General features: G+C 44.1%; 105 protein-coding genes, 1 pseudogene and 1 riboswitch (2 of these 107 running past the window's edge). Of the genes and pseudogenes, 41 read left to right on the top strand and 65 right to left on the bottom strand.

Annotated features, from left to right (window positions below; translation table 11 throughout):
- A protein-coding gene (asnB, locus tag L5M40_RS07345; protein ID WP_105252850.1) for an asparagine synthase B crosses the window boundary here: on the top strand, positions 1-1,565 show its 3' portion. It extends 100 nt beyond the left edge of the window; only the last 1,565 of its 1,665 coding nucleotides appear in the window; the start codon falls outside the window, past its left edge; its stop codon occupies positions 1,563-1,565.
- Positions 1,566-1,735: 170 nt separating this feature from the next.
- Here asnB and L5M40_RS07340 read toward each other — a convergent pair whose 3' ends face one another.
- The 3 genes from L5M40_RS07340 to L5M40_RS07330 all read right to left on the bottom strand — a co-directional run bounded on the left by L5M40_RS07340 (position 1,736) and on the right by L5M40_RS07330 (position 7,537).
- Complete coding sequence (locus tag L5M40_RS07340; protein WP_263177334.1) at positions 1,736-2,860, bottom strand: patatin family protein; 1,125 nt, start codon at positions 2,858-2,860, stop codon at positions 1,736-1,738.
- A 242-nt stretch (positions 2,861-3,102) separates the two neighbouring features.
- Positions 3,103-5,349, bottom strand: coding sequence for a TonB-dependent siderophore receptor (locus L5M40_RS07335; protein WP_263256492.1), 2,247 nt, complete (start codon positions 5,347-5,349; stop codon positions 3,103-3,105).
- A 397-nt stretch (positions 5,350-5,746) separates the two neighbouring features.
- Positions 5,747-7,537 carry an acyl-CoA dehydrogenase C-terminal domain-containing protein gene (locus L5M40_RS07330; protein ID WP_263256490.1) on the bottom strand — a complete coding sequence of 597 codons (1,791 nt, stop codon included), beginning with the start codon at positions 7,535-7,537 and terminating at the stop codon, positions 5,747-5,749.
- 246 nt (positions 7,538-7,783) lie between these two features.
- Between L5M40_RS07330 and L5M40_RS07325 the strand changes: the two genes are divergently transcribed.
- Entirely contained in the window at positions 7,784-8,632 is an 849-nt protein-coding gene (locus L5M40_RS07325; protein WP_263256462.1) for a D-hexose-6-phosphate mutarotase, read from the top strand.
- A 205-nt stretch (positions 8,633-8,837) separates the two neighbouring features.
- Here L5M40_RS07325 and L5M40_RS07320 read toward each other — a convergent pair whose 3' ends face one another.
- The 11 genes from L5M40_RS07320 to yceD all read right to left on the bottom strand — a co-directional run bounded on the left by L5M40_RS07320 (position 8,838) and on the right by yceD (position 17,422).
- Positions 8,838-9,713, bottom strand: coding sequence for an NAD(P)-dependent oxidoreductase (locus L5M40_RS07320; protein WP_263196025.1), 876 nt, complete (start codon positions 9,711-9,713; stop codon positions 8,838-8,840).
- A 168-nt stretch (positions 9,714-9,881) separates the two neighbouring features.
- Positions 9,882-10,361, bottom strand: coding sequence for an acyl-CoA thioesterase (locus L5M40_RS07315; RefSeq protein WP_105252855.1), 480 nt, complete (start codon positions 10,359-10,361; stop codon positions 9,882-9,884).
- A gap of 117 nt (positions 10,362-10,478) precedes the next feature.
- On the bottom strand, positions 10,479-10,847 hold the full coding sequence (locus L5M40_RS07310) for a hypothetical protein (protein ID WP_168823881.1): 369 nt from the start codon (positions 10,845-10,847) through the stop codon (positions 10,479-10,481).
- Between the two features lie 232 nt (positions 10,848-11,079).
- Positions 11,080-12,318 (bottom strand): beta-ketoacyl-ACP synthase II, encoded by a 1,239-nt coding sequence (gene fabF, locus L5M40_RS07305; protein ID WP_006087466.1) that lies wholly within the window; start codon positions 12,316-12,318, stop codon positions 11,080-11,082.
- Positions 12,319-12,554: 236 nt separating this feature from the next.
- Positions 12,555-12,788, bottom strand: a complete 234-nt coding sequence (acpP, locus tag L5M40_RS07300) for an acyl carrier protein (protein WP_006081231.1) — start codon at positions 12,786-12,788, stop codon at positions 12,555-12,557.
- A gap of 164 nt (positions 12,789-12,952) precedes the next feature.
- The gene (fabG, locus tag L5M40_RS07295) at positions 12,953-13,699 is read right to left on the bottom strand and encodes a 3-oxoacyl-ACP reductase FabG (RefSeq protein ID WP_006081230.1); all 747 of its coding nucleotides are present in this window, start codon (positions 13,697-13,699) and stop codon (positions 12,953-12,955) included.
- Positions 13,700-13,708: 9 nt separating this feature from the next.
- Positions 13,709-14,635 (bottom strand): ACP S-malonyltransferase, encoded by a 927-nt coding sequence (gene fabD, locus L5M40_RS07290; RefSeq protein WP_263177337.1) that lies wholly within the window; start codon positions 14,633-14,635, stop codon positions 13,709-13,711.
- Between the two features lie 62 nt (positions 14,636-14,697).
- Positions 14,698-15,657, bottom strand: coding sequence for a beta-ketoacyl-ACP synthase III (locus L5M40_RS07285; RefSeq protein ID WP_131523925.1), 960 nt, complete (start codon positions 15,655-15,657; stop codon positions 14,698-14,700).
- A 9-nt stretch (positions 15,658-15,666) separates the two neighbouring features.
- Complete coding sequence (gene plsX / locus L5M40_RS07280) at positions 15,667-16,695, bottom strand: phosphate acyltransferase PlsX (RefSeq protein ID WP_028760370.1); 1,029 nt, start codon at positions 16,693-16,695, stop codon at positions 15,667-15,669.
- A gap of 15 nt (positions 16,696-16,710) precedes the next feature.
- Positions 16,711-16,881 (bottom strand): 50S ribosomal protein L32, encoded by a 171-nt coding sequence (rpmF, locus tag L5M40_RS07275; protein WP_006081226.1) that lies wholly within the window; start codon positions 16,879-16,881, stop codon positions 16,711-16,713.
- A 16-nt stretch (positions 16,882-16,897) separates the two neighbouring features.
- Positions 16,898-17,422 (bottom strand): 23S rRNA accumulation protein YceD, encoded by a 525-nt coding sequence (yceD, locus tag L5M40_RS07270; RefSeq protein WP_028760371.1) that lies wholly within the window; start codon positions 17,420-17,422, stop codon positions 16,898-16,900.
- A 262-nt stretch (positions 17,423-17,684) separates the two neighbouring features.
- On the opposite strand from yceD, the gene L5M40_RS07265 reads away from it, so the two are divergent.
- Positions 17,685-18,269, top strand: a complete 585-nt coding sequence (locus L5M40_RS07265) for a Maf family protein (RefSeq protein ID WP_198572246.1) — start codon at positions 17,685-17,687, stop codon at positions 18,267-18,269.
- 172 nt (positions 18,270-18,441) lie between these two features.
- Here L5M40_RS07265 and L5M40_RS07260 read toward each other — a convergent pair whose 3' ends face one another.
- Together L5M40_RS07260 and rluC are read right to left on the bottom strand one after the other, a co-directional pair.
- Positions 18,442-19,158 carry an HAD family hydrolase gene (locus L5M40_RS07260; RefSeq protein ID WP_168823747.1) on the bottom strand — a complete coding sequence of 239 codons (717 nt, stop codon included), beginning with the start codon at positions 19,156-19,158 and terminating at the stop codon, positions 18,442-18,444.
- Between the two features lie 22 nt (positions 19,159-19,180).
- Positions 19,181-20,140, bottom strand: coding sequence for a 23S rRNA pseudouridine(955/2504/2580) synthase RluC (gene rluC / locus L5M40_RS07255; RefSeq protein ID WP_105252860.1), 960 nt, complete (start codon positions 20,138-20,140; stop codon positions 19,181-19,183).
- Between the two features lie 542 nt (positions 20,141-20,682).
- Here rluC and rne point away from each other — a divergent pair.
- Positions 20,683-24,123 carry a ribonuclease E gene (gene rne, locus L5M40_RS07250; protein ID WP_263177338.1) on the top strand — a complete coding sequence of 1,147 codons (3,441 nt, stop codon included), beginning with the start codon at positions 20,683-20,685 and terminating at the stop codon, positions 24,121-24,123.
- A gap of 996 nt (positions 24,124-25,119) precedes the next feature.
- Here the strand turns inward: rne and L5M40_RS07245 are convergent.
- The 4 genes from L5M40_RS07245 to L5M40_RS07230 form a co-directional block, all read right to left on the bottom strand.
- Positions 25,120-25,329 (bottom strand): cold-shock protein, encoded by a 210-nt coding sequence (locus L5M40_RS07245; RefSeq protein ID WP_011789734.1) that lies wholly within the window; start codon positions 25,327-25,329, stop codon positions 25,120-25,122.
- A gap of 307 nt (positions 25,330-25,636) precedes the next feature.
- Positions 25,637-26,452: a 23S rRNA (guanine(745)-N(1))-methyltransferase gene (gene rlmA, locus L5M40_RS07240; RefSeq protein ID WP_173245473.1), complete on the bottom strand. Its 816-nt coding sequence runs from the start codon at positions 26,450-26,452 to the stop codon at positions 25,637-25,639.
- 40 nt (positions 26,453-26,492) lie between these two features.
- Complete coding sequence (locus L5M40_RS07235) at positions 26,493-27,320, bottom strand: hypothetical protein (RefSeq protein ID WP_263256459.1); 828 nt, start codon at positions 27,318-27,320, stop codon at positions 26,493-26,495.
- A gap of 288 nt (positions 27,321-27,608) precedes the next feature.
- Positions 27,609-28,016, bottom strand: a complete 408-nt coding sequence (locus L5M40_RS07230; protein WP_028760378.1) for a DUF1398 family protein — start codon at positions 28,014-28,016, stop codon at positions 27,609-27,611.
- Between the two features lie 452 nt (positions 28,017-28,468).
- Here L5M40_RS07230 and L5M40_RS07225 point away from each other — a divergent pair, with 452 nt between their 5' ends.
- Positions 28,469-29,392, top strand: coding sequence for a hypothetical protein (locus L5M40_RS07225; RefSeq protein WP_263256457.1), 924 nt, complete (start codon positions 28,469-28,471; stop codon positions 29,390-29,392).
- Between the two features lie 174 nt (positions 29,393-29,566).
- Here L5M40_RS07225 and L5M40_RS07220 read toward each other — a convergent pair whose 3' ends face one another.
- Entirely contained in the window at positions 29,567-31,813 is a 2,247-nt protein-coding gene (locus tag L5M40_RS07220; RefSeq protein ID WP_263177636.1) for a TonB-dependent receptor, read from the bottom strand.
- Between the two features lie 231 nt (positions 31,814-32,044).
- Here L5M40_RS07220 and L5M40_RS07215 point away from each other — a divergent pair, with 231 nt between their 5' ends.
- Positions 32,045-32,506 carry a Fur family transcriptional regulator gene (locus L5M40_RS07215; RefSeq protein WP_113938804.1) on the top strand — a complete coding sequence of 154 codons (462 nt, stop codon included), beginning with the start codon at positions 32,045-32,047 and terminating at the stop codon, positions 32,504-32,506.
- 399 nt (positions 32,507-32,905) lie between these two features.
- On the opposite strand, the gene L5M40_RS22615 is transcribed toward L5M40_RS07215, so the two are convergent.
- Entirely contained in the window at positions 32,906-33,064 is a 159-nt protein-coding gene (locus L5M40_RS22615) for an Arm DNA-binding domain-containing protein (RefSeq protein WP_411569020.1), read from the bottom strand.
- A 953-nt stretch (positions 33,065-34,017) separates the two neighbouring features.
- Positions 34,018-34,758 carry a carbonic anhydrase gene (locus tag L5M40_RS07210; RefSeq protein WP_219252817.1) on the bottom strand — a complete coding sequence of 247 codons (741 nt, stop codon included), beginning with the start codon at positions 34,756-34,758 and terminating at the stop codon, positions 34,018-34,020.
- A gap of 536 nt (positions 34,759-35,294) precedes the next feature.
- Positions 35,295-35,406: riboswitch (yybP-ykoY riboswitch) on the top strand.
- Between the two features lie 92 nt (positions 35,407-35,498).
- Here L5M40_RS07210 and L5M40_RS07205 point away from each other — a divergent pair.
- The 3 genes from L5M40_RS07205 (at position 35,499) to L5M40_RS07195 (ending at position 38,948) form a co-directional block, all read left to right on the top strand.
- Positions 35,499-36,500, top strand: coding sequence for a sodium:calcium antiporter (locus tag L5M40_RS07205; RefSeq protein ID WP_263256456.1), 1,002 nt, complete (start codon positions 35,499-35,501; stop codon positions 36,498-36,500).
- Positions 36,501-36,592: 92 nt separating this feature from the next.
- A complete protein-coding gene (locus L5M40_RS07200; RefSeq protein WP_251073341.1) occupies positions 36,593-36,985 on the top strand; it encodes a GGDEF domain-containing protein in 393 nt (130 codons plus the stop codon).
- 241 nt (positions 36,986-37,226) lie between these two features.
- Entirely contained in the window at positions 37,227-38,948 is a 1,722-nt protein-coding gene (locus L5M40_RS07195) for a potassium/proton antiporter (protein ID WP_263256454.1), read from the top strand.
- Positions 38,949-39,144: 196 nt separating this feature from the next.
- Here L5M40_RS07195 and L5M40_RS07190 read toward each other — a convergent pair whose 3' ends face one another.
- The 3 genes and pseudogenes from L5M40_RS07190 to L5M40_RS07180 form a co-directional block, all read right to left on the bottom strand.
- Positions 39,145-39,504 carry a hypothetical protein gene (locus L5M40_RS07190; protein WP_263175912.1) on the bottom strand — a complete coding sequence of 120 codons (360 nt, stop codon included), beginning with the start codon at positions 39,502-39,504 and terminating at the stop codon, positions 39,145-39,147.
- The gene (locus tag L5M40_RS07185; protein ID WP_105252879.1) at positions 39,494-39,709 is read right to left on the bottom strand and encodes a helix-turn-helix transcriptional regulator; all 216 of its coding nucleotides are present in this window, start codon (positions 39,707-39,709) and stop codon (positions 39,494-39,496) included. Before L5M40_RS07185 ends, L5M40_RS07190 begins: the two co-directional genes overlap by 11 nt.
- A 54-nt stretch (positions 39,710-39,763) precedes the next feature.
- A pseudogene (locus L5M40_RS07180) lies at positions 39,764-39,955 on the bottom strand (integrase); the annotation flags it as partial.
- Between the two features lie 22 nt (positions 39,956-39,977).
- Here L5M40_RS07180 and L5M40_RS07175 point away from each other — a divergent pair.
- Positions 39,978-40,226 (top strand): hypothetical protein, encoded by a 249-nt coding sequence (locus tag L5M40_RS07175; RefSeq protein ID WP_254053154.1) that lies wholly within the window; start codon positions 39,978-39,980, stop codon positions 40,224-40,226.
- Positions 40,227-40,404: 178 nt separating this feature from the next.
- Positions 40,405-40,620: a helix-turn-helix transcriptional regulator gene (locus L5M40_RS07170; protein ID WP_173245503.1), complete on the top strand. Its 216-nt coding sequence runs from the start codon at positions 40,405-40,407 to the stop codon at positions 40,618-40,620.
- Positions 40,621-40,699: 79 nt separating this feature from the next.
- Here the strand turns inward: L5M40_RS07170 and L5M40_RS07165 are convergent, their stop codons facing one another.
- The 3 genes from L5M40_RS07165 to L5M40_RS07155 form a co-directional block, all read right to left on the bottom strand.
- Positions 40,700-40,939, bottom strand: coding sequence for a hypothetical protein (locus tag L5M40_RS07165; protein WP_263144518.1), 240 nt, complete (start codon positions 40,937-40,939; stop codon positions 40,700-40,702).
- Between the two features lie 188 nt (positions 40,940-41,127).
- A complete protein-coding gene (locus tag L5M40_RS07160) occupies positions 41,128-41,742 on the bottom strand; it encodes a hypothetical protein (RefSeq protein WP_263175914.1) in 615 nt (204 codons plus the stop codon).
- Between the two features lie 240 nt (positions 41,743-41,982).
- Positions 41,983-43,197 carry a tyrosine-type recombinase/integrase gene (locus tag L5M40_RS07155; protein ID WP_263175915.1) on the bottom strand — a complete coding sequence of 405 codons (1,215 nt, stop codon included), beginning with the start codon at positions 43,195-43,197 and terminating at the stop codon, positions 41,983-41,985.
- A gap of 176 nt (positions 43,198-43,373) precedes the next feature.
- On the opposite strand from L5M40_RS07155, the gene sbcB reads away from it, so the two are divergent.
- On the top strand, positions 43,374-44,792 hold the full coding sequence (sbcB, locus tag L5M40_RS07150; protein WP_263175916.1) for an exodeoxyribonuclease I: 1,419 nt from the start codon (positions 43,374-43,376) through the stop codon (positions 44,790-44,792).
- 211 nt (positions 44,793-45,003) lie between these two features.
- Positions 45,004-45,894, top strand: a complete 891-nt coding sequence (cdd, locus tag L5M40_RS07145; RefSeq protein ID WP_263175917.1) for a cytidine deaminase — start codon at positions 45,004-45,006, stop codon at positions 45,892-45,894.
- A gap of 125 nt (positions 45,895-46,019) precedes the next feature.
- Here the strand turns inward: cdd and L5M40_RS07140 are convergent, their stop codons facing one another.
- From L5M40_RS07140 to L5M40_RS07130, 3 genes are all read right to left on the bottom strand, one after another.
- Positions 46,020-46,253 (bottom strand): DUF1289 domain-containing protein, encoded by a 234-nt coding sequence (locus L5M40_RS07140; RefSeq protein ID WP_028760391.1) that lies wholly within the window; start codon positions 46,251-46,253, stop codon positions 46,020-46,022.
- Positions 46,228-46,578, bottom strand: a complete 351-nt coding sequence (locus L5M40_RS07135) for a VOC family protein (protein ID WP_263171111.1) — start codon at positions 46,576-46,578, stop codon at positions 46,228-46,230. Before L5M40_RS07135 ends, L5M40_RS07140 begins: the two co-directional genes overlap by 26 nt.
- 102 nt (positions 46,579-46,680) lie before the next feature.
- Entirely contained in the window at positions 46,681-47,385 is a 705-nt protein-coding gene (locus L5M40_RS07130; RefSeq protein ID WP_105253144.1) for a DUF445 domain-containing protein, read from the bottom strand.
- Positions 47,386-47,819: 434 nt separating this feature from the next.
- On the opposite strand from L5M40_RS07130, the gene L5M40_RS07125 reads away from it, so the two are divergent.
- The 3 genes from L5M40_RS07125 (at position 47,820) to L5M40_RS07115 (ending at position 52,505) form a co-directional block, all read left to right on the top strand.
- The gene (locus L5M40_RS07125) at positions 47,820-48,200 is read left to right on the top strand and encodes a VOC family protein (RefSeq protein ID WP_131524339.1); all 381 of its coding nucleotides are present in this window, start codon (positions 47,820-47,822) and stop codon (positions 48,198-48,200) included.
- Positions 48,201-48,455: 255 nt separating this feature from the next.
- Positions 48,456-51,845: a DUF748 domain-containing protein gene (locus L5M40_RS07120; RefSeq protein WP_263175919.1), complete on the top strand. Its 3,390-nt coding sequence runs from the start codon at positions 48,456-48,458 to the stop codon at positions 51,843-51,845.
- 303 nt (positions 51,846-52,148) lie between these two features.
- Complete coding sequence (locus L5M40_RS07115) at positions 52,149-52,505, top strand: glutathione S-transferase N-terminal domain-containing protein (protein ID WP_263256452.1); 357 nt, start codon at positions 52,149-52,151, stop codon at positions 52,503-52,505.
- A gap of 147 nt (positions 52,506-52,652) precedes the next feature.
- On the opposite strand, the gene L5M40_RS07110 is transcribed toward L5M40_RS07115, so the two are convergent.
- The gene (locus L5M40_RS07110) at positions 52,653-53,342 is read right to left on the bottom strand and encodes an energy-coupling factor ABC transporter permease (RefSeq protein WP_263175921.1); all 690 of its coding nucleotides are present in this window, start codon (positions 53,340-53,342) and stop codon (positions 52,653-52,655) included.
- 131 nt (positions 53,343-53,473) lie between these two features.
- On the opposite strand from L5M40_RS07110, the gene L5M40_RS07105 reads away from it, so the two are divergent.
- Complete coding sequence (locus L5M40_RS07105) at positions 53,474-53,935, top strand: hypothetical protein (RefSeq protein ID WP_263175923.1); 462 nt, start codon at positions 53,474-53,476, stop codon at positions 53,933-53,935.
- 137 nt (positions 53,936-54,072) lie between these two features.
- On the opposite strand, the gene L5M40_RS07100 is transcribed toward L5M40_RS07105, so the two are convergent.
- The 4 genes from L5M40_RS07100 to L5M40_RS07085 are packed head-to-tail and all read right to left on the bottom strand — an operon-like array spanning position 54,073 to position 59,418.
- On the bottom strand, positions 54,073-54,252 hold the full coding sequence (locus tag L5M40_RS07100) for a Trm112 family protein (protein ID WP_006081200.1): 180 nt from the start codon (positions 54,250-54,252) through the stop codon (positions 54,073-54,075).
- Entirely contained in the window at positions 54,239-55,258 is a 1,020-nt protein-coding gene (gene lpxK, locus L5M40_RS07095) for a tetraacyldisaccharide 4'-kinase (protein ID WP_263175925.1), read from the bottom strand. Before lpxK ends, L5M40_RS07100 begins: the two co-directional genes overlap by 14 nt.
- On the bottom strand, positions 55,259-57,067 hold the full coding sequence (gene msbA, locus L5M40_RS07090; protein WP_263175926.1) for a lipid A export permease/ATP-binding protein MsbA: 1,809 nt from the start codon (positions 57,065-57,067) through the stop codon (positions 55,259-55,261).
- A gap of 32 nt (positions 57,068-57,099) precedes the next feature.
- The gene (locus tag L5M40_RS07085) at positions 57,100-59,418 is read right to left on the bottom strand and encodes a DNA internalization-related competence protein ComEC/Rec2 (protein ID WP_263175927.1); all 2,319 of its coding nucleotides are present in this window, start codon (positions 59,416-59,418) and stop codon (positions 57,100-57,102) included.
- A 32-nt stretch (positions 59,419-59,450) separates the two neighbouring features.
- Between L5M40_RS07085 and L5M40_RS07080 the strand changes: the two genes are divergently transcribed.
- The 6 genes from L5M40_RS07080 to L5M40_RS07055 all read left to right on the top strand — a co-directional run bounded on the left by L5M40_RS07080 (position 59,451) and on the right by L5M40_RS07055 (position 62,589).
- On the top strand, positions 59,451-59,960 hold the full coding sequence (locus L5M40_RS07080) for a DUF2062 domain-containing protein (RefSeq protein WP_028760402.1): 510 nt from the start codon (positions 59,451-59,453) through the stop codon (positions 59,958-59,960).
- A gap of 257 nt (positions 59,961-60,217) precedes the next feature.
- Positions 60,218-60,622 (top strand): phosphate-starvation-inducible protein PsiE, encoded by a 405-nt coding sequence (locus L5M40_RS07075; protein ID WP_028760403.1) that lies wholly within the window; start codon positions 60,218-60,220, stop codon positions 60,620-60,622.
- Positions 60,623-60,780: 158 nt separating this feature from the next.
- Positions 60,781-61,083 (top strand): PilZ domain-containing protein, encoded by a 303-nt coding sequence (locus tag L5M40_RS07070; RefSeq protein WP_105252894.1) that lies wholly within the window; start codon positions 60,781-60,783, stop codon positions 61,081-61,083.
- 76 nt (positions 61,084-61,159) lie between these two features.
- Positions 61,160-61,828, top strand: coding sequence for an AAA family ATPase (locus tag L5M40_RS07065; protein WP_028760405.1), 669 nt, complete (start codon positions 61,160-61,162; stop codon positions 61,826-61,828).
- Entirely contained in the window at positions 61,815-62,159 is a 345-nt protein-coding gene (locus L5M40_RS07060) for a replication protein RepA (RefSeq protein WP_105252895.1), read from the top strand. Before L5M40_RS07065 ends, L5M40_RS07060 begins: the two co-directional genes overlap by 14 nt.
- A gap of 238 nt (positions 62,160-62,397) precedes the next feature.
- Positions 62,398-62,589 carry a hypothetical protein gene (locus L5M40_RS07055; protein ID WP_263175974.1) on the top strand — a complete coding sequence of 64 codons (192 nt, stop codon included), beginning with the start codon at positions 62,398-62,400 and terminating at the stop codon, positions 62,587-62,589.
- On the opposite strand, the gene L5M40_RS07050 is transcribed toward L5M40_RS07055, so the two are convergent.
- Positions 62,522-62,764 (bottom strand): YecH family metal-binding protein, encoded by a 243-nt coding sequence (locus L5M40_RS07050; RefSeq protein WP_263175928.1) that lies wholly within the window; start codon positions 62,762-62,764, stop codon positions 62,522-62,524. The two genes, L5M40_RS07055 and L5M40_RS07050, sit on opposite strands and share 68 nt — an antisense overlap.
- A 128-nt stretch (positions 62,765-62,892) precedes the next feature.
- On the opposite strand from L5M40_RS07050, the gene L5M40_RS07045 reads away from it, so the two are divergent.
- From L5M40_RS07045 to L5M40_RS07025, 5 genes are all read left to right on the top strand, one after another.
- Positions 62,893-64,590 carry a sensor histidine kinase gene (locus L5M40_RS07045; RefSeq protein ID WP_263256450.1) on the top strand — a complete coding sequence of 566 codons (1,698 nt, stop codon included), beginning with the start codon at positions 62,893-62,895 and terminating at the stop codon, positions 64,588-64,590.
- Positions 64,587-65,297, top strand: coding sequence for a two-component system response regulator BtsR (btsR, locus tag L5M40_RS07040; RefSeq protein ID WP_263175931.1), 711 nt, complete (start codon positions 64,587-64,589; stop codon positions 65,295-65,297). The genes L5M40_RS07045 and btsR overlap by 4 nt, the downstream gene beginning before the upstream one ends.
- A 199-nt stretch (positions 65,298-65,496) precedes the next feature.
- On the top strand, positions 65,497-66,957 hold the full coding sequence (locus L5M40_RS07035; protein WP_263175933.1) for a carbon starvation protein A: 1,461 nt from the start codon (positions 65,497-65,499) through the stop codon (positions 66,955-66,957).
- Positions 66,958-67,183: 226 nt separating this feature from the next.
- The gene (locus L5M40_RS07030) at positions 67,184-67,567 is read left to right on the top strand and encodes a VF530 family DNA-binding protein (protein WP_219252843.1); all 384 of its coding nucleotides are present in this window, start codon (positions 67,184-67,186) and stop codon (positions 67,565-67,567) included.
- Positions 67,568-67,736: 169 nt separating this feature from the next.
- Positions 67,737-68,192, top strand: coding sequence for a FlxA-like family protein (locus tag L5M40_RS07025; RefSeq protein WP_263175935.1), 456 nt, complete (start codon positions 67,737-67,739; stop codon positions 68,190-68,192).
- A 52-nt stretch (positions 68,193-68,244) separates the two neighbouring features.
- On the opposite strand, the gene L5M40_RS07020 is transcribed toward L5M40_RS07025, so the two are convergent.
- The 7 genes from L5M40_RS07020 to L5M40_RS06990 all read right to left on the bottom strand — a co-directional run bounded on the left by L5M40_RS07020 (position 68,245) and on the right by L5M40_RS06990 (position 74,851).
- The gene (locus L5M40_RS07020) at positions 68,245-69,192 is read right to left on the bottom strand and encodes a hypothetical protein (RefSeq protein ID WP_263175936.1); all 948 of its coding nucleotides are present in this window, start codon (positions 69,190-69,192) and stop codon (positions 68,245-68,247) included.
- 57 nt (positions 69,193-69,249) lie between these two features.
- On the bottom strand, positions 69,250-69,864 hold the full coding sequence (gene ribA, locus L5M40_RS07015; RefSeq protein WP_006087423.1) for a GTP cyclohydrolase II: 615 nt from the start codon (positions 69,862-69,864) through the stop codon (positions 69,250-69,252).
- A gap of 273 nt (positions 69,865-70,137) precedes the next feature.
- Positions 70,138-70,494 (bottom strand): YibL family ribosome-associated protein, encoded by a 357-nt coding sequence (locus L5M40_RS07010; RefSeq protein ID WP_028760414.1) that lies wholly within the window; start codon positions 70,492-70,494, stop codon positions 70,138-70,140.
- Between the two features lie 114 nt (positions 70,495-70,608).
- The gene (gene nrdG, locus L5M40_RS07005) at positions 70,609-71,070 is read right to left on the bottom strand and encodes an anaerobic ribonucleoside-triphosphate reductase-activating protein (RefSeq protein WP_105252903.1); all 462 of its coding nucleotides are present in this window, start codon (positions 71,068-71,070) and stop codon (positions 70,609-70,611) included.
- A 104-nt stretch (positions 71,071-71,174) separates the two neighbouring features.
- Positions 71,175-73,292 (bottom strand): anaerobic ribonucleoside-triphosphate reductase, encoded by a 2,118-nt coding sequence (gene nrdD / locus L5M40_RS07000; protein WP_173245562.1) that lies wholly within the window; start codon positions 73,290-73,292, stop codon positions 71,175-71,177.
- A gap of 261 nt (positions 73,293-73,553) precedes the next feature.
- Positions 73,554-74,243, bottom strand: coding sequence for a hypothetical protein (locus L5M40_RS06995; RefSeq protein ID WP_173245565.1), 690 nt, complete (start codon positions 74,241-74,243; stop codon positions 73,554-73,556).
- A gap of 119 nt (positions 74,244-74,362) precedes the next feature.
- Positions 74,363-74,851: a MarR family winged helix-turn-helix transcriptional regulator gene (locus L5M40_RS06990; RefSeq protein WP_212599903.1), complete on the bottom strand. Its 489-nt coding sequence runs from the start codon at positions 74,849-74,851 to the stop codon at positions 74,363-74,365.
- 146 nt (positions 74,852-74,997) lie between these two features.
- Between L5M40_RS06990 and L5M40_RS06985 the strand changes: the two genes are divergently transcribed.
- On the top strand, positions 74,998-76,008 hold the full coding sequence (locus L5M40_RS06985; protein WP_263175938.1) for an NADP-dependent oxidoreductase: 1,011 nt from the start codon (positions 74,998-75,000) through the stop codon (positions 76,006-76,008).
- 134 nt (positions 76,009-76,142) lie between these two features.
- On the opposite strand, the gene rssA is transcribed toward L5M40_RS06985, so the two are convergent.
- Positions 76,143-77,090, bottom strand: a complete 948-nt coding sequence (gene rssA / locus L5M40_RS06980; RefSeq protein ID WP_028760420.1) for a patatin-like phospholipase RssA — start codon at positions 77,088-77,090, stop codon at positions 76,143-76,145.
- 250 nt (positions 77,091-77,340) lie between these two features.
- Between rssA and L5M40_RS06975 the strand changes: the two genes are divergently transcribed.
- From L5M40_RS06975 to L5M40_RS06960, 4 genes are all read left to right on the top strand, one after another.
- A complete protein-coding gene (locus L5M40_RS06975) occupies positions 77,341-78,696 on the top strand; it encodes a DEAD/DEAH box helicase (RefSeq protein WP_173245574.1) in 1,356 nt (451 codons plus the stop codon).
- Between the two features lie 203 nt (positions 78,697-78,899).
- Positions 78,900-79,337 (top strand): DUF3010 family protein, encoded by a 438-nt coding sequence (locus L5M40_RS06970; protein ID WP_028760422.1) that lies wholly within the window; start codon positions 78,900-78,902, stop codon positions 79,335-79,337.
- Positions 79,338-79,385: 48 nt separating this feature from the next.
- The gene (locus L5M40_RS06965) at positions 79,386-79,910 is read left to right on the top strand and encodes a M48 family metallopeptidase (RefSeq protein WP_105252910.1); all 525 of its coding nucleotides are present in this window, start codon (positions 79,386-79,388) and stop codon (positions 79,908-79,910) included.
- 90 nt (positions 79,911-80,000) lie between these two features.
- A complete protein-coding gene (locus L5M40_RS06960; protein WP_173497885.1) occupies positions 80,001-80,456 on the top strand; it encodes a hypothetical protein in 456 nt (151 codons plus the stop codon).
- Between the two features lie 372 nt (positions 80,457-80,828).
- On the opposite strand, the gene L5M40_RS06955 is transcribed toward L5M40_RS06960, so the two are convergent.
- The 4 genes from L5M40_RS06955 to L5M40_RS06940 all read right to left on the bottom strand — a co-directional run bounded on the left by L5M40_RS06955 (position 80,829) and on the right by L5M40_RS06940 (position 87,750).
- Positions 80,829-82,130 carry a peptidoglycan DD-metalloendopeptidase family protein gene (locus L5M40_RS06955; RefSeq protein WP_263175939.1) on the bottom strand — a complete coding sequence of 434 codons (1,302 nt, stop codon included), beginning with the start codon at positions 82,128-82,130 and terminating at the stop codon, positions 80,829-80,831.
- A 264-nt stretch (positions 82,131-82,394) separates the two neighbouring features.
- A complete protein-coding gene (locus L5M40_RS06950) occupies positions 82,395-85,451 on the bottom strand; it encodes an AAA family ATPase (protein ID WP_263175941.1) in 3,057 nt (1,018 codons plus the stop codon).
- On the bottom strand, positions 85,448-86,593 hold the full coding sequence (locus L5M40_RS06945; protein WP_173245580.1) for an exonuclease SbcCD subunit D: 1,146 nt from the start codon (positions 86,591-86,593) through the stop codon (positions 85,448-85,450). Before L5M40_RS06945 ends, L5M40_RS06950 begins: the two co-directional genes overlap by 4 nt.
- A 383-nt stretch (positions 86,594-86,976) precedes the next feature.
- Positions 86,977-87,750 (bottom strand): TSUP family transporter, encoded by a 774-nt coding sequence (locus tag L5M40_RS06940; protein ID WP_028760428.1) that lies wholly within the window; start codon positions 87,748-87,750, stop codon positions 86,977-86,979.
- A 156-nt stretch (positions 87,751-87,906) separates the two neighbouring features.
- Here L5M40_RS06940 and L5M40_RS06935 point away from each other — a divergent pair, with 156 nt between their 5' ends.
- The gene (locus L5M40_RS06935; RefSeq protein ID WP_263256448.1) at positions 87,907-88,794 is read left to right on the top strand and encodes a LysR family transcriptional regulator; all 888 of its coding nucleotides are present in this window, start codon (positions 87,907-87,909) and stop codon (positions 88,792-88,794) included.
- A 152-nt stretch (positions 88,795-88,946) separates the two neighbouring features.
- Here the strand turns inward: L5M40_RS06935 and L5M40_RS06930 are convergent, their stop codons facing one another.
- The 5 genes from L5M40_RS06930 to L5M40_RS06910 all read right to left on the bottom strand — a co-directional run bounded on the left by L5M40_RS06930 (position 88,947) and on the right by L5M40_RS06910 (position 92,575).
- On the bottom strand, positions 88,947-89,348 hold the full coding sequence (locus L5M40_RS06930) for a ribonuclease E inhibitor RraB (RefSeq protein WP_028760430.1): 402 nt from the start codon (positions 89,346-89,348) through the stop codon (positions 88,947-88,949).
- A gap of 22 nt (positions 89,349-89,370) precedes the next feature.
- Positions 89,371-89,601, bottom strand: coding sequence for an RNA-binding S4 domain-containing protein (locus L5M40_RS06925; protein ID WP_028760431.1), 231 nt, complete (start codon positions 89,599-89,601; stop codon positions 89,371-89,373).
- A 74-nt stretch (positions 89,602-89,675) separates the two neighbouring features.
- Positions 89,676-90,212, bottom strand: a complete 537-nt coding sequence (locus L5M40_RS06920; protein ID WP_263175945.1) for a GNAT family N-acetyltransferase — start codon at positions 90,210-90,212, stop codon at positions 89,676-89,678.
- An 83-nt stretch (positions 90,213-90,295) separates the two neighbouring features.
- Positions 90,296-90,574 (bottom strand): peptidylprolyl isomerase, encoded by a 279-nt coding sequence (locus tag L5M40_RS06915; protein ID WP_028760433.1) that lies wholly within the window; start codon positions 90,572-90,574, stop codon positions 90,296-90,298.
- Between the two features lie 171 nt (positions 90,575-90,745).
- Positions 90,746-92,575, bottom strand: coding sequence for a DUF885 domain-containing protein (locus L5M40_RS06910; RefSeq protein ID WP_173496515.1), 1,830 nt, complete (start codon positions 92,573-92,575; stop codon positions 90,746-90,748).
- A 79-nt stretch (positions 92,576-92,654) separates the two neighbouring features.
- Between L5M40_RS06910 and L5M40_RS06905 the strand changes: the two genes are divergently transcribed.
- Complete coding sequence (locus L5M40_RS06905) at positions 92,655-93,164, top strand: diguanylate cyclase domain-containing protein (protein ID WP_028760435.1); 510 nt, start codon at positions 92,655-92,657, stop codon at positions 93,162-93,164.
- Between the two features lie 71 nt (positions 93,165-93,235).
- On the opposite strand, the gene L5M40_RS06900 is transcribed toward L5M40_RS06905, so the two are convergent.
- The 10 genes from L5M40_RS06900 to L5M40_RS06855 form a co-directional block, all read right to left on the bottom strand.
- Complete coding sequence (locus tag L5M40_RS06900) at positions 93,236-94,483, bottom strand: tetratricopeptide repeat protein (protein ID WP_131524317.1); 1,248 nt, start codon at positions 94,481-94,483, stop codon at positions 93,236-93,238.
- Positions 94,483-95,106, bottom strand: coding sequence for an energy transducer TonB (locus L5M40_RS06895; RefSeq protein ID WP_131524316.1), 624 nt, complete (start codon positions 95,104-95,106; stop codon positions 94,483-94,485). The genes L5M40_RS06900 and L5M40_RS06895 overlap by 1 nt, the downstream gene beginning before the upstream one ends.
- A gap of 1 nt (position 95,107) precedes the next feature.
- Positions 95,108-95,512 carry an ExbD/TolR family protein gene (locus L5M40_RS06890; RefSeq protein WP_037428129.1) on the bottom strand — a complete coding sequence of 135 codons (405 nt, stop codon included), beginning with the start codon at positions 95,510-95,512 and terminating at the stop codon, positions 95,108-95,110.
- 13 nt (positions 95,513-95,525) lie between these two features.
- Complete coding sequence (locus tag L5M40_RS06885) at positions 95,526-96,053, bottom strand: MotA/TolQ/ExbB proton channel family protein (protein ID WP_081729046.1); 528 nt, start codon at positions 96,051-96,053, stop codon at positions 95,526-95,528.
- On the bottom strand, positions 96,053-97,408 hold the full coding sequence (locus tag L5M40_RS06880) for a MotA/TolQ/ExbB proton channel family protein (protein WP_168823674.1): 1,356 nt from the start codon (positions 97,406-97,408) through the stop codon (positions 96,053-96,055). Before L5M40_RS06880 ends, L5M40_RS06885 begins: the two co-directional genes overlap by 1 nt.
- Positions 97,408-98,190 carry a DUF3450 domain-containing protein gene (locus tag L5M40_RS06875; RefSeq protein WP_263175947.1) on the bottom strand — a complete coding sequence of 261 codons (783 nt, stop codon included), beginning with the start codon at positions 98,188-98,190 and terminating at the stop codon, positions 97,408-97,410. The genes L5M40_RS06880 and L5M40_RS06875 overlap by 1 nt, the downstream gene beginning before the upstream one ends.
- Positions 98,191-99,336: 1,146 nt before the next feature.
- Positions 99,337-102,315 (bottom strand): TonB-dependent receptor domain-containing protein, encoded by a 2,979-nt coding sequence (locus L5M40_RS06870; RefSeq protein ID WP_173245588.1) that lies wholly within the window; start codon positions 102,313-102,315, stop codon positions 99,337-99,339.
- 820 nt (positions 102,316-103,135) lie between these two features.
- Entirely contained in the window at positions 103,136-105,772 is a 2,637-nt protein-coding gene (locus L5M40_RS06865; protein WP_028760444.1) for a TonB-dependent receptor, read from the bottom strand.
- A 269-nt stretch (positions 105,773-106,041) separates the two neighbouring features.
- Positions 106,042-107,253 (bottom strand): porin, encoded by a 1,212-nt coding sequence (locus L5M40_RS06860; protein ID WP_263175949.1) that lies wholly within the window; start codon positions 107,251-107,253, stop codon positions 106,042-106,044.
- Between the two features lie 222 nt (positions 107,254-107,475).
- A complete protein-coding gene (locus tag L5M40_RS06855) occupies positions 107,476-109,905 on the bottom strand; it encodes a DNA polymerase II (protein WP_263256446.1) in 2,430 nt (809 codons plus the stop codon).
- Between the two features lie 137 nt (positions 109,906-110,042).
- On the opposite strand from L5M40_RS06855, the gene dinG reads away from it, so the two are divergent.
- The 6 genes in view from dinG to L5M40_RS06825 are tightly spaced (at most 33 nt apart) and all read left to right on the top strand, a layout consistent with a single transcriptional unit that may run on beyond the window.
- Positions 110,043-112,115, top strand: a complete 2,073-nt coding sequence (dinG, locus tag L5M40_RS06850; RefSeq protein WP_131524311.1) for an ATP-dependent DNA helicase DinG — start codon at positions 110,043-110,045, stop codon at positions 112,113-112,115.
- 9 nt (positions 112,116-112,124) lie between these two features.
- On the top strand, positions 112,125-112,898 hold the full coding sequence (locus L5M40_RS06845) for a sulfite exporter TauE/SafE family protein (protein ID WP_263256445.1): 774 nt from the start codon (positions 112,125-112,127) through the stop codon (positions 112,896-112,898).
- Complete coding sequence (locus tag L5M40_RS06840; RefSeq protein WP_249195591.1) at positions 112,889-113,557, top strand: primosomal replication protein; 669 nt, start codon at positions 112,889-112,891, stop codon at positions 113,555-113,557. Before L5M40_RS06845 ends, L5M40_RS06840 begins: the two co-directional genes overlap by 10 nt.
- Positions 113,558-113,566: 9 nt before the next feature.
- The gene (locus L5M40_RS06835; protein WP_263175954.1) at positions 113,567-114,256 is read left to right on the top strand and encodes a DUF2057 domain-containing protein; all 690 of its coding nucleotides are present in this window, start codon (positions 113,567-113,569) and stop codon (positions 114,254-114,256) included.
- A 29-nt stretch (positions 114,257-114,285) separates the two neighbouring features.
- The gene (locus L5M40_RS06830) at positions 114,286-115,194 is read left to right on the top strand and encodes a histone deacetylase (protein ID WP_263256442.1); all 909 of its coding nucleotides are present in this window, start codon (positions 114,286-114,288) and stop codon (positions 115,192-115,194) included.
- Positions 115,195-115,227: 33 nt separating this feature from the next.
- On the top strand, positions 115,228-115,343 hold the beginning of the coding sequence (locus L5M40_RS06825; protein ID WP_028760452.1) for a late competence development ComFB family protein. It continues 175 nt past the right edge of the window; 116 of the gene's 291 nt are visible here — the first part of the coding sequence; its start codon is at positions 115,228-115,230; its stop codon lies off the right edge, out of view.

Raw genomic sequence — 115,343 nt, 5'->3', positions numbered from 1 at the left:
ACTGGTCAGGTATTTATGCCAGTGATAAGGCGATTCTTGCCCACGAACGTTTAGCGATTGTTGACATTGAACACGGTGCTCAGCCGCTGCTGACTGAAGATGGCAGTTTGATCCTCGCGGTCAACGGCGAAATCTATAACCACAAAGAATTGAAAGCCCAGTTAGGCGATAAGTACAGCTATCAAACCAACTCTGACTGCGAAGTGATCTTGGCGCTGTATCAAGAATATGGCACTGAATTTCTTGATAAATTAAACGGTATCTTCGCCTTTGTGTTATATGACAAAGCCCAAGACAGATACCTTATCGGCCGCGATCACATGGGTATTATCCCGCTATACACAGGCCGTGACGCTGCGGGTAACTTCTATGTTGCCTCCGAAATGAAAGCCTTGATGCCAGTGTGTAAAACCGTAGAAGAATTCTTACCGGGCCAATATTTGTACTCAAGCGATGCCGCCGCGGTGAAATACTACACTCGCGATTGGCAAAGCTATGATGCGGTTAAAGATAACCCAGCCAGCCAAGAAGAATTGCGTGACGCATTAGAAGCGGCGGTCAAGCGCCAATTAATGTCAGACGTGCCCTATGGTGTGTTGCTGTCGGGCGGCTTAGATTCCTCGATCATTTCCGCCGTGACGCAAACCTTTGCTAAACGCCGCATTGAAGACGATGGCGAAACCAACGCTTGGTGGCCACAGTTACATTCCTTTGCCGTCGGCCTTGAAGGTGCGCCAGATTTAATCGCCGCCAAAAAGGTCGCCGAAGCGATTGGTACGATTCACCATGAGATCCATTTCACCTTCCAAGAAGGCTTAGATGCGATTAAAGAAGTGATCTATCACTTAGAAACCTACGATGTCACCACCATACGTGCTGCCACGCCAATGTATTTAATGGCGCGTAAAATCAAAGCGATGGGCATTAAAATGGTGTTATCGGGTGAAGGTGCTGACGAACTATTTGGCGGCTATTTATACTTCCATAAAGCGCCAAACGCACAGGCATTCCACGAGGAGTTAGTCCGCAAACTCGATAAGCTGCATCTGTTCGATTGTCTGCGAGCCAACAAAGCCATGGCCGCTTGGGGATTAGAAGCTCGCGTGCCCTTCCTCGATAAAGAGTTTATGGATGTGGCGATGCGCATCAACCCTGAAGCGAAAATGTCTAAGGATGGCCGTATTGAGAAACATATTCTGCGTAAAGCCTTTGAGCACAAATTGCCAAAAGAAGTAGCGTGGCGTCAGAAGGAACAATTCAGTGACGGCGTTGGCTACTCTTGGATTGACGGTTTGAAAGAACAAGCTGCAGCGCGTGTGGATGATTTACAATTGGCGAACGCGAAATTCCGTTTCCCATACAACACGCCAGAAACCAAAGAAGCTTATTTCTATCGCTGCTTCTTTGAGGAACATTATCCACTGAGCGGCGCTGCAGAAACGGTTCCAGGCGGTAAATCCGTCGCCTGTTCAACGCCAGAAGCATTGGCTTGGGACGAAAGCTTACGCGGCATTATCGACCCATCAGGCCGAGCAGTACGCTCTGTACACACCTCAAGTTATTAATAGCCTAACGTTGAAGGACTAAGTTCATAAATTAGGTTAATGAGCTAGATTGATGAACTGGTTAATACAGCCAACCACAAGCGCCACCCTAGGGTGGCGCTTGTATTTTGATGCTTTTTACTTTTATTGCTTACTCACGTACAAAATGGTGACTTAGCTAAAATACCAAACTAGGCCGACAGCGCACTGAATGGCTGGATTTGAGCCTGAGTATGAGCGTTAGTATGAATTTGAGTCTTGTCGTTGATTTGCACTTGAGTTTGAAAATGAACATTCATCTGCGTCAACGCCATCGGATCTAAGCTTAAAAACTGCTTTCCGGCACTCAGCCCCGCATGATAATCATGGCGTAAATCCGCATCGGTACTGCCCAGCAATTTACTTTGCAAATTTTCAGCAGCAAAAATCTGCACTATCTCCACATCCTCTGGCGGATTAGCGATGAAATCCAATTCATCCTGATAGGCTTGTTCGTGCTGCACTAAGTAATCTATGGTTTTCGGACAAAAGCCAGAAACACAAATCCAAGATTTTAATTTGTGAACCCAAGCCGATTGCGCCTGAAAATCCTCGCTCACAGTACGGATCACCACAATTTTGCGGGCACCACGACGATAGGCCTCACGCACAGGTAAAGGCGCTGCTAAACCGCCGTCGAGATAAAAATCACTATCAATACCTTCGCTTAATGCTGCGCCGTGATCAGAGGCGCTATGATTAGCCGCGCCGTTATTACAGGCCTTGTCACTATTACAGGCGTTGTCACTCAGCCAAGGCGTGAGTTTCACCCCTTGTTTATACAAAAATGGTAATGCGCTAGAAGCTTTTAGCAATTCGCGCCACTGGCCTTTACTGCTTGGACTTAAAAAATAACCTTTGCGATCACTGGCATTAGTGGTGGTGATCAGTAACTGCCGATGACCGAGTGAGGCTGTCGCCGCGTTAAGATCTAATTTAAACATCCCTTGTCGAGTCTGCTCAAAATACCAATCTAAATCGACTACATTGCCGCCAACTAACCCGCGACCGAGTCGATAGAAACGTTTATGGCGCGATAAACCGCGGATTAAGCGTTTGGCATAACCCTTTTGGCGGGCCAAAAAACTGCTGAGATTCTGTGAGCCTGCTGAGGTACCGATAAACAAATCAAAGGGATCGAATCCGCCATCAAGCCAAGCATCGAGCACGCCTGCGGTGAATATACCGCGCTGACCACCACCTTCTGCAATCAGGGCCACCTGTGGGCTAGCGTTAGATTGAGCGTCTTTGGAGGTTAAGTGGCTGACGGCGTGCATAGGAAAACCTTATCGAATAATTCATATAAGGCGAGTCTAAACAAGCTGAATGAGAAAATATAACGGATAGAAACTATCATCTTAATAGGTAAACACTATTAAGATGATAGTTACACAAGGTTAATCCATGCTAAAGGCACGAATACAGACAGAGAGCTACGGCGGTTATTCGCGCAAGATTAACCCATTCGCTCCAGCTTGCTCATCATCATTAACGAACAAGCTATTTTTACATCAATGCATTAAAACTTATGACTCAGTTCAAGCGTAATATTACGCGGCTCACCGGGGAAATGGCCATTACGCTCGCTAAAACCACTGACGGCATATTCTTTATCGAAGATATTTTTAAGATTTAAGCGAACTTGAGTTTGATCCCACTGGGTCGTCCAGCTCATATCAAAAATGGTATGGGGCTTCACCGTTTGGCCATCGAGGCTAAACTGTTCACCCACGTAATCCATGCCAAAAGCAATCGCCGAATCGAGTACATTGATATCGTAACGGGTCCATATCCCTGCTTGATGGCGCGGCGCATTGGCAAAGTGCTTACTATCAAACGTATTAGTTAAACTGTCGTTCGTTACCCCTTTAACCACTTCAGTCTCGTTATAGGCATAGTTTGCCGTGACGGTCAGGTTATCGGTTAAATCCCCCACCAGCGTCCATTCAAGGCCTTGACTGTGTACTTCACCCAAATTAAGTAAAGCGGGAATACCATCGTCATCACCAGTATCTAAAGGGTTAGCTTGGGCGACATTTTGTTTTTCAATGCGATACACAGCAAGCGTGGTCATAAACTGGCCATCAAGCCATTCATTTTTCATCCCAAGTTCAATTTGATTGCCCGTTTCTGGATCGAGGAAACCGTCACCAATATCTTCCGCTTGATTGGTTAAAGATGCTGGATTGAAGCTCTCTGAGTAATTCAAATAAAAGGACATGGAATCGATTGGGCGATAATTAAGCCCTGCTCTTGGCGTTATCGCGTTATCGCTGAAGGAGAAACCGGTATTTTTATCATAATCATCAAACTGGCTAAAACGCAGACCGGCAATCAATGACCACTGTTCATTAAAGTGCAGATGTTCCTGTACATAAATGCCGTAACGGTTAGCGCGGGTACCATCGGTATTTTTATCCTTCAAGTTGTAACTATTAGGGTCGGTATCACCATAGTTAAGGTCAAAAATATTCAAGTTACCAACACCATCCTTATCAGTCGCCAATTTGTACTGATATTCGGTTTCGACATAGTGATAGTCGCCGCCGAACAGGAATTCATGTTCAAAACCTAAAGCATCGAATGCATAGACAAAATCATTGGTTAAACTGATTTCATCATTAGCCCGTGCTTGAACTCGGTATTCACGCTTAATGGTGCCATCACCCATAATGGGCTTTTTATTGGCATCTAAGGTCGCCCAACCTCTCGATTCATGATATTGCTGCGTCGAATCATTATTCAGATAACGGATCTGAGTCTTGACCGAGAAATTATCGGTAAATTGATGATCAAGAATCGATTGCAGCACCAGTGCATCCATCTTCTGGAAGTCACTCTTCTCATTGGCATTATAGGATGGTGCGACAAGAAAATTGCCCGCATCATCGACGGGAACACCGCGCAGTCGGTTACCGCCTAAATCCTGCTTAATAATATCGAAAGTGGTGGTGAGCTTAGTATCGTCACTGATTTCGTAGAGTAACCCACCCGCCACTTCGGCATTTTGGCTATCGGCATTATTGCGAAAGCTATCTTCCTGCTGATAATAGGCGCCAAAGCGATAGGCGAGATTTTGGGTTAGGCCACCAGTGAAATCCAGCGAGCCCCCCATCATATCCTCGCTGCCCGTGCTTAAGGTCAGCTCTTTACTTTCAACAAAGGTCGGTTTTTTAGTGACATAGTTGATCATGCCGCCGGGTTCACCGCCGCCATAAAGTGCGGATGCAGGACCTTTTAACACTTCAACCCGCTGCACGTTAAAGAGTTGCGGCACAGAAAATCCCGAATAGGGATCGCCCCTTACCCCATCATAAAAAACGTTGGCATCGTCGCGGAAACCGCGAAAGGTCACGCCCGAATAACTAAACTCACTCACGCCCGCGATAGAGCGGTATAAATCGGTAATATTGCGCGCCGCTTGGTCGACGATTAACTGCTCGGTCAGCACTTGCACCGACTGCGGCAATTCCATCACATTAATCGCCGTCTTAGTGCCAACTGTCGTTTCTTTATCGACGTACATTTGCATTGCACGGCCATGGACAGCAATACGCTCAGGTGCTGCGAGTGTTATCTCCCCATCGGCCGCGGATTGAGTCGATGCAGGACTGGGGACTGGTGAGTTCGTAGACAAGGTCTGCTGTGGAGCCTCTTTATCGAGTACGATTTCAGCGGCAAATGCCGACTGATGTTGAGCGAGTGCAAGTGCGATTAATGAGTAGGCGAAACGAGTCTTCACAGAATGTCCCCAGCGCGAGCGCATAAAAATGGCATAAACCAAAGGGTTTACAAATGTATTCAAACGAATTGGCCGTCATTATAAAGAATGATTTACGAATGACAATAATTATCATTTGAATTTACACAATTGTGAAACGCGTTTAATAAATCATCGACATCAACCCACATAGTCCTTGTTATGTTTGGTTATGACTCAAACGAAAGAGAGCGCCAGTAACACAAACCTTCGATGGAAGTTTTAATTTGGAATGAAATAGAGACTCACAGCATCAAGCTGAGTATTTGTGTACAACCTAAGAAAAACAATAAGTTAAAAATTTAAACGATATAAAAATAAAAACCAGCGACAGTGCGCTGGTTTTTGGCTATTGTTGAGCTGTGCTTAAGCAAGGGCTTAACTCAGCCTATAAGGTGAATGCTTAAAAGATAGCTTCATCCAATTGAGTGAGCATTTCGCTCGCCTGCTCGATTTGCTTACGCAGACTGCGACCTTGCACCGCCCAGTAAGCCATGTAGAAATCGGCAGTTTTCAATTTGGCCTGATAAAATGCAGTTTCTTCGGTGCCCTGCTCCAGCGCCGCTAATGCCACCGCGGCACTTCTGGCCCACATCCACGCCAGCGCAGTCACCCCAAATAACTCCAGATAAGCCATAGAGGCTGCGCCGATAATGTCAGGATTGGTCGCTGCCTGCGAAGCTAAATAACCGCTAGCCTTTTGCAAATCACCCGCACAATCCATTAAACCACTCACGTAAGGTTGCATCGCCGCATTCGTGCTATGTGACTTAATAAACTCAGTCACTAACGCCGACCATTGCTGCATCGCCGCACCGCGGTCGCTAAGCAGCTTACGCCCCACTAAATCCAATGCCTGAATACCGTTAGTGCCTTCATAAATCAGTGCAATACGGCTATCACGCACAAATTGCTCCATACCCCACTCATGAATATAACCATGTCCACCAAACACTTGCTGTGCATCGACACAGGCATTAAAACCACGGTTAGTGATAAAACCTTTCACCACTGGCGTGAACAGTGCCGCTAATTGGGAGGCAACTTTGGCTTTGACGGGATCGGTATGACGCTCAGCTTCATCTAGCCACAAAGCTTGTTGTCCAACTAAGGCTCTTGCGCCTTCATTAAAGGCTTTTTGCGAGAGCAACATGCGGCGCACATCGCCATGAACCAAAATCGGATCGGCGGCTTTTTCGGGTGCTTTGGCACCGCTTAAGGCGCGGCTCTGTAATCTATCTTTGGCATAGGCCAGCGCATTTTGATAGGCAATCTCAGAGACGCCCAGCCCTTGCACGCCCACACCTAAACGCGCTTGGTTCATCATAGTAAACATGGCTCGCAGTCCTTGGTGTGGCTCGCCGACAAGCTCACCCAATGCACCTTCAAATACCATTACACAAGTTGAGTTACCGTGAATGCCCATCTTATGTTCAAGGCCACTGGCATATAAAGTGTTCGGTGCGCCTAAACTACCATCGTTATTCACTAATACTTTAGGCACTGCGAACAAAGATATGCCCTTCACGCCTTCAGGCGCATCCGGCAAACGAGCTAATACGAGGTGCACTATGTTGTCGGTGAGTTGATGATCGCCTGAGGAGATAAAAATCTTCTCGCCAGTAATGGCAAAAACGCCTTCGGATACTGGCACGGCTTTGGTGCGTAATAAGGCTAAGTCAGTACCGGCGTGGGACTCAGTCAAGTTCATGGTTCCCGTCCATTCACCGCTGACTAATTTGCTTAAATATTTTTGCTTGAGCGCATCACTGCCGTGGGCATGGATGGCGGCATAGGCGCCATGGGTCAAACCGGGATACATGGCAAAGGCCATATTGGTTGCCGTTTGTATCTCAGTGGCAAAAATCCCCACCACTTCGGGTAAGCCTTGGCCGCCATATTCAGGATCGCAGGTCAGCGTCGGCCAGCCATTATCAACAAACTGCCGATAGGCATTATCAAATCCTTCCGGTGTAATCACCTTACCATCGACCAACTTACAGCCTTGCAGATCGCCGACACTATTGAGCGGTAACATCACTTCACTACTAAAGTCGGCCATACCTTGCAGGATCGCATCGACAAGATCTGGATCGATTTCATCGAACCCCTTGAGTGCATCTTGCTGATAAATATGTAACATTTCATCGAGGATAAATTGATAGTCGCGCAGCGGCGCTTGATAAACTGGCATAATCGCTTCCCTTTTCTTGTTAGACTGCAACTCAACTAAGTGATCTGACCACTTTGGTGCTCTGACCACTTTAGCTAAATCTGCCGAAAAAGAAAGCACCTCAGTATCCTCCACAGACTTTTGTTTACACAAACGAACAGCGAAACCGTAAATTGATCGCAACAAAGCCTTATGTTATCGCGGAAAACTTTGTAAGCTAACTGCCTGTTTTTCTGATACGTCAGCAGAGTTAAGGATATTGTTACTATGGGTTCTGTCACTACTAAAAAGCACGCCAACGGGCTCGATTATGTCGAAGTGAATACGGCGTTATGTCAGGCAAGAATTTTTTTGCAGGGCGCGCAAATAGACTATTTTCAACCCGTAGGCAAACCACCTTTGCTGTGGGTTTCATCGGCTGACGATTATCAACCCGGTAATGGGATCCGTGGTGGTGTACCCGTATGCTGGCCTTGGTTTGGCATGAGTAGTGAAGCGAACTTTCCCCAACACGGTTTCGCCCGTACCCGAATTTGGGCGCTGGAATCGGTAGAAATGCGTAATCAGTTAGTGGATTTACGTTTTAGCTTAAAAATCAGTGAGCAAGATAAAATCTATTGGCCGCATAACACTGAGGTCAGCGTATTATTCACCCTCAGCGACACCCTAAGCATTAGTCTTGTGAATACCAACTTAGGTACTGACCCCGTTACACTTACCCAAGCGCTGCACAGCTATTTTCCGATTGAGGATATCCACCAACTCAAAGCCTGCGGTTTTAGTGGGTCAAAATACATCGAATTTGCACAAGGGCCTTATCCGCAAACCACGGATGAAGTGCTGTTTGATCGCGAGACAGATCGTGTCTATACCGATCTCGGCCCAGTGCAGTTATTGCATACACCGCAAGGGACAATCGAAGTCAGCCGTGAAAACAGCCAATCAGCGGTATTATGGAATCCATGGATTGAAAAGTCACAACGCTTGGGCCGATTTAATCCAGAAGATTATCTGACCATGGTCTGCCTAGAAGCGGCCAATGTATTAGAAGATAAAGTCGTGCTCGCACCAGGTGAAACCCACAGTTTAGTGACCCATATTCGCTGGAAAGACTAACGATTAAATATCCTAGCTCTTAATGTCCTAGTCAAAAAACGATACACACAAAAATGCCCAGTCCTATTTGCCAACGCAATCGGGACTGGGCATTTTTATCATTGCAAAACCTATCACTGCGAAACCAGAGTGTTTATCACTCCGAAGCCAAAGTTTTATCACTACAAAACCTAAGTTGTTATAACGATGAAACTTAAGGTAAAACTTATTTCGCCGATTTCTCTAAGCGCGCCAGCAAGCTAGACGTATCCCAACGGTTACCGCCCATGCCCTGCACTTCTGAATAGAATTGATCCACCAAAGCGGTCAATGGCAAGTGTGAACCATTGCGGCGGGCTTCTTCTAAGGCGATGCCTAAGTCTTTACGCATCCAATCGACGGCAAAACCAAAATCATAGCTTTGGCCCCACATCGTCTTGTAGCGATTTTCCATCTGCCAGCTTTGCGCCGCGCCTTTGCTGATCACTTCAATGACTTTCTCGCCATCGAGTCCCGCTTTACGGGCAAACTGTAATGCTTCCGCCAAACCTTGCACCACACCCGCGATACAAATTTGGTTCACCATCTTAGTTAACTGACCAGCACCGACATCACCCAAACGTTCGGCGCAGCGGGCAAAGGCTTCAATCACGGGTTTAACACGCTCAAATACCGCTTCATCGCCGCCGACCATCACAGTCAAGGCGCCATTTTCGGCGCCCGCTTGTCCGCCAGACACGGGCGCATCGAGGAAATCAATGCCTTTTTCGGCTAAGACTTTGGCAAGCTCACGAGCGACATCGGCCGAAGCCGTAGTATGGTCAACCAGCACAGTGCCCTTTTCCATCCCATGGATAACGCCATCACTGCCTAATACCACTTCACGCAGATCGTTATCATTGCCCACGCAAGTAAACACAATATCTTGACCCTCGGCCGCTTCCTTTGGTGTTGGACAGCAGCGACCACCATAGGTGTCGACCCAAGTTTGCGCCTTGGCAAAAGTACGATTATAAACAGTGACCTCATGGCCTTTGTTCAGTAAATGCCTCGCCATGGGATATCCCATTACGCCTAAACCAATAAATGCGACTTTTGCCATGAGCTGATCCTTAAATAGATAAACAAAGTGAATCGATTCAAAATAGTGGCCGCAGTTTAACATTCATCAATGGTAACGTCAGAGTGAAATCGGAGCGAGTGATAAACGCACTTTTCGCTAGAAACAACAAAGGCGCCTTAAGCGCCTTTGCTGATTTAATTTATGGAGCTATTTCACCACATGGGCTTCCATTTCGGCGCCAATCTTTTTACGCATTTCCATCAAGCGCAGTGCAGAATCCCGTAAATGAATATCATGTTCCGTCTGTGGTATCCACTCAGGCACAGGCGTAGGTAGGCCATCTTCATCAACTGCGACCATGATCACAATACAATGGGTGGTGAGATGACGCTCAGAAACTTTAGGATCGCCCGCTCGCACATCGATACCGATATGCATAGAAGTTTTACCCGTATAAATCACTTTTGCGCTGACTTCAACAATATTGCCGACCAAAATGGGTTGCACAAAACGAATACCGCCCGCATAGGCAGTAATACAATATTTACCGCTCCAGCCCGCTGCACAGGCATAGGCCGCGAGATCGATCCACTTCATCACAGCGCCGCCGTGAACTTTACCACCAAAATTCACATCCGCAGGCTCTGACAAAAATCTCAGGGTACTTTGTCTATCTATACCAGCCATATAACCTCAACTTATTCAGCCACTGTGGCTCAATGTTTCGTGCAATAGGCTGAGTTTACGATAGAAAGCGCCATTAGCGTAAAAATAATTACGATTGACCTAGTCAAAAAATTCGATTTAACCAAAGTGGCTAATAAGCACGCAGCAAAGCAATAAACTCGGCAACGCTAAACGATAAATCCATAGTTGAAGTTCACTACTGACGAAACGCGTACCCTTAGCAAAAGTGTAAACGCCTAAGCCAAACATAAAGAAACCAAGCACTTCGAGGCCCGAAGACATATTGCTATCGCCACCGACGTTAATCGCCGTCACCAATAAGGCAAACCAAACCACCACGTAAGCAGCGATTGCTAAGGTAAAAGTCTTGATCCCGATGTCCATGTTTGGATGCCACACTTTAAACTCACCGCGGATCAATTCGGTCAGATTGGCAGTTAATGCGCCAATGAGGGGAACAAGCGGGATCACCGCGGGATTTAACATGACACACTCCATTAAGATTGAATATGTCTGTCATTATCTGTGGTCACTAGAATTAAACAAGCTTGATGAACAAATGTTAACACTATGGATATCATACAGTTAGAAAGTGACATCTATCACAATAAAGCCATAAGATAACGGAGTTCAACTCACATGAACAATGAATTTTACCCATAAAAAATGCGCCCTCAGGCGCATTTTTTCACTGTTTTTTACACCATAAATGCGTGTTTTACACTTTCTTGAACAGTAATGAACCGTTAGTCCCACCGAAACCGAAGGAGTTACACAGAGCGTAATCCATCTTCACGTCACGGGCTGTATGGGCAACAAAATCTAAGTCACAACCTTCATCTGGATTATCCAAGTTAATGGTTGGCGGTACGGCTTGGTCGCGCAGTGCTAGCAAAGTGAAAATCGCTTCAACCGCACCCGCAGCACCTAACAGGTGACCCGTCATTGATTTAGTCGAGCTAACCAGTACTTTATAAGCGTGGTCGCCAAATACTGACTTAACCGCTGCCGCTTCCGCTTTATCACCAGCTGGCGTCGACGTACCGTGGGCATTGATATAACCAATTTGCTCCAGTGATAACTTAGCGTCATTAATAGCATTGACCATAGCCGCCGCAGCGCCTGCTCCGTCACTTGGAGGCGATGTCATATGGAACGCATCACCGCTCATACCAAAACCGACTAATTCGCCGTAAATGGTCGCACCGCGCGCTTTTGCATGTTCGTACTCTTCCATCACCATCACACCAGCACCATCACCGATCACAAAACCATCACGGTCTTTATCCCATGGACGGCTCGCCGCAGTCGGATCGTCATTGCGTGTCGATAACGCTTTCGCTGCACCAAAACCTGCCACGCCTAAAGGAGAAGTGACATCCTCTGCACCGCCGGCAACCATCACGTCTGCATCACCATAGGCAATGGTACGCGCCGCGAAACCGATATTATGCACGCCCGTAGTACAAGCGGTCGTCACGGCGAAATTTGGCCCTTTCATGCCAAACATGATCGACAAGTGGCCCGAAATCATATTGATGATGGTACTAGGTACGAAAAAAGGAGAAACCTTACGCGGGCCACCATTCATCAATGCGCTGTGACCTTGTTCAATCAACCACATACCGCCCATACCCGCACCAATAGCAGTACCGACACGACCAGGGTTTTCTTTACTCATGTCCAGACCTGAGTCTTGGATAGCTTGGATGCCAGCCGCCATACCGTATTGAATAAAGAGGTCCATCTTACGGGCGTCTTTTTTCGTTACGTATTGCTCAACATCGAAATCTTTTACTGAACCACTGAAACGAGTGGTAAATTCACTGGCATCAAATTTGGTTATCGGTGCAATACCACTCTTACCCGAAAGCAAAGCCTTCCAAGTAGTATCGACAGTATTGCCCACTGGAGTTACTAACCCCAAACCGGTTACCACTACACGACGTTTAGACACGGCAGTCACCTTTAAATGCTAATTTGTTAATTCAGATAGAGGACACAGGGTTTTCTATCATTAGACAATTTCTTAAATAATTTTTATTTAGAAAAATTCGCCAATCTGCGGCGAGCATCTCGTGGATAACAATTAAAACACGATCCAGAGACGATTGAATGGCACGGAGGCAGAATTTGACGGGGGTAAAACAAAAACAGGCGGCAAAAATGCCGCCTGTCTTCAAGAATTCAGAATTACTGATTCTTAGAAACGTAGTCGATCGCTGCTTGAACAGTAGTGATCTTTTCAGCTTCTTCATCAGGGATCTCGGTATCAAACTCTTCTTCCAGAGCCATAACCAACTCAACAGTGTCCAGAGAATCTGCACCCAGATCGTCAACGAAAGATGCCGCTGGCTTAACGTCTTCTTCTTTAACGCCCAGTTGCTCTACAATGATTTTCTTTACACGTTCTTCGATGTTGCTCATTAGTTTTCTTTCCTATTCAAATTACGCACTTGCGTAAGATTGCGAGTAGTTTATTAGATTTGGCTGACAATGCAAGCTTAGTTTTCGTGGTCTAACCACGAAATTTCACTATCAATTGATACAGATCACTACTCAGTTGCGACAGAAATCCCTGCCATTCGCCCTTAAACCATGTACATGCCGCCATTCACATGCAAAGTTTCGCCTGTGATGTAAGCGGCTGAGTCCGAGGCCAAAAAGAGCACTGCATTGGCAATTTCTTGCGCTTGCCCTAATCGTTCCATCGGAACCTGTGACATGATAGCTTTTTGCTGCTCTTCGGTCAGCTCATCTGTCATATCGGTCTGGATAAATCCAGGAGCGATAGCATTAACTGTAATTTGACGAGATGCAACCTCTCTTGCAAGAGATTTTGTAAATCCAATCAAACCCGCCTTTGCTGCCGAGTAGTTAACTTGACCTGCATTGCCCATGGTGCCTACCACTGAACCGATATTGATGATTCGGCCAAAGCGCTTTTTCATCATGGTACGCATCACAGGTTTTGACAGTCTAAATAACGATGTCAGGTTGGTGTCGATAATATCCTGCCATTCATCATCTTTCATCCGCATCAGCAGATTATCACGGGTTATACCCGCGTTGTTGACTAGAATATCAACATCACCCGCTTTTTCTTTGATCGAAGCGAATAAATGTGTAACAGATTCACTATCTGTGACATTAAGCACTAAACCAAAACCTTTGTCACCCAGATATTCTTGGATTGCCGCAGCGCCCTTCTCACTGGTTGCGGTTCCAATAACCACTGCACCTGCTTCGACCAGTGTCTCAGCGATCGCACGGCCAATACCGCGGCTCGCACCTGTCACCAAAGCCACTTTGCCTGTTAAATTCAGGTTGAAACTCATATAAACTCCTTACTCAGTTAATGCTGCTAATGAAGCAACATCATTAACCGCTTGGGCTGATAGTGATTTATTAATTCGTTTTGCTAATCCTGTCAATACTTTACCAGGACCACATTCCACCAGTTGGGTAATGCCTTTTTGGGCCATTAGCTCAACAGTTTCGCTCCAGCGGACAGGACAATATAACTGACGCACTAACGCATCTTTAATGTCATCAGCAGAGGTGGGTGATGCCACATCAACGTTATTAATCACTGTAATTGTTGGGGTATTAAACTGTACATCGTTTAATGCCACGGCCAGTTTATCCGCCGCAGGTTTCATTAATGCGCAGTGTGATGGCACGCTGACAGGTAGAGCCACCGCCATTTTAGCGCCCGCTGCTTTACAAGCTGCTGCAGCGCGCTCAACTGCGTCTTTTTGACCTGCAATGACCACTTGACCAGGACTGTTAAAGTTAACTGGACTCACCACCTCACCTTGAGCCGCTTCGGCGCAGGCATTAGCGATACTCTCGTTGTCCAAACCGATAATCGCATACATAGCACCCGTGCCAGCTGGAACCGCTTGCTGCATCAGTTGACCACGTAATTCCACCAACTTAATCGCGTCTTTAAAATCCATAACACCGGCGCAAACTAAAGCAGAATACTCACCTAAGCTGTGACCCGCTAGTATAGCTGGCATAGGTTTGCCTGAAGCCACGTAGGTACGCCAAATCGCCACGCTCGCCGCTAATAGGGCTGGTTGAGTTTTATCGGTTTCATTTAAGCTTTCAACAGGACCTTGCTGAACCAATGCCCACAGATCATAACCTAAGACGTCACTCGCCTCAGCAAAGGTTTGTCCAACAACAGCATGAGATTCGGCAAGCTCGGCTAACATGCCTAGGGCTTGTGAACCTTGGCCCGGAAATACAAAAGCAACATTTTCCATATTCAAATTACCTATGGCTAACTTAATTTATTGAAAAATCATGTGGAACACACATGTAGAACTTAGAAACGAATGAGCGCACTGCCCCACGCAAATCCAGCACCAAAGGCCTCAAGCAACAGTAATTGTCCGCGCTGAATACGGCCATCACGTACGGCTTCATCCAATGCAATGGGCACTGACGCGGCAGAAGTATTACCGTGTTTAGCTAAAGTCAATACGACTTTCTCAAGACTCATATCGAGCTTTTTAGCGGTAGCATTGATAATTCGGAAGTTGGCTTGATGTGGCACTAACCAGTCAATTTCTGACTTATCGATATTGTTAATGCGCAGCGTCTCAGTCACCACATGGGACAATTGAGTCACAGCCACTTTAAAGACATCGTTGCCTTTCATGGTCATAAAACCGACCGCTTCAGAAGTTTCGCCTTTACGTGGTGGGAAAGCGCATTTCAATAAGTCACCTTGGCGACCGTCGGCATAAATGTGGGTCGAAATGATCCCTGGTGTTTCGGATGCGCCTATCACAACCGCGCCCGCACCATCACCAAATAAAATAATCGTTGAACGATCTTCTGGCTCACATAAGCGAGACAGTACATCGGCACCAATCACTAATACTTTTTTAGCCGCGCCCGTTTTTACAAATTGATCGGCAACAGATAAAGCATAAACAAAGCCTGAACACGCCGCTGCGATATCAAAAGCTGGAATGGTATGCACGCCAAGCATGGCTTGAATTTCACAAGCTGCAGCCGGAAAAGCATTGGGAGCACTGGTGGTGCCGCAGACGATCATGTCTAAATCTGATGCTTCTATGCCAGCCATTTCTAGCGCTTTTAATGCCGCTTGGTAGCCCATAGTTGAAACGGTTTCATCGAAAGCCGCAATGCGACGTTCTGATATACCTGTACGTTCAACAATCCATTGGTCAGTGGTTTCCACCATTTTTTCCAAATCTTGATTGCTACGCACCTGCACCGGTAGATAACTACCAGTTCCGAGAATTTTTGTATGCATAAGGAGGGATCAGTTATTTATATCTAAAAGAATCGACTCCAAACGATCTTTTATCATTTCAGGGAGTCGACGTTGAGCTTCCGTTACTGCCAAACTAATTGCTTGTAAATAGGCAGTTTCATCCGCGTTTCCATGGCTTTTTACAACTATTCCGCGCAATCCTATCAGACTTGCACCGTTATAGTGGTCGGGGTTCATCTGACTAAGGACCGCCTGGATACGAGGGGCGATAAGTTTAGCCAGAAAACGAACGAATAAACCTTGGGTTAGTCCCCGTTTTAACTGATGTACTAATAACTTGGCAATACCTTCAGAGGTCTTGAGCGTGATGTTACCCACAAACCCATCACAAACAATCACATCCACATTACCGGAATAGATTTCATCCCCTTCGATAAAACCTGTGTAATTGATTTGTTCTGTGTGTTGCAGCAACTGCGCGGCTTGCTGAACTTGGTCATTACCTTTAATTTCTTCAACGCCCACATTGAGCAAGGCGACTTTTGGCCGAGATTTCTTATCTACCGCTTCGCACAGGACTGAGCCCATCACGGCAAATTGAAATAAGGTTTCCGAGTCACAGGAAATATTCGCGCCCAAATCCAACAAATAAACCGGTTTTTGAGTCACCGCAGGTAAACAACTGACTAATGCTGGTCGATCAACACCAGGCAAGGTCTTCAGCAATACTTTCGCCATTGCCATCAGCGCCCCTGTGTTACCGGCACTCACACACGCTTGTGCGCGGTCGTCACGCACTAACTCAATAGCCAATCGCATGGAACTGTTTTTACGTGTACGCAAGGCATGCACAGGCCTATCGGACATACTAACGACTTCATCGGTATGAATGATTTCTATGCGCGAAAGTAAACTCGCTTCGGCTTGACGTAGATAGACATCAATTTCAGTCTTGTCACCGACTAAAATGATTTTAAGAAAAGAATGTAATTGTAGTGCCCGCAAGGCTGCAGGCACCGTGACGTGGGGGCCATGATCACCACCCATTGCATCTAACGCAAGCGTCAGATTCGTCATTAGGAAACCAACAAATTACTTGTTGATTACCTTTTTACCGCGATAGAAGCCATCTGCAGTCACATTGTGACGCATATGGATTTCACCGCTGGTAGCGTCTACAGACAGCTGAGCAGTGCTCAGTGCGTCATGTGAACGGCGCATTCCGCGCTTTGAACGTGATTTTTTGTTCTGTTGTACAGCCATTGGCCTGTCTCCTCGATTACTTGCTCTTCAGTTTTTCTAACACTGCAAACGGATTTGGACGCTCCTCTTGAGCGGGTTCTATCTCGCCTACAACCATGTCTTTAGATCCTGCACTGCAATCAATTTCTTGATGCATTGGGATTATCGGCATAGCGACTATCAATTCATCTTCGATCAATTGATGTAGACGCACTTCGCCAATTTCATTGCACTCAATTGGGTCATACGCATCCGGGAGCTCATCGATTTCTGCTTTAGTCCGACATGGACCAAAACAAAACTCGACCGTAACCTCAGTGGTAAATAGTGTCATGCAACGTTGACATATCAGAGTGAGCTCCGTCACAGCCTTCCCTTTCAGGTAGACTATCCCCTGTAAATCTACGCCACATTCAAGCGACACTGCCACATCGGAACAGTCGCCGGCACATAACTCAGTTAATCTTTTCAGTTGCACACCAGGAACAACGCCCTGATAAACTAGGCGACTCGAGGCGGCGCGAAATGGATCAATTGAAACCGGTATCTTTACTGTTTGCATAAGGCGCGCATATTATAGTTTGAAAACGCTAGAGTCAAAGAAAAAATGCTAACTTAAGTCCCAGTTTGCGACTTAAGCCTTTCCCCTGCCCCAACATTGAAATTGACGGAAGCGAAATAGTACCCAAGCATGGGGCCGCATACAAGCGCAAGCCGCCTAAAATAGTCGCATTCATTGAAAAGAAACCGTAAAAGACGAAACTCTTGCACTCTCTCGCATTGATTGGTCACAATATGAGTCACTCTTTTGCGGATATCTCATTATGCCAACCCCATTAATCTTAGCTTCGACGTCTGTATATCGACAATCTTTACTGCAAAAACTCGGGTTACCCTTCGAATGCTGCAATCCTAATATTGACGAAACGGCGTATCTCGAAGAATCGGCCCATGCTTTAGTGCTGCGATTAGCCAAAGCAAAAGCCGTCGCGGGAGCAGAACAATTCCCCGATGGTCTGATTATTGGTTCCGATCAAGTTGCCGTCATTGATGACAAGATTATCGGTAAACCCCATCATTTTAATAATGCCGTCGCGCAGCTCACTCAAGCCTCAGGCAAGGCAATCACCTTTTATACTGGTCTTGCACTCTATAATGCCAAAACTGGCGCTATGGCCGCTGAGGTTGAACCCTTTACGGTTCATTTTAGGCACCTTAGCCATGCGCAGATTGTGGCATACGTAGAAAAGGAAGAGCCCTACTACTGTGCAGGCAGTTTTAAGAGCGAAGGTTTAGGTATCGCGTTATTTACAGAGCTCGAAGGGCGCGATCCCAATACCTTAGTTGGCTTACCACTGATATTACTGACGGAAATGCTGTTAGCCCAAGGTGTAGACGTTCTTGCTTAAACGTTTACCAAGGCTTTGCTCTATTTGCTCAGTTTATTGAATCGATGACGCGCATCAAAAATACCGAGCTACTGAGTCGTTTCATCGACGAAAAGATGAGACGTAAATAAAAGTGATAAGGAAGTCTCATGCGCAGCCGCATGTATTGCCGCTTCAGTATTAAATAGCAGTGTTAGAGGTATTGCAGTAATTGCTTTGGTGAATCAATCAAGGCGATAGGTTTTGCCCGCAGCAACTTTTCAGCACTGTGAGCGCCATAGGTCACACCAACGCTATCAATCCCTGCATTGGCCGCCATGGTTAAATCCAGCAGAGAATCACCCACCATTAAGGCTCGGTTCGGGGCAATATTCAATTCTTTCAGCAAGCTTGAGATCATTTCAGGATGGGGTTTGCTGTGCACTTCATCAGCGCAGCGTGACGCAACAAAGTATCGACCTAAGCCTGTTTGCTCAAAGACGCGATCAAGTCCCGCACGGGCTTTACCAGTTGCGACGGCTAACTTATAGCCTTGGCTATGCAAGTCATCAATTAACGCTGGAGTTTGCACAAACAAGGGCGTTGGCGTGGTGTCTAAATGCAAATATTGTGCTTTAAACTCAGCGCGCATCTGCTGATATTGATCATTTTCGCCTTGGCTGAATGCATTATTAGAATGTAGAGGCTGAGAATATACAGAAGAAGCGCTGCAATTAAGCCCCTCAGGGAACAGGACTCGCAGCGCTTCTGTCATAGAAAGACCAATAATATCGCGAATGTCACTTTCAGTTGGGATAGGTAACTGCAATGCCTTAGCCATATTTTCAATACAAGTGATAATTTTACCGATGGAATCCATCAGAGTGCCATCCCAATCGAAAATCACTAAATCGTATTGCTTTATCTTCATCCTTGAAACCTATCCCCGTCGATTACGCACGCTTTAACTTATCGAGTAATTGCGACAAATTTTCATCTAAAGGCGCAGAAACCCGCATCACTTCATCATTTTCTGGATGAATGAACATCAATTCAGCGGCATGTAAAAAGAGTCGAGTTAAGCCTAATGCACGCATGCTATCGTCAAACCCTTGCTCGCTGTACTTATCATCACAGGCGATTGGATGACCGGCAAATTGACAATGCACCCGAATTTGATGAGTACGTCCAGTGACAGGGCTTGCCTTCACTAAAGTACAACCTTGGTAACGCTGCATAATTTTAAAGCGCGTTTCTGAAGGTTTACCCTCAGCATTAACACGCACAATGCGCTCACCCGATTTAAGGGTGATTTTCAATAAAGGCTGTTTAACGGCTTTATCTTGAGCAGACCATTCCCCTTTAACTAAGGCCAAATAGTCTTTCTGCATCTTTTTATACCGAAGCTGATCATGCAGATGTTTAAGCGCGCTACGCTTTTTAGCCACCAACAACACACCAGAAGTATCTTTATCGAGACGATGTACTAGCTCTAAAAACTTTTGTTGAGGACGCAGTGAACGCAATGCTTCAATCACACCGTAATCGACTCCACTACCACCATGCACGGCAATGCCAGCAGGTTTATTCAGCACGATCAAATGATTGTCTTCATGCAAAATACGATCTTCGAGTTGCGAGACTTTACTTAAGTTCGCCGATGGTGCGGTACGGTTATCCGGCTCTGCCACGCGGACTGGCGGAATACGTACTATGTCGCCAATCTGCAACTTGTACTCGGGTTTGATGCGTTTCTTATTCACTCGAACCTCGCCCTTGCGGACAATGCGATAGATCATGCTTTTCGGCACGCCCTTCAGCTTGGTCATTAAGTAGTTATCAATACGCTGTTCGAAGTGATCTTCATCAATCGTGATCAACTGAACCTGTTGTGGGGTGGATTCTATATTCATGATGCGCCATCTAATTATAACGGTCGCCATTGTACAACAACTGAGAAGAATTGTGCCTTTCCATTGCTGAATTTTTTGATTATTGCTATATTTCACCAGCGATTAGGGATAAGCCGTGAATAAAGTGTTCACAACGCCCTGATCCCAAGCGGAAAATTTAACGGATAAAAAAAGATTTTCTTGATAGCAAATCATTGATTTGCAAATCGTATACAGAGTAAAAATACCACAAATGCGTTTTTTACGATTAAATCGAGAAAGTCACCTTACTTTAATAAGGTTTACCCTAGGTTTTCCTCCCCGATTTCGAAGGATATTTTAACCTGTCGTCAGACAAACCGATTCGACTTGGGCATTACCGGAACGAAACTAAAGAATTTATGGGGTTGGTTGATGTTTTACAACGAATTCCTTGTTTTTGTAATCATTAAAAAATAAGCCATAAATAGGATGCGACACGCAGCGACTGCGTCTAACAGTAATGCGCACCTCTTGCCTAGCCACCAGCCGTGAGGCTCAGTTGATCTACTGCTAGGCCCGTAATGCAGCGAAGCGCGATGTTTGATGACCTCTATTTAAAGAAGAATGACGTCATCATGAAACGTATGTTAATCAATGCAACTCAATCAGAAGAGTTGCGTGTTGCCCTTGTTGATGGGCAACAACTGTATGATCTAGACATTGAAAGCCCAGGTCATGAGCAAAAAAAATCAAACATTTACAAAGGTAAAATTACCCGCGTAGAACCGTCTTTAGAAGCCGCTTTCGTCGACTACGGTGCCGATCGTCACGGCTTTTTACCACTGAAAGAAATCGCTAGAGAATATTTCCCGAAGGGATATTCGTTCCAAGGTCGCCCAAACATCAAAGAAGTGGTCAGTGAAGGACAGGAAGTTATTGTCCAAATTGACAAAGAAGAACGCGGCAATAAAGGTGCAGCCTTAACGACCTTCATCAGCCTTGCAGGCTCTTACTTAGTATTAATGCCAAACAACCCACGTGCTGGCGGGATTTCTCGTCGTATCGAAGGTGATGAACGCACTGAGCTAAAAGAAGCGATGGCTGACTTAGAAGTGCCTGCGGGCATGGGTCTTATCGTGCGTACTGCGGGTGTAGGCAAAGAATCTGCCGAGTTAAAGTGGGACTTAAAAGTTCTACAACACCACTGGGCGGCGATCACCGAAGCTTCACAAGTTAAAGGCGCACCTTTCTTAATTCACCAAGAAAGCAATGTGATAGTTCGCGCTATTCGTGACTATTTACGCCGTGACGTGGGCGAAATCCTCATCGATCATCCACGTATTTTTGAAGAAGCGAAGCAACATATCGCCTTAGTTCGCCCTGATTTCGTTGAGCGCGTAAAACTGTACGAAGCTGAAGTGCCATTATTCACTCACTTCCAAATCGAATCACAAATTGAATCCGCCTTCCAACGCGAAGTACGTCTGCCATCTGGCGGTTCGATTGTTATCGACCCAACTGAAGCCTTAACCTCAATCGATATCAACTCTGCCCGTGCCACTAAAGGCGGCGATATTGAAGAAACAGCACTGAACACTAACCTCGAAGCCGCCGATGAAATTGCCCGTCAATTGCGTCTCCGCGACTTAGGTGGCTTAGTGGTTATCGACTTTATCGATATGACGCCAGTGCGTCATCAGCGTGAAGTTGAAAACCGTTTACGTGATGCTGTGCACCATGATCGTGCTCGCGTGCAGTTAGGTCGCATTTCTCGTTTCGGTTTGATGGAAATGTCGCGTCAACGTCTGCGTCCCTCTTTAGAAGAATCTGCAGCGCATATCTGCCCTCGCTGTCATGGCCAAGGCACGATTCGCAGTACCGAGTCTTTAGCACTGTCAATTTTACGTTTGATGGAAGAAGAAGCCATCAAAGAAAACACCTCACAAATCGAAGCGATTGTGCCTGTGGATGTTGCAGCTTTCTTGTTAAACGAGAAACGCAAAGCCATTCGCATCACAGAACAGCGTCACGATGTCGAAGTGTATGTGATACCTGACGCACACATGATGACGCCTGATTACCGCGTGATCCGTCACCGTAGTGATGATGAAATCAGTGAATCAAGCTATAAGCGTATAGAGCATCCTGAAGCCAAATTGTATGAGCCACGCAAACTGGAACGTACTGCGGCGCCTATTCCGGCATTAAAAGGTTTTGCAGCGCCACAAAAAGTAGAACAAGCCCCATCACCAACGGTGAAAGTTGAAGCGCCACAACCAGGCTTCTTCAGCAAACTTGTGAGTGCAATCAGTGCCATGTTTGCGCCAAGTGAAAAAGCTGAACCTGTAAAAGTTGTTGAAACTAAAGCAACTGATACCAGTGCGGCTAACGCAAATCGCCGTAACCGTCGTAATGACACTCGCCGCCCACGCAATGCCCAAGATGCCGACAAAGCAAAAGAAGGCACTCGTGAGCCGCGTAGCCGCAATCCAAAAAAACCGGCTGATGCAGTAGTCAGCACACAAGAACGTCCAGTACGCGAAAAAGAAGAAGCGGCTAAACGTCCAGCTAAAGCTGAACCTAAGCCACGCGTACAAGCGCCAAAAGATGTTGTTGCTGACATTGAAGCAGATGATGCCCCTAAGCAAGAAGTCGCCCGTGAGCGTCGTCAGCGCCGTAACATGCGTCGTAAGGTGCGTATCGATAATGGCCATAATACGCCAGATAATGCGATCCCAATTGCACCTGAAGATGCCGCAGAAGTGTTAGCGGAAATTGCAGCCCTTAACGCCGCAGCGGCAAGTACTGTCAGTGTTAATGCCAAAGCGGAAGTCATTGCCCAAACGCCAGCAGAAACTAAAGCGCCAAGAACACGTCGCCAGCCTCGTAAAGAAGCCGCACCCGCTCAAGAAGCGCAAGAAAATATTGTGCTAGAAGAGACAACTGTAATTTCTACTGTAGTAGAAACACCTGCGGTTGATGCTGTTAACACAGCTGAAAACACCTTGGTTGACACAGCAGCTCATACTGTAGCAGCGGATGCAGTATCGCAAGATAGCGAAGTTGATGCAGACAACGAAAATGCTAATGCTGATGATCAATCAAAACGCGAGCAAAGAGATGGTCAACGTCGTAGCCGTCGTAGCCCTCGCCACCTTCGTGCAGCGGGTCAACGTCGTCGTCGCGACGAAGATGACCAAGGTACATCAACGCCAGCGCAATTCGTTCCTAATGACGAATTAGGTGCTGACCAAGAGTACCCAAGCGAAATCGTCAGTGTTCGAGTGGAAACTCCTGTTGTTGCAACTCAAACAACAGCGGTAACTGAACCAGCCGTTAAAACTGCTGACGTCGAAATAGCTGAAACAAGTTCAACTCCAGCTGTTGAAGCTCCTGCTGTTGTTAAAGTCGAAGCAAAAGTTGAGCCTCAGCCTCAAACAAATGACGTTGCAGCAGTTGAAACTCAGCAAGTTGAAACTAAACCTGTTGTGACTAAAACCACTGAAACGAAAGCGGAAGAGCCAAAGGCTGCTGACGTAAAAGTTGACCTTGCGTCAATCGTTGAAACTCAGGTGACCAGCGTTACTGCTGAAGCCGTAGTCGTTGCAGTCCCATCAGTTGAAAGCTCAGTGACTAAATCAGTAGCAGTACCCAAAGCTGAAGCCGCTAAAACCGAAACACTTGTCGAGCCAAGTGTTGCACCGAGCGCTGAAGTAAAAGAAGCCGTGAAAGCAACAGCCTCTGCGCCAATGGCCAGACCGGCTGCTATAGCTAAGCCTCAAGCCACAGTACAAACAGTTCCAACAACACCGCAAATCACGGATGCAGTTGTTGTCAGCAAGCCGAAAGCCACCAGCCGCTTTGGCTCTATGGTGTCTTCGGATATGACCAAGCCTGTCGTTGAGGTGAGAGAACAAGTGGCAGTCCCTAAAGGACGAGAGTATGAGAATACTGCGAACGAAGAGTCTACTGCCAAAATCAAACTCGCTAATGGTGCAGAGTCTGATATGGCACGTCCATAATCACTTAAGCTAAACCAGAAAAGCCATGCAATTGCATGGCTTTTTTATTTACACTGTAATACTCACACAATATTTAAATTTAGCTCAATCCATTTTTCGGCTTAATCGTAGTCCCTTGAATAACATAACCCATCAAAAGATCCTCGGTATATAGTTCTCAACTTTAAGTATTCTTGTGTTGTCACTAACGTCACATTAGAAGCAATAAACATGCTAACAAAATATCAGGCCAATACCCGCCAGTAGAAAGGGCTCTTAATCCATTTAGTGCTAACTGTAGACCCCTCCTTTATAAGTTAGGGAAACTAGTCGAGGGAGAGCATTATCCCGCTATAAAGTAGCCGATAATTAAGTTGGATTAGCAGCCTAAAGCTTCTGTCGGAAATACTTAAATGTACGAAATGCAAGGCATATCAATAGCAATATTCGTTTTTTGGTCGACTCCAAAACACATCATAAATAAGAGAATATTATTTAATATCAAACACTAAACGCTTTTTCAGCCTCGAATCTTTACTACAAGGCTTTCAGCCTTAGGTGCAGCTTAGTATATGTAGGATGACTAAGTGCAAGAAATGTAAATGCACCAATAATATTCGGCATCACTGATTTACAAAAAATGGATGATTAGACACATTCGCGTTCGACATTGAATATAAGATTACGCAAAAACTAAACTCGATAAGAGCAAGCGTTAAGAGTTAGCATATAATGGAATTGAATGTTACAGGGGTAAAAATAAGGAGAGTGTATCAAATGGTTTTATTGAAAATTTTGGAGATATCAAAATTGGGTTCTAACAGAGAAAGATTAGATGATTAACTTCAGATTTAAGCATTAAATTAATGCGACATGTTAAGTGGATCTCGTCGCTTATACTGGATTCAACAATCTAAACTAAATGAAATCTTATTTTCGCACAAATAAAAAGAGCCACGGAATTAACCATAGCCCTTTAATCCATTGCTATCAGCTCTAGGCTAACAGCACTGAAAATTAACCAATGATAGTTACGTTTTCAGCTTGTGGACCTTTTTGACCTTGAGTCACAGTGAAAGACACTTTTTGGCCTTCATCAAGAGTTTTGAAACCGTCAGAGTTGATCGCACGGAAGTGTACGAATACATCTGGACCAGATTCTTGCTCAATGAATCCGAAACCTTTGTCAGAGTTGAACCACTTAACAACACCAGTAACTTGAGACATAATATAAATCCTGTAAATAAAAAATTAAAGCCTTAACGGCGGGTGGAGCTGGAAAATGCCGGTATTACTTATGTTTACAGGACGAACTGGTCGTATTGAACACATAAATATAAGCCCAACCTTCAAGCTGATAAGACTATAAACCATTCTAAAGATAAGTCAACACACTGCGACACTTTGGATTATTTATTTTGCCTAAATCTACTTTACGGTTTTGCAACCGGCTAGCAGAACACTAGGTTCATGCTGTTTAGCAAGTACAGTTAAGCATTTTAAATAATTTATTTCAATAGCTTAATCTTATCGCTTACTTTGAAATCCGATGCACTTCAATTTGGAAATCCAATTCACAGTTCAGTCCTTGCAACGCAAATGCTTGCTTTTGGGCATGAGTAAACTTCCAAGCATAGGGCGTCATTTCTAAAAAATGAGCGATATGTTCACTATTTGCCAGCTCTAACTGGGAGATTAAGCGTTCCTGATGAAGACACTCAAATCCAGCAATATGCGCTGTGGAAACGGGATGTAATCTTGGCTCAGCATAAATTTGTTGTTTCAACGCAAAATGGTGTAAAGGTCCCGGAGAAACCGTTATCAGTAAGCCTCCATCAGCCATAATCCGTTGTAACTCTTCTACTTTTGAAGGGGCATAAATACGAATGGCAAGATCGACACTTTGGGATGCGATTGGCATTTCATAGGCACTTGCGACACAAAATTGCAAATTAGGGTAACGTTTAGCTGCATATTTAATTGCAGACTTAGAAATATCTATACCTTGTAAATTGCAATCATGGTGCTGGCTCAACACATGGAATAAACGTTGACTGTAGTACCCTTCCCCACAGCCTATATCGAGGATTTGTTTTGCTTCGGCACTAAACTCAAGCGCGAGCTCATTCACTCTATCACTCAAACCTTGATAGTAACCCGCGTTTAAAAATTCACGCCGAGCAAACATCATCTGTTTATTATCACCAGGATCTTTTGAGTTTTTCTTCTGTACAGGTAATAAGTTGACATAGCCTTCTTTGGCCATATCAAACTTATGTTGCTGTGAACAACCCCAAGTTCGCTCCGTTAACGTCAGTGGGGCGGCACACAGGGGACATAAATAATGCATAATGGACTCTTATCATTTAGCTAAATTTGGGTAAAAAAGTTTACGTTTCGTCTTCCATCAATCGGTCTACCATCAGGATCAATTCCGGTGAAGCGAGTAATTCATAACACTCTAATTTTCTTAATAGCTTATCAGTGTTATCGACATCATTAGCAGCGCGGCTGTAGTTTGGTCGCTCAAACATATGGGTATAGGTTCTAAATAACCATTGTTGTTTCTGCAGTAGCAAGGGATCGATCCTTAATACTTCATCAGCAAGGCTGGCGTGACATTGACCAAGCTCCCCGCGCATAAACGACTGCAATTCTAATCTAACCTGCTCGATTTCGGTCATGTAAATTGCAAGAGATTCAGATGATGCGGCATAGTCGTAGTGCCTTGCTAACAGTGCTTTAGCAACCATTAACGCTTTGGGCTCATGCAAAACCCGTAAATCCGCTTCTAAGGGAACTAACTCAAACTTTGAATTGGCTTGTAAGGCAAAAGTTAAGTCATTATCTGCACCTAAATGACGAGTCGTATCTAAGGTAAAAGATACACCTCGCCTCAATTCTGCCGCACAAAATTTCGCAGCTGTTCCCATCCGTGTATAAAGCCTAAAACCTTGCCCAAGGCTGCGGGTTATTGGTGTATTGAAAGCCTGAGGGCTTTGCGGTAACGATTCGACCTTAAGACCCATAAACGGCTGGAAGCGGATGACTATATTTTGCTGAATTCCGGCTTCAGCTATGACGATAATCTCTAGTAAAGGGGCATTGATCGCCTGTGACACAATAAAATCACTCACATCGTCGGGTAGCCGTAATGTGAGTATTGATGCCTTTTCAATATCAAGCACCATAGGTTCATTTAGAAATTGATGGTACATAAGACATTATTCTCCTATTTAACCGCAATTGTACCGTCCAATACCAATTAAAATCACTCCGTAAACCATTACCATCGCAAGGTATGACTTAATCTTCATGATGCCGTAAATCGGCATTCGATAAATAGTAGTGACATTGCGTGGTAGCATATTTATGCCTCCAGTGATCTATAACGTTAAGCACAGGAAGATGTAAGTGACGTATACAATGAACTTCACGTAACCATTCACCCAATGTAAAACTCACGATGCACCCAGCCTAGAAAGTGACGAACCTAGTCAGCGTTATTAGGCATCGCTCGGCTTAGCGCCAGAAAACCATTCGGTATGCTGGTCACCTTGACGGCCAAAATAGGTTACACGTTTACCTCGCAAAAACACGAAATAACCTTGAACTCCTGCATTCATAGCGCGCTGGCAGAAAAGCCGAAATGTTTGCCCATGCTGCTGACTATCCAAGATGGCAGCTCTGAGTTCAATCACATTAAAATTTTCAGCAATTAATGGAAGTCCCTCAAATGAGAAAGGTGATTGCACTGTAGTACCTGCTGCGCTATAGAAAGTAAATGACTTCGAGGCATAGTCTACATAGTAATACTCGACACCTTCAGCAATAAGATTGCCGACAATTTGAGGAAATGGTATTAATCCAGACAAGGTTGCTTGTGCAGATTCTAAAATTTTATCCGAGTTCATTGATGTCCCCTCTGGGTCTTGAGTGGTCAATTTATATGTTCAACATCAGCAGTAGAGCCAAAGTGATAGCACTGTAAAAACGTGGAGCATACGCCAGCGCTGGTTAAACGCTCAAAGTACGTTCTCATAAATGATTAACGCAATAAACACGACCTTCAAACTTCCCCCAAAATCGTTGCCAGACTACAAACACGTTTATGCATATATAACGTAAAGCCATATTAAAAACACTATGGCTAAACAACATAAGGACTTTAAAATATTCTGCGAGCCACTCGCACGCAGTGCCAACACCGTTGGGGTGTCTAAATTGATTTACAACTCACATAAACCCAAACTAAAAAAATGTATCATTTACACTTATCATCTGTTTCTTTATCCCGCAAGCCACCTAGGCTACTGCTAAAATAAGCACACCGAATCAATTTCAACCTCTAGCAATGAGTTTATTGATGGATAATTTACAGCGACTGGGCATTATTTTTTGTATTCTTTCCCTGTGGGTCTTGACAAACATACCCGTCACTTATGCTAATGATCAATTCATTATCAATCAGTCAGAATCCAAGCTTGATCACAGATATCAGTATACTTATGACCTTTTACAATTAGTTATTGATGCAACCAAAGCCGATTTTGGTGAAGCATCACTGCAAGTCTCAGATCTAATAATGAGTCGAAATCGTATCTTCAGAGCATTACAAGAGGGTGAAACCATCAATGTTATTGCAGAAGCCTCTAACCTACAGTGGAATAAACAGCTTATTCCAATAAAAATTCCCATTAGAAAAGGCATTCAGGGATTTAGAATTTTTATTATTAAAAAGGAAAATGTACCTAGGTTAGCCCAAATCACCTCTCTAGCGCAGTTAACTGCTCTTGATACTGGTTCAGGTAGCCAATGGTCAACTAAAGTTGCCATGCAACAAGCAGGATTTAAGATTATAGAAAGCAATCAATATGACAGTTTATTTAATATGCTATCAAAAGGACGGTTTATAACATTTGGCCGCGGAGTGAATGAAGTATTTCAGGAGGTTGAGCAGTTTAATCAACAATATCCAGATCTCGTTGTTGATGAAAGCATCATGCTACATATTCCACTAGCGACATATTATTATGTTTCGCCTAACAAACCTCGCTTAGCTCAGCGAATACAAATTGGCCTCCAGAGAATTATCGATAATGGTCAATTTGACCAGTTATTTTATCAACGCCATTGCGATTTTTTGATAAAAAGTAAATTGAATCAACGATTAGTTTTTAAAATTGACAATCCTTTTATATCTGAATCAGAAATGACTTCCATTGTCGGTAAAGATTTCTTACTCAATCCAATGGATGACTTTTCCATATTATGTAAGAAATATCATTGAATAGGCTTCATCAGATAAACGCTTAGGGTCCGTCATGACTTAAAAACATCTCTCGGAAAATGGGATAAAAAACAGCAAATCGCGGCTTGAATTGAAGGAGGTTAGATTTTTGGGATTGGGTATCAAGAAATCAAACGAAAACCTTCAAGGGCATTAGCCTTGAAGGAAACTTTTTTAGAATTGCACTCTGACACCAATAGCCGCTGAGCGACCTGGCATAGGGGATAAATGCCTTAGGAAACTGTTATGTGGGCGCGCATCTACATCGGTAAGATTATCTAAGCTTAGGTAGAATTGAGTCGGCACTTTCGAAATGACTTGATCTAAAGTGATATTGGCTCCGAGCAAAGCATAAGATTCAGAGGGCCTCTCAAATCTGCTAACGTCACCTTGTGAATGATAGCGAACATAATCGATGGACACAGTAAGCTCATCATACTGCCAATTTAGTGCAGTGCCTGTTTTGGATTGTGGTGTTCGAGGCATTGAAGTGCCTTCTAAGCTACGGCGAAAGAATTCGTCCCGCTCACCTGCGAGAGGTAGGCGAGTACTAAAGATATCGTAACTACCATCGTATTGATATCGAGGAGTATTTCTCACTCTGTCAGTAAATGCGCTGAGCTCAAAAACTCCCCACCTTTGCCACGGGAAGGTATAAATAGCTTGTACCTCTAACCCTTGATTGTTTGTATCTGCTTGGCGCCATTCACGAACATAAGTACCGTTACGCTCAAGGCCTGTACTACCAAGATAAATAAAATCATTGAATTGATTTTGATACCAACTTGCCATTAGCTGTAAATCGGCGATTTTAGCGGTGGTATTTATTTCAAAGGAGTGATTAATTTCCTTTTTAAGATTTGAGCTGCCCTGTTCTTCAATTAACAGAGCATAGTGTGGGTTACTGGCGTAAAGCTCATTCATTTCAGGAGCACGCTCGGCATGAACGTAATTGACTCGTGTTGACCAATTTTGCAATATGTCCCATTGCAGTGATCCTGAGTAGCTTTGGAGATAAAAATTTCTATCTTTAACATTCGCTCCTGAGCCTCGACCTACCTTGTAACCCTCTGCGTTTACTTGGTGCTTAATCGCATCATAACGACCTCCAAACTCAAAAGTAACCGGACCAAAGTGCAGGGTTTGTAGCGTATAGGCTGCATAGTTTTGACTATCGACATCAGGCATGTAATTGTCATAGCCCTCCCCTTTATAGGCTTTAGTGTCGTACTGTAATCCTAAGACACCATCGAAGTTTGATGTCCAACTATGATAGAGCTTAGGGCTAATGACCCAAGAGGTAAGTTCGAATTGGTTGACGGATACCTCTGCCATATGCTCATCATCGACTTGATTCGAATAGGCGCCATCGAGGCTAAATGAGTTTATCCAATTGTCATCCCAGTTTTCGACATACTTCATATCTACGCGATCACCACGGGAGAAAATTCGAATATTACCCCGTTGATCAAAATCCACTGGTGCGCTGCTGCCACGACGCATAAATCCAGGAATACCGCGATGAGTGTCCGTATAACCATAAGCCAAACCCAAAAGACGTTGTTGGCCAGTGTAGCTTCCGCCTGCCGAGAATGATGATGTGTGGTGGCTGCTGTTAAGCACAGTGCCATTACTGTCTATTGAGTAGTCGGTGATAATTTGTTGTTCTAAAGGTGTAGCATCTTCATAGCGTTTTAATTGATTGTTCATCTGCCACACAGGTTGCGCATATTTGATTTGGCATAGATCGGCAAACTGTGCAGCACCTACGACTTTTGACCACGTTTTACAATCGCTGTCTTTAGAATATCCAGGGATATAGTAGTCACCACGGTCTTTGTTGATCATATTCAGCGCAAAGTTAAAAGATTCATTCCCTACAGTAAGTTTTGCCAGTGCGGTACTTGTACTATTGAAGCCAGCTTTCACTTCAGCGCGACTGTTAAACCCATTGATTGGGCTTAATGGAATACGACCATCTTGGAGATCAACAATGCCTGCCATCGCTTGCCCACCATAGGCAATCACAGCTGTAGGACCTTTAATGACCAAGATACTGTCAGCAAGAAAGGGCTCGATGGGGATGTATTGCTCCTCACTCACCGACGACATATCCTCAACTTGAGTTCCATTGAGCAACATTTTAACCCTGTTTCCACCAAATCCACGGATTTGTGGCCTACCCGATGAGCTACCAAAAAAACCACTGTCTACCCCCGGTAATTGGCTTAAAGTTTCTCCTAAGGTATCGGCTTTACGATTATTTAGTTCATCGCCGCTGAGTTCGATTTTACTGGCTTGTATTCTTTGGCTTAATGGTTTTTCTAAAGCATGCCCAGTGACATTGATACGTTCAATAGGTTCTGCTGAAACAGCTAAAGTGCCAACACCTAATAACAGAAGGTATTTGTGGGAATTCATTTTGTGGGTCGTCTCCATATGATTACTGCTGAAAAAATGATATGTTATAACGTATCACCATGTATCAGTCGAGTTCAATATGAATGAAAGCAAATTAAGTTACTGATTGTAAATGGCAATCAGAACAACACTCGGTATGGTGATTGATGATTGCTAACAAAGATTGTCATTAGAAGGGGTGGATCAGGTAAACTGTGCAAGTATGATCATTTCAAAAAAATTGGCAGTTCTATGACAGGAAAAAATCTTGATTTACTGCGTGAAGCAGTGAAAAAGTGTGAAGAAAAAGGCATCAATCTTACCAGTAAGCGCAAAAAAGTACTTATCGTATTACAGGATCATGATGTTCCTTTGTCTGCCTATGAAATTGCCGATGTGTTAAAACAAAGTTTGGGCGAGAGTTTACCCATAATGTCTATCTATCGCATGTTGGATTTCTTAGTACAGGAACAATTAGTCCATAAGTTATTAACGGTGAATAAGTATATTGCCTGCCATCATGTATGCGATCATCACATTCACAATCAATTTTTAATTTGTAATACTTGTCAAAAAGTCACGGAGATAGCATTGCCCACTGCTCTTGTTGAACAGTTACAGTTGAATGTTAGCCAAGCAGAATTTACCTTATCGAGCCCACAGCTTGAATTAGCGGGTTGGTGTCATGAATGTCAGCAGCAACATAATAGTTAGGTTAAGTTAAGTACATTAACTAATTTGGAACGCTATTTATCATGGTTGCTGAACTTATCCCATACTCACAGTAACGCTATAAATCCCCCAGCCACCGACATTCTGGTCGATAATGTCCGTCTAAAATCGTGGATATGCCAGTCTTGGCTTAATATCGCGGACCAGCTCATTAATGAAAGCAACATTACCCGGTCGCTTGCCTTGGGAAAGCGCCATGGCGAGTGATATAAGTTCCACTGTTCTTATAATATCTCGAGTAAAGCAGAACTGATCGGCCTTCGAATGTGTTAAGCGGTTTCCAAAACGCATGGGGATCTATATTATTTGCCACTGAGTTACGTAGCTCAGGGATCAGTTTCCGTGCGTCAGCAAGTTCTAAATCCGGGTAGAGACCAAAGGTTAAGCCCCTGATGGATTATCAATCCTAAATCGATACTGCCATGTTATAGTCCCTGCAGGGGTAATACGAACGCTTAAGCCGTTGCGGTCTGCAAGCTCTGGTTTCCCTAAATATGGCTTGCCGTTTATTGCACGTAACCAATTGTCAGATAAAGGCATTTTTATTACTCTGTGTACATGTGATTTTAGCTAATCTGACGCAGAACCCAATATATACAGATATGTACTCACATCTAAGTTGTAGCAAACTAAATTAATGTGAATGACAACGAATCCCAATAAAGCTATTTAACTTTCAATAACATCATGTTAAATGCTTTAGAGAACGAAAATAAATGAAGATGAAAGATGATAAAGCTGGGTCAATATTTTAGCACGACTACGGAAACATGTAATATTAACCATTGATTTATAATAAATATATGTACAAACTTCGTTTAAGAACCTTCCAATATCACAGCTGCTAAACAACAAAATCACTTCTAAATTCGATACTATTTTTAATTGCAAAAAATGTTGTCTAATTATGTTTATCTATTAAAAAGTGGTGTGTATGACAAGTGCTTAAGAACTTCCGGCTCCATACTTCTGATTACTTTAGCAGAGTGTTCTAATTCTAAATTAAGCTCAGACCAACCATCAGTCCTCATAAACTCTGCCAGTAGATAACAAATCCTAGGTGTAACGGCTCACAATCGAAATCCCTTGTGCTCGCAATTAGCGCAATCTTCGGCTCAGATTAAGTGACAATAAAATCTTACTGAGCTCACATTAAGTGATAGACAGATGACGGTCAGCTTTATTGGTAGTGCTTAATTTCAATGCAGTGTTCAGTTCACAATAGTGTTCTGTCGCGCAGAGTTTGCGTCAGCAAGGCGAGCTCCTGATCTTTGCTTCAAACCCGAGCATAACCGTAAAAGGCCATTGTTATTAAAAATGTCTCGTTAGGCTTTAGATGAGGAAAACATAACATCCAAATGAGACAGAAAAACCGTCTCATTTGGATGTATGCTTTAGGTATACTCAAAACATACATTAGCATCAGAGATAAAATTTAATAATCTCTTAGTAGAGTGCAAGGCTGACTTTTGGGCTACGGACTTCTGTTGCAGTTATACCTCGAAAAACTCAATCTTACCGCCAGTAAGGTGATACATACTACCAACGATTTTAATTTTATTCTGGTCTTCCAGCTGTTTCAGTACCGGGCTGTTTTTGCGGATATTCTCGATAGTCAGTTCAACATTCTTCCTTGCCACAGCATCGACAAAATCGTAATTACTCCCTTTACGCTCTCCGGTGTACTCTGTTTTTTCAATAGCAGGTTTAATTTCATTCAGCAGGCCCGTCAGGTTACCTAGTTCTGCATTATCAATAGCGCCACGTATCGCACCACAGCGGGTATGCCCCATAACCAGCACCAATTTCGCACCAGCAAGAGCACAGGCGAATTCCATACTGCCCAATATATCGCGATTACTGATATTACCCGCAACACGGGAATTGAACGTTTCGCCGATCCCCGCATCCAGCACAATTTCCGCTGGCGCACGTGAGTCAATGCAGCTAAGGATCACTGCAGCAGGATACTGACCCGTGATACTGTTGCGTTTCTGCGCCAAATAATCATGTTTCGCCGTGCGATTCTCTCGGAAGCGCAGATTGCCCTGCTTAAAATGTTCAATCACAGCCTCAGGTGTCATACCATCACGTTCATCTTTACTGAGGGATGCCGCAAAGGAGATAGAGGGCACCGATAAGGCCGCCAGCCCAGTTACCGAAAGGGCCGAGACAGCAAGTGTTTGTTTCAGGATTGTCCGGCGTGAGGGTTGAGCCGGTTGGTTATTTTTCATAATGTTCTGCAGTCCAGTTTGTTGAGTTAACAAAGGTTGTTGCGATAGTACTGTTAAACAAATCACAGCTTCAACCTAATGATAGTGGAGACCCAGTCAACGCGATTAAATACGGGCGGCAGGGTTACAGGTATGGCGTTTTTCAAGCCATAAGCAATGGATAGCTAGCCCGAGGGATTTCGATTGCGAGCCGCCACACCTAGGTTCTTCCACTGATGCCTGTAACATTCCTGATAAACGAAATATTCCAAAATTTGTATGAATACGATTATCGAAAATTTCTTCATATGCTGCCTATAATTTCGCAGCTCAACTACCATAAGTCTAACAAAGCTAAGAGAAAGGGCGCATAAAGCAAAGATCAAAAGATCACAAAATAGATCTGTCAAAGTTGTTGTTTCCCGTATACCTACTATTTTCAACTTCTGAGCAGAAAAACAAAATAACAACGCAAAATCAATACAATACACAGAGCTTGAAATTATGAGCACACTAAAACCTAATGGCGACATTTACCTGCAAGAACGGTAAAATGCCCCATTGTCATTGGGGAGTAGTCATCCTTAGCCTCCCACTAAGGAGTCCACGTCAACAAAATTGAGGTCTAACACCTCATGGCGTGGTCAGCCTCTGCGAATGCGGAGAGCCAGGCGAGACCTTTGGCCGCAATACGCTTTCCCAGCCGGGCGAGCAGTGTTGTCGTGCCATTGGATTATTGCTCGCCCAGCCGGATTGCTCACATGATCCTTACTCTTACTCTGTTTTTCCTCTCGGCAGGTACCATTTATTTGGCCTGCGAATACTTCGTCAACGGCATCGAATGGTTCGGCCGCCGTTTGAATCTTGGCGCGACTGCAGTGGGTTCAGTACTTGCTGCCTTCGGTACAGCACTACCTGAAACGGCGGTGACCTTCATTGCCGTTGTCTTCGGCAAAACACCAGAGCAAAAGGACATTGGCGTCGGCGCAGCCATGGGCGGTCCGCTCGTGCTCGCAACCTTAGCCTATGCAGTGGTCGGCTTGGCACTGATTTACCACCATCGCCGCCTTCAACGGGAAACGTATCATGTACGTGCCGATCACGCCCGTATGAGTCACGACCAGCTCGCCTTTCTCGCAGTGTTTGTAGTGAAAGTAGCACTTGGCCTAATCGCCTTTGCCATCAAGCCGTGGCTGGGTGTCTTGTTTCTCGCCGCCTACGCAATCTATGTCTGGCGCGAAATTCAGGAGAGCGACACAGCGCCTGAAGAAGAGATTGAACCTCTCAAAATTCAGCCTTCCGTGACGGAGCCATCGTTAAAATGGGCGGCGCTGCAAGCCGTGTTGTCCCTGATCGTCATAGGCATTGCATCTCATATATTCGTAGGTCAACTTGAGGCCATTGGTACAGCGCTACAATGGTCACCACACTTGGTAGCATTGCTGCTGAGTCCGGTGGCGACGGAGCTGCCCGAGATGATGAACACACTCATATGGATACGGCAAGGAAAGGAACGCTTGGCATTGGCCAATATTTCTGGTGCTATGATGATTCAGGCAACGATTCCCAGTGCGTTGGGTATCTTCTTTACGCCATGGCTTTTTGATGGCCCACTGATGGCGGCAGGAGTCATTACTGCTTTGGCTATTATTTTTCTGTGGCAGCTATTTCGACGAGGCGTTGTCGATGCGCGTGCATTGGTCGCAGTAAGCTCATTGTACGGCGTATTTGCCTTGCTGATTGCGTTCTACTTCCCTCTCTAAGGAGCAAAGTGTCAGAGAACGCCGTGTGGTACGGCGTTCCTATTTGGCTAAATTTGCCCAACACGCCAAGAGTGTAATGTTAAATTTTGTAAATGTTGCAAAAAATTGATTTAAATGAATTAAACTTTTCAGCGATCCTTGTGACCATCAGTAGTGATGATCAATGTATATATCTCGTCACAAAAGCACTACGCACAGCGATACACCGCCCGAACGATTTGGTTGCGCACTATGGTGGTGAGAAATTTATTTGTCTATTACCGGACACTCAGCATTTAGGCGCGATGAACATAACTCATCGTCAACGCAGTGCTAGCTTTACATTTATTCTAGTTTCCAAGCGGTCACCATTAACTGACGTTGCGCGTATTCAACCTTATCGGCATTTGAAATGGCAAACGCTTATCGAATCCGCAGATAAGCAATCATACGTAGCTAAAAAGTATGGACGTAATCAAGTCAGCAGGGCCAGCTTGCTACGGTAAACATCATTATTGAGTGCCAATCGTAAATTTTGATTTTTGAAATTATCAAAGTTGAAATGTGAGATGAATCATGTAGTGTTTGGATAAATAGAATCATTGACTACAAGACCAAAATGCATCATGCATTTGACGATTTCTAACTGACAATCAGGCTTAGTGAAGTATCTTTTCAGAGCTGGCGCAGTCATTGAAAGCTCTGTAGTGGTTTAATTTCCCTACATTAATTAAAGAGAAACTATTTATGTTTGTGATCGATCAAATTATTCTCCTCGCCGCGATTTTGATTATTCTTGGTATTTTATCCAGTAAATTATCTGCGAGATTGGGTTTACCCGTACTGGTGCTCTTTCTCATGGTGGGCATGTTAGCTGGTGAGGATGGCCCTGGAGGTATTGTTTTTGATAATGCACAAATTGCTCACGCGCTTGGGTCTTTAGCTTTAGCCATTATTTTGTTTGATGGTGGTTTGCAAACACCCATCGCGTCGATTAAGCAAGTGTGGAAGCCTGCTTCTGTGTTGGCGACTTTAGGCGTATTGGTGACTGCCATGATCACTGGTGCTGCAGCTGCTTATATTCTAGATGTTTCCTTACTTTACGGTTTAGTGATTGGTGCCATTGTTGGTTCAACCGATGCCGCCGCCGTTTTCTCATTACTGCGTAATGCAGGTATTCATATCAACCCACGCCTTAAAGCCACATTAGAAATTGAAAGTGCGACTAACGATCCTATGGCAATTTTTTTAACAGTTGGCTTATTGGAGGTCATGGTCAAAGGGCTTGAACCAGGGACTGGATTATTGATGCTGTTTATCCAGCAAATGGGTATCGGCTCCGCAGTGGGTTTAGCGGCAGGCTGGTTATCAGTACGTATTATTAATCGTATCCATCTGACGACCTCTGGATTATATCCTGTGATGGTCGCGGCATTTGGTTTACTGTCCTTTGGCGTAGCAGCTAATCTTGGCGGCAGCGGCTTTTTAGCTATTTTTATCGCTGGTGTGGTGATAGGGAATAGTCGTTTTGTTTTTCAGCGCAGTACCTTTTTATTTCACGATGGTTTGGCATGGTTAGGCCAGATTGTTATGTTTGTGTTTTTAGGCTTGCTGATGAATCCTTCGTCTTTGCTGGATGTCTGGCAGGAAGGACTGATGATTGCAATCGTCCTGACCTTAATCGCACGCCCCTTGTCGGTAATCCCTGTACTGAAGATTTTTGGCTTTAATGCGCGTGAAATTACCCTAGTATCCTGGGTTGGGTTACGTGGTTCGGTGCCTATTATTCTGGCTATATATCCGCTGATTTATGGTCTGCCTGGTGCCAGTCTTATTTTTAGCGTGGTGTTTTTCGTCGTGTTAATTTCAGCGACAATACAGGGGTCAACATTACCCTGGGTTGCACGCGCTTTAGGACTTACGGAACCGCCTCCTGCGACACCTGCAGCGACACTGGAAATTACTGCTTTAGGCGATGTGGATGCTGACATTGTCGAGTATCAATTGGGCGATACCTCACGCGCTTCTGGTCGCCGTTTATCCCAAATGGCTTTACCTGACGGTACAGTAGTGGCGATGATAACCAGAGGAAACAATGTAATTCCACCTAGGGGATCAACCTTCCTGTATGCTGGCGATCATTTATTTATTGTGATGAAGCCCGATGTGCGTGAGTTTGTTGATCTGGTTTGCTCTGGTGTTGCAGAAGCCAATCATTATGAATTACCTACGGGTGAATTGAAGTTGAAAGGCTACACCAAAGTAGCAGATTTAAAGCACTCCTACGGTATTGAACTCTCTGCTAATGATTATTTGTCATTAGATGAAGTGCTTCGTCAGAGCTTGACTGACGAGCCGACCTTAGGTGCAAGTAAAGATTTTGGGGAAGTAATATTGCATGTTCGTGAGATGGTGGGATCGAGGATTGCGACGGTGGGTATCGTACCGAACTCAGCCAATGAAAACTGATACCAAAACAATCATTTGTAAATGCCTAGCCTCATTATAATCAATGTAGATATCACTCCTAAGCTCAGCGCATCATTTAATAGCGAATGAGTTTGCATAGGTATCTGTCTGAACCTTTGATAAAATCCTGTCAACGGGTTAGCAGTCTTGGTGGACAACCGGCTAACCCGCCAGCCCTCGTAAGACGGCGTTCCTTCTAATTCATCCTATCTAGCAGTGCCATTTCGGCTTTTCTTAGCCAGAAGATGTAAGACTTTTTGCTGTCAAATCCCATTAAGGCCCATTGCTCTTTACACAGGTAATGGGCGCGAATGGCGCGTTTACAGTTAATCGATAACTGCTCAACGAGGTGGTCAAAATGGGCGACGTGGGCAGGCACGTTGAGTTCATGCTTTAAGTTGCCACCGCCCAAGGCTTCGCCTAAACGGTCGCAGGCGCAGCGGTTTGAAAAAACCTTGCCCAATTCTTGGTACACCCAATAACAGCCCCAGCGATATAACCCTAACCGTAACGCCTTAATGTTCATCCTCTGCTCGGGGTCATCGCTAAAGCCCATTAGCCACCTCATTTATCTTCTCAACGGAAAGCTTAAACACATCAATGCATATCGATGTCACATCGTCATAGGGCGCATTAGTGCGGCCATTTTCCCAACGTTGATAAGTGCTGCGACTGATGCCGTAAATCTCAGCCACTTCGTCTTGGGTCATGCCCCGTAAACGGCGCCCTACTTTCAGTAAATCCGCGGCGCGACTAGCCATAAATCCTCCTGCGTGAAGTCCATAACCCAGTTGTGCTATTTGTTATTGTCATTGTCATAACCCCCCCACTAACATTGGCTCGTCCGTCTCAGTGGTCAATTGGCGCATAATCTCGGGCGCCACATCATCAAACCCCAGTGTGATTAAGTGTGTGTGGGAGGTAAATGCCTTAAACCGAATCGTTTCACTCCAATATTGCGCAGTGCGAATGCTCACCGGCCCTACATCGTAAGGGAACAAAAATGCTCATACGACGGACATTGAAGCGGTGATCTGCATCGGCGAGGCGTTTTATTGCAACGCGGCGGGCCATTCACAAAAGCAAGCTGACATTGCGCAGCACAATGCTAAGGCCGAAGCCTTTAAACAACGACTGTTATCACTGCGCCCTGCTCTCACCTTCACGGCGTTTAACGGTGCATATCATCCACAGGTATATTGCACTGCGATATTCACTTTTGAGGGCAATCAAATTGGCGGCTCAGTGTCCTATGACAAGGCTGGCGAGCTTGATTAGCGAATATCAAACACTGATTTGCCCGCATGGCAAACATACCAAACTCTGCCCAGCACCAAGGAGAATCGGCATGAAGCAATCTGCAGTCATCAAAGACGCTTTGCGCCAGTGGTATACCCTGCCCCGCAAACAAGCCGGCAGCTAAACGACTCGCCGAGGAATTGGCAAAGGAAGGTAAATGATGATTTCGACCCAACCGACCGTGGATCAGCAAATGCAAGTGCCGCTCTTTCTTACCACTAAGGAAGTCATGACACGCTACCGGATTAGCTCATCAGCAACGCTTTGGAAGTGGCGGAGAAACGACGGTTTCCCTGCTCCTATCCATAATGGCCGCCATTACTTAAAAGCGTCGCTCGATAAGTGGGATGAAAAACAGCAAGTCGCGGCTTGAATTGATTTATTAAGCCTTAAGATAAAGCCCCATTTTTGGGGCTTTATTTTTAGACCTTTATCGATGGACTGTTAGGCCATTAACTCATCGCCTTCGACATTACAGCCTTTACTACCGCAGTTAGTGCTACTGCTACAGCATCAGTGATGATAGCGGCGAGTCCTGTGCCAACCAGTACTATTTGGGTAATTAACAAGACACCATCGGTTGATATCCATGCGACCACTGTCGCGATAAATGATACAGCAGCGACTATGGCTCCAAACCAGCTTAGGCCATTGACGTTTCTAACAAAGCTATACATCGTCATTGATAACATAGCGTTTTAATGAGCTGAAAAACTGCATCTAGCAGCCCCTAAAAGAAGGCTGTAGCGATCAGTTCATCATTTTTAAGGTTAGTTCAAATGTGACTTTTAACAAAGGCTCACTTCGCTGGATGTTCAACAACAATCGCGTTAGTGGCAGTAGTGAACTGATTGAATCATTCATGCGATATTTTGATGTTTTACCGTCCCATTCTATCGGGCTGCAGCCGAGACGTTATGTACTCTAAACCTGCTTGATAGCCTGCGGTTTCTGTTGTGTCACCGTTTTTGGCTATTAAATAAGTGGCTTTAAACATCATCAGATTACAGACGGTAAGATAATAAAAATCATCGTCTTGCTTGAAAGCACAAAACTTTTTCCACGGTATGGTGATGGATTTACCGCTAGGGGGCACAAACGTTAGCGTCGAGGCTGTGGCGGTCACTGTATGGCTACCTTCTAGGCTCGCAAGGCTCTGTAAGGTTGTATTTTCAATCGTTCGATCCAGAGTAGTTATCTTGCCTGCAAATTTGTTAGCTTGATTTTCGGCGATGTTTTTGAATACAAATCTCCACACAAGAAGGTAAGTGATAGCGCAAATTGCGATTGCGATATATGTCTCTGGAGAGTGAATTTCTACGAAAAAATAAAACAGTAGTAACGGGGATAATAACGGGATCCATAGGAGTAATGCACGAACGATAAGGGCATACAACCACTTAGCTAAACGAGTATTCTTTGCAATGCTTGCTGAATTTATTCTTTCCGCGATTGTGATTAACTGTTCCCGCGTGATTAAAAATTTTAGTTCCATGACGTCCTTGCTTAACGTTAATCCGAACACTGTGCCAAGTGTATGATTAATTGAGTTGAAATGACTAAACCATAAATAAAGCTGATATTGAACAGATAACAGTTTACCTTGTGCCGAATTGAGCTCCAATGCACCTAATTACAAAGAGGTGTTTCTGCTGCACTGCAACGCAACTGATTTACATACTGAATAAGCTCACCATTTTCTGCTGTCAGCGACAAACATGCCTACCCCTTCTTTCTAACACGACAATTTTTCTAACACGACTATTTTGCTATCACCTAGAGCGGCCAATTTCAGCTTATTTGTCCATTGTTCATAGGCCACAGCTTGATCATCTAACCAATCATGTTTGTTGTACACCGCCATCACCCCGCCTAATAGATGGCCTAACATCTTCTCTGTCACATGGGGCAACACCCCCGCTTCTGACATTCTGGTCGATAATGTGCGTCTAAAATCCTGAATACGCCAGTCAGGGATTTCGAGTCTTGGTTTGATCTTGCGGACCAGCTTATTTTCTGAAGCGATGTTGCCTGGGCGCTTAAGATCGTTTGCTGCGGGAAAACTCCATAGTGAGTTATAGAGGTTCCACTGTTCTTGCAATATGTCGAATAAGGCGGGACTGATTGGCCTCCGGATTGGCAAATTAGTTTTGCTATTATTTATCGGGAAGGTCCAGACCATCGACTCAAGATCAAAATCAGCCCGTTTGGATTTTAATATTTCTGATATCCGCGCCCCTGTTAGTAAACATGCCTTGATGGCATTGGTTACGGCTTTGGTCGCGCGGCATTTATCAAGCTCACGGATGATTTTGCCACACTCTAGAATGGTGAGTACTCGCGAACCGACTTCGGGCGCAGAACCCACATCACTGACTCGTAATTGAAGGACATCAACAAGCGATATCATTTGCCGGCGAACGGACCAGCTAAGTACCGTCTTTAACTGTTTGAGTATCGCGCCTGCGGTGACTCGACTATGAATTGCCTTTTTATCGAAAAAATCTATCCACTCGCCGAGTGTGATACTTTCGACTTTACGATCAGCAAAGGCATCATAGAGATGTGCTCTAAAGCAGGATTGGTACGTAGCAACAGTGCCCGGCTTAAGTGCTGCACTTCGCGCCGATAAAAACTGTTCACAGCAATCCCTCAGTGTTGTCTGGCCCGCAAATGTGTTGCGCTGTTTCCAAAACACACGTGGATCTATATTATTTGCCACTGAGTTCCGTAACTCAGGGATCAGTTTCCTTGCGTCAGCTAGTTTCAAATCAGGATAACGACCAAGGGTTAAGCGCCCAGGTTGATTATCAATCCTAAATCGATACTGCCATGTTATAGTCCCTGCAGGGGTAATACGAACGCTTAAGCCGTCGCGGTCTGCAAGCTCTGGTTTCTCTAAATATGGATTACCGTTTATTGCACGTAACCAATTGTCAGATAAAGACATTTTAATTACCCTGTGTACATGTGATTTTAGCTAATCTGACGCAGAACCCAATATATACAGATTATGTACTCACATCGAAGAGCTGCATACTAAATTGATGTGAATGACAACGAATCCAATTAAAGCAATTTAACTACTGATAACATGAAGTTACATGCTTTAGAGAACGAAAATAAATGAAGATGAAAGACGATAAAGCAGGGTCGATTTTTTGGCACGACTACGAAACATTTGGAGCGAACCCAGCGAAAGACAGACCCTCGCAATTTGCGGGTATTCGCACGGATTTAGATCTCAATATCATCGGCGAGCCTGAGACATTCTATTGTAAGCAAGCCACTGATTATTTGCCGTCTCCGGAAGCAATATTAATCACAGGGATCACTCCACAGTTAGCTAATTTAAAAGGCATCCCTGAAACTGAGTTTATGGGACGAATTCAAGCGCTATTTAGCCAACCAAACACTTGTGTTGCAGGTTATAACTCACTGCGTTTTGACGATGAAGTGACCCGTTATGGCTTTTATCGGAACTTTATCGATCCCTATGCCCGTGAATGGCAAAATGGCAACTCTCGTTGGGATATCATTGATTTAGTGCGCGCTTGTTACGCATTTAGGCCCGAAGGCATTAACTGGCCGACAAAGGAAGATGGCTCTCCGAGTTTTAAGCTAGAACATCTTACCCAAGCGAATGGTTTAAGCCATGAGAAAGCCCATGATGCTATGTCTGATGTGTATGCGACCATCGCTATGGCAAAACTCATTCGCGAGAAACAGCCTAAGTTATATCTGTACTATTTTGACCTGCGCCGTAAGCAAGCGGTTAGCGATCAAATCAATGTGCTCAATATGCAGCCTTTGGTTCACGTGAGCTCTAAAATTAGTGCGCGCAATGGTTGTGCAACGTTGATCTCACCCGTAGCGCACCATCCTACTAACAAAAATGCCGTTATTTGCGTTAATTTAGCCATGGATTTAACGCCGCTATTCGAGCTAGATGTCGAGCAAATTAAAACGCGCATGTATACGTCAAGGGCTGATCTTGCCGAAGATGAATTACCTATCGCAGTAAAACAAATTCATCTTAATAAGTGCCCTTTTATCACCTCGGCAAAAATCCTCAGTGATGAGCATGCCGCTCGTTTAGGCATAGATAAAGAATTTGCCAGAGAGCAGTATAAACGCCTAAAACGTCACCCAGAATTACGTGAAAAACTGGCGCTATTATTTGAGCATGATGACAGCAGAGTAACCACAGATCCCGATTTGATGCTGTATTCTGGTGGGTTCTTTAGCCAAGCTGATAAAGCAAAAATGGAAATCATCCGTCATACCCTACCGCAAAATCTAGCGGCGTTAGATTTGCAGTTTGATGATCCACGTATTCCTGAAATGCTGTTTCGTTACCGCGCCCGTAATTACCCTGAACTACTCGATTATGCAGAGTCGCAGCGCTGGCGTGAATTCTGTCAAAGTCGCTTAGCCGATCAAGACTACGTACTTAAATTAGAAAATTTGCTACAAGAAACACAAGCGGATGAGACTAAGCAAAAGCTACTTGCTGCCCTTTGTCATTATTTGCGTGAACTTTAAGTTGTGTAAATTCAAGCTTAAGTCTTTTGTTTTATAGTCTTAAGCTTATTTGTGTGCACCAATAGACTTACTCTATACGTGAGTAACATAAGTTTATCACTCTCGATAGCACTGACATTGACAGCGTATAAACGCGAGCTAACTCGCATTTATGCTGTAACAAAATTACTAGAATGTTCTTCCATGAACTTAACAAATAAGGAATAGGGAAATGCAAGATAGATTCATTCGTAGCATAACCCAACTGCCAACGCCGTTAGCCGATGCACTTATCCCAATGTTGCACCAGAATTTTGCTGGACACATTGATGCGCAGCAACTTGCTACGCTAACAAGTGCAAGCAAAATGACCGAAGTAGAAGTGTTATTAGCATTACTGCCGATAGCAGCGGCATTGGCCAAACCGCCTATCAGTGAGTTTTATGTCGGCGCGATAGCCAAAGGTAAAAGTGGCGATATCTACATGGGTGCCAACTTAGAATTACCCGGTGAAGCGTTATTTCATTCTGTCCATGCAGAACAAAGCGCTATCAGCCACGCATGGCTCAGTGGTGAAAGCCAAATTGTTGATATCATAGTTAATGCCAGTCCTTGCGGTCATTGTCGTCAGTTTATGAATGAACTGGTTGAAGGGAGCAAGATCTGCATTCATCTACCCGCACAGGAAAGCCATCCTCTGGCCTATTATTTACCCTATGCTTTTGGGCCAAAAGACTTAAATGTCACTTCGCCCTTAATGGCCAAGCAACAAACTGAATTTGCACTAGACAGTGCCGATCCTATGATCATAGAAGGCTTAGATCATGCCGGTTTAAGCTATGCACCTTACACCCAAAGTTTCGCCGCTGTGGTATTAGAAACCCATGATGGCGCAACCTATTGTGGTCGCTACGCAGAAAATGCGGCATTCAATCCTTCTATGCTGCCCATGCAGATGGCATTATCAAATCTGGCGCGCCACAATCGTGAATTTAGCGATATCAGCCGTGCGGTTTTAATTGAGTCATCTCAAGGAAAAATCAGCTTAGTTGGCGCGACTATGGATGCGCTCCATACCGTTGCCGCCATCGAACTTGAGCACATAGTGGTAGATCCAGTGTAACGTCTGCTTCAAGATGCCAAGGTGCTTCAAAATGCCAACGGCGAAATACGTTAATGCGTATTTCGCCGTTCGATTATCCACTTAAAGCTTAAAAATCAATTATCGTAAGCAATTCTGACGGCTAATCATACTCCATCCTGTCTTCTACTAACCACGTCATTGAACTTAGCCAGATACTCCCCCTTACGCTCCTCCATCCTAATAAAACAAGCTTGCCGCTCCACTTCCGACATAACGCGCCACGCTAAAATTTCATCAAGATGCCTGAAACAACCTAAACAAATATCTTGCTGATCTAAACAACAATTTCGAATACAAGGAGTGACATTAGGATCATTCTGACCAGACGGCATATTCATTGCCACAAGGTTCAACAAAATGGAATCGACGGCCTCCTGGAAAAATAAAGATGTCAGCTGTGATAATGCCACCAGCAGTTACGACAGCCGTCAGAGTCAATTCTAAGTTCTGGCTGTAGATCACAATCAGCGGGCAACCTTTTGCAAGGGTGAAATTCACATCGGCTTGATAGAATCCCCCAGTAATGCCGACATCCATAAAGCAACTGTATTCAGGGCCATAATCGACATAGGTCCATCCAAAAACCTGGCTAAAAAAGGCCTTAGAGCTCGCAATGTCGCGACTTGGGATTTCCAAATAATTGATACTGTGGTGACGGTTCATAGACTTCCTTGCTATTTAATCAGGACACAAAATGATGAACATAAAATGCGTAAGTAAAAATGGGAGCCAAAGCTCCCATTCTATTCGCGGCTTTAACTCAGGTTAACCTTGGATTAAGGCTGCGGCAAGTCCAATCAGACCGCCAAACACGCCACCCCAAATCACTAACCAACCTAAGTGCGTTTGGATCATGTCCTGAACGATTTGTTTCACCATTTGTGGTGTTAACTCGTTTAATCTTTGCTCCACTATGTTAGCAATTTTAGTTTGCAGATCGGCCATCACATTTGGCTGTTCAATTTCTTGTTTCAGCAACTCGTGAAATGCATCGCTTTGTGCCATTTCAACTAAAGAAGCTTTCATCTTTACAATAAACGGCTCTTTTAACGGCAATAAGGCATCTGTGCCACCAAACATAGACAACATGCCGCCAAAGGAAGATTGGGCGACTGTGCTAATTAACGCATCAAAAGAAGGCGCTAAATCAACCTTTTCAATCACTGGGGCCAAGTCTATTTTACTCAGCCCTTCTTTTTCAGACAGGAATCGGTCGATATTTTCAGTGGTAAAAAACTGTTTCATCATCAAATGAGCAATACCCGCCTTAAACTCTTCAAAACGAGAAGGCACGACTCCCGAACCATAGAGTCCGGGGACTTTCTCAAACAACATATAAACTGCAACCCAGTTGGTAATCGCACCCGATAAAGCAAATAATCCGACATTCAGGACAATTGCCGAATTCATCAGGTAACCCACAACGACCAAAGCTGCCGCCAATAAATTCGTCACTAAACTCTTATTCAATCTCATATCCCCTAATGTGGCATCGATAAGATGCAAAACTCGCCTATATTAACAAGTTAACGGGAGTCAGGTCTAACACTCAAACCACAGTAAACAAACCCGTTTTAAAATCTGTTTTCAGTGCTAAGTCTTGGCGCAAGGGGCAAGATGAAGCCCATCAACTAAGCCGCAGCGTCACTGAGCCACAAGAAGCTGATTAGCCAGCACCGAATAAAGTGAATCTCCTTGTAGAACATTAAGTTAATTTAATGTTTGCCGACCTAAAAAACGCAAAATTTTAATTTACCGTCTGTGAATTATCAACTTGCCTCAACTACACTCAATCAAGATAACGCACAAAAAATATGGCTCAGAATACAGCTGGCACTGAACACTGACAGTTAACCTCGGCTCAATACACAAAATTTACCCAAAATAGAATAAAGGATGCGCTTATGGAATCGGCTTTTAACACAGCAGGGGCGTTAAGTTGGCATGAATTGACAACCCATAATACCGAAGAAGCTATGCACTTCTATGCTGAGATTTTTGGTTGGCACTTTAAAACAGTCAAAATGCCCCACGGTAATTATCATATTATTGAAAATCAGGGCGTCAGTATTGGGGGGATCACCGATAGTTTGCTCCCAACGCTTCCCTCACATTGGACCGGCTACATTACCGTTAACGATGTCGATCAAGTCGCTATCAGCGCAAAAAAACTTGGCGGGGATATTCTGTTTGGTCCTGAAGATATACCCGAAGTAGGCCGTTTTTGTTGGATAAAAGATCCACAAGGCGCCATTATTGCAGCGATTAGTTATTTAAATCGCTGATCAAAAATAGCTTCCAACATGGTGAGTATTGACGACTCAAATCATTAGCCATAGGCTGAAACACATGTAGTTATCAATGTAGATGATAGGTTACCACTCAGGAACGCCTTAGATCAGAAGACGTTATTGTTTGTGTAATACCAAGATTTCATTGGTAAAAATATAAATAACTTCTGGAAACATTAGCATTATTCGCTAGAATGTCCGTACATATGGAAGTTTTTCCCTGTCTTATGCATTGGAGCCTTGATATTAATGCTGACCCAGTTATCGCAATTCAGACACTCTTTTTTTGCCCTCCCAAGATACCTGCGAGTGATTATTTACCTCACAGCAGTCTACCTTAGCTATGTCTGCACATTAGGTTTAATCCTCCCCTATGCGATAACCACGCTGGCACCAGAAAAACTCTCAACTCTGCTCGGTCGTCCCGTCACCCTCGGTGATATACGCATTAACCCTTTTAATTTCAAAGTCGAAATCGACCAACTGGCCATTAAAGAAAAAGACGACAAACCTTTTGCTGGCATTGCACAAGTCCAATTCGAAATACACTTTTGGCGATCTGTTTTTAATCACGCCGCCGTTATCGAAAACATACACATACAAGCGCCCTACGCACATATCATTCGCGTGGAGAAAAAAGGGAAAGCTGGATTCAACTTCGACGATATTCTGCAGACCTTGAACGAGCATTCATCCACGAGCACAGAAACAGCCCCCACAGAAGCCAGCTCACCCGTTCGTGTCCTGCTCAGCCAATTTGTGTTGGATGCGGGACTATTTAACTTCGATGACAAAATTACCCATGCTCAAGTGAACTACCCCAATATCAATCTAAAACTCAGTTCCCTTGATACTGAATATTTGATGGCGGCATCATCGGCATCGATAACACCAGCCATAAAAGTAAACAAAGTTGATAATACGACACCAAACGCCCAATCAACGTCTGACTCACCCATTGTGCCTATCAAGCACAATCACTATGCGATACAACTCAGTGATGATCATGCTGGTGAAATCAGTTTGCAGGGGCAATTCCAATTGTTCCCGCTAAAAGTTGCGGGTGACATCCAAGTCGCCAAACTGAAACTGACACCACTATGGCGATTTATCGACGATCAATTTAATCCCGTCCTCACGGATGGCGAGCTCAGTATTAAAACTCAGTATCAAGTGGATCTTGCCGAGAATGGCGAGTTACAAGTCATCAGCAACAATGGCCAGTTTATTGTTGAAAAACTTAACGTTAACGACAAAGATCGATCAGTGGTCAAGCTCCCCATGTTTGCCCTCGATGGCATTTCAGCCAACTTGAAGCAGCAGAAAGTGCATATCAACAAACTCCACAGCGATGGCCTAACAATGAGTGCCATTTTGAACCAAGACGGGCTCGATCTTGTTGGCTTATTCATGCCTAAATCGTTAAGCGCCTCCACAACGACTACGCAGCCGGTTGCTAAACCAATCGATGCTAAGCCAGCAGATGCTCAATCGCTAGAACGCGTACAAGTTGCGCAAGTGGAAGAAAAACGTCAAATAGCAGAGACTGATGCAAGCGATAGCGCAGACAAAGCAACGGAAAGTGAATTAGCCGTAACTAACGAGAGCGATAAAACAGAACAAAAGACAGAAGCGACCGCAAATGTCACCACTGATGCCACTAAAGAAACCGCTGCAGACATCGCTTCAGAGGCAAATCCTCAACAGCCAGTCAAGCAAACACCAGTAACTACGTCAACTGACACTTGGTTCGTGCAACTCGATGCGCTCAATATTGAAAACTATGACCTTAATCTATCGGAACAAAAGCTAACGGCAACGCCGCAGCAATGGCGAGTGTATCCGCTTAATTTTTCAACTAAGGTCATAACGAGTACCTTAACCGCTCCGATTGAATATGAGCTACAACTCAGCCTCAATGGTCAAGGTACTTTGAGCTCTCAAGGCCAAGTCGATGTGACGGGCGAAACCATAGATGCCAATATCCAACTCGATAAGCTGGCATTAACCCAATTTCAGCCCTATTTAGCACCCTACGTGAATATCCAGCTCAAGAGCGGTCTATTAAGCTCAGCAGGCAAACTGACCGCCGATGCTAAAGGCAAAGCCATTTACGGTGGCAGTGTTGAGCTCGATGATTTAGCTATTCATGACAAATTGCGTAATGCTCCGCTGGTCAAATGGCAAAAGATGAATATCAATCAACTGGATTTTGACCAACAGAAAAATCAAATCAAAATTGATCACTTAGCCTTTAATCAACCCTACGCCAAAGTGGTGATAGCCAAAGATAGAACCACTAATATCAGCGATCTTATCGTTGAGGCTCCGGCTGCAAATAGCAAGACAACTAAAAACACAACCACAGCCAGTGCTAAGCAAACCGAGCTGCAAACGGCAAGCAAGACAACGCCTGAGTTAAGCCTCGATATTCAAAAAATTAGCTTTAGCCAAGGCTCGGCTTACTTTGCCGATAACTCACTGACTCCGAATTTTGCTTCGGGAATTGAGCTGCTTGAAGGCAATATCACTCACCTGTCGTCCACGCCAGGGACTAAGGCCTCGGTTGATATCAAAGGTAAGATAGACAAGTATGCGCCTGTAACTCTAAAAGGCGATATTAACCCTTTGCTAGATATGCCATATTTAGATCTCGATTTAGTCTTTAAGAGCGTTGAGTTAACCTCAGTCAATCCTTACTCAGGCACCTATGCGGGTTACTACATAGATAAAGGGCAGCTATCACTATCGCTGAACTATCAACTCGATAAGAACAAGCTCAAGGGCAGTAACCATCTGATCATAGACCAACTGAAACTTGGTAAACCCAGTGACAGTGACCTTGCCACTAGCTTACCCATCACGCTCGCGATTGCCCTGCTGCAGGACCGTAACGGCGTGATTGATTTAGGTATGGAGGTCTCAGGCGATTTAGACTCACCCAGCTTTAGTGTCGGCAGCATCATAATGACGGCGATTACCAATGTGATCACTAAAGCCGTCACTGCGCCCTTCACTTTCTTAGCAGGACTCATAGGTTCTGACGAAACCTTAGATAAGATCAGCTTTGCCGCAGGCAAATTCAGCCTAAGTGAAGATGAGCAAAAAAGTTTAGACAAACTCGCTAGCGCCTTACTCGACAGACCTATGCTCAAGCTAAGCGTTGAAGGGGAAGTCGATGCCATCAATGACAGCCAAGCCATTGCTGAGCGCATCATGAAGCGTAAATTGGCTAAATTAGCCAATATTGAATTTAGTGCGTTACCTGATGATTTAAGTCCGAGTCAATTCCCGACTCAAGGGCCGCTTGCCGATGCGCTAGTAAAGCTTTATGAACAAGAAGTTAAAGCCGATCCTGCCCAAATTAAAGACACTGTTATCGCAGAGGCCAAAGACGCGCAGCTTTCAGATGACGAAATCACCACCCGCTGGCATATCGCTTTATATAATCTGTCGGTAAAAGCGCAGAATGTTAACGATGGCATGTTGGGTAATTTGGCCCAAGAAAGAGCCAAAGCCGTTAAAGCTTACCTTGTGGACGTGAAAGAAATTGCTCCAGAGCGGATCTTCTTGCTCGAAAGCCGAGTGAGTTTAACCCAGAATGCAGCCCAAGTGAGCCTCACCATTGATGCTCAATAACTTAGCCAATTAACTTGCTTTTTATATAAAACTAAGCCCGCTAAAGTTCGACTTTAGCGGGCTTTTACCTTATGGCTAAGCGTCATAACCAATCAAAAAACCATTCTTCTACAATCAAATCATCTATCTGTTAATTCACTCTAAAATGTTGGCCGTGCTTGGTGCCATAGGTTACACTCTGCGGCCTTTATACAACTGAGATCACAGTTTTTAAACGACTGGGTCTCAGACTCGCCGCACGCTTTCTGTGGCGCCATGACGCACAAATGTTCTTCCACAAAAATTATCATTAAGGTCAATAACATGTTTATCATTCGCTGGATTTTAGGCAGGATTATTCTGTTTTTAAACTTCGTATTTAGCCCTAAGAAGCGCCAACGTCCACTGGCTGAGCAACAAAAAATTGATGCTCAAACTCAAGCATTAGCCCTGTATCAATATCCTGCATGCCCATTTTGTGTAAAAGTCCGCCGTGCAATGCGTCGCCAAGGACTCAACATAGTGACCCACGACGCTAAAAAAGCGCCGCATAAAGATAAACTCATCGCTCAAGGCGGCAAACAGCAAGTGCCTTGTCTGCGGATTGAAGAAAACGGTCAAGTACAGTGGTTATATGAATCAAAAGAAATCATTAACTACTTAGACCAACGCTTCGCCTAAATCACGGCGCAACGGTCAGCGCAAATATACAAATAAGTGCGTCCAATAACCTTTTCAATCGTCTGTTCAATGGGCACTTACAAAGGGCTTTACGTTGGAATGACGAGGTTTAGGGCGCAGTTCTTTTATTGCGTTGTTTTATCGCATTTACTTACGCCACAAATATTCACGGTCAGAATAATCAAATAACCACTGGGGCTGATACACCACCAATAGCGTCACTGCCATGCCATTAAGCAATGCCTCAGGGAATGCCAGCAAAGGGATGAGCATCAGGTAGTCGTCCACTAACACATTCCAATCGTAATCCGCCGCAGACCACAACCACGTCGCCCAACTCAATTGATGAAACACAGTTGAGAGGCCCGCATTGATAAAACCACCGACGAAGATGAATACAAAAATATGCTTAGGAAATAAATGGTAACTGCGACTGTATAGGATAAAACACAGAAACAGCGGCACGGCCATAGCGAACAAACTAAAAGCACCAAAATCAGCGGGCTGCTTTAATACAAAAAGACTAAAAAAAGCGCTCGGCAATAGCAACACTAGAGTCGCAAGACGCCAGCCGAACATCAGCATACAAGTGACAATTCCCAGAAAATGCAGATGCAACCCTGTTTGAATACTGGCATTTAACGACCACAGCGCATTGATCCCCACCAACGTCAGCAACAAACGTAATTGGAGATGTTTATCCCGCCGGAGCTGCACTAACTCTTCTTTTGGCCATATGGCGTAGAGCCATAACGCCAAGAACATAAGGCATATACCTTGAGTCAGGCCCATATCCCATTCGATTTGCGCCCATTTATTTGACCAAAACGCCAACATTACTCGACCATCCTTAATCCATTACACCTATCGGCGCGTACTCAGCCTATGAGAATGCCATAAATCCATGAACTTTAGGGCCATATTAAGGTATTCTTCTGTCAGTTAATAACTAAGAGTTAAATTTGATTATGCCGTTTCGATATCTCAGCCTTACCATCTTAAGTTGTTTCTCGCTCATCGCCTGCAGCAGTGCGCCAATTGACCCGAGTGAACTCGCCGGAAAATTACGGGATAAGTTAACGACGGATATTAAAAGCGATGGCCTTAAACTCTTCAGCTACAAAGCGCGGCTGGTCGATGAAAAGTCGACAATGAATGATACCGAGCGCCCTTTTCCACACGAGGCACGCATACGTAATATGCAAGATCCCCGTGAGCAACGTCGCGCGATGCAAGATCTACAGGACTCATTAGAAATTTGGGGGAGACAGGTTGATTTAGGTTTAATCAAAACCCTTGAAATGACGGGTTATTGCCGCGAAGGTTATATTGAATTAAGCCGAATTATCGAGCCTGGTCGAGGAGAAATCCGCGGTGAGTGCCAAGAGGGGGCAACCAATGCTGATAAACACAAATTTATGAGCTATTAACTAAACTCAAAGTAATGAAGAAACGTGCACAGTTACCAATACAAAAAACTTAAATCGGCTAAAAATAGCTAAAACGATAATAAGCAGAATAAAAAGTAAGCATGCGCGTATGAGACAATACGCGCATTCACATCACACTAAACTGATTCGGTCAGTGGCACAGCACGATTTTCCAATAACACAGGGATACCTTCAGTGATCGGATAAGCAAGTTTATCTGCCTTACAAATCAACTGCTGCGTCGTTTTATCGTACTCAAGTTTACCCTTACACACAGGGCAAGCCACTATATCTAACAATTTTTTATCGAATGCCATGGAAGTTTCCTTGTTTAGCTGCAGCCACTTCACGAAGACGTGCGAGCAGCTGTTCATCAAATTGTGGGGATAGCTTGGCATCGACCGCCAAATACCACCAGTTTTCTTGTGCAAAATCGCGACATTTAACCGCATCTTTTTCTGTCATCAACAGTGGCAAACCTTGGGCTAAATCACCTAACTGGGTTTTATCGTAAGCCTGATGGTCATCAAAACCATGGCAGAAGGCCAGTTGATAGCCTTGTGCGCGCAACGATTCAAAGAAACGCGCTGGATTACCTATGCCCGCCATCGCAACGAGCGGCAGAGACTTATCGAAAGTATATTCACCAGACGTCACATCACATTTAACGGGCTTCACTGCCGTAGGTGTCAGTTGCATTTCGAACTGCCCTTTTGCCGCTGGGCCGCCATTACTGACGATAAAATCCACGGTATCGAGACGCCACACGCCTTCACGTAATGGACCTGCTGGCAATAGCAAGCCATTGCCTAAACCGCGCTGACCATCAATTACCACCAGCTCAATATCGCGTGCCAGAGCATAATGCTGTAGGCCATCGTCACAGATGATGACATCGACACCAAACTCAGCAATAAGCGCATTAGCCGCATCGACCCGTTTAGCACCAACCACCATAGGCACTTGAGTACGCGCCACTATCATGGCAGGTTCATCACCCACCTCTGCCGCACTTGCACCTAAGCAAACCGATTTAACGCCTTGAATATCAACACCATAACCACGACTGATCACACCGGGGTGAAATCCATGTTGGCGCAGCAATTCAATCAGATAAATCACAGTTGGCGTCTTACCGCTGCCACCGACGGTAATATTACCGACGACGATGACAGGTACAGGCATTACAGTTTGTGATTTCATCCCTAGGTGAAACAAAGCGCGGCGCACATAAGTGATAACCGCGAATAAGCCAGATAACGGTAACAAGAGCCATCGCAGTGGATGGCCCTGATACCAGATTTTATTCACTAAGGCCTGCATCTAACTACCAAATTGCATTTGGTATAATTTGGCGTACATGCCATCTAATTCCAATAGTGATTGGTGCGTCCCGCGCTCGACAATCCGCCCCTGATCGACTACTAAAATCTGATCGGCACTCTCGATGGTCGACAACCTGTGGGCGATCACTACAGATGTGCGGTTTTGTCTGAGGTTATCTAACCCTTTTTGAATGGCTTTTTCTGACTCAGTATCCAGTGCAGAGGTCGCTTCATCGAGGATCAACACAGGCGCATCACGCAACATAGCGCGTGCAATCGCAATCCGCTGTCTTTGACCACCGGACAATAACACGCCATTCTCACCCACTTGGGTATCAAGGCCTTGGGGCAGCTGATCAATAAACTCCATCGCATAGGCCAAGGTCGCAGCTTCAATGATCTGCTCACGAGTGGCTTCACCTAGGTAGGCGTAAGCGATGTTATTGGCTATCGTGTCATTGAACAAGGTCACCTGTTGCGATACCAGTGCCACTTGATTACGCAGCGATTTTAGCGAGTAATCGTAGATGCTGACGTCATCAAGCAGAATATCGCCGGATTCAAGGCCCGTATAAAAACGGGTCACTAAACTCGCAATAGTCGACTTACCTGAGCCAGAACGTCCAACTAAGGCTAAGGTTTGCCCGGGTTTGACTTCAAAATCGACATTCTCAAGTGCACGACGATCTTGGCTGTCATAGGTAAAACACACATTATCAAAACGTAGATGACCCTTAGCACGCTCGACAGTATAAGTTCCCGTATCGGACTCAGGCAGCGTATCCAGTAATTCAAACACTGTGGTACAAGCCGCAATACCCCGTTGAAATTCGGCATTCACTCGGGTTAAGTTTTTGATTGGCTGTAACATGGCCATCATAGCGCCAAGAATCGTCGCGAAAGTACCCGCGGTAAGATCAGCTTTCATGCTGTCTAAGCTTGCCGCATAAAGTACAAAGGCTAAGGCGAATGAGCCGATAATCATGATCAGAGGCTGACTAATGGCTTGTGCCACAGCTAACTTCATATTTTGATGGCGGTTTTGATCGTTCACTTTAGCAAAACGGGTTGCTTCTGTTTCCTGTCCACCAAAGGCCAATACGTTTTTATGGCCTTTAATCATTTGCTCCGTAGTCGCACTCACCCCGCCCATGGCTGTTTGAATTTGCTTAGAGACCTTGCGGAAACGACGACTAACCACCGCAATGACCATGCCCATGATAGGACCAATCACAAGAATACAGAGGGATAGCTTCCAAGAGTTATAGAACATCAGCACCAGCATACCAAACACAGTCACACTATCGCGGACGATGGAAATCAAAGCACTTCCCGATGCTCGAGCGATTTGCTCAGTATCAAAAGTCACTTTTGAGATCAAGTTACCGGTATTTTCCTTATCCATATAACTGACAGGCAGGCTCAGATAATGCTCAAACACTTGCTGACGCATGTCCATGATCAAACGTGCACTCATATATGAAATGCCGTAAGTCGAAACAAAGTTAGCAAAGCCACGTAAGGAAAACATAACGATAACCACAAGCGGCGCCATCATAAGCACGTCGTTGTTTGCGTGAAAACCTTCACTGGTTGGCAATGCTATGCCGTTGGTCACCGCAGCAGGTGCGCCGCCGGAGAAACCCTTATCAATAAAGGGGCCGATGAAAGCGATAAAGGCGGCATCGACGAGACCATAAATAATTAATCCCGCAACTGAAAGCATAAACATGCCTTTCATCTGTTTTATATAGCCCAGTAATCGTTTGAAAACTGTCCACATTTCGTCTTTAGGAGATGTTGTCATTGATAACACTAAATTATGGCAAAGTAGGCATTCTACTCTGGATTAATCAAGTCACCAAATCTAAACAGAGAGTTGTACCAAAATGGCGCTAAATCACCACGATAGGTCTTAACCTCTCGCTCAGACTGCTGAAAAATCACACTAATCTGCCCTTCTATACCTGTAGTTAGGCCCATAATCTCCCGTTGCTGAAACCGTTCAACCACTGTGGATTTTGGAAATCCCCAGCGATTAGCAAAACCAGCAGGAAACAAGACTAACTTGGGGGCAACAGCATCAATAAAGGCTTCAGTTGACGAGGTTTTACTGCCGTGGTGGGGCGCAACGAGCACTTGACTTTGTAACTCATGCTCACCACTTAGGGCACGACTTAATAGCGAAGTTTCGATTTGCTTTTCGATATCCCCCGTAAGCAGTAGACTCTGCCTGTCATCATCAATGCGTATAACACAGGAACCATTATTACCCGCTAACGCTTGAGGCGGAGAAAGCAAATTCAAACTCAGCCCTTGCCATTGAATTAGCCTTGGGCGGCAATCTTGGCCGCTAAAGCCAGCCACGTCTGTGATCACTAAAGCCTTAGGGTAAGCCTCAATCAAAACAGGGGCACCACCTGCATGATCGTTATCGCTATGGCTGATAACAATATAATCAATCTCTTGAATGCCTTTGGCTTTTAGGAAAGGCAATATCACCCGCTCCGCATAACTAAAGTCATCACCAAAGGCGGCACCAGTGTCGTAGACCAGCCCTCTACCATTCTTTTCAATAACCACAGCTAAACCTTGGCCCACATCCAGTAAATGCATAGCCCATCGATTATTATGAAAGGGTAACCACAGCGTAATACAGAAAAGCAAAGCGGGAATAAACAGTAAACTCAGCAGGCTTAACCAAGAAGTATAATTTTTATTTTTAGGCACATAGCGCCATAACACACCACCGATGAGCGCGGATAACCCCAAGGCTAATATCGTATCTGAAAGCGCTAACCAATGGGCTGGCAATTGCTGGCTTATGTCTAGCAACTGCGCATAGGGTGATAAACTCCAATCACTTAGGCGAAGCAGTCCCAACCAAGAGAACCCAAACGCAGTACCAACCCACCAGCATATAAATCCCGCCATAGCTAATGGGATAACAACAAAACTAAACCATGGCACAGCTAGGATATTCATCCACAAGCTGTGTAAACTCACACCACCAAAGAGTGCTCCTTGCAGTAATCCAAGCCCAAGGCTCAAGCGCCACTGGATGGCCCAAAATTGCAAAAGCCCCGCGCCTACACGCGTCCTTCGAGTCGACACAGCCGTAAACTCTTTGGGCTGGATGACTAAGGTATATAAAATCACCCCTAAAGCACAAAACGACAGCCAAAATCCCGCACTTAAACAAGCAAGCGGGTCGAGTAACAATACGACAAACAATGCAAACAGCAAGCGCTCCCACGCAGTAGAAAATCGCTTTAATAAACTCAGTAGCATTAACAGTAAAATCATCACGAGTGCACGCTGAGTCGACACACCAAAGCCTGCAAGATAAGCATAAAATGCGGCGCCTATACCTGCCGCGACTAACGCAAAAGTCATATTCCGTCGACTCTGATGTGACACAAAACGACTCAATCCAAACAAAAGGCAAGCGTATACCCATGCCGCAACAACGGAGAGGTGCAAACCGGAAATCGCCACTAAATGGCCAGTGCCAGTCTGCCTTAGTGCTTGCCAACGAGCTTGTGAGATCAAATGCTTATCCCCCAAAAGCAAGGCGAGTAAAATGTCACCTTGAGGTAAAGAGGCTAATTCAGGTGTCAATGCGCTTATGAGGTCATTACGCAATGAAGGCGAAACCGCAAGTAACTGCGCCTCAATCACTCGTCCTTTACCGACAACATGTTGACTGATTAATTGTTTTTGTTCGTTGTAGCCGCCTTGATTTAGCACGCTAGCAATGCTCTTAGGTGTCAACGTAAACAGCCAAACCTGACCCACATCGACTTCTGGCGGATCTTTCCACGTGAGTCGCAATTTTGCGTTTGGCCCTAAGATTAAATTTGGTTTAATGAGCGATATATCCAAACTTAGCCAGTCGCTGTTTCGACTAACTAGTGATATGATTTCGCCCCTTACCTGTATAGGTTGTTGTAACACTGGCAAATCCTGCCTAGATAATCCTAAGCAAAAACCAGTTAGCCATGCTACCGCAAAGAGCCCACCTGCACAGACAGGGATTTTTCGGTGTAAGATTAACGCCCCAACAACAAGGTAGGGTATGTAACTGACTGGCGGCAGCGAAGGCCATAACATCGCTGATAACAAGATGGCACTAAAGCCAAACATGAATCGATTCATAGTGAATTAAGTTAAGACAGCAATTTCAGCATATGCCAAAAAAATTAATTAAAAGATTTATGCCTAAGCCTGAAACCTTGCGTGAGCATAAACACTTACGCATGTTCGGACGCTTGTTACATAATCCCAATCTATGGGCACTTAATCGAAAATCCGCCCCAGGCGCATTTGCCGTAGGGTTATTTGTCGCTTGGATCCCCATGCCATTTCAGATGGTTGTTGCAGCGGCTTTTGCCATTCTATTTAACGTTAATATCCCAGTTTCAGTTGCATTAGTATGGATAACCAATCCCTTAACTATGCCAGTGATGTTTTATGGGGCGTATTTGCTCGGTGCTAAAATACTCGGCCATGCTCCGCAAGATTTTGCCTTCGAAGCAAGTTGGCAATGGATTGAAGCATCGCTTGCGACCATAGGTCCGGCATTCTTACTCGGGTGTCTCGTGCTAGGAGTGGTTTTTTCCGCTGTCGGTTATTTGCTGATTAATAATCTGTGGAAATATTCAATTATGTTTAAGTGGCAGAAACGCAAGAATAAATAATCTTTTATATTCAAACCGCTTATGTTGGTACAACGATTGAGTCGAGGTAACAGCATAAGCGGATTAGCACATTCGCTCTCGCTTCCCTTTTGTTCATCATATAAATCACCTTCTACATACAACCACGTTAACTCCACTTTGCGCCGAATTTAAGATCGTACATATCTGTGAATTAAATCACACAGCGGCACCTAGCTTTTCCCTAAAAATAGATTTTTGCTGTTACTATTTATAAAAACATCAAGTAGGGAATATCCATGCCTTTTTATCATCAATATGGTTCTAAAAGCCTCAAAGCCGTTGAACACTTAGTCCTATTTATTATTGCCATTGCCACCGTTGTCGCAATAGGCCAAGAAATTGTGCATATCATCTCTGTACGTATGGTCGCACTGGCCGATTTACTCTTGTTATTTATTTTCTTAGAAGTGTTAGCCATGGTGGCTAACTACTATGAATCCGGTAAGTTACCAGTACGTATGCCGCTTTATATTGCGATTGTCGCCTTGGCCCGTTACCTAATCTTAGATATGAAGAGCATGGAAGACTGGCGTATCGCAGCAATATCATTATCGACGCTAATTTTAGCGGCAACCGTTATTGTGATTCGTTGGGGCCAATTAAAAATGCCTTATCCAAAAAATCAAGAATACGACAATTAATCAAATACCTGAGTTGGTGCTATTGAAACCTAAATCAATGGCACCTGCTGTTCTCGTTTTAAAACTATTATCAAAGACCTAGCTTTCACATTGGTATTCTGCCAAAAAGCAATTATGCTAGTTTTACTGAGATCAATAATTTACGGGGCAATTGAGTTATGGGTGACCATACTACTGGTTTTGAAGAAAAACGCACATCGCTGCGAGTCGACATGGAAGCAGAGCGCGTGGTCTTGAATTGGATCGACACTCAAGGCATGAAGCAAACAGATGAAGGTGTGTGTATCGACTTAGCAAGACGCGGCATTTTATTCGATTATAAAAATCCGTTTGCACTCGGGGAACTCATCGAAGTGACCTTTAATCCCAATTCAACCCAACAAAATACCGTTAAAGGACAAGTCTGCCGTTGCGCGAGATGCCATGACCAAAGCTACCATATTGCTATGCAACTGCTTTAATTTAACTTAAATTTCGCAGCTTTAATGGCTCTGTTCTACACTCAATGAATTGAACAATTCATTAAGGGGCGTCAGTATGATCTTGCTGGTAGGTGGTGAAAAAGGTGGTAGCGGAAAAAGTTGTCTCGCTCAAAATCTTGCCGTTTATATTAAGCAAAAATTTCAGGCAAACGTCCTCATGGTCGATTGTGATCCCCAACGCACGACTTCAGATTGGATCCAAGCAAGAAATAATGATCCAAGCCTCCCAAGTATTAATTGCATCCAACTTTACGGCAAGATTCGTAATGATTTACTCAGCCTCAATGAGCGTTTTGACTACGTAATTGTAGATTGTGGTGGCCAAGATAACTTAGCCATGCGCGCAGCTATGTCGGTAGCGACTTATGTTGTGATCCCCCTCAGACCCAAAAGACGCGATCTCAAAACATTACCCCACATGGAAGACATGCTAAGTACGTGTAAGATGGTGAATCCTAAAATGATCGCGACTATAGTGCTAACCCAATGTCCAGCGCTTCCTACACAGTTTAAACGCATTTTAGAAGCCAAAGATGTGGTGCAATCCTTTGGACTAAGAGTGCTAAATTCAGTTACATTTTGCCGAAATATTTATGATGACAGTGAAGAAAGAGGCTCTTCAGTCGTCGAAATAGAACCCGATGGGAAAGCAGCCGATGAGATCCGCGCCATAGCGGATGAGTTATTCGCAATGCCACCAGAAAATAGCTATGAGCTTAACTGATCTTAAACGTAAGAAACCTAAGCAAATCATCAAGCCGGTTTCTGTCGATGATTTCATTGAAGATGCCAATAACTACGCTTTAGGTAAGGCGAGTTTATTAGCTGCGCCCACCACACACACCATAGTTAAGGGCTTAGATAAAAAATCGACTAAGATTTATCGCCACGCGACCTTTACCCTCACTGAAAACAGCATTTCCCAGCTTGACGCCCTATCGAAATCCACCAATATTGCAAAATCTCGATTACTGCGTATTTTGATCAATGAGTTTACCCAACTCACTCCCGCACAGCAGGAGCAAATTGCAAATAAGCGCCACGATGAGACCTGAGATTCAACAAAACGATTACACGTCTAAGCGGCTAAAAACTAATCAATAAAATACAACAAAATAAAATGAGTACGCTATGGCACTGTGTATTATACCAATCACATTAAATAGTTAGTCAGTTCAGAGCCTCACTGGCATCTCAATCCAAGGCGCATTGATGCAGAAATGGTCATTCCCTTTTAAGTAATGCAACACCGGAGTGGGATGCCTGTGTGGCTCCCGAAGGCGGCTGATGTTAATGGCATCGCGCTTTATACTGCGTTTAAGGCTTTTGACAGAGCACCGCTATGCCTTCAAGCCTTCGCCTTGTCTAAAGCTAGTTAAATTCCCGCTGAATGAACAGATAGTTAATACGATGGGTATTAATGCTCACAATTTCGCCCAGCTACAAGTTGAATACCTTGGGACGTTTCGTAAAACTTACCTTTAGCTATGAGTAACTCAATTAATGCTTCGGCACTCAAATCAGTTGCACTACAAGTATGGTATCGAGCCGCCGAGCCAAACTTTTGCTCCATCATGGAAATTAATTCAGGCTTTATAATAGCGGCCCCTTGAGCTACCATCAGCGCCATAACATCATGACCGTGAACAGAATTGGACATATGTCCTCCTAAAGATGCAATATTATTGTTCTTTATATCCTAACGGTTAAATTCGAACCCTGATCTCGCGCACAAACTTTCAAATGGGGACGACTGCGCCGACATCTGTGACGATAATGTGAGCCATTATGTCTTTGATCCTATTACTGACCCAACAGATGTCGCTGTACTTAGTGATCGTTTACTTAGTCAGTAAAACACCACTGTTTAAACTGTTTGCCGAAACGTCTCCTCGTCTGCCACATAAGATTTTTATGTATCTGATTTTTTCGAGTTTCTGCATCATGGCCACTTATTTTGGTGAACAAACCTCGGGAGCGATTGCCAACACTCGTGCTATGGGCGCCGTTTTAGGCGGATTATTAGGAGGACCGGTTACTGGTTTTCTGGTGGGGCTGACTGGTGGGCTACACCGCTACAGTATGGGCGGCTTTACTGATATAGCCTGCGCCATCTCCACCACCTTAGAAGGCTTATCTGCAGGGATGATAAGCTTCTACTTAAGACGCGCAGATAAAAGTGAGCTCATCTACAATCCATTACTCGTTTGCCTAGTGACTTTTTATGCTGAAATGATGCAAATGAGCATCATACTTTTGGTTGCACGCCCCTTCGATGATGCATGGGAATTAGTACGTCAAATCGCGCCGCCCATGTTATTAGTCAATTCCGTGGGAGCGGCACTCTTTATGAGCATGATCCGTGACCAAAAAACCATGTTTGATAAACTCTCATCGAGCTTTTCGACTAAAGCATTAAAAATTGCCGAACGCAGTGTCGGATTACTATCCAAAGGATTTAACGAAGAAAGTAGTAGTCACGTCGCCCAAATCGTCATCGAAGAAACCAATGTGGGTGCAGTGGCCATCACGGACAGGGAAAAACTGTTAGCCTTTATTGGCATAGGCGCCGATCACCATCTCCCTGGTACACCGATTTCGTCCAAAATCACCTTAGAAGCCATCAATCAAAATAAGGTCATGTTCGCCGATGGCGTTGAAATGCCCTATGCATGCTCTATTTCTTCTCATTGCCGTCTAGGGTCAAGTCTAGTGATCCCGCTGCGCAGTGATACCGAAGTCATTGGCACGATTAAACTCTATGAGCCTAAGAATAAACTTTTTTTGAATATCAACCGTACTTTAGGTGAAGGTATTGCCCGCCTGTTATCGAACCAAATTCTTTATGGGCGTTTTGAGCAACAGCAAAATCTACTGACTCAAGCCGAACTTAAATTGCTGCAGGCTCAGGTCAATCCGCACTTTTTATTTAATGCACTGAATACCATTAGCGCGATTATCAAACGTGATCCTGATATGTCTAAGCAGCTACTGCAGCAGTTATCGCAATTTTTACGGATCAATTTAAAGCGAACGACAGGCTTAGTGACACTTGGGGATGAGCTAGATCACATAGCGTCCTATCTCACCATTGAAAAAGCGCGTTTTATTGATAAATTACAAGTCAGTATCGCGATACCTGAATCACTCTACCACTGTAAAGTTCCCGCCTTTACCCTGCAGCCAATTATTGAGAATGCCGTAAAGCACGGCACTTCGCACATGATTGAGCAAGGGCAGATTAAAGTGACTGGCAAGCTCGAAAATGATGTGCTGGAGCTAGAAGTCACAGACAATGCCGGGTTGTATCAGCCCATTGAGGGCTCAGAAGGCCTAGGGATGAACTTAGTGCATAAGCGAATTCAAAATATTTTTGGCGAACAATACGGCGTGACAGTGGAGTGCGAGCCCGATCAATTGACTCGTGTCACCATAAGATTGCCCATAGAAAGCCCTGAAACATCAAATATGGATACCCGCACGTGATCACTTGTTTAATTGTCGATGATGAGCTGTTTGCTCGTGAAGAATTAGCTGACCTTTTGGGGCAAGAACACGACATCCAAATCGTCGGTCAATGCGCCAATGCTATTGAGGCATTACAGAGCATAACCAAAGAAAAACCTCAGTTAATCTTTCTTGATATCCAAATGCCACGCATTTCGGGCATGGAACTTATTGCAATGCTCGACCCCGATGACATGCCGAAAATCGTGTTTGTCACCGCCTACGACGAGTTTGCCGTCAAAGCCTTCGACAATCATGCCTTCGATTATTTACTCAAACCCATAGATGCCGACAGACTCAGTAAAACCCTCACTCGCGTACGTAAAAATCTAACGCCTCAGGCTATGGACTCCATTACCCCAAAGAGTCTTGAACATATTCCCTGCTACAGCGGCAATAAACTCAAAGTCATTGCAATCCAAGATGTGGAATATGTGTTCAGTGACTTAAGCGGCATCCATGTGGCCAGCACGAAAGGCAAAGTCCATACCCAGTTGACCTTGAAAGTGTTCGAAGAAAAAACCCCACTGGTGCGCTGCCATCGGCAGTATTTGATTTCACCTAAGGCGATTGCTGAAATTGAGCTGTTAGATACAGGGGCTGAAGTCACCACTCTTTTAGGCGATAAAGTACCCGTATCACGCCGCTATCTTAAAAGCCTTAAACAGCTATTTGGCTTTCAATAAACACAATCCAAAAGTCATCTTAGCGACGTATTTTTAGCCATAAGATGGCCAACAACACTCACCGTTAACATATAATGGTAACCACTTAAGCTCGCCTATTGCCGCTCACACTGCATTTTCGACCACTCATTGAGATTACAAAGTTTTATATCAACAACTTGTTTACACTCGCCAGAACTCAAATGGGGAGATAACAAAAATGATGTGGTTCCTACTCTGTGTCGGTCTACTGATCGGCGGCTACTTTATCTACGGCGCCTTTGTCGAGAAAGTCTTCGGCATTAACGCTAATCGTCAAACACCCGCTTTCAGTCAAACTGATGGCGTCGACTTTGTGCCTATGTCTAAAGGCAAAGTCTATCTAATTCAATTATTAAACATTGCAGGCGTAGGCCCAATCTTTGGTCCTATCTTAGGTGCACTCTATGGTCCTGCAGCCATGTTGTGGATTGTGGTTGGCTGTATCTTTGCAGGTGCAGTACATGACTACTTCTCCGGAATGTTGTCAGTACGCAATGGCGGTCAATCCGTGCCAAACCTTGCGGGTAAGTATTTAGGAAAGAGTGCCAAACACTTCATGAACGTGTTTGCTATTGTGCTGTTACTGCTTGTCGGTGTGGTCTTTATCTCTGCGCCTGCTGGCTTACTTGGCAAGCTTACTGGTTGGGATGTCAGTATCTTCGTTGGTATAATCTTCGTCTATTACCTGATTGCAACTGTGGTACCTGTCGATAAAATTATCGGTCGTCTGTACCCCTTCTTTGGCGCTTTATTGTTCTTCATGTCGTTTGGTTTAGCTTTCGCAATTATGCTATCAAGCGAGCATACCTTACTGCCTAACGTACAAGCGGGCGATTTCTTCCAAAACTTAAATCCGAACGACATGCCACTTTGGCCTGCCCTATTCATCACTATTGCCTGTGGCGCAGTATCGGGTTTCCATGCTACTCAATCACCGTTAATGGCCCGCTGCGTTGAAAACGAGACTAATGGTCGCTTCGTCTTCTTTGGCGCCATGATTGGCGAAGGCATAATCGCATTGCTTTGGTGTGCCATCGCGTTGTCTTACTTTGGCGGAGTAGAAGGGTTAAGTGCGGGTATGTCAGGTAATCCTGCCAACGTAGTCTATGAGGCCTCTACTGGTCTGTTAGGCGCTATCGGTGGCTTTATGGCTATCCTAGGGGTGATTATTCTGCCGATTACCTCAGGCGATACGGCTTTCCGCTCTGCACGTTTGATTCTGGCTGAATTTTTCAATATGCCACAAATCTCACTACCAAAGCGCTTAGTGTTAGCTCTCCCACTATTTGTTATCGGCGGCATATTGACCCAAGTGGACTTTGGTGTGATTTGGCGCTACTTCGGTGTAGCAAACCAAGCCACTGCAGTATTAATGCTGTGGACGGCTTCGGCTTACCTGCTACGACATAATAAACTGCATTGGATTGCGACTATTCCAGCGATGTTTATGACCACTGTGGTTATCACCTTCCTACTGAACTCGTCAACCTTAGGCGCAGGTTTACCTATGACGGTATCAACCATAGCGGGCATAGTCACAACCTTAGTGATTACAGCACTCTTGATTGTGAAAACCAAAGGTAAAGGCGAAATTGATTTACTGGTTGAAACTGAGCTTAAAGAGACAGTCAAAGACTAGTCAAAGACTAGTCAAAGACTAGTCAAAGACTAGTCAAAGACTAGTCAAACAATTCAAATGACCAACCTAAAACAGGCGCTTTATTGCGCCTGTTTTGATCATACTGCTCCACCAATAACAGCTATCACAGGTTTAAGCTAGCAAGGTATTCAAGCTTGACTCGATACCATTCCACACTGTATCAGGCATACAAAACTGCTATACTCCCGCCATAGCACACTGCAACATGCATAATATGAATCAATCGAATAACCCGCTCCACGGCATTAAACTGGAAACGATCATCACTTATTTAGTCGAGAAATACGGCTGGGAAGAATTAGGTGAAAGAATTAATATCCGCTGTTTTACCCACGATCCCAGCATCAAATCCAGTTTACGTTTTTTGAGAAAAACAGAGTGGGCGCGGGATAAAGTCGAATATCTTTATTTAAGAGCCAATAAATTACCCTTGCCGCCACCCAAAGCAGACTCTAGTCAAGCGGCTAAGAAGCCTGCGGCAAAAATTGCGACGAAGAAAACCAATCAAACTCCCCCTGACAAGTCTGTTAAAAGCGATAAACCTAGCACAGATGACAAAGTAAATAGTCATATTTGGGGTAACAGTTAATCTTCGCCCTCTGCAGCCATAAAACGTGAACAGTCCTCACTTGAGGGCTGTATTGTCATCAGCAATATCGCGCTTTTTGCCAAATAAGCCAAAAATTAGCTTCAGTTTTCCAATTAATGGCCGATAGCGATTTGAGTATCAACACAGTTTGCATCTAATGGAGTATGGAATGAGCATTAATGGAATAAACAGTGCCACAATCGGCTCAACTTTCACTCCGGTATCGGGCGCATATATCGCAGCAACTCCTGCCACAACAAAAACGGCGACTAATGAATCGACAGCAGATGCGCAGGATACTCAAGACACAGTCTCCATTTCTTCAGCCGGCCGCGCCGCATTGTCCGCAGATGTAGGTGCCCCTTTAAGAGACAATGCTGCAGCCAAAAAAGATGGAATAGAAAATGATGCGTCAGAAGAGCCCATGACGTTAATCGACCAACAGATCCAGAAAATAAAAGAGCAGATCAAAGCACTACAAAAAATGCTGGCCAAACTTAAAGGAGATGACTCTGAGGTTGCGGAGCAACAACGTAAGTTAATCCAAGAACAGATAATGCAGCTAAGTAGTCAAATAGCAACCTTGACTGATAAGAAGATGCGCGACGCGCAAAAGTCAGCTTAGACAAGATAACTTACCAATAGTCTTTGTAATACAGCCCGTAATGGATGATAACCTAGATAGGAAAGCTAAACATTAAACGCCAAACATTGAGCCCATCGCCACGACGATAACTAAATCCGATGCGATCAACACTCAATAATTCACCGCCTAACGGCTTAGAAAAGGCAAGGGAGAAGCCTGCCTCATAGCTGCCAGAAACAATAGTATCTTGCTCTATCTCGCTGATAAATCTGAGTTCATTGAAATACCAATAACCCACGACAAAGATCCTTGGTTGCACCTGCAGATCCCACCATTGCCAGCGTGGTGCTAACCCTAAATCAACACCTGTTTGTAGTACTGCAAATTGATCCGAAAACTTACCATAGTGCTCACTGTACCCAGCAAAGCGTAATCTCGATACCCACACAGCATCCTGCCCTGCTAAGGTAAAGTCATACAAGCTACTGATCCCTGAGGCGATAATAGCAACGTTATCGTTTTTATCGAAGTTAGTGCCAAAACCGATATCTAAATACCCTTCCATTCGAGTATTTTCGCTCGCCTGCCAATGATGCTCAAAACCTGGGGTAACTGTCATAGTGCCTATCGACGACGGTAACTCGCCTTCAGTGATATCTTTGGCTAAATAATCAAAAAAGCCAAAGGAGATAGGTAACCGTAACCAAGTTTGGCTACCGCTATCTTTCTTCAAATCAAAAGTTAACGGAATACTAACGACGGTGGCATTTTGGTTTGCAGCGCGGTAAACGCCAGTGCCAAGATAACTACCAAAGGCGTAAACAGAATTTGGATTAGTGCTAGTTTCTATCGGATTACTACCATTAGCATTACTATTAGATGCATGATTGATAGAAAAGCCGGAATCATCCGCTTGAGATGCAGATATGAATGTATTTGTAGCGGAAATACTATCGGCAAAGGTGGTAGAAATAACGCTCAGTAATGCCAAGCACATTAGCGACAAGCTTAATAGCAACCGACTGAAACAATGGCTCAATTGACTTAAACCTTCCTCATTTTTAACTCAATCGGTCGACTCATCATGATGACAAAACTACTTATTTTCATCCATAAAATGATATTCAGACATCATGTGTCCAAGCTCAGTGGATTTAGTTTTTAAGTACGCTTCGTTATAACGATTTTTACCAACTTGCAGTGGTACGCGCTCAACCACTTCGATGCCAAACTCCTTCATCGCTTTCACTTTACGCGGATTATTGGTCATCAAACGCACATGCTTCACCCCTATCTGTTCCAGCATAGGCTTGATCATGTCGTATTTACGCATATCCGCTTCGAAACCGAGTTGCTCGTTGGCTTCAACCGTGTTGGCGCCTTTATCTTGCAGCTCATAGGCGCGAATTTTATTAAGCAAACCAATGCCACGGCCTTCTTGGCGTAAATAGAGGATAAAGCCACTGCCCGTTTCCGCAATATTTTGCATGGCAGCTTGTAACTGAAAACCACAGTCACAACGCAAGCTAAATAAAGCATCGCCGGTTAAACACTCGGAATGAATACGGCCCAACACAGGTTCATCCGCACTGAGCGTACCGAATGTGAGCGCAACATGCTCTTTACCTGATTCGGTATCTTCAAAACCATGCATGGCAAACACGCCCCAAGGAGTGGGTAACTTTGACGTCGCGACATATTTTATCGACATACTTAACCTTAACGACAACTCTCATTCCATGAGACGAATAAGATCCCTAGAAACAAAACGAGGATTAGGCACTTAGCCAACTAAGCGCACTATTCTAAAGTGTTTTCGAACAATCCAGAAATACTTTAGTGTTTTAATCAACTAAACCAAACATGAATGTCTTTTCGATGGGCAGCACGAAGGAATGGATTAAAACGAAGCAGTGCATTAAATACAAGGAGCACAAACACGCGATCGACACTCGATCCCGTGCCAGTGACATCCAATCCCACATTAAAATTTTGCGGGAGCGTATCCAGTAACTTCCGTTAGCCCCATTTCACGGCCGATAGCCGTCATAGGGTGGATTACCACAAGCCCTTTGACAGACTTTTTCAGTTTGCCCATGTCCGCTTGTTCCGCTTTTGTCAAAGCACGATGGAAAGGCAAACCTTTGATATCTGACCCTTGCTTATTCAATAAGCGGGTTTGTTGCCCTTTCACACTGCCGATTTGCTTAGTGACCGCAGCGATTTCGCGTTTGAACTGGGCAATAATGACGTCATCGCCTCTTTGTTCAGCCGCAGCAAGTTTACGACGAAATTTATCTAATTTATCGTTAAGCTGCTGCAGTTCTTGCTTTAAATTCATTCTGTTACCTTAAATTACCTAAGTTAGCCACAGTAAAATCTTAGCCTGATTATGCTAGCGTCTGTGTCAAGGCCTGAGATTATAGCAGCAAGTTACAGATCCTCGTTACCGCTTTTATAACAAACGAATGATCTGATTGCTGCTACCGCGAAAGACAAGACTCGGATCGGCAAGACTTTGTTCAAATTTTCCGTCCACCAGCACATCAATATAGGCCAACACGGCGCGCTGTTCATCACTCAACTCATCGAGCACATAACCTGTCCACAGCCAAATATCCTTCCCCTTACACTCAGCCTTGACTCGTTTGACGAGCGTCAAAATGGCACTGAGATTGACAGGCAATAAAGGATCTCCGCCCGAAAGCGATAAACCACGGCGCACAATCCGCTGATCATTGAGATCGGCAATAATCCTATCTTCCATCGTCCTATCAAACACATGCCCAGAACGGGGATCCCACGTGCTTTGGTTGTAACAACCGCGGCACTGGTGCTCACAGCCAGAGACAAACAAGGTCGCACGGGTACCTGGGCCATTGACCACATCGATAGGGAAATATTGATGGTAATTCATTGATGGTCACTCATAGTGCATTTCATCTTTTAACACTGACACTCATCACGTGGCACTATTTGATGCCACGGAATAAGTCTAACAGGCAGAATAAGGTAATAGTGTTACAAGTGTTTGATCCTGCGTTTTACTTCTTCTTGCTTGCCATAATTAAAGGGCCGCGCATCAGGACTGCCTAAGTAACCGCACACACGGCGCGTCACAGAAACCCGACTAGGCTCATGATTGCCACACTTAGGGCAAGTGAACCCTTTACTGGTACAACTAAATTCACCGGTAAAGCCACAGTCGTAGCATTCATCAATTGGCGTGTTAGTGCCATAGTAAGGCACGCGGCTGTAGCTATAATCCCAGACGTTTTCCAGCGCTTCGAGGTTATGCTGCATATTGGGATATTCGCCATAACAAATAAAGCCGCCGTTCGCGATAGCGGGATATGGCTGTTCAAAATCAATTTTATCGTAAGGATTTACGCTTTTTTCCACATCAAGGTGGAAACTATTAGTGTAATAGCCCTTGTCCGTCACACCTGTGACTAGGCCAAATTGCTTCGCATCCAGTTTACAAAAACGGCTGCAAAGACTCTCACTTGGCGTGCTATACAGACTAAAGCCATAACCTGTTTCGGCCTTCCACGCATCGGTAGCCGCTTTAAGATAAGCTACAATAGCAACGGCTTTTTCCCTTAATTGTGCATCATCAAAGACATGAGTTTGGGTGCCATAGAGTGCATTCATGGTTTCATGCAAGCCAATGTAACCGAGTGAAATCGACGCGCGGCCATTTTTAAAGATTTGCGCCACATCATCATCAGCCCGTAAACGTACACCACAGGCGCCTTCCATATAGAGGATAGGTGCCACGCGAGCTTTAACACCGTTCAGTCGCTCAATACGGGTATCCAGCGCTTTACGGGCTAATACTAATCTGTCATCTAAAATGCGATAAAACTCAGTCTCATCGCCATTGGCTTCTAAGGCAATCCGCGGCAGGTTTAAACTGACCACTCCCAAATTATTGCGCCCTTCATGCACAAGCTCGCCATTTTCTTCATAGGTGCCTAAAAAGCTACGGCAGCCCATTGGGGTTTTAAATGAACCGGTCACTTTCTCGACTTGCTCGTAGTTGAGGATGTCGGGATACATGCGCATTGTTGCGCATTTGAGCGCCATCTGTTTTACATCGTAATTGCAATCGCCCGCTTTATGATTAATACCATCGCGAATCGCAAACACTAGCTTAGGGAATACTGCAGTCTTGCGATTTTTCCCCAATCCCGCCATCCGCACTTTGAGCATAGATTGCTGAATTAAGCGTGATTCCCACGACGTACCTAAACCAAACCCAAAGGTCACGAACGGTGTTTGGCCATTGGCAGTGTGTAAGGTATTGACCTCATATTCCAAAGACTGGAATGCATCGTGACATTCTTTTTCAGTTTGTGCCGTAGCAAAGGCTTTGGCATCGGTGATCTTCCAATTCAGGGCAATTTGGTAGTGCTTGTCGTAGCTCTTAGCGACAAATGGCGCTAACACTTCATCGATACGGTTGATAGTTGTGCCGCCATAGATATGGCTCGCCACTTGGGCAATGATCTGCGCGGTCACTGCTGTCGCTGTTGAAATAGACTTAGGGGTTTCAATTTCGGCATTACCCATTTTAAAGCCGTGGGTCAACATGCCAGCTAAATCAATCAACATGCAGTTAAACATCGGGAAAAACGGAGAGTAATCTAGGTCGTGGTAATGGATCTCGCCCGCTTCATGGGCAGCGACTACATCCTTTGGCAAAATATGACTCTTGGCGTAATGTTTGGCGACTATGCCCGCGAGTAAATCCCGCTGAGTAGGAATGACTTTTGAATCTTTATTAGCATTTTCATTGAGTAAAGCCGCATTGCTTTGCTCAACTAAACCACGGATTTCGAGGTTGAGTTTACTGGTCGCTTCACGGCACACATCTCTGTCGTGACGGTATTCGATATACACCCGCGCCAGGGACTTGTACGGCCCTTCCATCAGTAAATTCTCAACTGCATCTTGTAGATGGTGGATATCGACTTCAGCTAATGGCGCGACGCTCTGACTGATACACGCTGCCACTGTCGCTGCATAGTCGCCATCCTCTATTCCAACTGAGTTTGCAGCGGCATTCACTGCATCCCTTATCCTTGTTTCATCAAAAGGTGTGCGGCAACCATCACGCTTAATTACGACTGGCATTGTTCAGTTCCTCTCCATCTCGCCTAAAAATTAACACTACATCTAGTGATTTTAAAAGCATAAAACACAATATGTAGAGCATTAGGCTACAATGACGGTAAGGAGTCCATGATCCAGATCATAGTTTTTAGGATGAAATAAAAGAACAAACAAGAACTGCAGCTAGGCCCAATTATCTGAAAATTGCGCCTTGACCTGCTGATTAAACCCAGCTAGTTGAATGCGTGACAATTTGTGTTTATCACGCACTATGGATGTGAATTAACGTTTAGCAAGCGCAAGATAACTACTGAGTTGGCCCGATGCAGATTGATGTGCCCCCATAGATGAAGCAAGTTGCATCATAGATTTTAGCCCCTGCCACTGCTGCTTTTGAGCATCCGTAAGCGGAGGTTCAGAATTCAAATAATCCGTCAATTGGCTAAGGACTTTCGTGGCCTTCTGGGCTAGCACCGGCGACTGAGCATCATCCATATTGGTTAAGACGTTTTTAGCATCAACTAAGGTATTGATAAGAGGATTATTAGGTGATTTTTTAGCTAATGACTTGATTTCATCATCTAAAAAATCTTGCAACGATTGTTTAGTCGGCGTTGTTGTGCTCGGCACTGTAATACCGTTTTTCGATAAACGCTCGAGTTGCACATCCGATAAAATGCCATCTTTTTGTAAGCGCGACACCAATGCGGGAATATCGGCGACGCCAAATTGACCATCGGCAAAAAAATCCTTCGCCATCGATTGAATTTTCTGTGCGCGTTGCGCCCGTGGCGACAGCGCTATCTCATCGGTTTTACCTTTATCGGGTTTGGTAGCATCCGTCTGCGTTTTATTTGTTTCTGTCGTAGTATCGGTTTTAGCCGTGCTCGTCTTTTGGCTATTGGCACCATAGGCATCGGCGATACTGGCACTGCTGCGATTAAGATTAAAGGCATTTAAAATAGAATTCATCGTCAAAAATTCGGCGTCTAAGACTCAATAACGGTTTTAAAGCAAAAACTAAGCCAATCAAGTATTAATCAGTGCAACCCCTGAGTTAATAGCATCACTATGCATAAACCAACTTATATCTAGGACTGTATATCTTCGATCAAGGCAAGACATTGCCGCCTTAGTAAATCGAGTGCCTCAGCGTCCATCTGCACTTTATCAAGCAAGGTTTGCTTCAAGGCAAGAGCTTCGTGCCTGATACCCTCTCCTTGACTTGTCAGAGTGATCAGCTTTTTCCGCTCATCTTCAACGCAGGCTAATCGCGTAATCAACCCCTTCAACTCTAACCGCTTGACGATGGGCGTTAAGGTTCCCATATCGAGTTTAGTCGCCATTGATAGCTGGGTTTGGCTACAGCCGTTTTGACGCCACAGGGTTTGCATCACTAAATATTGAGGGAAAGTTAACTCGTATGCCTCGAGTAGAGGCCGATAAGCACGCACTAATGCATTGCTCGCAGAATATAACGCGAAACAAACATTATCGGATAAACAGAGTGGATCGCTAGAAGCTTGGCTATGAGTCTGTTTTGTAGCGTCTAGCTCATGTTGAGGTAAGCAATTCTGCACGTTTAAGCGCCTGTCATTTAAACATAACGCTATCTTATCCGATCTGTCCCACCCCATCTAGTTTGCGCGCAAACTATTTGCATTCAATCTTAAAGCCACGTAGAGTTAACATCATTAGTTTGCGCACAAACAAAAGGTGAGTTTTTATGAAGAGTATGACTGAAACCCGTGAGATCCATCTAGCTAGTCGCCCAGAAGGCATGCCTACAGCACAGAACTTTACTTTAGTAAATAAAGCGTTAGCACCACTCGCTGATGGACAAGTGCTGATTAAAAATCTATGGATGTCGGTTGACCCTTACATGCGCGGGCGCATGGTTGATCGCAAGAGTTATGTTCCGCCCTTCGCCTTAAATCAAGTCTTAGAAGGCGGTGCGATTGGTGAAGTTATCGCGTCAAAAAACACCGAGTTCCCGGTTGGTACTAAAGTCAGCAGCATGCTAGGTTGGCGTGAACACGCAGTCACAGATACCGCAGGACTAACAGCTTTACCACTAACTACGCTTGATAGTTCACATTTCCTCGGCGTACTCGGCATGCCAGGCATGACAGCTTGGACAGGACTGGCTCGCATTACAGATTTAAAAGCGGGTGAGACATTGTTTGTTTCCGCCGCCTCTGGCGCAGTAGGTAGTGTGGCTTGCCAAATTGGTAAACTAATAGGTGCCCGTGTTATAGCCTCTGTCGGTTCAGATGAAAAAGCTGAATTATTAAAAAGTTATGGTGTTGATGCGGTCATCAATTACAAGACTTGTGGCAATCTTACCCAAGCGTTGACAAAAGCTGCGCCAGAAGGGGTTGACGTGTATTTTGAGAACGTCGGTGGCGAGCATTTAGCCGCAGCGCTGAGCAATATGAAAGATCATGGACGTATCGCTGTTTGCGGTATGATTTCGCAATATAACAACACAACTCCAACACCTGGCCCTGACAACTTAGCCCTAATTGTAATGCGAAAACTCAAGTTAGAAGGTTTTATCGTATCCGAACATTGGGCGCATTATCCTGAGTTCACCGCAAAAATGGCTCAATGGTTAGCGGAAGGCAAAGTAAAAGCAGAACAAACAATTTATCAAGGGCTTGAACAAGCACCTGATGCTTTTATCGGTCTATTTGAAGGTAAGAATCGCGGTAAAATGTTGGTCAAACTAGCCTAAGTCACCAACAAAGCGGTATAAACATCTCAATATGAGATAGCAAATAGTCGGTATCGCAAAAGTGATACCGACTTTTGTTTATCTGGCAATCAAACGCTATCTATATAAAGCTTTTGACTCTACATTTTGCATCATCAGCCTTTCCAGAGCGCAGCTTCAATCAAGTGGGCGACTTTCTCCACCGCAGCTTCGCCGGCGGCAATCGCCTCATCAGCACGGTGAAACTCCATAGTGCCGATATTTCCCACCTCTGGCACAATACAAATATCTGGTGGATCGCCCATCAACCGCGCCCGCTTATGTCTTTGCTCTAAAATACCCATAGATTGCGACATCACAGCAATCATCCCCGGATTCGATTTAGTGCCGAGTGAAAACTTATCGGTTAGGTTGCTGACATAATCTCGGCCACGGGCGAATAAATCCATAAAGCCCGTTTCTTGTCGCGCTGGCATATCCATTTCAGCTTGGACAGTCCTTTGGCTGGTCATATTCACGGGTAACACTTGGATACGCCCAGAATGATAGCCATATAAATCCACTGCAATCACTACATCAACGCCCATGGCACGGCTGACCGAAACAGGAACAGGATTCACCACAGCACCATCGACTAACCAGCGATCTCCTTGTCTGACAGGGGCTAAAATCCCCGGCATGGAGCAAGAGGCCCGTACCGCTTGCCGTAAATCCCCTTCAGTAAACCAAATTTCCTGACCAGAGTATAAGTCAGTCGCGACGGCTGCAAAGGGACGATTGAGATTTTCAATATTCACATCTCCTATACGTGCATGCAGCACATCGAACACTTTGTCTCCGCCGATAAGCCCGCCCTTACGCCATCGAATATCCATCAAGCCAAGCACGTCCCAACTAGAAAAACCGCGCACCCATTTTTCTAACTCGGGTAAATGATCATGGGCGTAAGCGGCCCCCACTAAAGCCCCTACCGAACATCCAGCCACTTTATCGGGCTTAATACCCATGGCAGCTAAACCATTCAATACACCTATATGTGCCCAACCTTTCGCCGCCCCACTACCCAAGGCAATACCTACCGAAGGGGTTGTTCCGTTAGCCATAAATCATTTCTCCTGTAACTCAATGCAGTACACGATAACGTAAAATCCTGCCATATCCACTGTCAATCGGTAAAAACGACACAATTAAGAGGTTGTAATACCAATGTAAATAAATACAATCAACAGAGCATAAATGGCACTCTTTCTACATCAATCCGTGCATGAAGCAGAGATAATCACCGATGTGGATAGCTGAGCAAGGATGATTAAGGCTATAATCTGCCCTTACTAAGATTTAGGGGATATACCTTTGCAATTTACCGATTTTTCTCTGGACCAGCGTCTGCTTCAAAGCATAAAACATATGGGGATCACAGAACCCACCGCCATCCAGGAACAAGCACTGCCTATCGCATTGGCAGGTAAAGATTTAATGGCGTCATCAAAAACGGGCTCAGGTAAAACCTTAGCGTTTTTGTTACCCGCATTGCAAAGAGTCATTTCTACCCGCTCACTGTCGAAACGTGATCCTAGAGTCTTGATTTTATTACCGACCCGCGAACTAGCGCATCAGGTTTATAGTCAGCTTCGCCTCCTTGTCGCCAACACCCAATACAAGGCCATCAGCGTACTGGGCGGGGAAAACTTTAATGACCAAGCCAAAGCTCTAGCGAAAGAACCGCATTTCATTGTCGCGACTCCAGGCCGTATCGCCGATCATTTAGAACAGAAGCATCTTTTTCTCAATGGCTTAGAGTTATTAGTCCTCGATGAAGCCGACCGCATGTTGGATTTAGGCTTTGCACCGCAGCTAAAAGCGATCAACGATGCAGCCGATCATAAACGTCGTCAAACTCTGATGTTTTCGGCCACGTTAGATCACGATGAAATCAATGATATCGCAACAACATTACTAAAAAATCCAGCGCACGTGGCGATTGGCGCAGCTCACTCTGAGCATAACGATATTCATCAACGTATCTTTTTATGTGACCACTTAGACCATAAAGAAGCGTTATTAGCCCGTTTGCTCAAAGATGAAACCCATAAACAAGTGATTATTTTTACCGCGACGCGTCCAGATACTGAGCGCTTAGCCGCTAAATTAACCACGCAAGGTTTTGCAACCGCCGCACTCAGCGGTGATTTAAAGCAGGCCGCACGAAACCAAATCATGGACCAATTTGCCCGTGGCCAACAACAAGTACTAGTGACAACCGATGTCGCCTCTCGCGGCCTGGATTTGCTCAATGTGTCCTTGGTCGTTAACTTCGACATGCCTAAATTTGCCGAAGAATACGTGCATCGTATCGGCCGTACTGGTCGTGCAGGCGCAAAAGGTGATGCGATATCGCTCGTCGGGCCAAAAGATTGGGACAACTTTAAGAAAGTCCAAGTCTTCCTCAGAAAAACCTTTGAGATCAGCACAATTCCAGGCCTAGAAGCTAAATTTAGTGGTCTAAAAAGCAAAGCTAAACAAACGCCAGTAAAACGTGTTGCTAAAGCGGAGCTTGCTAAAGGTAAGAGCAAAAGAACCAAAGCAACCACACCAGCTCCGTCGCGGGATAAGCGTTTCATCACGGGCGTGGATGTCGGCGATGCTCCTATGCGTAGAAAACCTGCTGCGGCACAATTACTACAAGATAATGATACTGAAGAAGTTTAAAACTAATTTATGCATAAAGGCCGGTGGATTTAACATCAGATATTATCTCTGATACAAATCACATAGGCATGATCTAATACTGGAAATTGACATACTAAAATTATCAGTCTGTCGCCAAGCGAATCAAAAGCGCATGGTAAACACTGATCCTCATGTCATTTCCAGCTACAATAGCGCTATTATCGATATTTTGAAGGTGTAACATGAGAGTTTGTGGTGTTGAATTAAAAGGTGGCGAAGCCATTATCAGTTTATTGAGCTATGAAGGTGAAACCTTCAATGTGCCAGAATGCCGTAAGGTGTCTTTCACCGTTTCCCAATCTGCTACCACAGAAGCTATTCGTGAGTTTCACTTCGCTTTTCATAAGCTTATGCAAGATTATCGCGTTGATGAAGTTGTCATCATAGAACGTGAGCAAAAAGGTAAACTCGCGGGTTCAGCGACAAGCTTTAAACTTGAAGCAGCCATTCAATTAGGGGAATTACCTGTCAGTCTATTGTCTCCTGTCACTATCAAAGAGCAAAACAAGCGCAATCCACCCCAAGTTGATTTCGATAGTTTAGATCTTAAAAAAGTACAGCAGTTAGCTTTCGAAGCCGCTTATGCCCATCAAAATCGCCGAATTTTTGGCAAAGTATAAGTAATGTGATGAACTCAGGCTCCGAAGTCATTCGGAGCTAAATCCTCTATGAATCCATTAAAGTACTTAAACGGTTACAGCCTTGATATTCAACAGCAGGTACAGCAACATCTCGATGCTGGCACATTACCCAAGCTATTGCTGAAACGTCATCCTGTCATACATAGCGTTCGTAGCGATAAAGCGCTGTACGACTATACTCAGACGATTAAAAATCAATTTTTACGCCAGTCCTCCCCGCTCTCAAAAGTGATATTTGATGACAAAATTAATATTAGCCATCATGCACTTGGCTTGCATTCTTACGTAGCACGAGTTCAAGGCAATAAAATCAAAGCGAAGAACGAAATTCGCATTTCTTCGCGTTTAAAGCGTGTGCCAGAACCTTTGTTGCGTATGGTCGTAGTACATGAATTAGCCCATTTAAAAGAAAAAGATCACAACAAAGCTTTCTATAATTTGTGTACCCACATGGAGCCGGATTATCACCAGTTTGAATTTGATTTGCGCTTATTATTGACTTGCATCGACGCTAACATATCCCCTTATTCTACAGATAAAGTCGACACCTAACCTTCGTATATTTTTCACCCAAAACTTGACTGATAATAGTTTTCATTTAGAATGCTGAAGTATCTCACGCAGGAGAACTCAGTAATGACAATGACGAAACAGAATATCGATAAACTTTTGAGCAAATGGTGTAAAAAACAAGCTAAAAAGTTACTCAAAACACAGGCGAAATCTGTTTCAAGTTCAGGAAAAGTGATTCCATCCTTATCTCGTCTGAACACCCTGACTGATAAATCTTTGACGAATAAAAAGGCTCAACGAAAGCACCTCACCCAATTACTCTCTAAGCATATTGCTCAGCAAGAATTTGCCCATAGCAATAAGTCAACACTCAAAAAACAATTAAAACTCGCGAAAGCTAATTTTATTGCCGCAAATGATGCGACATTTTCATCGACTATTATTACTCGACTTTCTCCTTTACCCACGGAACACAGCTTTGCATTACGTCCCTTTAAAAAATCACCCTGTGGTGGCTGTCCCGCATTAAAAGGTAAATTGTGCAAGTGCGCATTAAAAGTAATGCAAAGGCGCCACGCAAGCTGATAGGCACGATTTAGCACTGCATATTTGGTTCTCTGTTCAGTCCTTAATAAAAAACGTTATAAGCTCTTCAGCCGCACAATTTTCCTCTTCACAACCTTTTGAATGACTCGCTATAACACTTCTAACTGAAGATCCTATCTATTTTATCCCATTATGTTTTATCGCCACGACTTCGAGTCGAACAAATTTTAAGCTTTTATACAACTCGAACAGTACTCGTGATAGCAGGAAAATGTCTACCATAATAAGTATTGTGGAAACAAAAATGCCGATGAAATTTTCATTTCATCGGCATTGATAAACTCTTCTAGAAAGTCAGTGCTATTGTTTATTCAAACTTTGATACTATAAATTCTATTAGCTTAGGTTTGGCTAACCTAAGTTCATTATAGCTTCACGACTCTTCACCATATTAGTGAATGTGCGTAAATCTTGATTTGCTAACTTGCTCGACATAGGAATATCGGCTTTCAACGGATCAACAGGTTTACCATTGATATGGAATTCATAATGCAAATGTGGACCAGTCGAACGACCTGTATTACCAGATAAAGCAATCACTTGACCGCGAGTTACACGTTGACCTTTACGCACTAACGCCTTAGACAAATGTAGGTAACGGGTACGGTACTTACCACCATGTTCAATCACAATATACTTACCGGCAAACTGATGGTCCGTCACTAAACTGACAATTCCATCACCAGGTGCAATAACTTTAGTCCCGATTGGCACGGAAAAATCTGTTCCATTATGGGGAGAAATACGCCCTGTGATTGGGTGTTTGCGATGGCTGTTAAAACGTGAACTCATACGCGGTTGTTTAGCTAACGGATAACGTTGGAATGCCCGAACTAAACTCTGGCCTTTAGCATCATAATAACTACCATCAGAATATTGATATGCACTAATTTCAGAACGACCACTTTTAATACTGACGCCTAAAATTTGGCTACTTCCCGTCGGTTCACCTTCAACATATTGATCATTTACCAAAACTGAGAATTTGTCGCCAACTCGTAAATCACGGGCAAAATTCAATTTTTCTTTGAGTAAATCTTCAATTCGCTGAATATCTGCAGCGGCTAAGCCCATTTTTTGGGCTGAAACGTAGAAAGAACCTTTAATATCGCCAGTCAAAATTCGATTTTGCCAAACACCTTCAACGTTCACTTCTTCAACATTAAAACTACCGTCTTCATAACGCGTAAAAACCACTTGGCGGGCAGCGTTAAAATAAAGTTCTAATTTTTGTAACTGGCCTTCACTATCAAGCCAAAATTGCATTCTGTTACCAGGTAACAGGGTATCAAGTGCCAAAATGTTTAAATCAGCTTCTAAAACCTTATACATAGTCTGCTGATCAACACCCGCCTTGGAAAATAACCCACTTAAGGTATCACCGGAAACGATAATTCGCTCAAACTGGGGAGCATTATTAATGAGTGCAGCTTGATCTAGGACTTCAGGTTCAGAAACTTGAGGGAGAATATTTTCAATATCGAGAACAACAGGGATACGCTGAGCAGTTGGCGTAACATGGTTATTATTCGGCATCAACATAGCAGCACCCATCAACAAACTACCCATTAATAGAATGTTCTTTTGGGTCGATGATAAGTTCTGCAAACGGGTTTGCGATAAGTTGATAAAGTTGGGTTTGCCTGTTTGCAACGCTTTTCACCTTTCGTTAACTTTGCGTTCTATTTTTGACCAGTCCCTTTGAGGGAAGCCCGAATTTTTCCCAACTTATATCAAAAAACCGATTATGACAAACGCTATTTCACTCTTTTGTTGCACCATTAATGAAAAACATGCGCTAGTTGGCATTTCCAACTCACTTTGCGTGTATTATCCGAATGTTAAACACACTGGAGATACAATAAATAACACTTATAAAACAATTTGTTATTTATCGCACTCTGTGAGAAAGAGCAACTAAGGCAAAACTATCGTCATTTCGCTCCCATGTGAGGTTTTATTGATGTCGATGCGGGTATTTATCTGCTCTTTCATTTCCGACACGTGCGAGATCACCCCTATCATGCGGCCAGAGGATTGCAAATCCATCAGGGTCCGAATGGCCAGTTCTAAAGAATCTTGATCTAAACTGCCAAAGCCTTCATCGATAAATAAAGTATCGAGTTTAATACCACCTGCATAGGCTTGCACTACATCTGATAGGCCTAACGCCATAGATAATGCTGCCATAAAACTTTCACCACCGCTTAAGGTAGCCACAGGACGCACTTTGGAGGTATAAGCATCTTCTACTTCTAATTCGAGCCCAGAAGCTTTGTTGCCCTTGGCCCTATCTTCCTTACGTAGTAAACGATAACGCCCTTTGCTCATTAGGTGTAGCCTGTGGCTTGCCTCTAACAACACATCGTCAAGCAGTACGCTTAACACAAAACGTTGCAGACTGATCTTATTACCTGTATTTCCATTAGCGACATCTGCAAGGGTGCCGATAACCGCATATTCATCTTCCAAAACCTTAGCTTTTGCATCGGCAATACTCAGCTGGGTTTGGGTTTGCATCAGTAATACTGTGCGAGTGTGAAGCAACTGCCATGCCTGCTCGGCAGCGTGTAATGCTTGCTGCGCGAACTCAAGCTCAGCAGCCAGCTTAATGCTATCGGGTAGTACTTTATCCTTAAGCTTAAGCGCTAACTGCTCGCACTGTGCCTTGGTCAAAGCACTGCGCTGCTGGTAAGCCTCAATTTCGCTGGCTAATGCACGCTGTTGTTCTTCATCCAGCATGGCCTCAAATAAGGCCTGTTGATCGGCAAAACCTGCTGCGACTAATTGCTGATTGAGTTGCTGCTGTGCACGCGTTTGCTGGGCTAATGCCGCCTCAGCAGCATTTTCAGCACCATTAAGTGCCGCTTTAGCCGCAACAAAAGATTGGCCAGTCTGTTGTTGGAGATCCCTAACACTAGTGATCTGTTGCTTAATTTGGCTGATACTTTGCTGATTTTGCGCGATTGCTGCAGTTAAGGCCTCAAGCGTTACAAGCGCAGATGGAACACTTTGCTGCATGTGCGCTAACTGCCCCTGCAATATATCCACTTTAGATTGCAGTGCACTGTCGTGTGTTTGTCCTTGCTCTAGCTTTTGTTGTAGATGCGTTTCCTGTGCGTGCAACAATGCAATCTCTTGCTGTAACAGCTGTAACTGCTGATGGGCTTGCTCCGCTTGAGTGAGTGAGAAAGCGTATTGCGACAAGGTATGTGTATGTTCGTCTAAAGGAATATCAACCGCAGTGCCCAATTGGACCGCGAGATCTTGTGCTTGCTGTTGCAAGGTTTCTAACTGCGTTTGTAGCCCACGATATTCCGCTCTGGCTTTGCTCAGGATTTCTTGAGCATTCGTTTCAGCCTCAAGTGCTAATTGCAGCGCTTCATCACTTGGGAGTGGCTCTTGGCTTTGTGCTGGCTGTGGATGTGTTTGGCTGCCACAAACAGGGCAAGGTTCATCTTGCTGTAATTGCCGCGCTAAAATAGCGGCCTGTCCTTGATGCCAAGTCAACAATAAGGCTTTATATACAACCTGTGCTTGCTGATGCTGAGCACTGAGTTGTTGCCCTTTGACTTTAGCCTCAACAAGTTTTGCCTGTGTCGACGATACCCTTGCCGCCACTTGTTGCCATTGCTGATAGGTAGATAATAACTGCTGTTGCTGCTGATGCGCTTGTTGCAATGAGAGGCGAGTTTCGCTGTTGGCCTGTAGTTGCGGCAGAGCAGATTCCAATTCACGGCGTTTTTGGACTACGGTGGTTAACTCATTTTTGCTGTTCTGAAGTTGTGTTTTCGCGCTAATGAGCTGCGCTTGCTCTTGTTCAAGGGTTTTATTAAGCCTATCCAATTCCCTGAGCTGCGGCCCTAAGGCATTCAGTTGCTGTTTGACCTGTTCCTGTTCGAGTAACGACGCTTCCAACACGGGCAAATCAGCGGCCTTAAGCTCTGCGTTATAGAAGGCTTGTTTAGCATTGATTAATGCTGTTTTCGCATGTTCAAGGGAAAGACTTGCCGCCTTGGCTTCCTGCTCACGGGCCACAAACACCTCAAGCATGGGTGCCAAGTGCTGCGCCTGTTTAGCCAAATTCAGTTTGTAGGTTTCCGCAGCCATGTTTTCTTGCTGTGCATCAAGCGCAGCAACCGTTTGAGTTAAGGCATCAAACTGCACAAATTCGGCCAATAAATGCTGGGCGGCATCGCTGGTTTTTATCACCCATTGTTGCTGCTGTAATGCTTGTTCTTTCGCACTTTGGGCAGTTTCAAGTTCTGGCGTGAGCTTGGCTAATTCACAGCTAAGATCGTCATCGGATGCTAAACCCGCACTTTGTAAAATGCCATCACGGCGACTGCGTTGATCTTTTACTAAGGCGCGGATATCTGCAGCCTTATTTTTTAAGGAATCTTCAATACGTCGATATATATGCGTTTGAAATAGCTGACTAAATATCAGTTCTCTGGCTTTAGAATCTGCCATTAACAATTCGCGAAACTTTCCCTGTGGCAACACCATCACTTGGCGAAACTGCTCCACATCGAGGCCAGTTAAAGCTTCAATCTCAGCAGTTGCCTCAGAGACTTTGCTCGCAACAAGCAAACTTTCATTATCCTCGGCGTCTATCTTATATAACTGAGCTTCGGGCTTCTGCACCGTTGAGCCGTCACCGCTTTTTTTAACCCTGTCTTGCTCTGGCACACGGCGAATACGATAACTGCTATTACCCAACTGAAAACTAAAAGTGACTTCTGTTAGCAGACTATCATCGGCCATATCGCAGCGCATCTGGCTGCCTTCACGCTCATTACCAGTGGTTTTGCCATAGAGGGCAAAGCAAATACCATCGAGCAAGGTCGTCTTACCCGCACCAGTGGGTCCATTAATCAAAAACAACGGATTAGTCCCTAAGGCCGTAAAATCAAGTTCTTGAGTCGATGCAAAGGGGCCAAAGGCTGACATGGAAAGGCTAAGTGGTCTCATGCTTGGCGCTCCTCATTGTGTAGCTTAGTCAGGAGTTCATCCATCACGGCTTGCTGTGCTTGTGTTAATGACTCGCCGGACACTTGAGAGAAAAAGTCACGGAACATGTCCATCTCGCCTTTTTTGATATGATCTCGGCTCAAGGTGACTTGTTGCTGCCCCGCCATCAGACCAGTCCGCTCTAAATGCAGCACATTAGGGTAAACGGCTCTCAATTTTCCCATAGCATCTAAAATGGCATGTTTATCAAGAAGTCTGACCATAAGGTAGTCCTCACGCTTGATATCCGTTTTACCTTGGGCGAGTAATGTGGCTAACTCCCCTTCTAAGATGCGGACATCGCGTATTGACGTTAATGGCAATAAACTAATTTTAATCGGCGTTTGCGCGCTAAGTTCGACTAAGGTCACCGACTTATGTTGATGTTGTTCGCTAAAGGAATACTTCAAAATCGATCCTGAGTAGCGCACATGCTCTGCACCTTTGTATTGCGGTCCGTGCAAATGCCCAAGGGCGACATAATCAAACTCAGTAAATAGCGTTGGCGATATTTTATCAGCGCCACCAATGCTCAGTGGTCGCTCAGATTCTGACTCGCTACCACCATCCAAAAAACAATGGCTTATCACCACTTTCGGCAAACCTTGGCTATCGTGCTGGCGTACTTGTTCAAGCAATAGCGTCATTGCGGCCTCATGGCTTGCCGCCTCACACTCAAAAACTTGGCGCACTGTGGCAGGTTCGGCATAGGGCAAGGCATAAAACACCGCATCACCGCTTGAACTCGACAAAGTAATGGGATAAATATCAGCACTCAAAGGGCCAATAATATGTAACCCACTTGCCGCCATTTGTTTTGCTGCAAAACCTAAGCGCTCGTGACCATCGTGGTTACCTGCAATTATAATGACTTGCAGGCCTAAATCATGCACTAAGCGGTTAAGCACATCATCTAACAGCGCAACCGCATTCGCAGGCGGAATCGATCTGTCATAAATATCCCCCGCCACAATCACGGCATCCACCTTGTGTTCATCCGCTAGAGCAATAATTTGCTCGAGCACAAAGGCTTGATCATCCAGTAGTGATTGATTGTGTAATTGACGACCTATGTGCCAGTCCGAGGTGTGGATAAATTTCATAATCGCTCTTTTAAAGAAGTGGTGGCGCTAAACCCGAGCGCACATGCCGCCCGTCGATGCAAAATAAGACTGGCAAGATAGACACTGCACTTAAATCAATCGGATTAAATATGTACACAATATTTAAAATACACACCAAAACAATAAGAAGCCTAAAAAGTGTATTAAAAATGACAGGTAATACTATTCAAAAAACTTGAAAGAGTACACCTAACTCAAAGTAGGATGAGACGTTTTAAGTCGTCATTTGGCGGATCTTTTGGGTGATATCCACCTCAGCTTAACTTTTGAGCCAAGATGGACGCCACCAAGATACACTCATGCGCAGCTTAAAGAGCGTCTATTGATGAGTGAGTTTTATAAAATGCTTAATATCAAATAGTTTACGAAAATAAATTATATTGGCTCGCCAAAAGTTTAAAACTCATAGCAAGGGACATAGTCACCACCAACGGCTTAATAATCTTTGTACCTTTAGTGACCACGAGACGAGAACCCAAGGTTGCACCAATCGCTTGCCCTGCCAGCATGACTAATCCTAATAACCAAATCACTTTTCCGCCCAAGGCAAAGAAGATCAGCGAAGCAATGTTAGTGGAGAAATTAAGTAGTTTTGCGTGGGCAGTTGCCTTCGCCAAACCAAACCCCGCTAGCGATACAAAGGCCAGCGCAAAAAAACTCCCAGTGCCAGGGCCAAAAAAGCCATCGTATAATCCCACGCCCAATGCTGCAGTAAAGGCAAATGCGGTAGGAGTCAGCACTTGATGTTTATCATCTTCAGAAATCTTTTTCGAAAATAAAAAGTAACAACCAATAGCCAAAATCAAAAAAGGTAACATCAACTCCAGCACTTCAGTATCGACGAGTTGAACTAGAATCGTACCCAATGCCGCACCGATAAATGCACAAATCAAAGCTAACTTAACGGATTTAAGATCAACCAGCCCTTTACGGACAAAGTACAAACTCGCAAAAAAACTGCCGCCACAGGCCTGCAGCTTATTTGTCCCTAAGGCAACCGCAGGCGGCAAGCCTGCCCACATAAGTGCAGGAATGGTCAGCAAGCCTCCGCCACCGGCGATTGAGTCAATAAAACCAGCCACCATAGCGACGGCAAAAAGTATCGCTGCGATTTGTAGAGTCAGTTCAAATTCCATGATGATTTATTATTCTTCTGATAAAAAAGAGAGTGATTGCCGAACATTAGACTGCGTTTGCCAAATAAACGCAAAGGAGTTATTGTCGGCACAGCGTGAGATAAACTCACACAAAATCCCGAGTCCTGTTCTGATTTTCCAGCAGTAGGAAATAAAATGTTTGCCGAACTACCGCCCCTCAATTCTCTCCGTGCCTTCGAAGCCGCAGCACGTTTACAGAGCATGACATTAGCCAGCAAGGAGTTGCATGTCACCCATGGCGCAGTCAGCAAACAAATCAGAGTATTGGAGGATTATTTAGGTTTTGCGCTCTTTGTACGCTTACACAAAAAAGTCGGTTTAACCGATGAAGCCAAACGCTACTTACCCCATGTTCAAGCCGCTCTGCAAACACTATCTAGTGCTACAAGTGACTTGCGCCGTCATCCCACTAAGCCACAAACCTTAGCCATCAATGTGCTGCCAAGCTTAACCATCAATTGGCTCATTCCAAGAATGGAGCAGTTTAAATCCCGCCATCCACACTTGTATGTCGACTTATCCATTGGCGACTTTGCCGTGGATTTTAGCCAAGGTCGTTATGATATTGCGATCCGTAGTAGCACAGTCATCCCTAAGGGCGCGAATTATATCAAGCTGATGGATGAGGATTTATGCTTAGTTTGCGCGCCTTCGTTAGCGCCTAAACTGCAAAATATCGAGGACATTAATCACGTCACGTTACTGAAACACACCACAAGACCCGAACTTTGGGAGTATTGGGCGGAAAAGGTGGGTTTAACACTCACCCAAGCACAAACCTTTGGTGTCGAGCATTTTTATATGTTGAGTCAAGCGGCTGCGAGTGGCATGGGCGCAGCACTTATTCCGCGATTCTTCATCGAAGAACAACTGGCAAACGGCAGCTTAGTCATCCCCTTCGACGCCCCCTTCACCAGTCCCTATCGATATTATTTACTCACCCCAAAATCCCCAAGCCTGCCGTTAAAAGCTCAAGCTTTTATCGACTGGTTATTAGAGATTTTTGCGCCCTATCGTCATTAATCTGCATTAAACGTATCTCAGTTCAAGCGAGGCACAATAACGCTATAAATGCCAAACGAGGCTATTGAGATCACTAACTGAGCGCAGAAAAACACCAATAAAAAACCACCCAAAAGGTGGTTTATTAGATTCAGGCTTAAAGCGCATCAGAATTAGTGATTGCAATGCTCACCGTGAACATGGTCATGGTCATGGTCATCATCGTCCATAAACTCATCGTCACCGTCTTGATGTTGCATTACGCCCCAACCGTCGGTCATGCCGCCGAATTCGGCAGCAAAATCATTTAGCATGACTTCTTGTTCAACCAATGTATCGTACTCAGGCACCATATTGAGACAAACAATGATTTCCCACTTACCAAGCTCATCATTCAGATTCAGCTCAAGCTCGCCTTCCAAGTCAGAATTTGTTAATTCTTCTAACGCAGTTTCAGCATCGCGTTGGTCATCAAAAACCAAAAAGAAATCAACATCTAACTCTTTAGTTAAATCGATTCCCGCTTCAGCCATTGCGGCCAGCATTTTACCATTGTCATCATCTGGAAATTGCATTTCTTGCTCCACTGTTTCAGGCTTATTCTGCCGCAATGATTTGAACTGATTCACCATTAAAGCTGACGATGTCGCCCGCGATAATTTTTTTACGTTTACGAGTTTCAACTTCACCATTCACAGTGACTTGACCTTCGTCGATAAAATGTTTGGCTTCACCACCCGCATTGCTCATGCCTTGCACTTTTAATACTTTGTACAATTCAATGAAATCTTCGCCAGAATGCAAAGCCAATTGATTAATTTGCGCCACTTAATACACGCCTTCTAAAAATAAACCTGCGGCATTATACCAGCACAGTACAAAATTCGCTGAAGATAATTTGGCTAGAGACGTCTTTCATCGGCGAGTAGGCCAAAGGCTGATTCATCGAGCCAGTTTTCACCTATTTTGAATTGCTGCCTGAGCAAACCTTCAAGCCGAAAACCACACTTTTCGAGTACTCGTGCCGATGCGTGATTATCTTTAGCACAATGCCCAACAAATTTATGTACATTAAAACTTAAACAGGCCCAATCAATGACCGCCATTAAGCTCTCAGTCGCATAACCTTTACCGTGGCCCTCTGCCGCCAGTAAATAACCCACTTCGGCACGCTGTTCCTCGAAACTTTGACAATAAAGGCCCATTAAACCGATAAACTGCCCAGTATCAACTGTCTCAATCACTAAGGTCAGCCAATCGCCAGAACCGTAGAACCAAGTATCGGAACGCTGCTGAAATTTACTGCGGATCACCTCTTGCGACTCTGGAACGCGTACAAAACGATTAATCTCAGGATCGTTATGCAGTGCATAAAAATGTTCCCAATCACTATCTTGTAAGCTCCTGAGTTTCAATCTATCAGTGTAGAGTTCCAGCATAGTGACTCCGTGATGAGCATATAAAACAAAACGGCAGCAAACGCTGCCGTATCAAACAAGCTGCATTAGATAAGCAGTAAAACTTACGCGCGACTGGTCACTTCAAGTAAATGAAAGCCAAATTGCGTTTTCACGGGGCCTTGTACTTCATTTAATGGTGCACTAAAAACCACTTCATCAAACTCTCTGACCATCATGCCAGGACCAAATGACCCCAATTCGCCGCCTTGGGCTCCTGATGGGCAAGAAGAGTGCGCGCGAGCAATTTGAGCAAAATCTGCGCCTTCCATTATTTGCTGTTTCAGCGCTTGACACTGCTCTTCACTGCTGACTAACAAATGTCTTGCTGTTGCCTGGACCATAGTAAAACTCCTGTAAGGATCATGAGACATTTGCCCCAAATATCATTGAGTTCCCACTAAAACATTCGTTTTAACAGGTTTTGAATCAACAGTATAAAAACTTTCTGTTGAATAAAAAAGTCTTAAAATGCCGTCACTGACAACAAAGTCAAGTAACGGCACCTTACACGGCTAAGCTTGTTTCGACGCAATCCAACGATCGATCTTGTTTTCCATGACCGCCATGGGTAATGAACCTGAAGTGAGGATTTGATCGTGGAATGCTTTTAAATCAAATTTATCACCCAAGGCTTTTTCTGCGCGGGCACGCAGTGCCAAAATCTTCAACTGACCGACCTTGTAAGACAAAGCTTGACCAGGGATCGCCATATAGCGCTCCACTTCAGCGACTATGTCACTCTCAGCCATAGGCGAGTTGTCTTTCATGTACTGAATCGCCTGTTCACGACTCCAACCTTTAGAATGAAGGCCAGTATCAACCACTAAGCGCATTGCACGCAGCATTTCATCGGAAAGCTTACCAAAATACTGGTAAGGATCGGTAAATAGCCCCATCTCAATACCTAAGTATTCAGCATAAAGTGCCCAACCTTCCTCGAAAGCGGTATAACCGCTAAAACGCTGGAACTCAGGCACACCAGTCAGCTCTTGTTTGATCGCGATTTGGAAGTGATGCCCAGGAGCGGCCTCGTGCAAAGATAAAGTCGTCATCCCCCACTTAGGCTGTGCTTTGAGGTTATAAGTGTTGATATAAAACACCCCTGGACGGCTGCCATCCACCGCTGGCGCTTCATAAGAGGCTCCCGCTGCTGATTGTTCTCTAAAACTTTCAACCGGCTTAACCACGTAATCAGCCTTTGGCATCACATTAAAGTAGTTAGGTAAGACATGATTGATTTTATCTTTCAACACCATATAACCATCAATCAAACCTTGGCGATCGCTATAGAAATACTGCGGCTCTGAAGATAAAGACGCAAAAAACGCCTTCAAATCGCCCTTAAAACCGACCTGCTCACGCACCTTATCCATCTCAGATAAAATTCGCGCCACTTCACTTAAACCAATTTGATGAATTTCATCCACAGACATCGTGGTGGTCGTATGTGAGTTCGCCAGATGCTGATACCAAGCTTTACCGTTAGGCAAACCTGACCAACCATCAGTCGCCCGCGATTTAGGTAAATAGGTTTGCTTAAAATAATCGCGTAAGTTCGTTAACGCTGGCACGATACGTTCGGCTATCATAGCTTGATAACGGGTGGTCAATTCCGCTTTATCTTGCTCTGAAAAACTCTCGGGGAAATGCTGGATTGGCGAGTAAAAAATACTCTGAGTCGCATCCGTCGTTAACATAGCATCTAACTGAGGAATAATGCGCTCTACCAACACTCGAGGTAGTACCACTTTACTTTCAATACCTTGATTCATACGATTTTCAGCAAGTGCGACCCACTTGATGAAACCATCGACTCTCTGTTCCCAATTACGATAATCTTGGACAGTCTTAAAAGGTTGTGCACTTTCGCCACTTCCCAGCTGCACCATAGTAATGACAGTGCTATAGAACTGGCTTATCGGCATAAAGCGTGAAGGGAAAGTTTCGTCCACTAACGCCATATCACGGTCATAGACGAACAGGTCATAACTCAACTGTAGATCCGCAGGCAGTTGCTTTGGATCTATCGCACGCACCTGAGCTAAATAGTGAGTGTTAAGATCATGACGGGCCTTAAGGTAATCCTCAGTTAAATCTCCGCCGAAATCGGCGTTATAGTCATTAACGCCGACAAAAGTGGCGTAGATGGGCTCAAGCTTTAGGTAATCTTTAAAATAAGCATCCACAAGCGCTAAATAACGCTGCTCGGCCGTTTGTGTTTCGCCCTGCACTGCTGTCATATTAGCCGAGCTATTTTCTTGAACTGCAGTGACTTCAGGTTTAGAACAACCTTGAAGGGTGAAGATTAACGCTATCGAACCTGCCAATAAACCCAATTTCATTTTAATATTTCTCCTTTTTGGCCCGCTATTGCAGAACTGTTTCTATACTTAGTTCAAGGTCTGCTATCGGAGTTAATCTATGATCTATTCGTTCCGCAACTCAGGTTTCAGGGATCCTGAAACTGGAGTCTATAACCAAACCTATTTCATGGAAGTATTCAACCGAGAATGGCATCGTCACATGAGAGACCACCAAAGCTTGGCACTATTGTATCTGTGCCCTCACATTCATGAAACCGTCAAACAACCCCATTTACTCGAATTCTTTACTAAACAAGTGCAAGAAGCGCTATTAAGAGCAACAGATATGATTGCTAGGCTAGATCACAATCACTTTGCGTTGGGTTTGTTCAATATAGATGAGGTGGGAACGGAAGTAGTGTTAAAGCGAATAGAACAGCAAATATCTGACTTTAACCAAGATTTTGGTAAACATCATAAACTGACAATCGACTATAAACTGGCTGCCTGTATTTGCCTACCTACACAGGAAAGTAAAATAGAGTCACTCTTCAGTAATGTCAGCCAACTTTCACAACAGCTTGAAAAAAATCATGATCAATCCCAAGCTTTAATCCGCTTACAGTAAATAGGTTTATTGATACCAAAGAAAAAGCCCCTTGCGGGGCTTTTCGATTCAAACACTAAACTGCGAAGTAATTACAGTGTGACATTATGCATACGTGCTTTCTCTTTAATATAAGAGATATAGCTATTTGCACTCTTCTGTGTCTTCTTATCATTAGCAGCTAACACTGCACGGTTATAAGCCGACTTATACTGTTTCAAACTTAAATGAGCCAAAGCTAATTCGAAGTTTGCTTCACCAGGATGATCAATACCCATTGATATGGCTTTTTCAAGTACAGGGATCGCTGCTGTATATTGTTCATTCAAGTTTAATAAGCGACCTTGTTTCAAGTAAGTCTTGCCATCATTGGTGATGGCTGCAGCTTTACCGTAATACTCAGCAGCTTGCTTAAACTCTTTCGCATTTTGATAGAAACCCGCCAAAATCTCTAAAGACTTAGCGTCCTCAGCGATCATGCCTGATTTCATATGTTTCTGATAAATTTTAGCAGCTTGATAAGGAGCACCTTTTTGTGCCATTAACTGCGCTAAACGCGTAATGTTGCCCGCGCTATCTAAGAAACCATTTCTATAAGCCAAATCGTAAGTTGCAAGAGACTTGTCGTAGTCTTCAACCATCAAATAAAACTGTGCTAATTGAACCCACAATCTGCCATCATCTGGGAATAAAGGCACCATGACTTCTAACACGCCAACAGCTTTCTTGTACTTCTTCTGATTGAAGTAAGCTGTCAGTTTCATTTGATACAGACCTTTGTCAGGAGCTTCAGCTAATGAAAGACCTTTGTCGGCCACTTCAATCACTTTATCCCACTGTTTAAGTTCTGAATGCGCAATACCAATACGGCGATACATTTGAGAATCGGATTTACAAGTAAATTCCATCCACTTGTAATAATAAGGAATCGCTTCCTTAAACTTTTTCTCTTGTAATAGCAAATCAGCATAAAGACGCATAGTTGCAGCATGATCTGTACCACCTAAAATATCAGCTTCAACAGCTTGTTTTAGGTACTTGATCGCGGTATCCATTTTGCCTTTCTCGGCATAAAAGTTACCCAACATACGTGCAACATAGGCTTTATCGAAGTCGTTCTTGGCATTTGCCTCTAGCAAAATAGCAATAGCTTCATCGACCTGACCATTGGTATAAGCTTCAAATGACTTCTGAACTTTCTTCGCCGCACCTTCGCCCACGGCTTTAGATTGACGTTTGTCGATAGCACACTTTTCTTCTGCGACTGCAGATGAAAGAGTTAATGAACCTCCACAAACAGAAAGCAATAATAGAACTGCGATTTTATTAACATTACGCATTATTGGTTGCCTCCTTTATCTAAGGTGAAGTCTAGTTGTACTGTCATACCAGGTTGTTTCAATGGCTTGCCATCAACAATCTTAGGCTTGTACTTCCACTTCTTCAGTGCACGAATAGCTTCTTTATCAAATAAGCGTTTTGGTTCTGCTTGAATAACTTCAACGTCGTCGATACCACCGAGTTCGTTAATGGTAAAACGAAGTTGTACCCAACCTTCTTTACCATCACGCGCCGCAGCAATTGGATACTGAGGTTCGATACGAACGATAGGTGTAGCATCACCATCGCGAGTCATCATATTGCCTAATTTAAAACCGGTACTTGGACCTCCAGCTTCTACACCACCCATATTGAACGACATTGCTGTGTCAATATTGCTCGAAGATTCTGGCGGCGTTGCCTCAGGCTTCTGTGGCTGTTCTGGCGGTGGTGGCGGCTTAGGCACTACCCTTGGCTTATTCTGTGCTTTTGAATCCTGTCTATCCATAGTGATTTCAATTACAGGGGTCTCGGCCGATGTTTCGCCGCGCTGTGCGCCGCCACCGACCAAGAACGCCATAAAAGCGAACAGACCAAAAGTCACAGCAGCACCAATAATGATCGATACTAGTGCTCTTAGCATATTAATCGTTCCCCGCAGATACCGAAATTTTATCTATACCAGCCGCTTTGACTTGGTCTAGAACTTTAACAACTAAGCCGTGCATTGCGTCTTTATCAGCCTGAATCAATACCGCAGCTTCAGGAGCTTCAGCCAGCATGCGCTCAACGTTTGCCGTTACACGTTCGATATCAACCTGACGGTTTTCCATCATGATCACGCCTGTTTTACTGACGCCGATAAAGATGTTAGCCGAAGGCTTTGAAGTCGCTTGCGAAGCTTTTGGTTTGTTATAATCCAAACCAGAAGGTTTCACAAATGACGTTGTTACAATGAAGAAGATCAACATGATAAACACGATGTCGAGCATCGGTGTCATATCAATTTGCGCTTCCTCGTCTACACTGGAATGCTTTTTACGTGCCATGTTCAATCTCTCTCTAGTGGTGCGGCATGCTGTCTTTTAGCTTTTCTAAACTGATTTTCATTTTTACATCCAGACGAGTACTAAAGAATACTCCCGATAATGCTGCAACCATCCCCGCCATCGTGGGCATAGTCGCCATTGAAATACCAGCCGCCATTAAACGAGCATTACTCGTCCCCTGAACTGCCATCACATCAAACACTGAAATCATACCGGTTACGGTACCTAACAAACCTATCATAGGACAAATAGCTACTAAGGTTTTAATCATCAGCATACGTGCATTCAAATCTTGCTTCGCTTGGGACAGCCAAGCTTCACGGATACGGTGTGCGTACCAAGAGGTGGTTTCCTCTCTAGAATCCCACGCAGATATGATAGCTTTATGTTGCTTTGGTGATATCCAATTAAGATACCAATAACGCTCAAGCATCAATACCCACATTAAGAACAATACAAACGCAACCAACCAAAGGACGTTTCCTCCAGCGGCCATGAAGCCCCTGACGGAATCCCATATGTCCATCAGGTATAGCATCATTAGTTAGCCCTCTTCTCAGCATGTGCGGCGATAATGCCGGCACTTTGCTCTTCCAAAATTTGGGTGATTGATTTGCTACGCGCAACGAGTATTGCATGTAGTAACATCAGAGGCAGAGCCGCAACTAGACCTTGCACTGTAGTAACCAGAGCCATAGAGATACCACCCGCCATCAGTTTTGGATCACCAGTACCGAACAGTTGGATACTTTGGAAGGTCGCAATCATACCTGTTACTGTACCTAGCAGACCTAACATTGGGCCGATAGCTGCAATGACTTTCAAAATTGAAATTCGAGCTTCTAATGCAGGCGTTTCTTTCAGAATAGCTTCATCCAACTTCAACTCTAATGTTTCAACATCAACATCTTTGTTTTCATGGTAAACCTTCAAGATACGACCAAGGGCATTGTTACCTGGATTATCAACATTTTTAGCTTGGCGTTTAACTTTTGCACCGATAGCTGCCAGCACAATGAAACGCTCAACCGCAATTAATAAACCAATTGCAAGTAATATCAGAATAATATAGCCAATGGTACCGCCTGACTCGATACGATCTTCCATGCTAGCTTTGTTAGTAAATATGTTTAACAGTACGCCACGAGCAGGGTCAATATAGAAAGGTGCTGTACCAGAAGCCGTTTCTTCCCATTTAGCAACTGCGCTAACTTGGTAGCCTTCAGGTTGTTGAGACAGCTGTTGTACTAAACCTAATTCAGGGTTATATACAATATATTTACCATCAGCCGTTAAGTTATAAGCACCAATACGATGAATAGTCGTTGTTTTCACGCTACCATCAATTTCGGTAACAGAACCTTCAAACTTAACCACTTTGCCAGATTGCGCCATTTCAAATAGCTGCTCTTGCCAGAATTGTTCTAACTCTTCAATTTTTGGTAATTGCTTACGGGCACCTAAATCAGCAATAAATTTATCGCGATTTGGAAATTGAGCACTGATGTTTGAACTTGCCAGTTTACCTGCGAAATCGCCAGCTTCACCTTTAACTACACCAAACATCTCACCCAAGTCACCTTGAGCCGTTTTTAGATCTTCTTCTAACTGAGCAATTTTACGCTCGTTATCTAAAAACGCTTGGTTCAAATCTTTACCACGTTGCTTTTCAGCAGCCAACGCATTTTTTTCTTTTTGCAGTAAAGCGGCCTTATCGCCACGCTCTGCTTGGAACTCTTGCTCACGCTTGCTGTTGACTTTACCTTCTGCAGCGCGTTCAACTTTAACTTGTTGCAATAATTGGTCAATTGACTTAGGCGCATCAGCAGCGCTCGCCATACCAGCAGTTAAAGAGAAACTTGCAGCCAACACAGCTGTAGTAATTAACTTCTTCATTATTGTGCAGTCTCCGCAGCAGGAATTGGTAACGCGAATAGATCTAGAGCGCCTTGTTTACGGGCAATGCGGATACCTTTGGTCAGTTCACGCAAATAGCTGTCATCTAACTTATCCCAACCCTTAGATTCTGGGTTGTACATCCAGCCAGTCTTTTGATCTAAACTCTGTGCATAAAGAGCAACACGACCTAAGTTAAAGAAGTCAACCAACACTTCTTTACCATCTAGGTTTAACTTACCTTGGTTAACGGCAACAGCACTACCATATTCGCGCTCAATACTATAAGCATCAAGAATTAGACGGTATTTTTCTGCTAGTGTGACTTCGGCAGTATTAAGGAGTCTTTTCAGCTCATTAACACGATTAGTACGTATTTCAGAATTAAAAGGTAAATCTAATTGAACAAACTGTTCTAATGATTCAACCATTTTAAACATTAATGGCACAACACCTTGGCGAAGTTTATCAACACCATTGATGTCACCCTGCACTGAATCCATTGTCTTTTGTTGATCAGCGACTAAGCTTGCAACGTAATCGTTATATGATTTCAGTGATTCGCGCTCATCTGCGACAGAACCATACTCAAAAAGCATGTCTTGTGCTTGATCGAAATACTTATCAACGTTCTTTTGCGACGCAGCAGCATCAGCATGGATCATACTATCCGCTTTCTGCACGTCGGTAAGAGGATCTGCAACTACTAAGTTGCTGCTCGCTAATGCCAGCACGCCAACAAGTGCAGTAGCGATTTTTGTTCTATTGCTTACCTTGGACATAGTTCCCAACCAATTTGAAGTGAATAAAAAGGTTTAACTTACCAGCAACATAACGACAAGGAATAAATACTTGCCGAAAAAATTTCTGTAAGTTCGTCTTTCTCTTGTGATTCTTAGTTTTTTCTTCCCTTTCCTACGCCCTTACAGGCATAGACCCGCTGGCATCATTTCACAAAATGTTGACCTGTGTCAACATTTCAGACGACTAAAAACTAGTGTAAAGAAGCGCTAATAATGAAATTTTTTACGAAAGGTGTTTTTTTAGACAAAAATGAATCTTTAGGGTTATTACTTTTTGTTCCAAAAAATAATAAATTAATTTAAAACCTATAAAATCATAACGATAGCTAACGACCAACTTTGTGTATCCTGTTTATTAAAATTAACATTTTTTAACATAATGGCGACTCAAGTAGATGTTCTTTACTCATATCCTACTCCTCTCAATAAAAATTTACTTAAGGATTAGGGATGAAACAATATTAAAGAAATCGAAGACCCCGTTTTTTCGAGGAATGTTAATAGTAGAAGAATTTAGAATGGATAATTTAGAGGAAGCTTTCATTAATTTGACTCATCCGAACTGCGGATAAAAGCGAACAAAATCCAATTGCAATAAAGTCATCACTCCCTAGCTGTGGCCTTACATCAGTCTGAATATAGCAATTTCAAAACCTATTTAACTGAATTTATCTGCCCGAAGCACTTCCTTAATTCACCAGCGATACCGGCATTCTTAAACTGTTATGAACAACCTTAGCGCCATAAGTCTCTGTTTAACAGCTAATTCAAACAACTGTCATCGCTTTTAATAACTTAACTAAATTAAACTCAGGATAAGAATGCTTGGACTTGATGTTGCGTAACCGATTTATGATCAATAAAGTTTTTGATTAACTGAAAAATATTTCTCAGATAGTACATCTAAGGCGACGTAGTTGCCTGAGTTTTAGTGAATTTCATCAAAGGTCCAGTTGCTTATGCCTTCCAGGCTAAAAAGATGAGCATAAAAATCAATCAACTAGAAAAGACAATACTCATTTATAACTGATGTTAACTAACCCGCTAGCAGACAAAACCAAATTAGATACCGTAAATATGAAAAAAGCCCTCTAAACATCCAGAGGGCTTTATACCAACTAAAACTTAAAACTTAAATCTTACACCCGCATAGTAACGACGACCAATTGGATCATAAGTACTCGCTGCAGTTTCTACACCAGTGCTACTACCTGGCAATCCACTGATAATTGGTGGGGGATCTTGGTCGAATAAGTTATTAATACCAACATAAAACTCGGCCATATCAAATGGGCGATATGCTACATTTAAGTCATGGTAAGTAACAGAACCAACACCAACAGACTCAGGAGCTAAGTCATAGCCAGATAAGAAACCATCATCTAAGAATGACTCACCGATATAAGTTGTATTCCAAGCGATGTTGAAATCACCAATTTCATAGCCCAATGATAAGTAGAACTTATCTTGAGGGGCATCAATTTCCCCATTAAAGTTATCAGGCTCAGCACCTGGCAACGGTATTTCATAACCTTTAATCACATGGGTATATGCTAAACGCGCATTTGTTTGGCCGACTAAACCATAATCTTCTAAATCTTTTGCGTAAGTTATGACATAGTCAATACCAGATGTAACGTAACCACCACTGTTGGTTACAGCAGAGTCAATATACTCTAAAGAACCAGCACTGTTTGGGCCTTCAGGTGCTTGTCGACGGGTAATAAAACTACATAATGCAGCATTACCTCCGTAACATTGGTCCAAAATATACTGGCGGCCAGTACTAACTATAGCGTCTTCGATTTCAATGTCGAAATAATCGATATTAAAATCAAAGTCCTCTAACACTGCAATACCATCTGGTGAATAGGTTACACCAAAGGTCCATGACTTACCTTTTTCAGCGTCTAAATCTGGATTACCACGATTATAACCACTCACACCTTGAATATCTGACTGATTTAAAGTAAATGCTCCATTTGCTGCGATATTCGCCATCACACCAGCATCAGTGCGACATGCTTCAGCTTGCGCACCTGTTGTCGTTGCAGTAACACCCTGACATGGATCTGTCAAGCCAGTTGGAAAAGTTTGGCTTGGTGGTGAATACAACTCACCAATATTTGGAGCCCTCGTTGATAAAGCACGAATAGCCCTAAAACGAAGTTCATCAATAGGTGCCCAGTCAAGAGCAACGTTCCAGCTTTCAGTATTACCAACGGTAGAATAATCTGAGAAACGTACTGCACCACGTAAATTTAACTGCTTAGCCATAAATGCATCAGCAATCAATGGCACATTCACCTCAGTGAAATATTCCATCACATCAAACTCGCCCTCAGTGCTTGGTATAGCATTACCCGCATTTAAGCCAGCTTGTTGTAACGCATCAAATTCACTACGAGCATATTCCTCACGATACTCGGCACCCACCGCAACACCGACGAAACCAGCTGGTAATTCAAAGACATCACCAGAAACACTCATACCTGCAACAGTTTGTGTTGCAAGTGTGTTTAATGAGCTAGGTGCATTCACATAATTAGCCGCTTCTGGTGACACAGTACCAGCACCAAATATATTAATCGGCACACAACCTTGAGCGCGAGCTGTAGCATCACGGCATACTTTATTACCAAACTCATCAGTAACAGCTTCTAGCGCTGATTTAAAATTCAGAACGTTAACTTGGCCTGTACCAGTTTGTCCTTCTTTACTTTGACCGTATGAGAAATAAGTATCTAAAAACCATCCGTCAGTTAATTCGCCATCAATACCTGTCATAATACGGAAAGTATCACGGTCAGCTCTGCTACCACGGTTAGCTATATCAGACATACGGCGAGTAAAAGAGATATCCTTTAAACCATCACCATTTGTATCTGTAGCTAAGTTATAAAGCTCATCAGGTATCACAGAGTTACGTACTAAAGTACGTTCATATTCACCGGGATTAGTCGCACTTTCAATAAATTGTTCAAACTCAACAGGAAGCTGTCCACCAGAGCCTTTAAAAACATCAACCGAAGACAGTGCAAAGGGTTCTAACTGGCTCTGTGTTTGAGTTGATGCATAGGTTCCTTCAAGTGTAGCGTTCCATCCATCTGCAAACTCATACTTACCTGTCGCTGCAAAAAGGTAGCGCTCCGTCGGTACCGCAATTGTACGGATAGCGTTGCGGTTATAGCCATCAGCTTCACGGGTATCTGTTCCATTGGTTGAGAAACCAGAGATAAAGTTACCGTTCTTATCATAAGTATATGGCTTACCACCTGCAACAAAACGGCCTTGTGGTGCAAAACTTGAGTAAAATGGTTGCATCGGCGTAAACATATCTTCAGGCAGACCCGTTACTGCAGCACCTAAAGATATTTGATCGATTGCCGAGCGATCACGATCGCGTGAGTAGACGGCACCTTGGTTAGTGTAAGCACCATGCACCATGATGTTACCTTTACCGTTAGCAGATGATGTACCCATAGTAAATTGAATTTGATCATCTTCGCTATCACCTTCGGCGCTTTGACCTTTTTGAACATCAAATTCAATACCTTCAAATTCTTTTTTATAGATGATGTTAACTACGCCAGCCACAGCGTCTGAACCATAAACGGCTGAAGCGCCGCCCGTCATAATCTCAACACGCTCAATAAATTGAGTTGGAATTGTATTTAAGTCAACAGCAGTATCACCTGGTACACCTGAAACAAAACGACGTCCATTAACTAGAACTAAAGTTCGCTCACTCCCAAGATTACGTAAATCAACAGTGGAAACACCAGAACCTGAGGTTAAAAAGTTAGAGTTAGTACGGCTAAGCGCGGGGGCACCAAATGCTGGATTTTTAAGCAGCAATTCTTGAACGTTAGCAACACTCGAAGTGTCAATCTCATCTGCGCCAATAACCTGCACAGGTGAGAAACCTTGCAAGTCTGTTGAACGAATGCGAGATCCTGTTACTTCAATTTTCTCAATTGTTTTTTCCGCAACAACTGCATCACCTTCTGCTGCAGCAACAGAAAATGTGCTTAGAGCAGCAACAGCTGCACTACCAACTAATGCGTACTTTATTGAATGGCTTAAAAAGCTGTTCTTATACATTGTCAATCTCCCTATATAAGTATGTCTTTATTATAATATTCCCATCGTCATCACACGACGGGTCACACGAAAACGCAACACAACAATCTAAATCAGCCCAATAAAATCACATTTAAAACACTTAATCAACAATTGAAACGGAAATAACACAGCAATCGGCGTTTGTGAATAGTTTAAAGCTGATGATTAGCCATAAGCTTTGTCTAGTGTCGAATTGAATAAAAATCATAAATCAATGAAATTTAAGCACTTATTTCATAGTGATGGAGAGTTCCCCATTATCAAATTGAAAAACAACTCAAACATAAATACTTGCAAAAAATTAACACTTAAAATCACTTTTAAGTATAAGTGCTCAAAAAACCTGACATTTTATGGCTAAATTTTGTTCAACAAAATGGGGGGGATCATTACAACATGGGAATAATTTTCAACAAACAACCTCAGTTCTGCTTAAACATGCACTTTTAACCAAAGTGATTTTAATACCGACATTTGACTGGATTTGACTTGTCCTTGATTGCCAATAAGAACAATGACCAAAGATGTCTATGATAGTTTACGTGTGCGGGCAGAACTGACGAGTTCTGAAAATTTGTCTAACAAATACAATAACAAAATTTGAATTACCTTCCATTTGAGAAGCGCTCGTTATTTAAGGTGACCAACTTATTGAAATAAATGACTTAATCTAAATGACCATTACGCTATATACCAGTTAGTTTTCCATTTTTTCATTCTGATGATAAAAAACCCCAAGTTGCCTCAGGGTTTTTATAATTAAAGCTGGAACAAAATAATGACTCCCGCTAACGAGGATTTAGAACTTCATACTCGCACGAACGAAGAAATAACGACCTAACATTTCATAAGTATATGGATCTGTGTTTGAGTCATTATTACCTGTGTAATAGGGAGGCTCTTTATCAAACAGGTTATTGATACCACCTGATAGACGAATGTTTTGAGTTAAATCATAAGATCCTGATAGATCATGGTATATAACACTCCCAACTGTTGGTGCATAACAACTAGATTCTTTGCCTTTACAAGCAAATGAGTCCATCCCATCAATATAACGAGCTTCGTAAGTAAAGCTCCAGTCATCTGCACTAGCAGTGATGTTCATATTACTCTTGAATTTTGCATAGGCTCCCGTACCGCCGGTAATGTAACCACGATAATCCACAGCAACACCATCAGGATCGAATTCTTCATATTCGGTCAGAATTGATGTATCCCAACCTGCTTTCCAATCCAATCCTAGAGCTGAAAATGCATAAGCAACATTAATGTCATAACCCGCAGTGTTCGTCGCACCGATATTTTGTAGGCCATTGTCAAACTTAATACGACCACTGTTATCAATCTGAATATTAGAAGATTGACACAATACAGTATCAGTATTGATCTTATTACCTGCAGCATCTAAACATTGGTTAGCAATATAATTGTTGTCAACAGAAGTTATAGTGTTTGTTAATTCAATATCGTAGTAATCAACAGTCATAGACAGACCATCTACGAAGCTTGGTGAATAAACTAAACCTATCGTTGTAATGTCGGCTTCTTCTGGAGTTAATAACCCATTACCGCCAACAGTGACTTCTGCTTGGTCTTGTTCTGTTGCAGGATGAACAATTTGTTCGAAGGATGGTGACTTACCACCATATAACTCATCAACAGTTGGAGCACGGAATGCAGTAGACAACCCCCCACGGAACATAAGGTCATCATATACTCGCCAAGTTAAGCCTAGTTTCCATGTAGTGTCATCACCAAACGTGCTGTAATCAAAATAACGCATTGCAGCACTCAGATCGAGTTGTTCCACTAGTGGTAACCCACTTAACAATGGGATAGCCAATTCAGCATAAATTTCATTAACGCTAAAATCACCACCGGTAGGTTCTACCCGAGGATCATTAGCTAACCCCTGTGCTGTTAATGAATCTGGTGTAAACTTTGCTGCTTCTTTACGATTCTCGTATCCAGCAGCAAAGCCCATCATACCCGCTGGTAGCTCAACAATATCACCCGATAAGGTTGCAGCAATAATATCTAACTCACTTCCACCACTATTTACTTCGGTATAAATGAATGGAGTGATGCTCTCACCTTCCCATGAAGACTGTAAAAAAGGATCAAATTCCCCCTTTAAAACTGCTGCATTAATTGAACCTAAATTATGTAGATTTGCCAGAGTATCGACAGAGTCGTTGCGACCTTTATTATAAGAGGCATCCCAACTCCAGCCATTATCAAATTCACCTTCTACGCCTAAAACAATACGAATAGTGTCTACAACTTGACTAAAGTCACGGGTACCGGACTCAACCATGCGACGACCATAAGAGAGTTCCTCTCCAGGCTTAACCCATGGCAGCAGGTCATCGGTCATCCAACCACCAGCTGAAATAGGATTATAAACCCATGCATCGCTGTTCCAAATTGGTTGAGGAGCCATTTGTTGATTTGACCAACGCTTTGAATACATAGCCTCAGTAAAGAAACGAGTTGTATCTGTCAACTCATAGGTTCCAGCAGCCGTGAGATTCAAGCGTTCCATTGGCGTCGATAGATAACTATCTTTCGCATAGTTATATGCATCATTTGCAGTAACATAATCATGGTAAGTACCACCTCTACCACTTAGATCTGCAGTATCGCCCCAAATATGACCACCTTGAGAATAACCACTACCACCGCAAAACAAGCTAATTTTACCACTTGCATCAGGCTTAGTTTCTGTTACAGGGCAATCAGAAAAATCACGGTCAGCTTGGCTTGCCTCGCCACGCTTTGTATACTGTGCGCCTATAACGACATTGCCTTTATCAAAGGTGTTACCCAAAGTCATATCAATCGTAGACTCGTCAGCATCACCTTCTCCAGAAATGCCGGTTTGGGCGTTGACTTCAAAACCTTCAAAGTCTCTTTTCAAAATTACGTTAACCACACCAGCAATAGCATCTGTACCATAAACCGCAGAAGCACCATCTTTAAGTACTTCAACTCTTTGGATCATAGAAACTGGAATCGTATTAAGGTCAACAGTAGAAGCAGCTCCTGTACCAGAAGCAATCATTCGACGACCATTAACCAAAACTAGAGTACGGTTAGTGCCTAATCCTCTGAGGTTTATGCGAGAATTACCACCAGAACCATTATTTATGCCAGCGTTAGTCATAGCACCGCCAGCCGAAGTCATTTTCTGCAAAACATCATCAATCGATATTGCACCAGAGGAAATAATGGCTGAAGCATCAATCACGCTAACAGGACTAGCAGTTTCCATATCTGCGCGTTTAATTCGCGAACCAGTTACAGCTATACGCTCAACTTTTGCTCCATCTTTATCATCTGCAAATGTAAAAGGTACATTTAATACCGTAGCAGTCACACCGCTAATCAGTGCAAAGCGCACAGATTTTGCTATCAAGTTTTTTTTATGCATTGTCAATCTCCCGGGAAAATCATGTTTTTATTATAATTTGCTTATTTAATAAGCAGTTTTAAACAAGGGCACCTTAAACATTTCGAAGTGCTGCGGAAGCATAAAATCATATGAGAGACATTTAATCAACAAAAAGATAACTAAATACAAACAAAAAATACACAATGTTTTTTTATTACAAATTGACTTATTGTTAAAAACAAAAAGCCAGTCATTGCTGACTGGCTTTTTGTTAAAACAGTGGTTTCTACTATATAGAAACTGGAAACTTAAAGTGTGTAACGGATACCAATTGCAACACCGTCAGATTCTGAAAGCGCCATTCTAGCTTCTTGTTCTTTATCTGCACTGGTAAAATCGCTGTAATCTTTACGTGCTTCTACGTAAAGCACTGTGTTTAGGTCCCATACAAAGTGCAAACCAACCACGACAAACTGACGTTTGAACTCATCGTTAGGATCGGCATTAAAGTTAGGTTGAATGACGTAGTCTTTACCGGCATCAAGCACGTTGTAAGAAATGAATGGGCGTAATCCATTGTCAAACTTGTAAGAAACTAAACTTTCAATACCATAGGCGTCTTTAATCAAACGACCAATATTGTCTGTGTCATGATTTTCTTGTCTGTTAACGTTTGCAGCAGCGTATAAGCCATTGCTATCGAAGTTACCCCAAGTGATACCCGCACCGTAGATAAGATCAACCGCTGTGGTTTGTTCGCCGTTACCAAAACTCACATCAAACTCACCGCGGTTAACACCCGCAGTTAAGGTCAGCATATCAGTGGCTTTATAGGTCAGCGCGCCACCATAAGTATAATTGTATTCTACTTGTTGAGCCGCTTTATCACCGCTTTCCCAGTTCGCTTGACACTGAGCTTGTGAAATATCATCCGTTGTATCACAGGTATAGAAGCTGCTGTTTTTCAACTGTGCTTGAACTGCAAAGCTTACATCGCCAAATGCATTGCGATATTGAACTGTTTTATCACCACGACCAACACCGTTTACCGCGCCATCATCTTTATTATAAGTGTAAACACCTGCAGTGTTACCGTCCCACACAAAACCGTAGTTAGTGTTGTAAACGACATCGTACCAAGCGCCCCACTGCTTACCAATAGTCAGTGTTCCATAAGTGTCATGGGACAGACCAGCGTAACCTAAACGGTTATAAAAGAACTCTTCTTGAACAGATTCGAAGCGATTGTTATAGACGATGTCGCTACTACCTACAGGGTTCACACCCCATTCCAATTTAGCAAATGCTTTCCAACCGTCAGTCAACTCACGATTAAAACCAAAATTAATGCGAGATGCGCCGTTAACAACCTCTGTTTCCCCTTGAGTGTTGATCACGCGTGCATCAATAAAACCACCGATTTCTACGGCATTTTTATTATCTTTATAGATCTCGATAGCTGAGACTGATGGAACTAAAAAAATTGCTGCAAGCGCAGTTGCTACTAACGTCTTGTTCATTTGGTGCTTAACCTTTTTTGTTTATGTTCTGTCAACGTCATTCCGTTGTTATATTTCCTTACAATTTCCTCTTAAAGGGTAGCAAACTTTCAATATTCCCTCAAAGCTAAACCTAAAGAATATGTCGATTAACATCACAAAAACAAACCAGTTAACCTCTACAAAACAGGTCAAAACGCTACATTCGCCACCCTGCGCAACACATAAAGAACATTAAAAACACTATATTAACAGTAACTGCTTTGACGCAATATCCATGTAGTTTAGTTTCATTATCGAAAAAACAGGCTCGGCAATAGGGCCAATTTGCTTATCAATGTAGTATTGGTAATCAATTGGTGACGTTCTGTACAGTAAGGATTCCGGTCCATTTACAGTAATCAGATAATCAATCTGCGCCCCACGCTTGCCAAAAGAGGCATCTCCTGTTAAGTCGCATAATTGTTGAGCGACTTTAACATGGGGAGAAGATTTAGCCGTGTAATCTTCAATATTGCGTCGCATACGTTTGCGAAATACCAAATCATCATCCAACTCACCATCAAGCAGCTTTTCAAACACACTGGCCAAATAAACACTGATATCCCTTTGGTTAAACATCCGTTCATAGAGTGACTCTTGAACTTTGCGCGCTAAAGGGCTCCAATCACTGCGCACTTGCTCCATACCTTTAAAAGTAAGCTCAAGTTCATCGCTCGCATTACGCCACGCGCCAACATAACGTTTTTTACTGCCTTCTAACGACCCTCTTAAGGTCGGCATAAAAAACTGCTCATAGTGGCGTTCAAACTGTAACTCGAGAAAACTCTCAACTTGATGATCTTCAGCGATCTTAGCCTGCCACTTAGCATTAATTTCCCGCGCCAGAGTGTTACCTAAGGCGTTAATGTCTGAGAGATCAGGCTCGCTGCCAAGCCAGACAAAGGTCGAATCCGTATCGCCGTAAATCACTTGATAGCCCATCTCTTCTATCCATGCGCGGGTTTGTTTCATGATTTGATGGCCACGCATAGTGATCGAACTTGCTAACTTTGCATCGTGGAAAACACAACCTTGAGAACCTAAAACCCCATACAACGAGTTCATGATAATTTTTATCGCTTGGGATAAAGGCGCATTGTGCTCACTTTTGGCCTTTTCGCGCTGCTCAGATAATGTTTGGATAAGCTTAGGTAAAATGGGCTGTTGCCGACTGAAACGGCCACCGAGAAACCCCGCAACACAGTCAGACTCGGGCAATTGCAAACCTTCAATTAATCCCTTAGGGTCAATCAAAAAAGTACGAATAATGGAGGGATATAGACTTTTAAAATCGAACACTAAAATATGCTTATAAAGTCCCGGTACAGAATCCATCACATAGCCACCGGGGCTTTCGATCCCATCACTCGCAGGAGCATCGGGAGCGACGTAACCTGCTCGATGTAGATGCGGTAAATACAAATGATTAAATGCCGCCACCGAAGCCCCAACCCGCCCCAACTCTAAACCTGTTAGTTCAGCTCGCGCGAGGGCGAACTCCCATAATTGAGTATGACTAAAAATATCCCACACCAGACGGCTGTCAGTAAGATTGTAATGCGCTAATGCTTGTTTGTGGGCCTTAAACAGCTGATCAATTTCTTCAACGCGATTATCCACGTTATGAATGGCCTTGCCTTCACCTAATAATTTCCGCGAAACAAATTCCAACGAAAACCGCTCAAAATGATAGAAAGCGGCTTTAAGCCAATCGATACCATCGAGTACCACACGGCCCGGTAAAACTAAGGTTTCTGGCCGAAATTTATTATCGACTTTCCACTCAAGCTTTGCCCCGCCGCGGCCAATGGTGAGCGGAATACGATGTAATAATGCACGGCGTGACAATAGCGCGAGATCGAAACTCACCACTGACCAACCGATAATAAAGTCAGGATCAAACTCATGGAACCACGCGATGAATCGATGAATGAGTGCAGCCTCATCGGCCACCCATTCAATATATTCGGGAGAGTTTGATTCAGCCTCACCCACCATAATCACTTTTTCATAAGTCTGCTTGAGACTGTCTTGCTCTTCGTCTCGGCCACTGTATTGACCATATAGTGCAACTGAATAGAGTAAACCTTCAAAACTACATTCAAAATCCAGTGAAATACAGCGCAAATGTACAGCCGTTAAAGGGGCAATACTCTTAGCCCGCTCGGCGATAAACACGGGCAGCGAGTTAGCCTCAAGACTGTCGCTAGTCGGCGCAGAGAAATGCCCTAAAAACGCCACATCAAGTGCCACAAACCGCTCGATTAAATAACGCTGTTCAGGGCGAATGTCGGCTTCAAATAAAGGGATGTCGGCATCTTTAGCGATGCGCTGTAAGGTACGTAAACTATTGCTAGATTTAGCATAAACACCACTAACCGCGCCGCCTTTAAAGCTTTTGAGTGCTAACGGTACAAACCGCAATGCTTGACCCGGCGTTTGCAACTGCAAAGCCGTGACATCAGTTTGATGACAAAAACAAATGTGTTCAGTGCCTTGCACTTCCACCAGCACAGGGCCTTGGGCGGTAGCCAGATAATACTGCAACACTAAACTCCCATGACGATGAATCGCATGGCGTGTTAAGACTCGACCTTGTACACTAACGGCCGCGGTAGCCTCTGACTTCATCACATGGGTTCCCAAATCGCATAGCTAGTCAATTTAGATGGTTCCTCAATTTAAATGCCGCCAAATGGCAGAAAAGTTTCTTAGGCTATGCAATCACTGTTATTATGTACAGCATTAATTCGATAAAGTAGTGACGCATGTTACCTGACAATGTAAAAACCCAGATCCGCGCCATCTATAAGGATATCGCTACCGCCTTGCCTAATTTTAGGCCGCGCCGCGAACAAAACTATATGGTGGCGGAAATCTCTAAGACCCTCGCCGGCGACTATGATAAAGATAGGCGCATCATTGTGGTCGAAGCAGGCACTGGGATCGGTAAATCATTGTCTTACATCCTCGGTACCATTCCACTGGCATTAGCGAGCAAGAAAAAGGTCTGCATCGCTACCGCAACCGTCGCCTTGCAAGAACAATTACTGCATAAAGATTTACCCTTTTTTCTTGAGCAATCCGGCTTAAATTTCCGTTTTGGCTTAGTTAAAGGTCGACAACGTTATGTATGTCTATCGAAACTGGCGATGCTCATCGGTGACGACAACAGTACACAAATGGCCATGTGGCAAACTAAACCTGACAATAGCCAAGTGGCTATGATGCATGGCCTGTTAAAAGACTATAACGAAGGTCGCTGGAACGGCGAAATCGATACCTTAGCCGTGCCGCTGCCCGATCACCTGTGGCAACAAATCGCCTGCGACAAACACAGCTGTCATCGTCAAGTCGCCAGCCACAGAAATTGCCCGTTCCATAAAGCCCGCGAAGATGTTGATACCTGGGACGTGCTCATCGCCAACCACAGCTTGTTATTTGCCGATTTAGAATTAGGTGGCGGCGTGATTTTGCCCGATCCCGAAGACGTGTTTTATGTTATCGACGAGGCACATCACTTACCGATTGTGGCGCGGGACTTCTCCAGTGCACAGGCCACGCTTAGGGGCGCCTGCGACTGGCTCGAAAAAATTGGCAAAACCTGCGCTAAGTTACAAAACCAAATAAAAAGCAACAATATCATTGCCCCCGCGCAAGCGATGCAAGATCATTTAGGCGATCTTATCAGCCAGCTCAATCAAGTGGCCCACTATTGCGATACCCAGACCAAACACTTTGCCAATCCTGAAAACCGTCTGCGTTTTGAGCACGGCAAACTACCAGAGTCATTACTCATTCTCGCCGAAAACCTTGCTGTGACCTCTAATCTTGCCCTCAAACAGTTTAATAAAATGCTGTCACTGCTGGCCGAGGCGATTAAAGATGGCGATATTCCTAAACATCAATCCGAAGCGCTATTGGCCGAAACCGGATTTATGCTGCAAAGGCTCGAAAACCTGCAGAAACTGTGGAGGATGATGGCCAAGGAAGATAAGCACAAAGGCGCACCTATGGCGCGCTGGGTCGAACTCATCACAGGTAAACAAGTGGATTATCTGTTTAGCGCCTCGCCGATTGAAGTCGGTTTTATGCTGGAATCCATGCTGTGGCAAAAGGCCGCAGGCGTAGTCTTATGTAGCGCCACGCTGCGCGCACTCAATAACTTTGACCATTTCGTGCATCAAGTTGGGTTGTCACTCAATGATGGCAGTCGTTATTTAGCCTTACAATCGCCCTTCGATTACCCCAATAATGCGACACTTTATTTACCCAAAATGCGCACTGAGCCGACGGATGATGCCTATACGGCTGAACTTGCCGAACAAATCATCACCCTTATTGAAGGCGAAATGGCAACCTTAGTGCTATTCGCCTCCTACTGGCAGATGGAAAAAGTGGTTGAATTACTTGAAGGTAAACTCACCACTGAGCTACTTATCCAAGGCAATGCGCCACGGCAACAATTGTTAGAAAATCATAAAGCTAAATGCGATAAAGGCGAACCAAGCATCTTGTTTGGCACCGGCAGTTTTTCTGAAGGTCTCGACTTGCCCGGTGATTATCTGACTAACTTGATCGTCACTAAACTGCCCTTTGCCGTACCAACCTCGCCCGTTGAGCAAGCGCATGCAGAATATGTCAAAGTCAAAGGCGGTAATCCCTTCTTACAACTGACGATCCCAGATGCTTCACGTAAGCTTATTCAAAGTTGTGGTAGATTACTGCGTAAAGAGCAAGATTATGGCCGAGTGACTATTTTAGATAGGCGGTTAGTCACTAAACGCTATGGTAAGTCCTTACTGGATGCCTTACCGCCCTTTAGACGTGTTATAGAGTAGGATTAAAATTTGGAGTTGTTACTCGAGCCCAGTCATTGGGCCCTGTTGGCAGTCATAGGTCTTATCGCTGGATTCATTGATGCCGTCGTGGGTGGCGGTGGCCTATTGTCGATCCCCGCACTGTTAACCTTAGGCATTGCGCCGCATACCGTATTAGGCACCAATAAGTTAGCAGCAAGCTTTGGCTCTTTTATGGCAGCTTGGACCTATTATCGCAAACACCTCTTTAAACCCTCGTTTTGGTACATGGCTTTTATCGCCACCTTTATTGGCGCCGTATTGGGCAGTTTCTTAGTCTATTTAGTCGATACTCAATGGCTCGAAAAAGTCCTACCCTTGCTGATCATTGGCATCGCTATTTACAGTTTAGTCAGCCCCAATGCGATGTCAGACGTTAACTGCCAAGTACCAATCAGCAAGCCGCCAGCCAAGCAACAATGGCTACAGGGACTGGCTTTAGGCACTTATGATGGTTTTGCAGGCCCAGGCATTGGCGCATTTTGGACCGTCACATCTGGCTCTTTGTATAAACTGCCTTTACTGCACAGTTGTGGCCTTGCCCGTGCGATGACTTTTACCAGCAACTTGACCGCACTGACTATCTTTGGCTGGCTTGGACAGGTACAGTGGCAAATAGGTCTGTGGATGGGATTGTGCATGATGTTAGGCTCATTTATCGGTGCCCGCTGTGCGATTAAATTTGGCATGTCCTTTATCCGCCCACTGTTTATTTTGATCGTGCTAATGATTGCAGCGAATTTGGCATGGAGCGCATGGTTGTGAACACCCAACAATTAATGGTGATGCTGAAGAATCAGCTTAAAGCCTTAGAACAAGAAGTGCTGCAACACGATAATCGACTCGCGCCGCCACAGCGCAAACTCCTGCAAGAAACAGAGCGTTTTAATCACTCGCTGTTTGTCCAACACGGCGCCCAACTCAGCCCCTGTATTGAACAAATTCGTAGCAGTATTATGCAGCTCGAAAAACAAATTAAGCTTAAACTCGCCCCCCAGACCATTGCCCTGAGCTGTGAGCGGATCCAAGATAGATTCACCGCAGTCAAACGAGCCTTGCTGACCACTTCTATCGACATTAAGTCTAAAACTCAGCAGCGTGCCAGTAGCCGTGCCCGTTTTGCACAACGCCAGAATCAGTCTCACCAAGCCAGTGGTTTCGATTGGATCGCCAATAACGTGATGCAAAATAGTCATGAGATCTACGAAGAATTGAACAAACATCTGAATTGGGCGAAAAAATTTGAACAAAAAATTGAAGAAATGGAATCAAAACTTGAAAACTGTCATAGTGCTGACAAAATAAAATTGCAAAATGACATCCTTTTGATGCATCGTCGTCTAGGAAAATGCAGGCAAGCTATTAGTTATATAGAAGATCGCATTCAAATATTCGAACGCCCGTATCAGAGTAATAACCGTTAAGGAGTAACAATGAAATCACTTTTGCCAATTAGCAGCCTGCTAGTATTACTCGGATCTGCCTCAGCCTTCGCCGCAGATCTCAACATTCCTATGTCATTTGAGTACCTTGCTCTTGATGGTAAAAAAGTCGAGTCGAGCGTATTCAACCATAAAAGCAGCTTAGAATTGGCCCCCGGCACTCACAAAATCGCCATTCGTTACCATGAAATGGTAGAGGATAATTTTAGTGACAGCCAAACCTTTGTTAAGTCAGCACCTTTCATCGTTACTTTAGATGTTGATGGCGACCATCAATATTACCTACAAGCGGCCGAAGGTGAAGTCGTTAAAAAGCCTAAAGTTTACGCGCAAAACCCACAAATCAAATTAACCCGTAGTGACAAAGGCAACGTCAATTACCAAGTGGTGAATACCAATTTAGAAGAAGAAAGCTTCGTCTCTCGCCTTTTCAGTGGTAATCAAGCCGTTGACGTATCCGGTACTGCGGCAGCAGCAACCGGTGCCGCTGGAGCAGTAGTAGCCGTTGCACCAGCACCCGTGACAACATCGGCGACCGTTAACGCAACATCACTCACCGCCCCCGTAGACACCTCTAAAGCAGCAGGAGCCAACCCACAACAAATGTTGCAATACTGGTGGCTACAAGCGGATGAAAAAACCCGTAAAGAATTTATGAGCTGGGCAATTTCACAGCTATAACAACTTGCGATAACGAGGTTTAGTCAATATTGACTCTGATCCCACTGGTTTATCACGCCAGCTATTCCAAGCTGGCGCTTCCTCCCCATCACAGATTTCCCACCACTAAATACGCACATTTACGGCAGTACTTACTCGATAACCACATTGCCACGACTGCACAATTCCACGCACCAACGGCCATGAATGCAGAAGATGTAATACAAGTGCATCAACGCGAATATGTAGAGCAATTTATCGCGGGAACCTTGCCAACAGCGGCGCTAAGACGGATTGGTTTCCCGTGGAGTGAAGCCTTAGTTGAGCGTACCTTGCATTCAGTAGCAGGCACCACACTCACAGCTTCATTAGCCATAAATCAGGGTATTGCCCTGCATCTCACGGGGGGCTACCATCACGCCCATTACAATTTTGGCAGCGGCTATTGTATTTTCAACGACCTTATCCTCGCGGCCAGAAATGCCATCGCAAGCCATCAAGTACACAAGGTACTGATTTTTGATTGCGATGTGCATCAAGGTGACGGCAGTGCAACCCTCAGCCACCAACATCAAGGGATCATCAGTTGCTCGATTCACTGCAAAGAGAATTTCCCGAGTCGTAAGCAGTATTCCCACCATGATATTGAACTAACCAAAGGCAGCGATGACAATCTGTATCTCGAAACCGTGGAGCAGACACTCGCCCTCCTTATGCGAATCCATCAACCAGATCTGATTCTTTATGATGCTGGGGTCGATATTCATCAAAATGACGATCTTGGCTTGCTCAATATCAGCCAAGAAGGACTGTTCAGACGGGATTTAACTGTGTTATCAATGGCAAAATCGGAAAATATTCCAATTGCAGCCGTGATAGGCGGCGGCTACAGCAGAGACGCACTACAATTAAGCCAAAGACACAGCCAACTTTTTATTGCGGCAAATCATTTGTGGTAGCAAACTCAATGAAAACCGTCATGGAGCATAACAATGCAACTCGAAATCCGTAATTACTACGAAGTTCTTTTAATGGAAATATTGTCAGATGAAGGACTTATGGACGAGCTTCCTGAAGACTATCTCGCCGACTTATGTTGCGTGACCTT

The sequence above is a fragment of the Shewanella sp. SM68 genome (assembly GCF_025653925.1).
GTDB classification, from domain to species: domain Bacteria; phylum Pseudomonadota; class Gammaproteobacteria; order Enterobacterales; family Shewanellaceae; genus Shewanella; species Shewanella oncorhynchi.
Note: the sequence above shows the minus strand (reverse complement) of the source record. Positions and strands in the feature narration are given on the sequence as shown.

Coding starts and splice junctions, on each gene's coding strand:
- L5M40_RS07100 (WP_006081200.1), bottom strand. CDS start 54,252: ATGGCATTCGATAAAAAATTGTTAGATATAGTGGCTTGCCCTGTGTGT.
- L5M40_RS07120 (WP_263175919.1), top strand. CDS start 48,456: ATGCTGACCCAGTTATCGCAATTCAGACACTCTTTTTTTGCCCTCCCA.
- L5M40_RS07060 (WP_105252895.1), top strand. CDS start 61,815: ATGAGCTTAACTGATCTTAAACGTAAGAAACCTAAGCAAATCATCAAG.
- L5M40_RS06965 (WP_105252910.1), top strand. CDS start 79,386: ATGAATCCATTAAAGTACTTAAACGGTTACAGCCTTGATATTCAACAG.
- L5M40_RS07220 (WP_263177636.1), bottom strand. CDS start 31,813: ATGAATTCCCACAAATACCTTCTGTTATTAGGTGTTGGCACTTTAGCT.
- L5M40_RS06935 (WP_263256448.1), top strand. CDS start 87,907: ATGTTTGCCGAACTACCGCCCCTCAATTCTCTCCGTGCCTTCGAAGCC.
- L5M40_RS07170 (WP_173245503.1), top strand. CDS start 40,405: ATGATGATTTCGACCCAACCGACCGTGGATCAGCAAATGCAAGTGCCG.
- dinG (WP_131524311.1), top strand. CDS start 110,043: ATGTTACCTGACAATGTAAAAACCCAGATCCGCGCCATCTATAAGGAT.
- L5M40_RS07045 (WP_263256450.1), top strand. CDS start 62,893: ATGTCTTTGATCCTATTACTGACCCAACAGATGTCGCTGTACTTAGTG.
- L5M40_RS06915 (WP_028760433.1), bottom strand. CDS start 90,574: ATGGTCCAGGCAACAGCAAGACATTTGTTAGTCAGCAGTGAAGAGCAG.
- L5M40_RS07075 (WP_028760403.1), top strand. CDS start 60,218: ATGCCTTTTTATCATCAATATGGTTCTAAAAGCCTCAAAGCCGTTGAA.
- L5M40_RS07310 (WP_168823881.1), bottom strand. CDS start 10,847: ATGTTAAATCCCGCGGTGATCCCGCTTGTTCCCCTCATTGGCGCATTA.
- L5M40_RS07160 (WP_263175914.1), bottom strand. CDS start 41,742: ATGGAACTAAAATTTTTAATCACGCGGGAACAGTTAATCACAATCGCG.
- L5M40_RS06875 (WP_263175947.1), bottom strand. CDS start 98,190: ATGTCCAAGGTAAGCAATAGAACAAAAATCGCTACTGCACTTGTTGGC.
- L5M40_RS07085 (WP_263175927.1), bottom strand. CDS start 59,418: ATGAATCGATTCATGTTTGGCTTTAGTGCCATCTTGTTATCAGCGATG.
- L5M40_RS07050 (WP_263175928.1), bottom strand. CDS start 62,764: ATGTCCAATTCTGTTCACGGTCATGATGTTATGGCGCTGATGGTAGCT.
- acpP (WP_006081231.1), bottom strand. CDS start 12,788: ATGAGCAACATCGAAGAACGTGTAAAGAAAATCATTGTAGAGCAACTG.
- L5M40_RS07190 (WP_263175912.1), bottom strand. CDS start 39,504: ATGGGCTTTAGCGATGACCCCGAGCAGAGGATGAACATTAAGGCGTTA.
- L5M40_RS07230 (WP_028760378.1), bottom strand. CDS start 28,016: ATGAACTCGGATAAAATTTTAGAATCTGCACAAGCAACCTTGTCTGGA.
- plsX (WP_028760370.1), bottom strand. CDS start 16,695: ATGACGAATCTGACGCTTGCGTTAGATGCAATGGGTGGTGATCATGGC.
- L5M40_RS07235 (WP_263256459.1), bottom strand. CDS start 27,320: ATGTACCATCAATTTCTAAATGAACCTATGGTGCTTGATATTGAAAAG.
- L5M40_RS06945 (WP_173245580.1), bottom strand. CDS start 86,593: ATGAAATTTATCCACACCTCGGACTGGCACATAGGTCGTCAATTACAC.
- L5M40_RS07030 (WP_219252843.1), top strand. CDS start 67,184: ATGCATAATATGAATCAATCGAATAACCCGCTCCACGGCATTAAACTG.
- L5M40_RS06870 (WP_173245588.1), bottom strand. CDS start 102,315: ATGTATAAGAACAGCTTTTTAAGCCATTCAATAAAGTACGCATTAGTT.
- msbA (WP_263175926.1), bottom strand. CDS start 57,067: ATGACAACATCTCCTAAAGACGAAATGTGGACAGTTTTCAAACGATTA.
- L5M40_RS07125 (WP_131524339.1), top strand. CDS start 47,820: ATGGAATCGGCTTTTAACACAGCAGGGGCGTTAAGTTGGCATGAATTG.
- L5M40_RS07010 (WP_028760414.1), bottom strand. CDS start 70,494: ATGAATTTAAAGCAAGAACTGCAGCAGCTTAACGATAAATTAGATAAA.
- L5M40_RS07165 (WP_263144518.1), bottom strand. CDS start 40,939: ATGTTATCAATGACGATGTATAGCTTTGTTAGAAACGTCAATGGCCTA.
- L5M40_RS07070 (WP_105252894.1), top strand. CDS start 60,781: ATGGGTGACCATACTACTGGTTTTGAAGAAAAACGCACATCGCTGCGA.
- yceD (WP_028760371.1), bottom strand. CDS start 17,422: ATGCAAACAGTAAAGATACCGGTTTCAATTGATCCATTTCGCGCCGCC.
- L5M40_RS07135 (WP_263171111.1), bottom strand. CDS start 46,578: ATGAACCGTCACCACAGTATCAATTATTTGGAAATCCCAAGTCGCGAC.
- rssA (WP_028760420.1), bottom strand. CDS start 77,090: ATGGCTAACGGAACAACCCCTTCGGTAGGTATTGCCTTGGGTAGTGGG.
- L5M40_RS07105 (WP_263175923.1), top strand. CDS start 53,474: ATGCCGTTTCGATATCTCAGCCTTACCATCTTAAGTTGTTTCTCGCTC.
- L5M40_RS07115 (WP_263256452.1), top strand. CDS start 52,149: ATGTTTATCATTCGCTGGATTTTAGGCAGGATTATTCTGTTTTTAAAC.
- L5M40_RS07155 (WP_263175915.1), bottom strand. CDS start 43,197: ATGTCTTTATCTGACAATTGGTTACGTGCAATAAACGGTAATCCATAT.
- L5M40_RS22615 (WP_411569020.1), bottom strand. CDS start 33,064: ATGCCTTTATCTGACAATTGGTTACGTGCAATAAACGGCAAGCCATAT.
- sbcB (WP_263175916.1), top strand. CDS start 43,374: ATGAAGATGAAAGACGATAAAGCAGGGTCGATTTTTTGGCACGACTAC.
- cdd (WP_263175917.1), top strand. CDS start 45,004: ATGCAAGATAGATTCATTCGTAGCATAACCCAACTGCCAACGCCGTTA.
- L5M40_RS07335 (WP_263256492.1), bottom strand. CDS start 5,349: ATGCGCTCGCGCTGGGGACATTCTGTGAAGACTCGTTTCGCCTACTCA.
- L5M40_RS07210 (WP_219252817.1), bottom strand. CDS start 34,758: ATGAAAAATAACCAACCGGCTCAACCCTCACGCCGGACAATCCTGAAA.
- L5M40_RS07285 (WP_131523925.1), bottom strand. CDS start 15,657: ATGCATACAAAAATTCTCGGAACTGGTAGTTATCTACCGGTGCAGGTG.
- rluC (WP_105252860.1), bottom strand. CDS start 20,140: ATGAATATAGAATCCACCCCACAACAGGTTCAGTTGATCACGATTGAT.
- L5M40_RS07140 (WP_028760391.1), bottom strand. CDS start 46,253: ATGAATATGCCGTCTGGTCAGAATGATCCTAATGTCACTCCTTGTATT.
- L5M40_RS07320 (WP_263196025.1), bottom strand. CDS start 9,713: ATGGCAAAAGTCGCATTTATTGGTTTAGGCGTAATGGGATATCCCATG.
- L5M40_RS07200 (WP_251073341.1), top strand. CDS start 36,593: ATGTTGCAAAAAATTGATTTAAATGAATTAAACTTTTCAGCGATCCTT.
- L5M40_RS06995 (WP_173245565.1), bottom strand. CDS start 74,243: ATGAATTCTATTTTAAATGCCTTTAATCTTAATCGCAGCAGTGCCAGT.
- L5M40_RS07205 (WP_263256456.1), top strand. CDS start 35,499: ATGATCCTTACTCTTACTCTGTTTTTCCTCTCGGCAGGTACCATTTAT.
- L5M40_RS07215 (WP_113938804.1), top strand. CDS start 32,045: ATGACAGGAAAAAATCTTGATTTACTGCGTGAAGCAGTGAAAAAGTGT.
- L5M40_RS06905 (WP_028760435.1), top strand. CDS start 92,655: ATGATCTATTCGTTCCGCAACTCAGGTTTCAGGGATCCTGAAACTGGA.
- L5M40_RS06840 (WP_249195591.1), top strand. CDS start 112,889: ATGGTTGTGAACACCCAACAATTAATGGTGATGCTGAAGAATCAGCTT.
- L5M40_RS07325 (WP_263256462.1), top strand. CDS start 7,784: ATGGGTTCTGTCACTACTAAAAAGCACGCCAACGGGCTCGATTATGTC.
- L5M40_RS07245 (WP_011789734.1), bottom strand. CDS start 25,329: ATGTCTCAAGTTACTGGTGTTGTTAAGTGGTTCAACTCTGACAAAGGT.
- L5M40_RS06950 (WP_263175941.1), bottom strand. CDS start 85,451: ATGAGACCACTTAGCCTTTCCATGTCAGCCTTTGGCCCCTTTGCATCG.
- L5M40_RS07265 (WP_198572246.1), top strand. CDS start 17,685: ATGCCAACCCCATTAATCTTAGCTTCGACGTCTGTATATCGACAATCT.
- L5M40_RS06855 (WP_263256446.1), bottom strand. CDS start 109,905: ATGAAGTCAGAGGCTACCGCGGCCGTTAGTGTACAAGGTCGAGTCTTA.
- L5M40_RS06985 (WP_263175938.1), top strand. CDS start 74,998: ATGAAGAGTATGACTGAAACCCGTGAGATCCATCTAGCTAGTCGCCCA.
- L5M40_RS06970 (WP_028760422.1), top strand. CDS start 78,900: ATGAGAGTTTGTGGTGTTGAATTAAAAGGTGGCGAAGCCATTATCAGT.
- L5M40_RS06900 (WP_131524317.1), bottom strand. CDS start 94,483: ATGCGTAATGTTAATAAAATCGCAGTTCTATTATTGCTTTCTGTTTGT.
- nrdG (WP_105252903.1), bottom strand. CDS start 71,070: ATGAATTACCATCAATATTTCCCTATCGATGTGGTCAATGGCCCAGGT.
- L5M40_RS07330 (WP_263256490.1), bottom strand. CDS start 7,537: ATGCCAGTTTATCAAGCGCCGCTGCGCGACTATCAATTTATCCTCGAT.
- L5M40_RS06880 (WP_168823674.1), bottom strand. CDS start 97,408: ATGAAGAAGTTAATTACTACAGCTGTGTTGGCTGCAAGTTTCTCTTTA.
- L5M40_RS07025 (WP_263175935.1), top strand. CDS start 67,737: ATGAGCATTAATGGAATAAACAGTGCCACAATCGGCTCAACTTTCACT.
- L5M40_RS06895 (WP_131524316.1), bottom strand. CDS start 95,106: ATGCTAAGAGCACTAGTATCGATCATTATTGGTGCTGCTGTGACTTTT.
- L5M40_RS06885 (WP_081729046.1), bottom strand. CDS start 96,053: ATGATGCTATACCTGATGGACATATGGGATTCCGTCAGGGGCTTCATG.
- L5M40_RS06890 (WP_037428129.1), bottom strand. CDS start 95,512: ATGGCACGTAAAAAGCATTCCAGTGTAGACGAGGAAGCGCAAATTGAT.
- rne (WP_263177338.1), top strand. CDS start 20,683: ATGCAGCGAAGCGCGATGTTTGATGACCTCTATTTAAAGAAGAATGAC.
- L5M40_RS07110 (WP_263175921.1), bottom strand. CDS start 53,342: ATGTTGGCGTTTTGGTCAAATAAATGGGCGCAAATCGAATGGGATATG.
- rlmA (WP_173245473.1), bottom strand. CDS start 26,452: ATGCATTATTTATGTCCCCTGTGTGCCGCCCCACTGACGTTAACGGAG.
- L5M40_RS06865 (WP_028760444.1), bottom strand. CDS start 105,772: ATGCATAAAAAAAACTTGATAGCAAAATCTGTGCGCTTTGCACTGATT.
- L5M40_RS06920 (WP_263175945.1), bottom strand. CDS start 90,212: ATGCTGGAACTCTACACTGATAGATTGAAACTCAGGAGCTTACAAGAT.
- nrdD (WP_173245562.1), bottom strand. CDS start 73,292: ATGCCAGTCGTAATTAAGCGTGATGGTTGCCGCACACCTTTTGATGAA.
- L5M40_RS06910 (WP_173496515.1), bottom strand. CDS start 92,575: ATGAAATTGGGTTTATTGGCAGGTTCGATAGCGTTAATCTTCACCCTT.
- L5M40_RS07055 (WP_263175974.1), top strand. CDS start 62,398: ATGGCATCGCGCTTTATACTGCGTTTAAGGCTTTTGACAGAGCACCGC.
- L5M40_RS06960 (WP_173497885.1), top strand. CDS start 80,001: ATGACGAAACAGAATATCGATAAACTTTTGAGCAAATGGTGTAAAAAA.
- L5M40_RS06835 (WP_263175954.1), top strand. CDS start 113,567: ATGAAATCACTTTTGCCAATTAGCAGCCTGCTAGTATTACTCGGATCT.
- L5M40_RS07195 (WP_263256454.1), top strand. CDS start 37,227: ATGTTTGTGATCGATCAAATTATTCTCCTCGCCGCGATTTTGATTATT.
- L5M40_RS07065 (WP_028760405.1), top strand. CDS start 61,160: ATGATCTTGCTGGTAGGTGGTGAAAAAGGTGGTAGCGGAAAAAGTTGT.
- L5M40_RS07340 (WP_263177334.1), bottom strand. CDS start 2,860: ATGCACGCCGTCAGCCACTTAACCTCCAAAGACGCTCAATCTAACGCT.
- fabG (WP_006081230.1), bottom strand. CDS start 13,699: ATGAGTTTCAACCTGAATTTAACAGGCAAAGTGGCTTTGGTGACAGGT.
- L5M40_RS07260 (WP_168823747.1), bottom strand. CDS start 19,158: ATGAAGATAAAGCAATACGATTTAGTGATTTTCGATTGGGATGGCACT.
- L5M40_RS07035 (WP_263175933.1), top strand. CDS start 65,497: ATGATGTGGTTCCTACTCTGTGTCGGTCTACTGATCGGCGGCTACTTT.
- L5M40_RS07315 (WP_105252855.1), bottom strand. CDS start 10,361: ATGGCTGGTATAGATAGACAAAGTACCCTGAGATTTTTGTCAGAGCCT.
- lpxK (WP_263175925.1), bottom strand. CDS start 55,258: ATGCAGGCCTTAGTGAATAAAATCTGGTATCAGGGCCATCCACTGCGA.
- L5M40_RS07225 (WP_263256457.1), top strand. CDS start 28,469: ATGGATAATTTACAGCGACTGGGCATTATTTTTTGTATTCTTTCCCTG.
- fabD (WP_263177337.1), bottom strand. CDS start 14,635: ATGGAAAATGTTGCTTTTGTATTTCCGGGCCAAGGTTCACAAGCCCTA.
- L5M40_RS06930 (WP_028760430.1), bottom strand. CDS start 89,348: ATGCAATTTCCAGATGATGACAATGGTAAAATGCTGGCCGCAATGGCT.
- L5M40_RS07080 (WP_028760402.1), top strand. CDS start 59,451: ATGCCAAAAAAATTAATTAAAAGATTTATGCCTAAGCCTGAAACCTTG.
- ribA (WP_006087423.1), bottom strand. CDS start 69,864: ATGTCGATAAAATATGTCGCGACGTCAAAGTTACCCACTCCTTGGGGC.
- rpmF (WP_006081226.1), bottom strand. CDS start 16,881: ATGGCTGTACAACAGAACAAAAAATCACGTTCAAAGCGCGGAATGCGC.
- L5M40_RS07185 (WP_105252879.1), bottom strand. CDS start 39,709: ATGGCTAGTCGCGCCGCGGATTTACTGAAAGTAGGGCGCCGTTTACGG.
- L5M40_RS06860 (WP_263175949.1), bottom strand. CDS start 107,253: ATGAACAAGACGTTAGTAGCAACTGCGCTTGCAGCAATTTTTTTAGTT.
- L5M40_RS06940 (WP_028760428.1), bottom strand. CDS start 87,750: ATGGAATTTGAACTGACTCTACAAATCGCAGCGATACTTTTTGCCGTC.